This window comes from Mycolicibacterium holsaticum DSM 44478 = JCM 12374 (assembly GCF_019645835.1).
In the GTDB taxonomy this organism is placed as follows: Bacteria; Actinomycetota; Actinomycetes; order Mycobacteriales; family Mycobacteriaceae; genus Mycobacterium; species Mycobacterium holsaticum.
In genome coordinates this window covers 2,277,256-2,391,704 of record NZ_CP080998.1, presented here as the reverse complement: position 1 = coordinate 2,391,704, position 114,449 = coordinate 2,277,256, and the positions used below count along the sequence as shown (strand labels likewise).

The 114,449-nt window shown below is 68.7% G+C and carries 110 protein-coding genes, 1 tRNA gene and 1 pseudogene (2 of these 112 only partly in view); 42 read left to right on the top strand and 70 right to left on the bottom strand.

Annotation, left to right across the window (positions count from 1 at the left end; genetic code table 11):
* Positions 1-511, bottom strand: the start of a protein-coding gene (gene dop / locus K3U96_RS11505) for a pup deamidase/depupylase (protein ID WP_220693095.1). 998 nt of this gene lie to the left of the window's left edge; only the first 511 of its 1,509 coding nucleotides appear in the window; it begins with the start codon at positions 509-511; its stop codon lies beyond the left edge, outside the window.
* A gap of 40 nt (positions 512-551) precedes the next feature.
* Between dop and K3U96_RS11500 the strand changes: the two genes are divergently transcribed.
* The 3 genes from K3U96_RS11500 (at position 552) to K3U96_RS11490 (ending at position 3,604) form a co-directional block, all read left to right on the top strand.
* On the top strand, positions 552-1,721 hold the full coding sequence (locus K3U96_RS11500; RefSeq protein ID WP_230982431.1) for a hypothetical protein: 1,170 nt from the start codon (positions 552-554) through the stop codon (positions 1,719-1,721).
* A gap of 45 nt (positions 1,722-1,766) precedes the next feature.
* Positions 1,767-2,906, top strand: coding sequence for a hypothetical protein (locus K3U96_RS11495; RefSeq protein WP_220693492.1), 1,140 nt, complete (start codon positions 1,767-1,769; stop codon positions 2,904-2,906).
* Positions 2,907-2,971: 65 nt separating this feature from the next.
* Positions 2,972-3,604 (top strand): hypothetical protein, encoded by a 633-nt coding sequence (locus K3U96_RS11490; protein WP_220693094.1) that lies wholly within the window; start codon positions 2,972-2,974, stop codon positions 3,602-3,604.
* A gap of 17 nt (positions 3,605-3,621) precedes the next feature.
* On the opposite strand, the gene arc is transcribed toward K3U96_RS11490, so the two are convergent.
* Positions 3,622-5,457 carry a proteasome ATPase gene (gene arc, locus K3U96_RS11485; protein WP_220693093.1) on the bottom strand — a complete coding sequence of 612 codons (1,836 nt, stop codon included), beginning with the start codon at positions 5,455-5,457 and terminating at the stop codon, positions 3,622-3,624.
* Between the two features lie 146 nt (positions 5,458-5,603).
* Here arc and K3U96_RS11480 point away from each other — a divergent pair, with 146 nt between their 5' ends.
* From K3U96_RS11480 to K3U96_RS11470, 3 genes are read left to right on the top strand one after another with little or no spacing between them, the layout of a single operon-like run.
* Positions 5,604-6,095, top strand: coding sequence for an MTB12 family secreted protein (locus K3U96_RS11480; protein ID WP_220693092.1), 492 nt, complete (start codon positions 5,604-5,606; stop codon positions 6,093-6,095).
* A 7-nt stretch (positions 6,096-6,102) separates the two neighbouring features.
* Positions 6,103-6,651 (top strand): lipoprotein LppK, encoded by a 549-nt coding sequence (gene lppK / locus K3U96_RS11475; protein ID WP_220693091.1) that lies wholly within the window; start codon positions 6,103-6,105, stop codon positions 6,649-6,651.
* 5 nt (positions 6,652-6,656) lie between these two features.
* Positions 6,657-6,953, top strand: a complete 297-nt coding sequence (locus K3U96_RS11470; protein ID WP_220693090.1) for a DUF503 domain-containing protein — start codon at positions 6,657-6,659, stop codon at positions 6,951-6,953.
* Here K3U96_RS11470 and K3U96_RS11465 read toward each other — a convergent pair.
* Positions 6,950-7,798: a tRNA (adenine-N1)-methyltransferase gene (locus tag K3U96_RS11465; RefSeq protein ID WP_220693089.1), complete on the bottom strand. Its 849-nt coding sequence runs from the start codon at positions 7,796-7,798 to the stop codon at positions 6,950-6,952. The two genes, K3U96_RS11470 and K3U96_RS11465, sit on opposite strands and share 4 nt — an antisense overlap.
* A 74-nt stretch (positions 7,799-7,872) precedes the next feature.
* Here K3U96_RS11465 and K3U96_RS11460 point away from each other — a divergent pair, with 74 nt between their 5' ends.
* From K3U96_RS11460 to K3U96_RS11440, 5 genes are read left to right on the top strand one after another with little or no spacing between them, the layout of a single operon-like run.
* Complete coding sequence (locus K3U96_RS11460) at positions 7,873-8,772, top strand: RecB family exonuclease (protein ID WP_220693088.1); 900 nt, start codon at positions 7,873-7,875, stop codon at positions 8,770-8,772.
* Positions 8,769-9,566: a thioesterase family protein gene (locus K3U96_RS11455; protein ID WP_220693087.1), complete on the top strand. Its 798-nt coding sequence runs from the start codon at positions 8,769-8,771 to the stop codon at positions 9,564-9,566. The genes K3U96_RS11460 and K3U96_RS11455 overlap by 4 nt, the downstream gene beginning before the upstream one ends.
* Before the next feature lie 45 nt (positions 9,567-9,611).
* Positions 9,612-9,929 (top strand): ArsR/SmtB family transcription factor, encoded by a 318-nt coding sequence (locus tag K3U96_RS11450; RefSeq protein WP_069406705.1) that lies wholly within the window; start codon positions 9,612-9,614, stop codon positions 9,927-9,929.
* Positions 9,926-10,429: an SRPBCC family protein gene (locus K3U96_RS11445; RefSeq protein ID WP_220693086.1), complete on the top strand. Its 504-nt coding sequence runs from the start codon at positions 9,926-9,928 to the stop codon at positions 10,427-10,429. The genes K3U96_RS11450 and K3U96_RS11445 overlap by 4 nt, the downstream gene beginning before the upstream one ends.
* 1 nt (position 10,430) lies before the next feature.
* Positions 10,431-11,078 carry a flavodoxin family protein gene (locus tag K3U96_RS11440; RefSeq protein ID WP_220693085.1) on the top strand — a complete coding sequence of 216 codons (648 nt, stop codon included), beginning with the start codon at positions 10,431-10,433 and terminating at the stop codon, positions 11,076-11,078.
* Here K3U96_RS11440 and K3U96_RS11435 read toward each other — a convergent pair.
* From K3U96_RS11435 to metH, 7 genes are all read right to left on the bottom strand, one after another.
* On the bottom strand, positions 11,029-12,399 hold the full coding sequence (locus K3U96_RS11435; protein ID WP_220693084.1) for an FAD-containing oxidoreductase: 1,371 nt from the start codon (positions 12,397-12,399) through the stop codon (positions 11,029-11,031). The two genes, K3U96_RS11440 and K3U96_RS11435, sit on opposite strands and share 50 nt — an antisense overlap.
* Before the next feature lie 10 nt (positions 12,400-12,409).
* Positions 12,410-12,892: a DUF4126 family protein gene (locus K3U96_RS11430; RefSeq protein ID WP_220693083.1), complete on the bottom strand. Its 483-nt coding sequence runs from the start codon at positions 12,890-12,892 to the stop codon at positions 12,410-12,412.
* 67 nt (positions 12,893-12,959) lie between these two features.
* Entirely contained in the window at positions 12,960-13,811 is an 852-nt protein-coding gene (hisG, locus tag K3U96_RS11425) for an ATP phosphoribosyltransferase (RefSeq protein ID WP_069406716.1), read from the bottom strand.
* A 5-nt stretch (positions 13,812-13,816) separates the two neighbouring features.
* Entirely contained in the window at positions 13,817-14,098 is a 282-nt protein-coding gene (locus tag K3U96_RS11420) for a phosphoribosyl-ATP diphosphatase (protein WP_069406710.1), read from the bottom strand.
* A 25-nt stretch (positions 14,099-14,123) separates the two neighbouring features.
* Positions 14,124-15,629 carry a sugar porter family MFS transporter gene (locus tag K3U96_RS11415; RefSeq protein WP_220693082.1) on the bottom strand — a complete coding sequence of 502 codons (1,506 nt, stop codon included), beginning with the start codon at positions 15,627-15,629 and terminating at the stop codon, positions 14,124-14,126.
* 88 nt (positions 15,630-15,717) lie between these two features.
* A complete protein-coding gene (locus K3U96_RS11410; protein ID WP_220693081.1) occupies positions 15,718-16,401 on the bottom strand; it encodes an HAD family hydrolase in 684 nt (227 codons plus the stop codon).
* Between the two features lie 7 nt (positions 16,402-16,408).
* Positions 16,409-20,167 (bottom strand): methionine synthase, encoded by a 3,759-nt coding sequence (gene metH, locus K3U96_RS11405; RefSeq protein WP_220693080.1) that lies wholly within the window; start codon positions 20,165-20,167, stop codon positions 16,409-16,411.
* Positions 20,168-20,482: 315 nt separating this feature from the next.
* On the opposite strand from metH, the gene K3U96_RS11400 reads away from it, so the two are divergent.
* The gene (locus K3U96_RS11400) at positions 20,483-21,376 is read left to right on the top strand and encodes a PAC2 family protein (RefSeq protein ID WP_069406713.1); all 894 of its coding nucleotides are present in this window, start codon (positions 20,483-20,485) and stop codon (positions 21,374-21,376) included.
* Here K3U96_RS11400 and K3U96_RS11395 read toward each other — a convergent pair whose 3' ends face one another.
* The 9 genes from K3U96_RS11395 to K3U96_RS11355 form a co-directional block, all read right to left on the bottom strand.
* Complete coding sequence (locus K3U96_RS11395; RefSeq protein ID WP_220693491.1) at positions 21,377-22,771, bottom strand: DUF1254 domain-containing protein; 1,395 nt, start codon at positions 22,769-22,771, stop codon at positions 21,377-21,379. It lies immediately after the preceding gene.
* Positions 22,772-22,806: 35 nt separating this feature from the next.
* Entirely contained in the window at positions 22,807-23,685 is an 879-nt protein-coding gene (locus K3U96_RS11390; protein WP_220693079.1) for an SDR family oxidoreductase, read from the bottom strand.
* A gap of 52 nt (positions 23,686-23,737) precedes the next feature.
* Complete coding sequence (gene mshC, locus K3U96_RS11385; protein ID WP_220693078.1) at positions 23,738-24,976, bottom strand: cysteine--1-D-myo-inosityl 2-amino-2-deoxy-alpha-D-glucopyranoside ligase; 1,239 nt, start codon at positions 24,974-24,976, stop codon at positions 23,738-23,740.
* Between the two features lie 67 nt (positions 24,977-25,043).
* Positions 25,044-25,823 (bottom strand): 3'(2'),5'-bisphosphate nucleotidase CysQ, encoded by a 780-nt coding sequence (locus K3U96_RS11380; RefSeq protein ID WP_271035587.1) that lies wholly within the window; start codon positions 25,821-25,823, stop codon positions 25,044-25,046.
* A gap of 28 nt (positions 25,824-25,851) precedes the next feature.
* Positions 25,852-26,682, bottom strand: a complete 831-nt coding sequence (locus K3U96_RS11375) for an Rv2133c family protein (protein ID WP_069406408.1) — start codon at positions 26,680-26,682, stop codon at positions 25,852-25,854.
* Entirely contained in the window at positions 26,666-27,253 is a 588-nt protein-coding gene (locus K3U96_RS11370; RefSeq protein WP_069406409.1) for an Rv2134c family protein, read from the bottom strand. Before K3U96_RS11370 ends, K3U96_RS11375 begins: the two co-directional genes overlap by 17 nt.
* Before the next feature lie 46 nt (positions 27,254-27,299).
* Positions 27,300-28,004 (bottom strand): histidine phosphatase family protein, encoded by a 705-nt coding sequence (locus K3U96_RS11365; protein WP_220693077.1) that lies wholly within the window; start codon positions 28,002-28,004, stop codon positions 27,300-27,302.
* Positions 28,001-28,831, bottom strand: a complete 831-nt coding sequence (locus tag K3U96_RS11360; RefSeq protein ID WP_069406423.1) for an undecaprenyl-diphosphate phosphatase — start codon at positions 28,829-28,831, stop codon at positions 28,001-28,003. The genes K3U96_RS11365 and K3U96_RS11360 overlap by 4 nt, the downstream gene beginning before the upstream one ends.
* Positions 28,832-28,875: 44 nt before the next feature.
* Positions 28,876-29,187: a hypothetical protein gene (locus K3U96_RS11355; RefSeq protein WP_069406411.1), complete on the bottom strand. Its 312-nt coding sequence runs from the start codon at positions 29,185-29,187 to the stop codon at positions 28,876-28,878.
* A 169-nt stretch (positions 29,188-29,356) separates the two neighbouring features.
* Between K3U96_RS11355 and K3U96_RS11350 the strand changes: the two genes are divergently transcribed.
* From K3U96_RS11350 to K3U96_RS11340, 3 genes are read left to right on the top strand one after another with little or no spacing between them, the layout of a single operon-like run.
* Complete coding sequence (locus K3U96_RS11350; RefSeq protein WP_372514966.1) at positions 29,357-30,352, top strand: YncE family protein; 996 nt, start codon at positions 29,357-29,359, stop codon at positions 30,350-30,352.
* Entirely contained in the window at positions 30,349-30,606 is a 258-nt protein-coding gene (locus tag K3U96_RS11345; RefSeq protein WP_220693076.1) for a DUF5703 family protein, read from the top strand. Before K3U96_RS11350 ends, K3U96_RS11345 begins: the two co-directional genes overlap by 4 nt.
* Positions 30,607-30,613: 7 nt before the next feature.
* Positions 30,614-31,681 (top strand): quinone-dependent dihydroorotate dehydrogenase, encoded by a 1,068-nt coding sequence (locus tag K3U96_RS11340; protein WP_220693075.1) that lies wholly within the window; start codon positions 30,614-30,616, stop codon positions 31,679-31,681.
* Positions 31,682-31,687: 6 nt separating this feature from the next.
* Here K3U96_RS11340 and K3U96_RS11335 read toward each other — a convergent pair whose 3' ends face one another.
* The gene (locus K3U96_RS11335; protein WP_069406415.1) at positions 31,688-32,224 is read right to left on the bottom strand and encodes a YbhB/YbcL family Raf kinase inhibitor-like protein; all 537 of its coding nucleotides are present in this window, start codon (positions 32,222-32,224) and stop codon (positions 31,688-31,690) included.
* A gap of 25 nt (positions 32,225-32,249) precedes the next feature.
* The gene (locus tag K3U96_RS11330; RefSeq protein ID WP_069406416.1) at positions 32,250-33,584 is read right to left on the bottom strand and encodes a M20/M25/M40 family metallo-hydrolase; all 1,335 of its coding nucleotides are present in this window, start codon (positions 33,582-33,584) and stop codon (positions 32,250-32,252) included.
* A gap of 80 nt (positions 33,585-33,664) precedes the next feature.
* Between K3U96_RS11330 and K3U96_RS11325 the strand changes: the two genes are divergently transcribed.
* Positions 33,665-33,753, top strand: a tRNA-Leu gene (locus tag K3U96_RS11325).
* A gap of 2 nt (positions 33,754-33,755) precedes the next feature.
* Here the strand turns inward: K3U96_RS11325 and K3U96_RS11320 are convergent.
* From K3U96_RS11320 to K3U96_RS11305, 4 genes are all read right to left on the bottom strand, one after another.
* Positions 33,756-37,478, bottom strand: a complete 3,723-nt coding sequence (locus K3U96_RS11320) for a bifunctional nitrate reductase/sulfite reductase flavoprotein subunit alpha (protein WP_220693074.1) — start codon at positions 37,476-37,478, stop codon at positions 33,756-33,758.
* A gap of 8 nt (positions 37,479-37,486) precedes the next feature.
* On the bottom strand, positions 37,487-38,911 hold the full coding sequence (locus K3U96_RS11315) for a nitrate/nitrite transporter (protein ID WP_220693073.1): 1,425 nt from the start codon (positions 38,909-38,911) through the stop codon (positions 37,487-37,489).
* 120 nt (positions 38,912-39,031) lie between these two features.
* Positions 39,032-40,318, bottom strand: coding sequence for an HNH endonuclease (locus K3U96_RS11310; RefSeq protein WP_220693072.1), 1,287 nt, complete (start codon positions 40,316-40,318; stop codon positions 39,032-39,034).
* Between the two features lie 40 nt (positions 40,319-40,358).
* On the bottom strand, positions 40,359-41,903 hold the full coding sequence (locus K3U96_RS11305) for a phospholipase D family protein (protein WP_220693071.1): 1,545 nt from the start codon (positions 41,901-41,903) through the stop codon (positions 40,359-40,361).
* Between the two features lie 108 nt (positions 41,904-42,011).
* On the opposite strand from K3U96_RS11305, the gene K3U96_RS11300 reads away from it, so the two are divergent.
* Positions 42,012-43,199, top strand: coding sequence for a serine hydrolase domain-containing protein (locus K3U96_RS11300; RefSeq protein ID WP_230982504.1), 1,188 nt, complete (start codon positions 42,012-42,014; stop codon positions 43,197-43,199).
* 7 nt (positions 43,200-43,206) lie between these two features.
* On the opposite strand, the gene K3U96_RS11295 is transcribed toward K3U96_RS11300, so the two are convergent.
* A complete protein-coding gene (locus K3U96_RS11295) occupies positions 43,207-44,550 on the bottom strand; it encodes a TIGR01777 family oxidoreductase (RefSeq protein ID WP_220693069.1) in 1,344 nt (447 codons plus the stop codon).
* A gap of 65 nt (positions 44,551-44,615) precedes the next feature.
* Between K3U96_RS11295 and K3U96_RS11290 the strand changes: the two genes are divergently transcribed.
* Positions 44,616-45,293 (top strand): phosphoribosyltransferase, encoded by a 678-nt coding sequence (locus K3U96_RS11290; RefSeq protein WP_220693068.1) that lies wholly within the window; start codon positions 44,616-44,618, stop codon positions 45,291-45,293.
* On the opposite strand, the gene K3U96_RS11285 is transcribed toward K3U96_RS11290, so the two are convergent.
* The 20 genes from K3U96_RS11285 to K3U96_RS11190 form a co-directional block, all read right to left on the bottom strand.
* Positions 45,290-45,610, bottom strand: a complete 321-nt coding sequence (locus K3U96_RS11285; RefSeq protein ID WP_220693067.1) for a DUF308 domain-containing protein — start codon at positions 45,608-45,610, stop codon at positions 45,290-45,292. The two genes, K3U96_RS11290 and K3U96_RS11285, sit on opposite strands and share 4 nt — an antisense overlap.
* Before the next feature lie 34 nt (positions 45,611-45,644).
* The gene (gene wag31, locus K3U96_RS11280; RefSeq protein WP_220693066.1) at positions 45,645-46,439 is read right to left on the bottom strand and encodes a DivIVA-like cell division protein Wag31; all 795 of its coding nucleotides are present in this window, start codon (positions 46,437-46,439) and stop codon (positions 45,645-45,647) included.
* A 176-nt stretch (positions 46,440-46,615) separates the two neighbouring features.
* The gene (locus K3U96_RS11275; RefSeq protein ID WP_069404267.1) at positions 46,616-46,906 is read right to left on the bottom strand and encodes a YggT family protein; all 291 of its coding nucleotides are present in this window, start codon (positions 46,904-46,906) and stop codon (positions 46,616-46,618) included.
* Positions 46,907-47,011: 105 nt separating this feature from the next.
* Positions 47,012-47,653 (bottom strand): cell division protein SepF, encoded by a 642-nt coding sequence (locus K3U96_RS11270; protein ID WP_069404268.1) that lies wholly within the window; start codon positions 47,651-47,653, stop codon positions 47,012-47,014.
* A gap of 63 nt (positions 47,654-47,716) precedes the next feature.
* Complete coding sequence (locus K3U96_RS11265) at positions 47,717-48,469, bottom strand: YggS family pyridoxal phosphate-dependent enzyme (protein ID WP_069404269.1); 753 nt, start codon at positions 48,467-48,469, stop codon at positions 47,717-47,719.
* Positions 48,466-49,173 (bottom strand): peptidoglycan editing factor PgeF, encoded by a 708-nt coding sequence (gene pgeF / locus K3U96_RS11260; RefSeq protein WP_220693065.1) that lies wholly within the window; start codon positions 49,171-49,173, stop codon positions 48,466-48,468. The genes K3U96_RS11265 and pgeF overlap by 4 nt, the downstream gene beginning before the upstream one ends.
* A gap of 23 nt (positions 49,174-49,196) precedes the next feature.
* Complete coding sequence (ftsZ, locus tag K3U96_RS11255; RefSeq protein ID WP_069407941.1) at positions 49,197-50,345, bottom strand: cell division protein FtsZ; 1,149 nt, start codon at positions 50,343-50,345, stop codon at positions 49,197-49,199.
* A 207-nt stretch (positions 50,346-50,552) separates the two neighbouring features.
* Positions 50,553-51,389, bottom strand: coding sequence for a cell division protein FtsQ/DivIB (locus K3U96_RS11250; protein WP_372514967.1), 837 nt, complete (start codon positions 51,387-51,389; stop codon positions 50,553-50,555).
* A gap of 44 nt (positions 51,390-51,433) precedes the next feature.
* Complete coding sequence (murC, locus tag K3U96_RS11245; RefSeq protein WP_220693487.1) at positions 51,434-52,855, bottom strand: UDP-N-acetylmuramate--L-alanine ligase; 1,422 nt, start codon at positions 52,853-52,855, stop codon at positions 51,434-51,436.
* A 29-nt stretch (positions 52,856-52,884) separates the two neighbouring features.
* The gene (murG, locus tag K3U96_RS11240; RefSeq protein ID WP_220693488.1) at positions 52,885-54,000 is read right to left on the bottom strand and encodes an undecaprenyldiphospho-muramoylpentapeptide beta-N-acetylglucosaminyltransferase; all 1,116 of its coding nucleotides are present in this window, start codon (positions 53,998-54,000) and stop codon (positions 52,885-52,887) included.
* Between the two features lie 44 nt (positions 54,001-54,044).
* Positions 54,045-55,544: a putative lipid II flippase FtsW gene (gene ftsW / locus K3U96_RS11235; RefSeq protein WP_220693064.1), complete on the bottom strand. Its 1,500-nt coding sequence runs from the start codon at positions 55,542-55,544 to the stop codon at positions 54,045-54,047.
* 5 nt (positions 55,545-55,549) lie between these two features.
* Positions 55,550-56,968: a UDP-N-acetylmuramoyl-L-alanine--D-glutamate ligase gene (gene murD, locus K3U96_RS11230; RefSeq protein ID WP_220693063.1), complete on the bottom strand. Its 1,419-nt coding sequence runs from the start codon at positions 56,966-56,968 to the stop codon at positions 55,550-55,552.
* A gap of 1 nt (position 56,969) precedes the next feature.
* Positions 56,970-58,049, bottom strand: a complete 1,080-nt coding sequence (mraY, locus tag K3U96_RS11225; RefSeq protein WP_220693062.1) for a phospho-N-acetylmuramoyl-pentapeptide-transferase — start codon at positions 58,047-58,049, stop codon at positions 56,970-56,972.
* Positions 58,046-59,563: a UDP-N-acetylmuramoyl-tripeptide--D-alanyl-D-alanine ligase gene (locus K3U96_RS11220; protein ID WP_220693061.1), complete on the bottom strand. Its 1,518-nt coding sequence runs from the start codon at positions 59,561-59,563 to the stop codon at positions 58,046-58,048. The genes mraY and K3U96_RS11220 overlap by 4 nt, the downstream gene beginning before the upstream one ends.
* The gene (locus K3U96_RS11215) at positions 59,560-61,086 is read right to left on the bottom strand and encodes a UDP-N-acetylmuramoyl-L-alanyl-D-glutamate--2,6-diaminopimelate ligase (protein ID WP_220693060.1); all 1,527 of its coding nucleotides are present in this window, start codon (positions 61,084-61,086) and stop codon (positions 59,560-59,562) included. The genes K3U96_RS11220 and K3U96_RS11215 overlap by 4 nt, the downstream gene beginning before the upstream one ends.
* A 52-nt stretch (positions 61,087-61,138) precedes the next feature.
* Positions 61,139-63,076 carry a peptidoglycan D,D-transpeptidase FtsI family protein gene (locus K3U96_RS11210; protein WP_220693059.1) on the bottom strand — a complete coding sequence of 646 codons (1,938 nt, stop codon included), beginning with the start codon at positions 63,074-63,076 and terminating at the stop codon, positions 61,139-61,141.
* Entirely contained in the window at positions 63,073-64,011 is a 939-nt protein-coding gene (ftsL, locus tag K3U96_RS11205) for a cell division protein FtsL (protein WP_220693058.1), read from the bottom strand. The genes K3U96_RS11210 and ftsL overlap by 4 nt, the downstream gene beginning before the upstream one ends.
* Before the next feature lie 5 nt (positions 64,012-64,016).
* Complete coding sequence (gene rsmH / locus K3U96_RS11200; RefSeq protein ID WP_372514957.1) at positions 64,017-65,186, bottom strand: 16S rRNA (cytosine(1402)-N(4))-methyltransferase RsmH; 1,170 nt, start codon at positions 65,184-65,186, stop codon at positions 64,017-64,019.
* On the bottom strand, positions 65,161-65,592 hold the full coding sequence (mraZ, locus tag K3U96_RS11195; RefSeq protein WP_069406478.1) for a division/cell wall cluster transcriptional repressor MraZ: 432 nt from the start codon (positions 65,590-65,592) through the stop codon (positions 65,161-65,163). Before mraZ ends, rsmH begins: the two co-directional genes overlap by 26 nt.
* A 367-nt stretch (positions 65,593-65,959) precedes the next feature.
* Positions 65,960-66,358, bottom strand: coding sequence for an SCO2097 family morphological protein (locus K3U96_RS11190; RefSeq protein ID WP_069406479.1), 399 nt, complete (start codon positions 66,356-66,358; stop codon positions 65,960-65,962).
* A 226-nt stretch (positions 66,359-66,584) separates the two neighbouring features.
* Here K3U96_RS11190 and K3U96_RS11185 point away from each other — a divergent pair, with 226 nt between their 5' ends.
* The 4 genes from K3U96_RS11185 to K3U96_RS11170 all read left to right on the top strand — a co-directional run bounded on the left by K3U96_RS11185 (position 66,585) and on the right by K3U96_RS11170 (position 70,703).
* Positions 66,585-67,190 carry a GNAT family N-acetyltransferase gene (locus K3U96_RS11185; RefSeq protein WP_220693056.1) on the top strand — a complete coding sequence of 202 codons (606 nt, stop codon included), beginning with the start codon at positions 66,585-66,587 and terminating at the stop codon, positions 67,188-67,190.
* Positions 67,191-67,287: 97 nt separating this feature from the next.
* On the top strand, positions 67,288-67,923 hold the full coding sequence (locus K3U96_RS11180; protein ID WP_205871072.1) for an LppM family (lipo)protein: 636 nt from the start codon (positions 67,288-67,290) through the stop codon (positions 67,921-67,923).
* Between the two features lie 103 nt (positions 67,924-68,026).
* Positions 68,027-69,115, top strand: coding sequence for a bifunctional (2E,6E)-farnesyl/geranyl diphosphate synthase (gene idsA2 / locus K3U96_RS11175; protein ID WP_220693055.1), 1,089 nt, complete (start codon positions 68,027-68,029; stop codon positions 69,113-69,115).
* A gap of 4 nt (positions 69,116-69,119) precedes the next feature.
* Positions 69,120-70,703 (top strand): alpha-(1->6)-mannopyranosyltransferase A, encoded by a 1,584-nt coding sequence (locus tag K3U96_RS11170; RefSeq protein WP_220693054.1) that lies wholly within the window; start codon positions 69,120-69,122, stop codon positions 70,701-70,703.
* On the opposite strand, the gene K3U96_RS11165 is transcribed toward K3U96_RS11170, so the two are convergent.
* Entirely contained in the window at positions 70,624-71,028 is a 405-nt protein-coding gene (locus K3U96_RS11165; protein ID WP_069406484.1) for an Rv2175c family DNA-binding protein, read from the bottom strand. The two genes, K3U96_RS11170 and K3U96_RS11165, sit on opposite strands and share 80 nt — an antisense overlap.
* A gap of 37 nt (positions 71,029-71,065) precedes the next feature.
* Between K3U96_RS11165 and K3U96_RS11160 the strand changes: the two genes are divergently transcribed.
* Positions 71,066-72,229, top strand: a complete 1,164-nt coding sequence (locus tag K3U96_RS11160; protein ID WP_220693053.1) for a protein kinase domain-containing protein — start codon at positions 71,066-71,068, stop codon at positions 72,227-72,229.
* A 9-nt stretch (positions 72,230-72,238) separates the two neighbouring features.
* Here K3U96_RS11160 and K3U96_RS11155 read toward each other — a convergent pair whose 3' ends face one another.
* Genes K3U96_RS11155 through K3U96_RS11145 form a run of 3 tightly spaced genes read right to left on the bottom strand, consistent with a single transcriptional unit; the run spans position 72,239 to position 75,038 of the window.
* Positions 72,239-73,645, bottom strand: coding sequence for a class II 3-deoxy-7-phosphoheptulonate synthase (locus tag K3U96_RS11155; protein ID WP_069406486.1), 1,407 nt, complete (start codon positions 73,643-73,645; stop codon positions 72,239-72,241).
* 32 nt (positions 73,646-73,677) lie between these two features.
* On the bottom strand, positions 73,678-74,190 hold the full coding sequence (locus tag K3U96_RS11150; protein ID WP_220693052.1) for a polyadenylate-specific 3'-exoribonuclease AS: 513 nt from the start codon (positions 74,188-74,190) through the stop codon (positions 73,678-73,680).
* The gene (locus K3U96_RS11145; protein WP_275085619.1) at positions 74,190-75,038 is read right to left on the bottom strand and encodes a hypothetical protein; all 849 of its coding nucleotides are present in this window, start codon (positions 75,036-75,038) and stop codon (positions 74,190-74,192) included. The genes K3U96_RS11150 and K3U96_RS11145 overlap by 1 nt, the downstream gene beginning before the upstream one ends.
* 129 nt (positions 75,039-75,167) lie before the next feature.
* Between K3U96_RS11145 and K3U96_RS11140 the strand changes: the two genes are divergently transcribed.
* On the top strand, positions 75,168-76,412 hold the full coding sequence (locus K3U96_RS11140; protein WP_220693050.1) for a glycosyltransferase 87 family protein: 1,245 nt from the start codon (positions 75,168-75,170) through the stop codon (positions 76,410-76,412).
* On the opposite strand, the gene K3U96_RS11135 is transcribed toward K3U96_RS11140, so the two are convergent.
* The 5 genes from K3U96_RS11135 to K3U96_RS11115 form a co-directional block, all read right to left on the bottom strand.
* Positions 76,409-77,134 carry a lysophospholipid acyltransferase family protein gene (locus tag K3U96_RS11135; protein WP_220693049.1) on the bottom strand — a complete coding sequence of 242 codons (726 nt, stop codon included), beginning with the start codon at positions 77,132-77,134 and terminating at the stop codon, positions 76,409-76,411. The two genes, K3U96_RS11140 and K3U96_RS11135, sit on opposite strands and share 4 nt — an antisense overlap.
* Before the next feature lie 105 nt (positions 77,135-77,239).
* Positions 77,240-77,599: a hypothetical protein gene (locus tag K3U96_RS11130; RefSeq protein WP_220693048.1), complete on the bottom strand. Its 360-nt coding sequence runs from the start codon at positions 77,597-77,599 to the stop codon at positions 77,240-77,242.
* Complete coding sequence (locus K3U96_RS11125) at positions 77,596-78,867, bottom strand: ArsA family ATPase (RefSeq protein WP_220693486.1); 1,272 nt, start codon at positions 78,865-78,867, stop codon at positions 77,596-77,598. The genes K3U96_RS11130 and K3U96_RS11125 overlap by 4 nt, the downstream gene beginning before the upstream one ends.
* Before the next feature lies 1 nt (position 78,868).
* Positions 78,869-79,306 (bottom strand): SRPBCC family protein, encoded by a 438-nt coding sequence (locus K3U96_RS11120; RefSeq protein ID WP_220693047.1) that lies wholly within the window; start codon positions 79,304-79,306, stop codon positions 78,869-78,871.
* Positions 79,307-79,375: 69 nt separating this feature from the next.
* Complete coding sequence (locus tag K3U96_RS11115) at positions 79,376-79,765, bottom strand: polyketide cyclase / dehydrase and lipid transport (RefSeq protein ID WP_069407488.1); 390 nt, start codon at positions 79,763-79,765, stop codon at positions 79,376-79,378.
* A gap of 93 nt (positions 79,766-79,858) precedes the next feature.
* Between K3U96_RS11115 and K3U96_RS11110 the strand changes: the two genes are divergently transcribed.
* Positions 79,859-81,658 (top strand): AMP-dependent synthetase/ligase, encoded by a 1,800-nt coding sequence (locus tag K3U96_RS11110; RefSeq protein WP_220693046.1) that lies wholly within the window; start codon positions 79,859-79,861, stop codon positions 81,656-81,658.
* On the opposite strand, the gene K3U96_RS11105 is transcribed toward K3U96_RS11110, so the two are convergent.
* The 4 genes from K3U96_RS11105 to K3U96_RS11090 all read right to left on the bottom strand — a co-directional run bounded on the left by K3U96_RS11105 (position 81,659) and on the right by K3U96_RS11090 (position 85,087).
* A complete protein-coding gene (locus K3U96_RS11105) occupies positions 81,659-82,795 on the bottom strand; it encodes a glycosyltransferase family 4 protein (protein WP_220693045.1) in 1,137 nt (378 codons plus the stop codon).
* A gap of 4 nt (positions 82,796-82,799) precedes the next feature.
* A complete protein-coding gene (locus tag K3U96_RS11100) occupies positions 82,800-83,630 on the bottom strand; it encodes a peptidase (RefSeq protein ID WP_220693044.1) in 831 nt (276 codons plus the stop codon).
* Positions 83,599-84,729: a peptidoglycan hydrolase RipC gene (ripC, locus tag K3U96_RS11095; RefSeq protein WP_069407492.1), complete on the bottom strand. Its 1,131-nt coding sequence runs from the start codon at positions 84,727-84,729 to the stop codon at positions 83,599-83,601. Before ripC ends, K3U96_RS11100 begins: the two co-directional genes overlap by 32 nt.
* A 154-nt stretch (positions 84,730-84,883) precedes the next feature.
* The gene (locus tag K3U96_RS11090; RefSeq protein WP_220693043.1) at positions 84,884-85,087 is read right to left on the bottom strand and encodes a hypothetical protein; all 204 of its coding nucleotides are present in this window, start codon (positions 85,085-85,087) and stop codon (positions 84,884-84,886) included.
* Between the two features lie 102 nt (positions 85,088-85,189).
* On the opposite strand from K3U96_RS11090, the pseudogene K3U96_RS11085 reads away from it, so the two are divergent.
* Positions 85,190-86,971 (top strand): annotated as a pseudogene (locus tag K3U96_RS11085) (DEDD exonuclease domain-containing protein); the annotation flags it as partial.
* On the opposite strand, the gene trpD reads toward K3U96_RS11085, so the two are convergent.
* A complete protein-coding gene (gene trpD / locus K3U96_RS11080) occupies positions 86,909-87,991 on the bottom strand; it encodes an anthranilate phosphoribosyltransferase (RefSeq protein ID WP_230982427.1) in 1,083 nt (360 codons plus the stop codon). The pseudogene K3U96_RS11085 and the gene trpD overlap by 63 nt on opposite strands.
* A 68-nt stretch (positions 87,992-88,059) precedes the next feature.
* Between trpD and ctaE the strand changes: the two genes are divergently transcribed.
* The 4 genes from ctaE to qcrB are packed head-to-tail and all read left to right on the top strand — an operon-like array spanning position 88,060 to position 92,412.
* Complete coding sequence (gene ctaE / locus K3U96_RS11075; protein ID WP_069405161.1) at positions 88,060-88,671, top strand: aa3-type cytochrome oxidase subunit III; 612 nt, start codon at positions 88,060-88,062, stop codon at positions 88,669-88,671.
* A gap of 41 nt (positions 88,672-88,712) precedes the next feature.
* Positions 88,713-89,519, top strand: coding sequence for a cytochrome bc1 complex diheme cytochrome c subunit (gene qcrC, locus K3U96_RS11070; RefSeq protein ID WP_069405175.1), 807 nt, complete (start codon positions 88,713-88,715; stop codon positions 89,517-89,519).
* Complete coding sequence (qcrA, locus tag K3U96_RS11065) at positions 89,516-90,727, top strand: cytochrome bc1 complex Rieske iron-sulfur subunit (protein ID WP_220693041.1); 1,212 nt, start codon at positions 89,516-89,518, stop codon at positions 90,725-90,727. Before qcrC ends, qcrA begins: the two co-directional genes overlap by 4 nt.
* Positions 90,724-92,412: a cytochrome bc1 complex cytochrome b subunit gene (gene qcrB, locus K3U96_RS11060; RefSeq protein ID WP_220693040.1), complete on the top strand. Its 1,689-nt coding sequence runs from the start codon at positions 90,724-90,726 to the stop codon at positions 92,410-92,412. The genes qcrA and qcrB overlap by 4 nt, the downstream gene beginning before the upstream one ends.
* An 86-nt stretch (positions 92,413-92,498) precedes the next feature.
* On the opposite strand, the gene K3U96_RS11055 is transcribed toward qcrB, so the two are convergent.
* From K3U96_RS11055 to ctaC, 4 genes are all read right to left on the bottom strand, one after another.
* The gene (locus K3U96_RS11055; protein WP_220693039.1) at positions 92,499-93,194 is read right to left on the bottom strand and encodes a DUF2561 family protein; all 696 of its coding nucleotides are present in this window, start codon (positions 93,192-93,194) and stop codon (positions 92,499-92,501) included.
* Positions 93,195-94,055 (bottom strand): MmpS family transport accessory protein, encoded by an 861-nt coding sequence (locus tag K3U96_RS11050; protein WP_220693038.1) that lies wholly within the window; start codon positions 94,053-94,055, stop codon positions 93,195-93,197.
* A gap of 175 nt (positions 94,056-94,230) precedes the next feature.
* The gene (locus K3U96_RS11045) at positions 94,231-94,650 is read right to left on the bottom strand and encodes a cytochrome c oxidase subunit 4 (protein WP_069405156.1); all 420 of its coding nucleotides are present in this window, start codon (positions 94,648-94,650) and stop codon (positions 94,231-94,233) included.
* 9 nt (positions 94,651-94,659) lie between these two features.
* Positions 94,660-95,694, bottom strand: coding sequence for an aa3-type cytochrome oxidase subunit II (gene ctaC / locus K3U96_RS11040; protein ID WP_069405155.1), 1,035 nt, complete (start codon positions 95,692-95,694; stop codon positions 94,660-94,662).
* Positions 95,695-95,799: 105 nt separating this feature from the next.
* Here ctaC and asnB point away from each other — a divergent pair, with 105 nt between their 5' ends.
* The gene (asnB, locus tag K3U96_RS11035) at positions 95,800-97,743 is read left to right on the top strand and encodes an asparagine synthase (glutamine-hydrolyzing) (RefSeq protein ID WP_220693037.1); all 1,944 of its coding nucleotides are present in this window, start codon (positions 95,800-95,802) and stop codon (positions 97,741-97,743) included.
* 7 nt (positions 97,744-97,750) lie between these two features.
* Here the strand turns inward: asnB and K3U96_RS11030 are convergent, their stop codons facing one another.
* The gene (locus K3U96_RS11030) at positions 97,751-98,728 is read right to left on the bottom strand and encodes a carbohydrate kinase family protein (protein ID WP_220693036.1); all 978 of its coding nucleotides are present in this window, start codon (positions 98,726-98,728) and stop codon (positions 97,751-97,753) included.
* Positions 98,729-98,894: 166 nt separating this feature from the next.
* Here K3U96_RS11030 and K3U96_RS11025 point away from each other — a divergent pair, with 166 nt between their 5' ends.
* Entirely contained in the window at positions 98,895-99,545 is a 651-nt protein-coding gene (locus K3U96_RS11025) for an Rv0361 family membrane protein (RefSeq protein ID WP_220693035.1), read from the top strand.
* Between the two features lie 7 nt (positions 99,546-99,552).
* Here K3U96_RS11025 and K3U96_RS11020 read toward each other — a convergent pair whose 3' ends face one another.
* On the bottom strand, positions 99,553-99,915 hold the full coding sequence (locus tag K3U96_RS11020) for a HesB/IscA family protein (protein WP_069407066.1): 363 nt from the start codon (positions 99,913-99,915) through the stop codon (positions 99,553-99,555).
* Between the two features lie 127 nt (positions 99,916-100,042).
* Here K3U96_RS11020 and K3U96_RS11015 point away from each other — a divergent pair, with 127 nt between their 5' ends.
* Genes K3U96_RS11015 through K3U96_RS11000 form a run of 4 tightly spaced genes read left to right on the top strand, consistent with a single transcriptional unit; the run spans position 100,043 to position 103,051 of the window.
* The gene (locus K3U96_RS11015; protein ID WP_069407065.1) at positions 100,043-100,726 is read left to right on the top strand and encodes a DUF3043 domain-containing protein; all 684 of its coding nucleotides are present in this window, start codon (positions 100,043-100,045) and stop codon (positions 100,724-100,726) included.
* 5 nt (positions 100,727-100,731) lie between these two features.
* Positions 100,732-101,268, top strand: coding sequence for a bifunctional adenosylcobinamide kinase/adenosylcobinamide-phosphate guanylyltransferase (locus K3U96_RS11010; protein ID WP_220693034.1), 537 nt, complete (start codon positions 100,732-100,734; stop codon positions 101,266-101,268).
* A complete protein-coding gene (gene cobT / locus K3U96_RS11005; RefSeq protein WP_069407063.1) occupies positions 101,265-102,320 on the top strand; it encodes a nicotinate-nucleotide--dimethylbenzimidazole phosphoribosyltransferase in 1,056 nt (351 codons plus the stop codon). The genes K3U96_RS11010 and cobT overlap by 4 nt, the downstream gene beginning before the upstream one ends.
* Positions 102,321-102,325: 5 nt before the next feature.
* A complete protein-coding gene (locus K3U96_RS11000; protein ID WP_220693033.1) occupies positions 102,326-103,051 on the top strand; it encodes an adenosylcobinamide-GDP ribazoletransferase in 726 nt (241 codons plus the stop codon).
* Position 103,052: 1 nt separating this feature from the next.
* Here the strand turns inward: K3U96_RS11000 and K3U96_RS10995 are convergent, their stop codons facing one another.
* Together K3U96_RS10995 and gcvT are read right to left on the bottom strand one after the other, a co-directional pair.
* The gene (locus tag K3U96_RS10995) at positions 103,053-104,159 is read right to left on the bottom strand and encodes a branched-chain amino acid aminotransferase (RefSeq protein WP_220693032.1); all 1,107 of its coding nucleotides are present in this window, start codon (positions 104,157-104,159) and stop codon (positions 103,053-103,055) included.
* A 22-nt stretch (positions 104,160-104,181) separates the two neighbouring features.
* The gene (gene gcvT / locus K3U96_RS10990) at positions 104,182-105,276 is read right to left on the bottom strand and encodes a glycine cleavage system aminomethyltransferase GcvT (protein WP_220693031.1); all 1,095 of its coding nucleotides are present in this window, start codon (positions 105,274-105,276) and stop codon (positions 104,182-104,184) included.
* A 44-nt stretch (positions 105,277-105,320) separates the two neighbouring features.
* On the opposite strand from gcvT, the gene K3U96_RS10985 reads away from it, so the two are divergent.
* Together K3U96_RS10985 and K3U96_RS10980 are read left to right on the top strand one after the other, a co-directional pair.
* The gene (locus tag K3U96_RS10985; protein WP_069407059.1) at positions 105,321-106,415 is read left to right on the top strand and encodes an adenylate/guanylate cyclase domain-containing protein; all 1,095 of its coding nucleotides are present in this window, start codon (positions 105,321-105,323) and stop codon (positions 106,413-106,415) included.
* A 6-nt stretch (positions 106,416-106,421) separates the two neighbouring features.
* The gene (locus tag K3U96_RS10980; RefSeq protein WP_220693030.1) at positions 106,422-107,945 is read left to right on the top strand and encodes a leucyl aminopeptidase; all 1,524 of its coding nucleotides are present in this window, start codon (positions 106,422-106,424) and stop codon (positions 107,943-107,945) included.
* Positions 107,946-108,001: 56 nt separating this feature from the next.
* Here the strand turns inward: K3U96_RS10980 and K3U96_RS10975 are convergent, their stop codons facing one another.
* Positions 108,002-109,681, bottom strand: coding sequence for an SDR family oxidoreductase (locus K3U96_RS10975; RefSeq protein WP_372514959.1), 1,680 nt, complete (start codon positions 109,679-109,681; stop codon positions 108,002-108,004).
* Between the two features lie 146 nt (positions 109,682-109,827).
* A complete protein-coding gene (locus tag K3U96_RS10970; RefSeq protein ID WP_220693029.1) occupies positions 109,828-110,184 on the bottom strand; it encodes an oxidoreductase in 357 nt (118 codons plus the stop codon).
* 154 nt (positions 110,185-110,338) lie between these two features.
* Between K3U96_RS10970 and sucB the strand changes: the two genes are divergently transcribed.
* The 4 genes in view from sucB to lipA are tightly spaced (at most 27 nt apart) and all read left to right on the top strand, a layout consistent with a single transcriptional unit that may run on beyond the window.
* The gene (gene sucB, locus K3U96_RS10965) at positions 110,339-112,072 is read left to right on the top strand and encodes a 2-oxoglutarate dehydrogenase, E2 component, dihydrolipoamide succinyltransferase (RefSeq protein WP_220693028.1); all 1,734 of its coding nucleotides are present in this window, start codon (positions 110,339-110,341) and stop codon (positions 112,070-112,072) included.
* Positions 112,073-112,099: 27 nt separating this feature from the next.
* A complete protein-coding gene (locus K3U96_RS10960; RefSeq protein WP_220693027.1) occupies positions 112,100-113,008 on the top strand; it encodes a TIGR01777 family oxidoreductase in 909 nt (302 codons plus the stop codon).
* 10 nt (positions 113,009-113,018) lie between these two features.
* Positions 113,019-113,717 carry a lipoyl(octanoyl) transferase LipB gene (gene lipB / locus K3U96_RS10955; RefSeq protein WP_069407722.1) on the top strand — a complete coding sequence of 233 codons (699 nt, stop codon included), beginning with the start codon at positions 113,019-113,021 and terminating at the stop codon, positions 113,715-113,717.
* Positions 113,714-114,449 carry the 5' portion of a lipoyl synthase gene (gene lipA / locus K3U96_RS10950; protein WP_220693026.1) on the top strand. 227 nt of this gene lie beyond the right edge of the window, so 736 of the gene's 963 nt are visible here — the first part of the coding sequence; the start codon lies at positions 113,714-113,716; its stop codon lies off the right edge, out of view. The genes lipB and lipA overlap by 4 nt, the downstream gene beginning before the upstream one ends.

Sequence of the window (114,449 nt, the reverse complement as noted above, 5' to 3'; positions counted from 1 at the left end):
TCACCGCGGAGAACGGCGTCTGCCTGCTCATCAGGTAGTTCTCGTGCGAGCCGTAGGAGGCGCCCTTGCCGTCCACGTTGTTCTTGTAGAGCTGCAGCTTGACGGCCCCGGGGACGCTGGCGACGTGCCGGGCGGCGGCCTCCATCACCCGCTCACCGGCCTTGTCCCAGATCACCGCGTCCAGCGGGTCGGTGGTCTCCGGCGCCGAGTACTCCGGGTGGGCGTGGTCGACGTAGAGCCGCGCGCCGTTGGTCAGGATCATGTTGGCCGCACCGACCTCGTCGGCGTCCACGATCGGCGGCGGGCCCGCCGAGCGGCTCAGGTCGAATCCGCGGGCGTCGCGCAGCGGCGATTCCACCTCGTAGTCCCACCGGGTGCGCTTGGCGCGCTGGATCCCCGCGGCGGCCGCATACGCGAGCACCGCCTGCGTCGACGTCAGGATCGGATTCGCGGTCGGATCGGACGGCGACGAGATGCCGTACTCGACCTCTGTCCCGATAATCCGTTGCATGTCGCCCAGCGTAGGCGACGCCGCACAGTAGCCTGCGACCGTGCCGTCCAATCGCCAGGCCCGACAGGCCGACGAGGTAGCGCTGCGCCGTGCGGCCGACGCCTGGTTCCTCGACCACGGGCTGCCCGCCGTGCTGCGACCGGGCGCGCTGGTCCGGCGGGTGTGGCCACGTTCGGCGCCCGCGTTGGCGGCGTTCGCGGTGTTCATGCTCAATTCCGCGCTCGTTGTGCACGTCACCGGCAAGCACACCATCGACATCGACGGCCAGCCCACGCGCACCGAGTGGTTCGTCCTGGCGTTGGTGATCCTGGTGTTGCCGGTGGCGGCGTTGGTCGGCTGGCTGGTGTCCCGCATCGCCACGGTGCCGGGCCGCACGGTGGCGGCGACGGTGTCACTGGCCGTCGCCGTCGCAGGCGGCATCGCGGGCGGTCCGGGCCCGCGGGTGCTCGGGGACTTGATCTTCGAGGGCATCGTGGTCGCGATCATTCTGGCGGCCACCGCGTGCGGCGCCGGTTCGATCATGAGCTGGACCGTGCGAATGACGTTGTCGCATCTGGCCGCAGCGGGTTCGCTGGTGATTCGCGCCCTACCGGTGCTGCTGCTGACGATCCTGGTGTTCTTCAACTCGCCGGTGTGGTTGATGGCGGCCAAGATCTCGCGCGCGCGGTTGTGGCTGGCGCTGGTGTTCCTCGCGTTGATCGCGTCGACGTTCGTGGTGTCGGTGACGATCGATCGGTTCCGGCCGCTGATGGAATCACAAGGTCTGCTCGACGGTCGTGAAGCCCAGTTGGACGCAACGCCTTTCGAGGCGATGCCCGATCCGTCGGACAGCCTGCCCCTGCGCAGGCCCGAACGGCTCAACGTGATGTTCGTGTTGGCGGTCTCCCAACTCGCCCACATCTTCGTGGTGGCGGTGGTGACGGCGCTCATCTTCTTCGTGCTGGGGTTGATCGTGCTCTCCCCCGAACTGCTGGCCGCCTGGACGCAGAACGGGTCAAGCGACGGAACGATTCTCGGGATGACGATCCCGGTCCCGCAGGCGCTGATCCACGTCACGATGTTCCTGGGCGCGCTGACGTTCATGTACGTCAGCGCCAAATCGGTCAGCGACAGTGACTACCGGGTGCAGTTCCTCGATCCGCTGACCGACGATCTGCGGCTCACCCTGGTGGCCCGTGACCGCTACCGGGCCTACGTTTCGGCGCGCTGACCCACGGCGGGCGTCGTCATCGCGCACAATGTGGCCGTGTCCGACATGCGGCATGTCCATCAGTGGTTCCTGCACCGCGGCCTGCCGCTGGTCCTGACCCGACGGGTGCGGTCGCGCGCGCTCGTCGAGCGCTCCGCGCCGATGGTCAGCGGTACCGGCGCGGTGATCGCGCTGACGTTTCTGCTGGCCGAGTGGACTGACGGTGATCCCGACTACGGCATCGTGGTCCGACTGGCGGTGCTGGGCCTGCTGCTGATCGCGGCGCCGTTCGGGCTGTACGCGTTGCACCGCGCGGGCACGACGCTCTCCGAGGCGGGCCGGCGGTCTGCGGCCCTGCTCGTGATGGCGCTGTTCGTGCTCGGGCTTCCGTTCGCCGACAGCGGCTTTTCGGGTATCGCGGCGGCCGAGGCGCTGGGGTTCGCCGTCGTCGCGCTGGTGGCGATCTGGTTGACGTACATCGGGTTCGGCTCGATCGCGCTGTGGGCGTTCCGGTTCGCCTCGCTGCAGTTCGGGGCGCTCGGCACGCTGATGAGCCGGGCACTGCCGCTGCTGATGATCACCGTGGTGGTCTACTTCACCGGCGAACTGTGGCAGCTGGCGGCCCGAATGACCCGTCAACGGCTCTGGGAGACAATCGGTTTCTTGTCGATCGTGGCGCTGCTGTTCGTGGTGACCACCATCCGCGACGAGGTCCGCGCGCTGCGCGAGGACCGCGCCGAACAGAACGATCCCGCCAAGCTGCTCGCAGGTACCCCGTTGGCGATCCGGGACGGCCGCCAACCGGCGCGCACTCCGCTCTCGCTGGCCGAGCAGGTCAACGTCGTCGCCGTGATGGTGGTGTCACAGGCCATCCAGGTGGTGTTCTTCACCGCAGGGATCTTCGCGTTCTTTCTGGCGCTGGGCATCGTCGCGATACCCGACGACGTGGCCGTGCTCTGGTCGGCCGAACAGGGCTGTGCCATCGGTCAACCGCCCTGTCCGGGAACATGGTTCGGCGTCGACGTGCCGGTGCCCCAGACCGTCGTGCACGTGTCGTTGTTCGTCGCGGTGCTGTCCGGGCTGTACTTCACGGTCAGCACCAGCGTCGACCCGCTGTACCGAGAGCGGTTCTTCGACCCGCTGATCGCCGACGTGGCGGTCAGCCTGGCCGGCCGCGACGCCTACCTGGAACGCGAACCCGCCTAGCTCGACCCCCCTTTTTGCGCGAGTTTGCGCACGCTCACCGCGCCACCACGGCTACGTTCGCGGGTATGGCAGACGACATCGCGACGACGACCGACGTGTTCGCCAAGCGCTACGGGGAGGTCCTGCTGGTGCGCTCGGGAACCGACGGTCCGGAGGCCACCGTCTACAACACCTTTCCGCTCAACGACTGCCCGGCCGAACTGTGGGCAAAGCTCGACGCCCAGGCCATCGCAGCCGACAACGGCGCCGTCGCCGCCCTGCTCAACGGGCCGCGATACTGGCTGATGAGCAGCATCGGTAAACGCGGCCGGGAAACGTTGGAACACAAGACCTTCGGCGGTATCGAGATGATCCGGCAGGCCACGGTGCAGCTGTCGTCGATGAACCCGGCGCCCTACCACGTCAACCGGGTGGACCGCAAAGCGGTGTTCACCTTCGACGCCGGCCGCGAGGTCTACGAACTCGTCGACCCCGACGGCCGGTGCTGGGTGATGCAGACCTGTAGTCAGACAGTCGATCCGTCGTTGTCGCTGGCCGATCTGCCTGGGCTGGCCGAGCGGCTGTCGCTGCCCGCCGGCTGGAGCTACCGGTCGCGGGTGCCGACGGCGCCTCTGGTGGTCGACACCGCGACCGAGCACGCGTGCGTCACCCAGGACGATCTGGCCAACAGCTACTCACTGCAGACGGCGTCGGGCTGACCGGCCCTGCGAGCGTCCTACAGGTACTGGCCCAGGTTGCTCTCGGTGTCGATCGCGCGCGACGCGCTCGAGCTCTTGCCGGTGACCAACGTGCGGATGTAGACGATCCGCTCGCCCTTCTTACCCGAGATCCTGGCCCAGTCATCGGGATTGGTGGTGTTGGGCAGGTCCTCGTTCTCGGCGAACTCGTCGACGATCGAGTCCAGCAGGTGCTGGATGCGCAGGCCGGGTTGGCCGGTCTCCAGCACCGACTTGATCGCGTTCTTCTTCGCGCGGTCCACGACGTTCTGGATCATCGCCCCGGAGTTGAAGTCCTTGAAGTACATGACTTCCTTGTCACCGTTGGCATAGGTGACCTCCAGGAACCGGTTGTCGTCGATCTCGGCGTACATCCGGTCGACGACCTTCTCGATCATCGCCTTCAGGCACGCCGTGCGGTCGCCACCGAACTCGGCCAGATCATCGGCGTGCACCGGCAGGGCCTCGGTGAGGTACTTGCTGAAGATGTCTTGCGCCGCTTCGGCATCCGGCCGCTCGATCTTGATCTTGACGTCGAGGCGGCCGGGCCGCAGGATCGCCGGGTCGATCATGTCCTCGCGGTTTGAGGCGCCGATCACGATGACGTTCTCCAGACCCTCGACACCGTCGATCTCCGAGAGCAGCTGCGGCACCACGGTGGTCTCCACGTCCGAGCTCACACCGGTGCCGCGGGTGCGGAAGATCGAGTCCATCTCGTCGAAGAACACGATCACCGGGGTGCCTTCCGACGCCTTCTCGCGGGCGCGCTGGAAGATCAGCCGGATGTGGCGCTCGGTCTCGCCGACGAACTTGTTCAGCAGCTCGGGGCCCTTGATGTTGAGGAAGTAGCTCTTGGCCTCGCGGGCGTCGTCGCCGCGCACCTCGGCCATCTTCTTGGCCAGCGAGTTGGCCACCGCCTTGGCGATCAGCGTCTTACCGCAGCCGGGCGGACCGTAGAGCAGCACACCCTTCGGCGGGCGCAGCGAGTACTCCCGGTACAGCTCCTTGTGCAGGAACGGTAGCTCGACCGCGTCGCGGATCTGCTCGATCTGGCGGCCCAGCCCGCCGATGTCGTTGTAGCTGACGTCGGGCACTTCCTCGAGCACCAGATCCTCGACCTCGGCCTTGGGGATCCGCTCGAAGGCGTACCCGGCCTTGGTGTCGACGAGCAGCGAATCGCCCGGCCGCAGCCTGCGGGGGCGGTCGTCGTCGAGGCCGTCGTAGTCGTCGGGCAGATCCTCGACCGACACCAGCGGCTCGGCCAGCCAGACGATGCGTTCCTCGTCGGCGTGCCCCACGACGAGCGCACGATGACCGTCGGAGAGGATCTCGCGCAGCGTGCTGATCTCGCCGACCGCTTCGTAGTTGCCGGCCTCGACGACGGTCAGCGCCTCGTTCAGCCGGACCGTCTGGCCCTGTTTGAGCGTCTTGGTGTCGATGTTGGGCGAGCACGTCAGCCGCATCTTGCGCCCGGAGGTGAAGACGTCGACGGTGTCGTCGTCCTGCACGCCCAGCAGCACGCCGTAACCGCTCGGCGGCTGGCCGAGTCGATCGACCTCCTCGCGCAAGGCAAGCAGTTGCTGGCGAGCCTCTTTAAGAGTTTCCATCAGCTTGGCGTTTCGCGCCGCAAGGGAATCGATCCGCGCCTCGAGCTGATGCACATCGCGTGCGCTCCGCAGCCCGCTTGACGGGCCTACCGCGTTCTCCAGCTGCTCTCGCAGGGCCGCCGCCTCTCGGCGCAGCTCCTCGAGCTCAGCGGCATCGTCGCTGGACATGCCTGATTCGCGGCTGCCGAAACCCTCTGGGTAGGCTTCAGAACGCTCGGATTCGCTCATGTTGCGCCCCTTCCCGCACCGGAACTTGGTGCAGTAACAACTTCAACGCTACCGGCGATTCAGCCATTGTGTGCGGTGTCGGAATCCGACACACCAGCACCACTTGTTAACCTCTCTGCTCAGTTGGGCCGATCGAAAGGACAATCGTGACCCTGAAATCCCTCGTTACCGGCATGGCAGCGGCTGCTGTCGTGGCCGGTGCGGCGGCGGGTGTGACTTCCGTTGCACCCAATGGAAATTCTGCCGCCCCGGCCGTGCAGTCGGTGGTGTGGGACATCCCCATGCCCCAGACGCCGGCGCCGGAGCTCGAGGGCCCGCTGCTGACGACGCTCAACGCGCTGGGCGCGCCGGGCGGAGCGGCCGGCAAGGCGCCGTACATCCAGGGCGGCATCGGCCGGATCGAAAGGGTCGCCGCCGACTCCAAGCTGCGTGAGGCACAGGCCGAAGGCAAGTTCCCGCTGTCGTTCACCATCGCCAACATCGACCAGAACGGCCCGGTGGTGACCGCCAACGTCACCGCGACGGCGGCCACCGGCGGTGTCGCCAGTCAGGTCATCCAGTTCGTGCCTGGTCCGAGCCCGACCGGCTGGCAAATGTCCAAGCAGTCGCTGATGGCGCTGATGTCGGCGGTGAGCTAGGCAGTCCGTGTCCCGCACCGCCACGCGTGCCGCAGTCCTGGGCGCCGCCGCGATCGCGGCGGCGCTCGGGCTAGGTGCGTGCGGCGCCGACGAGCCGCCCCCTCCTGCGGCCAGCGAGACGCTGCCACCGATCACCGCACCGCCGACGGTGCCGCCGTCGGAGCCCGCACCGCAGGCGGTTCCGCTTCCGCCGGACACCGCGTTGACCGACGTGATCTACCGGTTGGCCGACGCTGCCGTGCCCGGCGCCGAGAAGCTCAACCTGGTGCAGCACGCCACCCCCGCCGACGCGGCCGCGCTGGACAAGTTCGCCCGCGCCCTGGCCGACGGCGGCTTCGTCCCGCTGACCGTGGAGGCGCAGGACATGAACTGGTCACAGGACGGCGCAGGCGACATCGTCGCGCGCATCGTCATCAAGCCCGCCGATCCGCAGGCCGGCGACTTCACCTTTCCGATGGAGTTCAGCCCCGCCCCGGACAACTGGCAGCTGACCCGTCAGACCGCCGACGTGCTGCTGTACGCGGACAAGGAACCCTCGCCGACACCGACGCGCTGACCGCGATGTGGATCGGCTGGCTGCAATTCGATCTCCTGCTCGGCGACGTGCGGTCCCTGAAGCAGAAGCGTTCGGTGATCCGGCCCGTCATCGCCGAACTGCAACGCCGGTTTTCCGTGTCGGCGGCTGAGACCGGCGCCCGGGACCTGCACCGCCGCGCCAACATCGGCGTCGCCGTGGTGTCCGCGGACCGCGCGCACGTGGTCGACGTGCTCGACGCCGCCGAGCGGTTGGTCGCGGCCCGCCCGGAGATGGAGTTGTTGTCGGCACGGCGGGGCCTGCTGCGCAGCACCGACGACTAGATACCGCTGCCGAGCTGACGTTTGCGCCGCAGCGGCATCGGCGTGACCGCGCCCGGCGCCAGCCTGCGCGCACTGATCAGGAATGCCGTGTGACCGCGCATCGTGTGCTGCGGGCGCACCGCGAGCCCGACGACGTGCCACCCGCGCTGGATGCTCTCCCAGGCCCGCGGCTCGGTCCAGCACTGCTGCTCGCGCAGCGCCTCCACCGCACGCGACAACTGGGTCACCGTCGCGACGTAGATCATCAGCACGCCACCGGGCACCAGCGCCTTGGCGACCGCGTCCAACACATCCCACGGCGCCAGCATGTCGAGGACCACACGGTCGACCTCGGGGCCGTCGTAGCCGGCGAGGTCGCCGACCACCAGCTCCCAGTTGTCCGGGCGCTCACCGAAGAACGTGGCGACGTTGCGGGCCGCGTGTTCGGCGTGGTCGTCGCGCACGTCGTACGAAATGACCCGGCCCTGCGGCCCGACGGCGCGCAGCAGCGAGCACGTCAGCGCACCGGAACCCGCGCCGGCCTCCAACACCCTGGCCCCCGGGAAGATGTCGCCCTCGTGCACGATCTGGGCGGCGTCCTTGGGGTAGACCACCTGCGCGCCGCGGGGCATCGACATCACGTAGTCGACGAGCAGCGGGCGCAGCACCAGGAACTGGTCGCCGTTGGTCGACTTCACCACGCTGCCCTCCGGCAGACCGATCACCGTGTCCAGCGAGATCACGCCGCGGTGCGTGTGGAACTCGCCGCTTTCGGTGAGCACCATCGTGTAGTGCCTGCCCTTCGCATCGGTCAGCTGAACCCGATCGCCCACGGCGAACGGACCGGTCCGCGAATTGGCTGTCACAGCCGTTCAGCGTGCCAGTCGACGCGCCGCCGGCGCTGCCCGGGGTTGTCAGAGCCGGGTCATAGGCTGCCCCTATGACCGACCCGCCGGCGCGCGATCTGCCGGCCGAGCCGAATCGCTCGGTCCGGCGCCCGGCGTTGTCACCGTCGCGCGCAGCCGACTTCAAGCAGTGCCCGCTGCTGTACCGGTTCCGCGCCATCGACCGGTTACCCGAACCACCCTCGGCCGCGCAGGTGCGCGGCTCGGTGGTGCATGCCGCGCTGGAGCGGCTCTACGCGCTGCCCGCCGCCGAACGAGGCCGTGAGACAGCGATGACGCTCGTGGCCCCGGCCGCCGAACAGCTGGTGGCGGCCGAGCCCGAGCTCGCCGACGAGATCGGCCCCGAGCTGCTGGACGAGGCGCGGGCGCTGTTGTCGGGCTACTACCGGCTGGAGGATCCGACGCGGTTCGACCCGGACAGCTGTGAACAACGTGTCGAGGTCGAACTGGAGGACGGCACGCTGCTGCGGGGTTTCGTCGACCGCATCGACGTCGCCCCCACCGGTGAACTTCGCGTGGTCGACTACAAGACCGGCAAGGCTCCGCCGGAGGCGCGCGCGCTGGCCGAGTTCAAGGCCATGTTCCAGATGAAGTTCTACGCGGTGGCGCTGCTGCGCTCACGCGGCGTGGTGCCCACCCGGCTGCGGCTGCTGTATCTGGCCGACGGCCAGATCCTGGACTACACCCCCGACCTCGACGAGCTGTTGCGGTTCGAGAAGACGCTGATGGCCATCTGGCGGGCGATCCAGGCCGCGGGGGCCACCGGCGATTTCCGGCCCAGCCCGTCGCGGATGTGCGACTGGTGCGCCCACCATGCGCACTGCCCGGTGTTCGGCGGTACCCCGCCGCCGTATCCGGGCTGGCCGCAGGTTCCCGACGAGGGCGAGGACCACACAGCCGACGTCGTGCTGCACACCGCGGAGCCGGCCGCATGATCGACTGTCACTACCGCCGGGTCGGCGTCGACGGCGAGGTCGCGATCTTCGACTCCACGGACGGCACCCGCAGCAACTGGGATGCCGAAATCCAGCACGGCTCACCGCCGCTGGCGTTGATGACCAAGCACATCGAGGCGCTCGCCGCCGATTCGGGCCTACGCATCGGCCGGTTGACCCTGGACATCCTCGGTGCGATCCCGGTGACCCGGGTGCGGGTGCGGGCGTGGGTGGACCGCCCGGGTAAACGGATCTCGTTGATGGTCGCCGAGATGTCCGCGCTGCGGCCCGACGACACCTATCGGACGGTTGCGCGGGTCACGGCGTGGCTGCTGGCGCCGGGTGACACCGCCGACGCGGCCACCGACCGCTATCCCCCGCTGGTCGAGGGCGAGTCGGTGTCCGTGCCGCACGGCTGGCAGGGCGCAGCGGGCTATCTCGAGACCGTGAGCTGGCGCAGGCAGCCCGACACCGGCGACACCGGAAACGTGATCTGGCTCAGCCCGCTTGTCCCGCTGGTGGATTCCGAGCCGATGACCGATCTGCAGGCGCTGGCGCTGGTCGTCGATTCGGCCAACGGCGCGGGTGCGGCGCTGGACCCCGAACAGTTCGTGTTCATGAACACCGACACCGCCGTGCACCTGCACCGGCTACCGACCGGCACCGATTTCGCGTTGCGGGCCCGCGGCTCGATCGGCCCCGACGGTATCGGGGTGACCACTGCGGAGATCTTCGACCGCCGGGGTTTCATCGGCACCTCGGCGCAGACGCTGCTGGTGCAACGCCGCCCCTAACTATATGTGTTTGCATCTATATAGATGCAGTGCAATACTAGGGGCATGGACGTCTTCGAAGCCGTCGCCGAACCGAGCAGGCGCGCCCTTCTGGACGCGCTCATCGACGGTGAGCGCACCGCGGGCGAGCTGGTGGCGACGCTGCCCGAGCTGACCCAGCCGACGGTGTCACGGCACCTGCGGGTGCTGCGCGAGGTCGGGCTGGTCGAGGTCCGGCCCGATGCCCAGCGGCGGATCTACGCGTTGCGCGCCGACGGCCTGGTCGCCATCGACGATTGGATCGACCGCTACCGGCGCTACTGGGCCGATCATCTCGACGCCCTGGAGCGCCATCTGCACGACACGCACCGGGACCGGTCATGACCGGGCGCGAAGGGCGGCTCACCGTCGAGGGCGACCGCGCGGTGCTCACCTTCGAGCGTCGCCTGCCGTACCCGGTGGAGGCGGTGTGGTCGGCGATCACCGACCCCGCAGAGCGTAGGGAGTGGTTCGGCGAGACGACGATCGACGCCCGCGCCGGCGGTTCGATCGAAATGGTCGCCACCGGTCCCCCGCTGCCCCCCGAGCGCAAGCGGATGACCGGCCGCATCCTGGTGTGGGACCCGCCCAATGTCCTTGAGCACGAATGGAAGCAGCCGATCGTCGAAGACGGCGTCGTGCGCTACGAGCTGACCCCCGACGGCGACGGCACCCTGCTGCGGTTCAGCCACCGCGGCCTGGGCGTGCGCAACGCTTCGGGGTTCCGAAGCGGCACCCACGCCTTTTTGGACCGACTGGAAGCCCACCTTGCCGGTGAGAAGTTGCCGGACTGGGCGACCCGTCGTCAAGAAATCACTGGTTCAGCACGGCTGGAGTTCAATTGATATGAGACACAACGGTTCTGACATCGCTGCGCCCGCACTGACGGTCGCATACCATTCCGGGTTCGGGCACACCGCGGTGCTCGCCGACGCCGTGGCGGCCGGCGCGCGCGAGGTCGGCGCGGACGTCAGGGTGATCGCGCTCGACCGGATGACCGAGACCGACTGGGACGCGCTGGACCGCGCCGACGGCATCGTCTTCGGCAGCGCCACCTACATGGGCAACGTCTCGGCAGGATTTCAGGCGTTCGCCGAGAAGACCGGCAGGCGCTGCATCGAGGGCGCCTGGCGGGACAAGGTCGCCGCGGGCTTCACCAATTCCGGGGCCAAAAGCGGTGACAAGCTCGGCACGCTGACGTCGCTGGCCCTGTTCGCCGCACAGCACCACATGCACTGGGTCAATTTGGGCCTGCCGCCGGGCTGGAACAGTTCGCGCGGCAGCGAGGACGATTTGAACCGGCTGGGCTTCTGGCTGGGTGCGGGTGCGCAGACCGACGTGGACGCCGGGGTCGATCAGATGCACGCCTCCGATGTGCAGACGTGCCGTCATCTTGGTGCGCGGGTGGCGCTGGTGGCGCGGCAACTCAACGTCGGGCGCTCGGCTACGTCAGCGGTGTCATCTCCTGCAGCATCGTCGGCACCAACTCGCTGACCGTGGGGTGGATGTGCATGGTGCGTGAGATCGCGGTGTAGGGCTCGTCGGCGGTCATGATGTCGAGGATCGCGTGGATGACCTCGTCGCCGCCGACGCCGAGAATCGCCGCACCGAGGATCCTCTCGGTTTCGGCGTCCACCACGACTTTCATGAAGCCCTTGGTCTCGCCTTTCTCCACCGCACGCCCGACCCGTGTCATCGGGCGCTTACCCACCAACGCCTTTCGGCCCGACCGGCGGACCTCCTCGACCGTCATACCGGCGCGGCCCAGCGGCGGATCGATGTAGAGCGCGTACGTCAGCACGCGGTCGCTGACCCGGCGCGGGTCGTCGTCGAGCAAGTTGGCCGCGACGATCTCGAAGTCGTTGTACGACGTGTGGGTGAACGCGCCGCGACCGTTGCAGTCGCCCATCGCCCAGATGTGCCCGACGTTGGTGCGCAGCTGATCGTCGACGACGATGTAGCCGCGCGCATCGGTTTCGACACCGGCCTTGTCCAGGCCCAGATCGTCGGTGTTGGGCTGGCGACCGACCGCGACGAGCAGGTGGGTGCCTGCGATGGGACGCGCGCCGTTGCGGGGTGTCACCTCAAAACCACCGTCGCGCTTGGTGAACCGGCTCGCGGTCGCGTCGAGGACGACGTCGATGCCCTCGGCTTCGAGGATGTCCCTGATGGCGGCCGAGACGTCCCGGTCCTCTTTTGACGTCAGCCGCGGCCCCCGCTCGATGACCGTGACCCGGGCGCCGAACCGCCGGTACATCTGCGCGAACTCCAACGCGATGTAGCTGCCACCGATGATGACCAGATGCTCTGGCACCGTGTCCAGTTGCAGGATCCCGACGTTGGTCATGTAGTCGACCTCGGACAACCCGGGCATGTCGGGTGCCACCGCGCGGCCACCGACGTTGAGGAAGATTTGGTCGGCGCGCAGCACCCGGTCGTCGACGCGGATCGTGTGCGGGGTCTCGAACCGGGCATGGCCGCGCACGACCGTACACCCGGGCATGCCGGCCAGCCAGCTCTCCACACCCTCGCGGTCGTCGTCGACGATGGTGTCCTTGCGAGCCTTCACCTTGCCCATATCGATCGTGACATCGCCTGTGCCGACGCCGTATTCGGCTCCGCGCCGGGCCAGGTGTGCGGTGTGCGCGCTGGCCACCATCGTCTTGGTCGGGATGCAACCGTAGTTCACGCAGGTGCCGCCGATCAGTTTGCGCTCGATCACCGCCACCTTCTGTCCAGCCTTCGTCAGCCGGCCCGCCAGCGGTGGACCGGCTTGACCGGCGCCGACGATGATCGCGTCGAACTTCTCTGCCACGGTCTGCTCCTCAGAGCAGGCTGACGAGGAACGCGATCAGGAATCCGCCGCCGACCGCGACGATGTCCTCGAGGATGGCTCCGGGCCGGTCCTGGCCGCTGCGCAGCGATGCCAGCCGCTCGCGCGCCGCCGCGCCGGCCAGGGTGCCGAGCACCGCACCCAGGATCCCGGCGCCCAGCGCGCTGAAGGTGTGGAACGAGGCGCTGCCGATGACGGCACCGGCGAACCCGCCCATGATCAGCCGGAACACGAACTGGGGTGTGGTCTTGCGGCTCGGCGTCCGCGGCAGTTGGTCGGTGACCAACTCCACCAGAAGGAAGATCGTCAACAGCGTGACGGTGATCGGGTGGCCCATCCACTCAGACCACTTGTCGTCCAGGTCGATCCAGCCCAGCACCGCGCCCCACGACACCACCGCAGGTGCCGTGAACGCCCGCAGCCCGGCGATCACACCGATCAGGAGCGCGAGCAAGAGTACGAGGGCATGCGTCATGTCGACCTCCGACCGGTGGATACGCCAATCGGACGCTAACACGGCCCACGCGCACCGTCAGGCTGAATCAGATGCGGCAGAACCGGATGTCGGAGGCCAGGATCGCCTTCGCGCCGATGGCGGCCAACTCGTCCATGATCGGGTTGACGTCACGACGCGGGACCAGTGCACGCACGGCCACCCACGCCGTATCGGCCAGCGAGGCGATGGTGGGCGATTCCAGCCCGGGGGTGACGGCGATCGCCTCGTCGAGCACGCTGCGTGGACAGTCGTAGTCCAACATCAGGTACTGCTGGCCGAACACCACACCCTGCACGCGCCCGGCCAATTGGTCACGCGCCGAGCGGTTGTCGTCGGAGGCGTCGATGCGTTCGACGAGCACCGCCTCCGAGTCGCACAGCGACTCCCCGAACGCCACCAGGTTGTGCAGGCCCAAAGTCCGGCCCGAACCCACCACGTCGGCGATCGCGTCGGCGACGCCGAGCTGCACCGAGATCTCCACTGCGCCGTCGAGGCGGATCACCGTGGCGTCGATCGCCCTGGCTGCCAGGTCCTTTCGGACCAGGTTCGGAAACGCCGTGGCGATCCGCTTACCCGCGAGATCCTCGACGCGCCAGCTGCGCCCGGCCGGAGCCGCGTACCGGAAGGTGGAGTAACCGAACCCCAGCGCCAACCGTTCGCGGACCGGGGCATCGGATTCGGCGGCCAGGTCGCGTCCGGTGATACCGAAGTCGAGCTCCCCGGACCCGACATAGATGGCAATGTCTTTGGGCCGCAGGAAGAAGAACTCGACGTGGTTGGTCGGGTCGACGACGGTCAGGTCCTTGGCGTCGGTGCGGCGACGGTATCCCGCCTCCGACAGGATCTCGGAGGCCGGTTCGGACAGCGTGCCTTTGTTCGGGACGGCGACCCGCAGCATCGCGCTCACAGCTTCGCGTAGACGTCGTCGAGGGTGAGCCCGCGCGCGATCATCAATACCTGCGTCCAGTACAGCAGTTGGCTGATCTCCTCGGCCAGGGCCTCATCGGGCTCGTGTTCGGCGGCCAGCCACACCTCGCCGGCCTCCTCCAGGATCTTCTTACCCAACCCGTGCACGCCGCCGTCCAGGGCCGCGACAGTGCCGCTGCCGACGGGCCGGGTCCGCGCGCGCTCGGACAGTTCGGCGAACAGGGTTTCGAAGGTCTTCACGGCACGCGATTGTTCCACGCCGGCCCGCTGCGGGTCACGCGGGTTACGCCGGCGCCGGGCGGGGGTCCTGCTGCATGTCCTCCAGGTGCAGGCCTTTGGTTTCCTTCACCCAGCGCCACACGAACATCAACGACAGCACCGCGCACACCGCGTAGAAGCCGTAGGCCGCGCCGAGATGCTCGCGCAGGCCCGGGAACGTCACGGTGATCAACCAGTTGGCCACCCACTGGCCGGCCGCGGCCAGGCCCAGCGCCGCGGCGCGGATGCGGTTGGGGAACATCTCGCCCAGCAACACCCACACCACCGGGCCCCACGACATCCCGAAGGACACCACGAACAGGTTCGCCGCGATCAGCGCGATGGGCCCGGACGCGCCGACGAGCACCGGCTGCAGGTTGCCGTCGACGACCTCGGTGCCCGCGGTGGCAAAGATCACCGCCATCGTGCCCAACGTGACCGCCATCCCCGTCGAGCCGACCAGCAGCAGCGGCTTTCGCCCGACCCGGTCGATCAGCGCGATCGCGATCAACGTGGTGACGATGTTGGTCACCGAGGTGATGACGGTGATGATGAACGCCTGGCTCTCGTCGAAGCCGACGGCCTCCCACAGGATGTTGGAGTAGTAGAAGATGACGTTGATGCCGACGAACTGTTGGAACATCGACAACCCCAGGCCGACCCACACGATCCCGTAGATGCCGCCGGTGGGCTTGCGCAGATCACGCCAGGACGGCGGCTTCTCGGACTTGAGCGACTCCTGGATACGGGTGATCGTCAGCTCGAGGTTCTTCTCCCCGAGCAGCATGCTCAGAACCCTGCGTGCTTCCGGAATGCGGTATTTGGCAACGAGATAACGCGGCGACTCCGGGATCGTGAAGGCCAGCGAGCCGTAGACGACGGCCGGCACAGCCATCATCAGGAACATCCAGCGCCACGCCTCCATGCCGAGCCACAGCACTTCACCGGAACCACCGGCCAAGTGAGCCAGCGCGTAGTCGATCGCCAGGGACAAGAAGATGCCCGTGACGATCGCCAACTGCTGCAGTGAGCCGAGCCGACCCCGGATCCGCGGCGGCGACGTCTCCGCGATGTACATGGGCGCGATCACCGAGGCGACGCCCACCCCGACGCCGCCGATGATGCGGAACACCACCAGCATCCACACGCCGGTCGGCAGCCCGAGGTAGTGATCGTCGTTGCCGCCGACGAAGTTGAACGACAGACCGGTGCCCAACGCACTGATCAAGAACAGCAGCGCCGCCAGCTTCATCACCGCCAGGCGGCCGATCTTGTCGGCGAGCCCGCCGGCGGTCATCGCGCCGACCGCCGCCCCGAGCAACGCCGACGCCACCGCGAAGCCCAACCCGACGCCGCTGATGGCGAACTCGCCTTCGATCGCGGCGACCGCGCCGTTGATCACCGCGCTGTCGTATCCGAACAGCAACCCGCCCAGCGCCGCAACGGCCGCGATGCGGACGACCCGTCCGGGATGGTCGGTTTGCTCGTAGTCGATTCCGGTTTCGGCTCCGCCGGCGGCGGCATGAGTCATGGGAAGCCTTTCCGCAGCGTGCGTGACCAGAAACCCATTGAATCACTTGCGACCACGTTGAATGGTCCGATCAGCCAACGTGAGGCGGTCAGGCGGTTCGTTCGGCGGCCCCGTCGGCCAGCTGCGCGTAGATGGTTCGCAACGCCGCGGCACCCAGCCCGACAAGCGAGCCGGCGTGTCGGCGCCGGGCACCGCCGGGCACCGCGACGTCGTTGGGTACCACCAGCACCGGGCATCCGGCGCTTTCGGCCGCGGCGGTGCCGGTGACGGAGTCCTCGATCGCCAGGCATTCGGACGGCGCCACCCCGAGCAGCGCGGCCGCGCGTTGATAGGCGTCGGGTGCGGGTTTGCCGCGACGCACTTCGTCACCGCAGACGGTTGCCGAAAAATAGTGCCTGCCAATGCTGTTCAGTGCCCGCTCGGTGAGCGCACGCTGGGTGTTGGTGACCAGGGCCATCGGAGTTTCTTCGGCAGCAAGCGCTTCCAGCAACTCGCGCGCGCCCTCACACCACTGCAGCCCGTCCTCGAACAAGTCGGCGGTGTAGGCGTGCAGCCAACGGTCGGACTCGGCCATCGCGGCTGGATCCGGGTCGAGGCCGAGGTCGGTGTACACCGCGCGGATGGTGTCCTCGGCCGATCCGCCCACCATCGACGCCCGCACCTCGGCCCGCAACCGGCCGCCCAGCTCGGTGTAGAGCGCGGCCAGCGAGATGTCCCAGAGCTTTTCGGAGTCGACGAGCGTGCCATCCATGTCGAAAAGCACCGCACGCACGATCCGATCAGTCCTCCGGGTTGTAGCTGAGGTTGGAGCTCAGCCAGCGCTCGGCCTGCTTGAGGGTCCAGCCCTTGCGGGCGGCGTAGTCGGCGACCTGGTCCTGGGCCACCCGGCCGACCACGAAGTACTGGGACTGCGGGTGCGCGAAGTACCAGCCGCTGACCGCGGCACCGGGCCACATCGCCATCGACTCGGTCAGCTCGATACCGGTGCGCTTGCGCACGTCCATCAACTGCCAGAGCGTCGCCTTCTCGGTGTGCTCCGGGCAGGCCGGGTAGCCGGGGGCCGGGCGGATGCCCCGGTACTTCTCCCCGATGAGCGCCTCGTTGTCGAGGTCCTCGTCGGGCTGGTATGCCCAGAACTCCTTGCGGACCCGTTGGTGCATCCGTTCGGCGAACGCCTCGGCCAGCCGGTCGGCGAGCGATTCCAGCAGGATCGCGCTGTAGTCGTCGAGGGCCGCCTTGAACTCCATGATCTTTTCCTGGCTGCCAAGGCCCGCGGTGACGGCGAAGGCCCCGACGTAATCCGCCAGACCCGTTTCTTTGGGTGCGACGTAGTCGCTCAGCGAGCGGTTCGGGATGCCCTCGCGGTGCTCACCCTGCTGGCGCAGGTGGTGCAGGGTGGTCAACACCTCGGTGCGGGTCTCGTCGGTGTAGACCTCGATGTCTTCGACACCGGAGCCGACCGCGTTGGCCGGGAAGAACCCGATCACCCCGTTGGCCGTCAGCCACTTCTCCTTGATCAGGGTGTCGAGCATCTCCTGGGCGTCGCCGTACAGCTTGCGGGCGGTCTCCCCCGACGCCGGGTTGTTGAGGATGTCGGGGAAGCGGCCCTTCATTTCCCACGCATTGAAGAACGGCTGCCAGTCGATGTACTCGCGCAGTTCGGCGAGGTCGTAATCTTCAAATTCCCGTACCCGCGTCCCGATAGCGGGCACCGGCGGCGAGTAGCCGTCCCACTCGATCGGCGTCCGGTTCGCGCGGGCCTTCTCCAGGGTCAGCATCGGCCGCTCGTTCTTCTGGGCGTGCCGTTCGCGCAGCGACGCATAGTCCTTCGCGGTGGCCTCGAGCAACGCAGGGCGCTGCTTGTCGTCCAGGAGCGCGGCCGCTACCGGTACCGAGCGCGACGCGTCTTTGACCCAGACCACCGGGCCGCTGCGCCGCGGCGCCACCTTCACCGCCGTGTGGGCGCGCGACGTCGTCGCGCCGCCGATCAACAGCGGGATCTCCAGCCCCACGCGCTCCATCTCCACGGCGAAGTTGACCATCTCGTCCAGCGACGGGGTGATCAGACCGGACAGCCCGACGATGTCGGCGCTGTGTTCCTTCACCGCGTCCAGGATCTTGCTCGCGGGCACCATCACACCGAGGTCGATCACCTCGAAGTTGTTGCACTGCAACACAACCCCGACGATGTTCTTGCCGATGTCGTGGACGTCACCCTTCACGGTGGCCATCACGATCGTGCCGTTGGTGTCCTTCTCGCCCGTGGTGCCGGCCTCTTCCTTCTCCGCCTCGATGAACGGCAGCAGGTACGCGACGGCCTTCTTCATCACCCGGGCCGATTTCACCACCTGGGGCAGGAACATCTTCCCCGATCCGAACAGGTCCCCGACGACGTTCATGCCATCCATCAGCGGGCCCTCGATCACCTCGATCGGGCGACCTCCCGCGGCGGCGATCTCGGCCCGCAATTCCTCGGTGTCCGGTTCGACGTGCGCGTCGATGCCCTTGACCAGGGCGTGGGTGATCCGCTCCCGGACCGGCAGGCTGCGCCACTCGGCGGCCGAAGCGTCGTCCGCCTTGTCCTTGCTGTTGTAGCGCTCCGCGATCTCCAGCAGCCGTTCGGCGGCGTCCTCGCGCCGGTTCAGCACGACGTCCTCGATGCGCTCGCGCAGTTCGGGGTCGATCGAGTCGTAGGGCACCAGCGCACCCGCGTTGACGATGCCCATGCTCAGGCCGGCGCTGATGGCGTGGTACAGGAACACCGCGTGGATCGCCTCGCGGACCGGGTTGTTGCCGCGGAACGAGAACGACACGTTCGAGATGCCGCCGGAGATGCGCACCCCGGGCAGGTTCTGCTTGATCCAGGCGCACGCCTCGATGAAGTCGATGCCGTACGTGGCGTGCTCCTCGATACCGGTCGCCAGCGCAAAGCAGTTCGGGTCGAAGATGATGTCCTCGGCCGGGAAGCCGACCTGCTCGGTCAGGATCCGGTAGGCGCGCCCGCAGATCTCCTTGCGACGCTCCAGGTTATCGGCCTGCCCCTGCTCGTCGAAGGCCATCACGACGACGGCGGCGCCGTACTTGCGGCACAGCTGTGCCTCGCGGATGAACTTCTCCTCGCCCTCCTTCATGGAGATCGAGTTGACGATCGGCTTGCCCTGCACGTTCTTCAGGCCCGCCTCGATGACCTCGAACTTGGAGGAGTCGATCATCAGCGGGACGCGGCTGATGTCGGGCTCGGAGGCGATCAGCTTGGTGAAGCGGTCCATCGCGGCGACGCCGTCGATCATGCCCTCGTCCATGTTGACGTCGATGACCTGGGCACCGACCTCGACCTGCTGAAGGGCCACCGACAGCGCGGTGTCGTAGTCCTCGGCCTTGATCAGGTTGCGGAACCGGGCCGAGCCGGTGATGTTCGTGCGTTCACCGATGTTGACGAACAGCGAGTTGTCGTCGATGTCGAGCGGCTCCAGACCCGAAAGCCGGGTGGCCACCGGGATCTGCGGCACCGCACGCGGGGTCTTGCCCTCGACCACCTTGGCGATCTCGGCGATGTGCGCCGGTGTCGTGCCGCAGCAGCCACCGGCCAGGTTGATGAAGCCGGCCTCGGCGAACTCGGCGATGTAACCGGCCTGACGCTGTGGCGTCTCGTCGTACTCGGCGAACGCGTTGGGCAGGCCCGCATTGGGGTAGCAGGACACGAAGGTGTCAGCGATCCGCGACATCTCGGCGATGTAGGGCCTCATCTCGGGCGCGCCCAGCGCGCAGTTGAGGCCGACCGCGAGCGGCTTGGCGTGCCTGATCGAGTTCCAGAACGCCTCGGTGACCTGGCCGGACAACGTGCGACCTGACGCGTCGGTGATGGTGCCCGAGATGATCACCGGCCAGCGCCGCCCCCGCTGTTCGAACAGCGTCTCCATCGCGAAGATCGCGGCCTTGGCGTTCAGCGTGTCGAAGATCGTCTCGACGATCAGGAGGTCGGCGCCACCGTCGACCAGGCCGCTGGCGGCCTCGAGATAGGCGGCGACCAGCTGGTCGTAGGTGACGTTGCGGGCGCCGGGATCGTTGACGTCCGGCGAGATCGACGCGGTCCGCGTCGTCGGCCCCAGCGCGCCTGCGACGTAGCGGGGCTTGTCCGGGGTGCTGAACTCATCGCAGGCCGCCCGCGCCAGGGCAGCGCCTGCGAAGTTGAGCTCGTAGGCGAATTCCGCCATGTCGTAGTCGGACAGCGAGACCGCGTTCGCGTTGAACGTGTTGGTCTCCAGCAGGTCGGCGCCCGCCTCGAGATATTCGCGGTGGATCGCCTCGATGATCTGCGGCTGGGTCAGGTTGAGCAGGTCGTTGTTGCCCTGGAGGTCGCTTGGCCAGTCCTTGAACCTCTCACCGCGGTAGCCGGCCTCGTCCGGGCGGTCGCGCTGGATCGCCGTGCCCATCGCGCCGTCGATCACCATGATGCGGTTGCGCAGGGTGGCCGTCAGTTCGTCGGTGCAGTCGGGGCGGATGTTCGCCTCTGGCGCAGTCACGAGCACTCCTTCCATAGCGGAAGGCGTCCTTGACTTCGCCGAGCGTGGCGGACACCGGTGGCAACCGGTACCCGTTGCAACGCCTCTCGACCAGGAAAGTCTACTTCGTCACCTGATTGACGTCTCGTCGTCGTCGCGATCGTGTTGGGCAAGTCTTTCGCCACCTCGGTTAACCGGATTGCAGCCGAACGTATTTCGTTTCGTCGAGGACCTCGGATGCGTTCATCGTCGATCGCCCACTTCAACCACGGATCCAGGGTAATCACCGGATCAAGTCGGCTCCTGTGGCGATGGTGCTCCTAGCCCCCGCGCAGGGCTTACGCTGGCGGAGTGACCTCGTCGGATGCGCGCGGCCATCGGCCCCCTGGCCTGCCCGAACTCAACGACACCATCGTCGTTGCGGCCTTCGAAGGCTGGAACGACGCCGGCGATGCCGCCAGCGATGCCCTTGAGCACCTGGAAGCCAGTTGGGATGCCGAACTGATCGTGGAGATCGACGACGAGGCGTACTACGACTACCAGGTCAACCGGCCGGTGATCCGGCAGGTCGACGGCGTCACCCGCGAGTTGGTCTGGCCGTCGATGCGCATCTCGCACTGCCGGCCACCGGGTTCGGACCGCGACATCGTGCTGATGAACGGCGTCGAGCCCAATATGCGCTGGCGGACGTTCTGCGCTGAACTGTTGGCGATCGCCGAAAAGCTGAACGTGCAGACCGTGGTGATCCTGGGCGCGCTGCTGGCCGACACGCCCCACACCCGCCCGGTGCCGGTGTCCGGGGCGGCCTACTCCCCCGACTCGGCGCAGACGTTCGGGCTGGAGGAAACCCGCTATGAGGGTCCGACCGGTATCGCCGGGGTGTTCCAGGACGCCTGTGTGCAGGCCGGCATCCCGGCGGTGACGTTCTGGGCGGCGGTGCCGCACTACGTGTCGCAGCCGCCGTGCCCCAAGGCGACGGTCGCGCTGCTGCGTCGCGTCGAAGACGTCCTCGACGTCGAGGTGCCGCTCGGTGATCTGCCCGCGCAGGCCGAGGAATGGGAGCAGGCGGTCTCCGAGATGACCGCCGACGACGACGAGATCGCCGAGTACGTGCAGTCACTGGAGCAGCGCGGCGACGCCGAGGTCGACATGCACGAGGTGCTCGGCAAGATCGACGGCGATGCGCTGGCCGCCGAGTTCGAGCGCTATCTGCGCCGCCGCGGCCCGGGTTACCGCGGCGGCTGACTACGTCCGCACCACCTGGGGCGGCTTCCACGTGCCGTTCAGCGCGTCGGGCTTGGGCCAGTACAGCCGCAGGATCAACTGGAACGGGCCCTTGGGGGCCGGAAGCCAGTTCGATTCCTTGTCCGGTCCGGGTGACTCGTTCTGCACGTAGATGGTGTATCCGCCGTCGGGATCGGGCACCACGCTGGGCAGCATCGGTGAGTTGATCAGATAGCGCTGGATCGGGTTCTCCACCAGCAGGCTCTGCGGCATCTCGTACATCGTCAACGACCAGAAGGCATTGACTGGCGGCAGCTGGCCGCCCGGCAACTTCACGACGTAGTTGTCGGCGCCGGTCAACGCCGCCCCCGTGGAGTCGACCGACAGCACCGGATACAGCGCCTCGGCGGCGGTGTTGCCGAAGATGCCGTATACCGCGCCCGCCATCCGGTAGAGGTAGTTGCCGTTGAGGTCCTCGGCGCTGCCGAACAACTGCGACGTCGGAACCTCACCGGTTTGGATCTTGTCCTTGGTCAGCTTGTCCAGTTCGGCCCAGGCGTCGGCCATGCCTGCCTCCACGGCCGACCGCATCTCCGGTGCCAGCTTGTCGGCCCGGAAGTCGCCGTCGGGGCCGATCCCGATGGACGCGAACCGCTTACGCAGTTCGGTTTCCTGGGGCAGCGCCGGCATGGAGCGCAGCGTGAAGCCGAGTATCTCGAAGAACTGTGGTGAGGTCCGCTCCTGATCCGGTGTGAGCGGAGGTACGAAGTCGATCGGCGGGGCCGGCGCGGGAGCCGGTTGGTTGAGGTACGCCGACAACGGCGTCGCGGCATATCCGGCCTGGATCTTCTCCACGTTGCCCAGATCCGACGGGCCGAACAGTTGGGTGCGGTAGATCACCAGCCCGGTGTCGGTGTCGAACCGGATGATCTCGTCGACGCCCTCGGGTTTCTCACCGTCCCAGCCGGGCCCGGCCACCAGGTATTTCCCGCCGCCGTTGCCGGTGGTGCGGCTGCCGACATAGGCGACGTTGTAGGTGTAGCCGTCGATGAACTGCAGCGAGTAGTAGCGGTCCTGTTCGACCGCGGGGACCGTCAACACCAACGGTTCGGTGCGCAGGTCGAGGCCGACCATCGAATACGGCGTGTCGGCGTTCGGCGTCTGCACCGTCTTGTCCGCGGGCGTCAAAAGCCTTGCGGTGCTGTGAACTTCGTTGAACCCGCCCATGTACTCCGGATCTTGTCTGTCGACGAAGTACGAGTACCGGATGCGGTAGCTGTCGACCAGCGGAAAGCCGTAGATGTAGGCCTCTTTGGCGATCGCCCGCGCGTCCTGCGGGCTCACCGGCGCCGCGCTCGGCGGCGCCGCCGGCGTCGTCTCCTTCTCGGATTCCGTCGTGCTGCACGCCGCCACCATCGCCGCAGCGAAAACCAGTACCGCGACCCGGCGGATCAACGGTTTTCCAGCGCTTCGGTGCGTGCGCTCATCGACCGGCCCAGCGCGGCCACCTCGGCGTCCATCCGCGGCAGCAGGTCGGGAACCGATTTGGTCAGGATTCGCTCCACCACCGGCGACGACAGCAGCGGCTTGAGCCACCTCAGCATCCCGACCCACCCCGGGCAGTTGATCTGTCGTCTGCGTTCCTCGATGCCCTTGACGAAGATCTCGCCGCACGCCTGCACCGACGTGGTCTTGCTCAACGGTCCCGGCAGTTTGCGCAACGTCTCCCGGAACGCCGCCGATTCGGCCTTGCTCTCACGCACCAGCGGGGTGTCGACCCACAGCATGTGCGCCGAGCCGACGTGCACGCCGCGATGTGCGACCTCCTGGCGCAGCGCGTTGGCGAAGTGCTCGACGGCGGCCTTGGAGGCATCGTAGGGGGCCATGCCTGCCGCGGCCGCGTAGGCGGCCGCCGACGACACGACCAGCACGTAGCCGCGCCTGTCGATGACCGACGGCAGCGCGGCGCGCACCGTGTTGAACACGCCGACCACGTTGACGTCGATCAGCGTCCTGAACGCGTCGGGGTCCACGGCCAGCACGGAACCGGCCGTGGCGATGCCCGCGTTGGCGATGACGATGTCGATGCCGCCGAACCGTCGGGCACCGTCGTCGACGGCGGCCTGCATCGCGCCGAGGTCGCGGACGTCGGCGACCGCGGTCAGCACCCGGTCACCGCCCAGGCGCGCGGCCACCTGCTCGAGTTGCTCGGCGTCCAGATCGGTCAGCACCACGCTGGCGCCCTTGGCGTGCAGGCGCTGCGCCACTTCTGCCCCGATACCGTTGGCGGCGCCGGTGATCAACGCGACTTTGCCGTTCACAGAACCCATGGCGTCAAGTTACCCGGGTCCGACCAGCTTTTCGCGGCGCAGCGCCGCCCGGTTACAGCTCAACACCCAGCAGCGCGTCCACCACGGCTGCCACGGTGCGCGGCGCCTGGGCGTCGTGGCCGCCGTACTCGAGCGCGTCGGTTGTCCAACCATCCAGTGCGGCAAGGGCTTTCGGCGTGTCGAGATCGTCTGCCAGGTAACGGCGCACCCGCGCGATCACGTCGGTGGCGTCGGGGCCGGCAGGTAGCGCGGCCGCGGTGCGCCAGCGGTGCAGCCGCTGGTTGGCCTCGGCGAGCACGGCGTCGCTCCAGTACCGGTCGGAGCGGTAGTGCCCGGCGAACAGGCCCAACCGGATCGCGGACGGGTCGACGCCGTCGGCGCGCAGCGCGGACACCAGCACCAGGTTGCCGCGGCTCTTGCTCATCTTGTGGCCGTCCCAGCCGATCATGCCCGCGTGCACGTAATGCCGGGCGAACCGCCGCTCGCCAGTGACGGATTCGGCGTGGGCCGCGGAGAACTCGTGGTGCGGAAAGATCAGGTCGCTGCCACCGCCCTGAATGTCCAGGCCGGTGCCGATGCGGCTCAACGCGATCGCCGAGCATTCGACATGCCAGCCCGGCCGTCCCGTTCCGAACGGCGAGGGCCAACTCGGTTCGCCCGGCCGGGCCGCACGCCACATCAGGGCGTCGAGCTCGTCGCTCTTACCGGGCCGGTCGGGGTCGCCGCCACGCTCGGCGAACAGCGCCAGCATGGTGTCACGGTCATAGCCCGACTCGTAGCCGAACTGCCGGGTGGCGTCGGCGCGGAAGTAGACGTCGGGGTACTGCGGATCGTCGACCACATACGCCGCACCGGAGGCCAGCATCTTCTCGACGAGCTCGATGACCTCGGCGATGGCGTCGGTGGCCGCCACGTAGTCGTGCGGGGGCAGCACCCGCAGCGCGGCCATGTCCTCGCGGAACAGTTGGGTCTCGCGTTCGGCGAGCTCGCGCCAGTCGATGCCGTCGCGCTGGGCGCGCTCGAACAGCGGATCGTCGACGTCGGTGACGTTCTGCACGTAGTGCACGCGGTGTCCGCCGTCCAGCCAGATCCGGTAGACGAGGTCGAACGCCAGGTAGGTGGCCGCGTGACCCAGGTGGGTGGCGTCGTACGGGGTGATCCCGCACACGTACATGGTGGCCGTTTCACCGGCGCCGACCGGGCGGATCTGCCGGTCGGCGCTGTCGTAGAGCCGCAGTTGCGGTGCCCGCCCCTCGATCTCCGGGACGACGGGTGCCGGCCACGATTTCATGATCTCGACTCTAGGCATCGGTGTGACCGACAACGCGGGGGGCTGTTTCATTCCCGGTCGGTCCCGCTCAGTTCCCGAATCGGCTGCGGTAGGCCGACAGGATGCCGTCGAGCAGCACGTCGCGCAGTTCGGGTCGACACATCAACAGGTCGGGCAGGTAGGGATCGCGCCGGTTGTAGATCAGCTCGGACCCGTCGAGCCGCGACGCGTGCAGCCCGGCCGCCTGCACCACCCCGGCCGGGGCCGCCGAATCCCACTCCCACTGGCCGCCGGCGTGCAGATAGGCGTCGACGTCACCGCGCACCACGGCCATCGCCTTGGCGCCCGCGGAGCCGATCGCCACCAGTTGGATGTCCATCTGTTCGCGCAACCACCACAGCACCGCGGGCGGCCGCGTGGCGCTGGCGGTGATGAGGACGGGGCCGTCGGCGCGCGGCGGCGGTGGGCTGACCGTGTCGGTGCGGTACACCTCGCCGCGGGCGGGCAGCGCGACGGCGGCGTCGGTGATGGCCCCGTTCGGGCCGCCGTCGCGGCGCCACAGCGCGATGTGCACCGCCCAGTCGGTTCGGCGCGGCATGGAGAACTCGCGGGTGCCGTCCACGGGATCGACGATCCAGACCCGGTCGGCGTGTACCCGGGCCAGGTCGTCGACGGCTTCCTCGGACAGCACCGCGTCCTCGGGCCGGGCCCGGCGCAGCCGGTCGAGGATCAGCACGTTGGCGCGTCTGTCACCGATGTCGCCGAGGTCGTAGGGGTCGTAGAAGCCGATCTCCTCACGGATGCCCACCAGCATCTCGCCGGCCTCGGCGGCCACCTCGGCCGCCAACGCCGCATCCGTCAGGCTCACCGGCCCAGTAGATCATGGGCCGCAGCGCTCAGAACGCGGGCCACGGGATGGGCCGGTGCCGGTCGGGGGTCGGCATCACCGGATTGGCCAGCAGCTCAACGGCTCTGGATTCCAACGCGACGATCTCCCGGCGGGTGATGTGTTCAGACAGCTGCTCCCCCAACCCGTTTCGCAGCTCATGGCGTAGCCGGGTGACGGCCTCGAGCATCTGGTCGTCGACGGGCTTACCGGCCCAACCCCAGAGCACGGTGCGCAGCTTGTCCTCGACGTGCAGGCTCACGCCGTGGTCCACGCCGTACACCTGCCCGTCGACCCCGCACAGGATGTGGCCGCCCTTGCGGTCGGCGTTGTTGATCAACACGTCGAACACGGCCATCCGCCACAACCGCACGTCGTCGGCGTGTACCAGGGTCACCTCGTCGCCGGCGTAGTCGTAGGCCCGCAACACCGGCAGGTACCCGGGCGGAATGCGACCGGCCGGCAGCAGATCGACGAGGTCGGGTCCGCTCACGGTTTCGTCGTCGGGGTCGTCACCGGGCTGGTCCACCCACAGCTGCAGCATCCCGCGACCCGCGGGACCGTCGCGAATGATGGTGTAGGGCACGATATTCCAGCCCAGCACCGCCGAAATCAGGTACGCGCCGCGCTCCCGGCCTGCCAGCGTGCCGTCCGGGAAATCCCACAGCGGCGCCTCCCCCTTGATCGGCTTGTACACACAATGCGCCTGGCGCTCACCGAGATGGGCCTCACACAGGAAGGTGGCGTTGCTGGCCGAACGGATGCGCCCGATGACGGTCAACTCGCCGCGCGCCAGCACCTCACCGGCGTCCTCTGCGTCGGGGTCAGGTTTCGACGTCATCGTCGGACTCTGCGAAGGCGCCGCGCCGGTAGCCGTTGGTGCGCACGCAGATGTGGCCTTCCGGATCCAGCGGCTCGTCGCACAGCGGACACGGCGGCCGGCCCGCCGAGATGACCCGGTTGGAGCGTGTCGCGAACTGGCGTGCAGACTCGGGGGTCAGGAACACCCGCACGGCGTCGGGGCCGTCCTCGGCGTCGTCGAGGACGACCGACGCGTCGAACTCGGTTTCGGAGACCGCGAGGAGTTCGACGACCACGGTCTGGGCCTCTGAATCCCAGCCCAGCCCCATGGTTCCGACCCGGAACTCGGCGTCCACCGGCGTGATCAGCGGGCTGAGGTCCTCGACCTCACCGGTGTCCGGCGGGATCGGCGTCCCGAAGCGGCGGTTGATTTCAAGTAGCAGCGCGGCGATCCGCTCGGCGAGCACCGCCACCTGCTGCTTCTCCAAGACCACCGACACCACCCGCTTGTCGTGGACGGCCTGTAGATAGAAGGTCCGGTTGCCCGGCTGTCCAACCGTCCCGGCCACGAACCGGTCGGGTGTGCGGAATACGTGAATTGCGCGGGCCATGGCATCTCCCAAAATACCGGCAACGATTCGCCAGCCGTAATCGCTACTACCCGGTGGATCCCCCGACGACGGCGTCGTCGGGCGGCACCTCGTCCTCGGACCCTTCCTCCTTGGAAGGTTTGGCAAGCAGCGCGGAGGTCAACTGAGCGCCAGTGTGGTTGACGTGGATCACGAAGGGCCGCACCGCGGTGTAACGGATCACGCTCATCGACGCCGGGTCGACGGTGATGCGCTGAAAACTGTCCAGATGGGTGCCGAGCGCGTCGGCCACGACGGCCTTGATCACGTCGCCGTGTGTGCAGGCCACCCACAGCGCGTCGCCGTCGTGTAGTTCGGCCAGCCTGCGGTCATGCTCGCGCACCGCGGCCACCGCGCGCGCCTGCACCGCGGCCAGCCCTTCGCCGCCGGGGAACACCGCGGCGCTGGGCTGCTGCTGCACGACGGCCCACAGCGGGTCCTTGACCAGTTCGCCGATCTTGCGGCCGGTCCAGGCGCCATAGTCGACCTCGCTGATCCGTTCGTCGACCACGGCCGGCAGACCGAGCGCGGCGGCCAGCGGTTCCACGGTCCGTTCGCAGCGCAACAACGGGGAGCGCACGATCGCGCGGATCGGCAGGTCGCCGACCCGGGCGACCAGCGCTTGGGCCTGTTCGCGGCCCCGGTCGTCGAGGTCGACGCCGTCGGATCGGCCCGCCAGGGTGTGGGCGGTGTTGGACGTGGAGCGCCCGTGTCGCAGCAGGATGACGGTCATGTGGCGGCCACCACGCCCGTGCCGAGCAGGATCAGCACCACGGTGCCGAGCGCGATCCGGTACCCGACGAACCAGTACATGCTGTGGCGGACCAGGAACCGCAGGAACCACGCCACCGCGGCGAAGCCGACGACGAACGCGATCAGCGTCGCGACCAGCAACTGGGCTCCGCTGGCGCTCATCCCCTCCCCGACGGGATGAAACGCGTCGGGCAACGAGAACAGGCCCGAGGCGAACACCGCCGGGATCGCCAGCAGGAAGCCGAAGCGGGCCGCGAGCTCACGGTTCTGCCCGAGGAACAACCCGGCGCTGATCGTCGCGCCCGAGCGGGACACGCCGGGCAGCAGCGCCAGGCACTGCGCCAGCCCCACGATGATGGCGTCCTTCCAGGTGAGCTGTTCGATCGTGCGTGTCTGTCGTCCGAAGTACTCGGCGGCGGCGATGACGACCGAGAACACGATCAACGCGATCGCGATCGCCCACAGATTCCTTGCGCCCGTTCGGATTTCATCCTTGAACAGCAGGCCGAACACGCCGATCGGGATGGTGCCGATGATGACGTACCACCCCAGCCAGTAGTCAGGGGTGCGCTGCCCGCCCGCGAACAGCCCGGCGAACCACGCCTTGATGATGCGGCCGATGTCCCTGGCGAAGTAGAGCAGCACGGCGAACTCGGTGCCCAGCTGGGTGACCGCGGTGAACGATGCCCCGGCGTCGTCGGTGAAGAACACCCGGGACGCGATCGCCAGGTGACCCGACGACGACACCGGCAGGAATTCGGTGAGGCCCTGCAATATCGCGAGTACGACCACCTGCAGCCACGACATCGCCGCCACGTCTGTCACGACGATGACCGTACCGTGGGGGCGGGTTAGCGGCCGTTGCGCGCCACCGGCTGCGCGGCGGCCACCACATCACGGACCGCCGCCGACAGGCTGCGCTTGTCGGTGAGGTCGATGTCGGTGAGCTTGTGGCTGCCCACGGCGACCACATCTTCTTCCTGGGGCACCAGCGCGGTCAGCCGCGGTCGGTACACCTCCACGACGAGCATCTGCCGTTCGATGCGGAAGGAAAAACTTCGACCGTCACCCACTCGGCCAAATCCGCTGGCGTGTACACCAGTCGAGATGTCCTCTATAGCAAACTCTTGATGGCCCAAATCCTGTTCTGCCGCGAGGGTCATGCCCGCACCATACCGTTGATGAATCCAAAGTGTGCGCACCCCCGCCGAACGGTCGGCACTTTATGGTCGGCGCTCTGCATAGACTGAACTTTCGATCGGGATCCAATTCGCACGAATCGAGAGCTACCCCTTGCCGCCACGCGTAAAACTGTCCGTGCAGGTCTTTCGCATTTGCGCCTTGGTGTTGGCTATTTTTTCGTTTTCGGGATGCTCGGCCAACCCGGTCGACGCGCCGCCGCCGACGATTCCTCCGGCACAGCCAGCGGACTCGCCGCCGGTCACCGCCGCGCCCGCCGGGGTGGTGCACCCGCTGCGCGGCCGTGCAGGTGCCGCAAATTTCGACCGGGCCACCGATTCGTTGGCGGTGCTCAGCCCGGGACCGGCCGACACATCGGTGGTGACGGTGGTTTCGCCGACGGGCGCCGCGCGCGAGGTGCCGCTGCCGGGTTCGGCGACGGCGATGGTCGGCGACGACGACGGCCGGGTGTATCTGGCCACCCGGGGTGGCTATTTCACGGTCGAGCTCGCGACGGGTGCGACCACCGAGGTCGGGGTGGACGGACAGCAGGACACCGACTTCACCGCGATCGCCCGCCGCAGCGACGGCAGGTTCGTGCTCGGCAGCGCCAAGGGCGCGGTGTACACCCTGGGCTCCGAGACCGCCGTCAGCGCCGAGCTCAAGATCTTCGCCCGGGTGGATGCGCTTGTCACCCAAGGCAACACGGCCGTCGTCCTGGACCGCGGACAGACCTCGGTGACCACCGTGTCCGACGACGGAACCCGGGCCGGGCAGGCGTTGCGCGCTGGTGACGGCGCGACGACGATCGTCGCCGACCCGGTCGGCCGTGTCCTGGTCGCCGACACCCGCGGCGGGGAGTTGCTGGTGTTCGGCGTCGACCCGCTGATCCTTCGCCAGCGCTATCCGGTGCACGACGCGCCCTACGGGTTGGCCGGCTCGTCGACGCTGGCCTGGGTGTCGCAGACCGCCAGCAACACGGTGGTTGGCTACGATCTGGCCACCGGCATTCCCGTCGAGAAGGTGCGATATCGAACCGTGCATCAACCGAACTCCCTGGCCTACGACGAACGGTCTGGCACCCTGTATGTGGTGTCGGGCTCGGGAGCGGGTGTGCAGGTGATCGCCAACGCGGGGATGGCCGGATGAGCGCCATGCACCGCGGCCGGATGCCCCCTGGTTGGGACCAGGATCTGTCCGACGATTACGAGTGGGTCCCGCTTCGGCTGCCCCCGGATCTGACCCGGATCAGCGCGTCGACCCGGCTGTCGATCGAGGCCGAGTACCGCGGTTGGGAGCTGACCAGGGTCCGGCTCTACAACGACGGCTCCCGGCGGGTGCTGCTGCGCAGGAAGAAGACGCCCGCCGACCGGTTGGGTGTCGCCGAGCAGCCCGCGCTGTGAGCCGCTGATGTACCGGGCGCTGCGAAGGGCGCTGTTTCTGGTCCCGCCCGAACGCATCCACACCTGGGTGTTCGCGCTGCTGCGGGCGGTCACCTCTGCACGCCCGACGCGACGCGCGCTGACGGCCTGGCTGGCGCCCCGGGATCCGGTGCTGGCCAGCACGGTGTTCGGGGTGCGTTTCCCCGGCCCGCTCGGCCTGGCCGCGGGGTTCGACAAGGACGGCAGCGGGCTGAACACCTGGGGTGCGCTCGGGTTCGGCTACGCCGAGGTCGGCACGGTGACGGCGCAGGCCCAGCCCGGCAACCCGGCGCCGCGGATGTTCCGGCTGCCCGAGGACCGCGCGCTGCTCAACCGGATGGGGTTCAACAACCACGGCGCCGGTGAGCTGGCGCTCAGGTTGGCCCGCCATGTTCCCGACGTGCCGGTCGCGGTGAACATCGGCAAGACCAAGGCCACACCGCCCGAACGCGCGGTCGAGGACTACGCCGAAAGCGCCAGGCTGCTCGGGCCGTTGGCGTCGTTTCTGGTGGTCAACGTCAGCTCACCGAACACCCCGGGGCTGCGGGACCTGCAGGCGGTGCAGTCGTTGCGGCCCATCCTCGCGGCGGTGCAGGCGCAGACGTCGACACCGGTGCTGGTCAAGATCGCACCGGATCTGTCCGATCAGGACGTCGACGAAATCGCGGACCTGGCAGTCGAATTGGGGTTGGCAGGCATCGTGGCCACCAACACCACGGTGTCACGCGACGGGTTGCGCACCCCCGGCGTCGACGAGCTGGGGCCCGGGGGCATCTCGGGCCCGCCGGTGGCTCGTCGTTCCGCCGAGATCCTGCGCAGGCTGTACCGCCGCGTGGGCGATCGGCTGGTGCTGATCAGCGTCGGCGGCATCGAGACCGCCGACGACGCGTGGGAGCGCATCACCTCGGGCGCCTCGCTGCTGCAGGGGTACACCGGGTTCGTCTACGGCGGCGGGCTGTGGGCCAAGCACATTCACGACGGGATCGCCGCCCGCCTGCACGACGGCGGGTTCGCGTCGCTGGCTGACGCCGTCGGCTCGGCCGCACGCAGCGCGTAGGTGGGGCTACTTCTGTTCGTAGGTGCCGTGGATGACCGCGCGCGCGATCGCGTTCATGAACAGGTTGAAGCCCAGGTATGCCGGGCTGGCGTCGCCGTCGATCTCGAGCTTTTCGACCTTCACCGCGTGCACGGCGATGAAGTAGCGGTGCACCCCGTGCCCGGCGGGCGGGGCCGCGCCGATGTAGCGCTTCAGGCCAGCGTCGTTGGCCAGGGTCAGCGCGTCACCGGGGAAACCGCTGGCGCTGCCGTCGCCGACGCCTGCGGGCAGGTCGGTGACGGTGGCGGGCAGGTTGGCCACCGCCCAGTGCCAGAACCCCGAGGCCGTCGGCGCGTCGGGATCGTAGACGGTGACGGCGAAGCTGCGGGTCTCCTCGGGGAAGCCCGACCAGCTCAGCTGCGGTGAGATGTCCGATCCGCCTGCCCCCATGATTCCGCTGACCTGATCGTTGGCCAGCGGCTGACCGTCGGTGACCGACTCGGAGGTCAGCGTGAACGACGGCAGCTTGGGCAGGAAATCGTAGGGGTTGTAGTCAAACGCCACGGTGTAACCCTTTCGTTGGTTGGAATCAGCAGTGCAGCAGGAAATGTTCGAGCACCTGGGTGCCGAACTTCAACGCATCGACGGGTACCCGCTCGTCGACGCCGTGGAACAGTGATGCGAAGTCCAGGTCCGGCGGCAATTTCAGCGGCGCGAAGCCGAAACACCGAATCCCCAACTGCGCGAAGTGTTTTGCATCGGTGCCGCCCGACAGCATGTAGGGCACGGGGCGCGCGTCGGGGTCGACGGACAGCAGCGCGGCGTTCATCGCCTCGAGCAGTTCGCCGTCGAACGTGGTCTCATACGACGGCAGGTTGGTGATCCATTCCCTGGTGACGTCGGGGCCGATGAGCTCGTCGACCTCGCGTTCGAAGGCGGCCTGCCGTCCGGGCAGCACCCGGCAGTCGACCACGGCTTCGGCGGTGCCCGGGATGACGTTGGCCTTGTAGCCGGCCTTGAGCATGGTGGGGTTGGCCGTGTCGCGCAACGTCGCGCCGACGATCTTGGCGATCGGGCCGAGCTTGGCGATCGCGCCCTCGATGTCGGGTGAGTTCGTGTCGAAGGTGTAGCCGGTTTCTTCGGCGACGGCGGCCAGGAACTGCTCGACCGAGTCGCTCAGCACGATCGGGAACCGGTGGCGGCCCAGTTTGGCGACCGCCTCGGCGACGGCGGTGACGGCGTTGTCGTCGTTGGTCATCGAGCCGTGGCCCGCGCGCCCGCGCGCGGTCAGCCGCATCCACATCATCGCCTTCTCGGCGGTCTCGATGAGGTACAGCGTGCGCTCGCCGCCGTCGCGGCGCGGAATGGTCAGCGAGAAGCCGCCGACCTCGCCGATGGCCTCGGTCACCCCGGCGAAGAGGTCGGGGCGGTGATCGACCAGCCATTTGCAGCCGTAGGTGCCGCCGGCCTCCTCGTCGGAGACGAACGCGAAGACGATGTCGCGCGGCGGCACGATGCCCGCGCGCTTGAAGTGGCGGGCGACGGCGATCATCATCCCGCACATGTCCTTCATGTCGACCGCGCCGCGGCCCCACACGTAGCCGTTCTCGACCGCGCCGGAGAACGGGTGCACGCGCCAGTCCGACGGTTCGGCGGGCACGACGTCGAGGTGGCCGTGCAGCATCAGGGCGCCGCGCGTACGGTCGGCGCCCTCGAGCCGGGCGAACACGTTGCCCCGCCCCGGAGCCCCCGCCTCGAGGTATTCGGTCTGGTAGCCGACCTCTTCGAGCTGGGCGGCCACCCAGCGGGCGCATTCGGCCTCACCCTTGGTGGTTTCCGGCTCGCCGGTGTTGGTGGTGTCGAACCGGATGAGGGTGCTGACGATGTCAACCACTTCGGCTTCGGCTTGCGACGGAGGGGACACGCCACCATTCGTACCATTGAGGGGGCGGTTGGGTTTGGGTCCGGCCTCGGTGATCCGATAGCCTTAGCTGCCCAGCACGGGTCCGAGTGGCGGAATGGCAGACGCGCTAGCTTGAGGTGCTAGTGCCCTATTAACGGGCGTGGGGGTTCAAGTCCCCCCTCGGACACCACATCAGTACACGTCACGCACGTAGCGTTTGGCGGCCACCAGCTCGCGTTTGTAGTCGTGGGCCTGCTCGTGGGACATGCCGCCGTGGCGCTCGATGATGGTCGTCAACGCGGCGTCGACGTCTTTGGCCATCCGGGCGGCATCCCCGCAGACATAGAGGTGCGCGCCGTCGGCCATCCACCGCCACACGTCGGCGCCGGAGGCCAGCATCTTGTGCTGGACGTACACCGGTTTGGCCTGGTCGCGGGAGAACGCCAGGTCGAGGCGGTTGAGCAGCCCGTCGCGGGCCATGTCCTCGAAATCGTCGCGGTAGTAGAAGTTCTCGCGGCGGTGTTGCTCGCCGAAGAACAGCCAGTTGGCGCCGGTGTGCCCGCGGGCGCGGCGCTCCTGCAGAAACCCGCGAAACGGCGCCACCCCGGTGCCCGGCCCGATCATGATCATCGGCGTCGCGCCGTCCGGCGGCGGCCGGAAGTGCGGCGAACGCTGCAGGAACACCGGCGCCGACGCGGCCCGGTCGGCCAGATACGTCGAGCACACCCCGCCGCGCGGGCCGCCGTCGGCGCCGCGGTAGCGCACCACCGACACCGTCAACTGCACCTCGTGCGGGCTGACCAGCGGGCTCGACGAGATCGAGTAGCTGCGCGGCGTGAGCCGCACCAGCACTTGCTGCCAGTCCACCGCATCGGCGTGCACGACGAACTGCTGCACCAGATCCAGGCCGTTGCGGCCCACCAACCACTTGTCGAGCTTGTTCCCCGAGGCGCGCAGCGGTTTGGCGTCGCGGCTGTGGTCGGCGATGAACCCGAGCAGGTCCGGGGTGATCCGGCAGATGTCGTAGTGGGTGGTCAGCGCGTCGCGCAGGACCATCTCGGTGCCGTCCACCTCGACGGTCTGCCCGCCCCGCAACCCGGTGGCGGTCAGCCAGGCCTCGACCACGGCGGGGTCGTTCTCGGCGAACACCCCCAGCGAGTCACCGGTGGCGTAGCTGACGTCATGCGCCGAGATGTCGAAGCCGAACTGGCGCACCTCTTTTCGTGACGTCGGCGCGGTCAGCAGGGTGTTGCGCACCAGCGGGACGACGATCGGGTCGACGCGGGTGAACGGCTCGGTGACCGTCGCCGCTGACGCGGGTGACCGTCCGAGCAGCGCGCTGATCTGGTCGGTCCACCGGCGCATCGGCTCGGCGTCGTGGGCTTCGCATTCGGCGCGGTCGAGCACCCGCGTCGCCCCGAGCGCGGCGAACCGGGCGTCGATGGACTTGGCGTGGCCGCAGAAGTTGGCATACGAGCGGTCACCGATCCCGAGCACCGCGTAGCGGATGCCGTCGAGCGCCGGGGCATCCGGTGAAGCCAGGCGTCCCCAGAAGCCGACGCCATTGTCGGGTGGCTCGCCGTCGCCGAACGTGCTGGTGACGACGAACACGTCGCGGGCGTCGGCCAGGTCCGTCAGCTTCGCATCGTCCATGTTGAGCAGGTGCGCGTCACCGAGCCGGTCTGCCAGGCCGGCGGCGACGGCCTCGGCGGTACCGGTCTGCGACGCCCACAGCACCAGCGGCCCGTCGCCGGGATGCGGGGCCGCGACGGACGGGCGGGCCGCAGGCGCCGGGCCCGCCGGGCGCAGGGTGACCGCGCACGCCTTGAACTCCGGTTGCAGCGAGTCGGGGTCGACGGCGTCGCTCGTCACGGCGTTGATGGTGAGCAGTTCTCCGTGTGCGTCGTTCCAGTGAAACGGTGCGAAGCAGTCACCCGGCCGCACCCGCTCGGTGAGCACCGCGGGAAGCACGGCGCGACCGCGTCGTGAGATCAGCTCCACGGGTTGGCCTTCGGCGATGTTCAACCCGGCCGCGTCGGCCGGATGGATCTCGACGAACGGGCCGTTGTCGAGCTTGTTGAGCGCGGCGACCCGGCCGGTCTTGGTCATGGTGTGCCACTGGTGCTGCAGTCGACCGGTGTTGAGAACGAACGGGTAGTTGTCGTCGGCACGTTCGGCCGGGTCCAGGTGCGGTCGGGTGTGAAATCGCGCGCGCCCGGACGGGGTGGGGAACCGTAGCGTGCCGCGGTCGACGTAGCGGATCGGGTTTCGGGCGTCACCGTCGGGCGGGCACGGCCACTGCACCGGGGTCTGCCGCAGCCGCGCATAGTTGACGCCACGCAGGTCGTATCCGGTGGCCGGGTTGGCGAACCGGCGTATCTCGTCGAAGATCTGCTCGCTGGAGTCGTACCGGAAGTGTTCGCGAAAACCGAGATGCGCTGCGACCTGACAGATCAGCTGCCAGTCGGGGCGGGCCTGTCCGGGCGGGGAGATCGACCGTTGGAGCAGGGTCAGGGTGCGTTCGGAGTTGACCATCACACCGTCGGATTCAGCCCACAGCGCGGCGGGCAGCACGATGTCGGCGTAGCGGTTGGTCGCGGTGCTGCGGTAGATGTCCTGGGTGATGACGAGCTCGGCGCGCTGCAACGCGTCGATCACGGTGTGCCGGTTTGCCACGGAGGCAACGGGGTTGGTGCAGATGATCCAGCAGGCCTTGATGTCGCCGTCGGCGGCGCGGCCGAACATGTCGACGGTGCCGGGCCCGACGTCGGACCTGATGGTGCCGGGCGCCAGCCCCCACTGCTGTTCGACGAACGCGCGGTCGGCCGCCGACGTCACCGCCCGCTGTCCGGGCAAACCCGGCCCCATATAACCCATTTCGCGTCCGCCCATGGCGTTGGGCTGACCGGTCAGCGACATCGGGCCGCTTCCCGGCCGGCAGATCGCGCCGGTCGCCAGGTGCAGGTTGCAGATGGCGTTGGTGTTCGCGGTGCCGTGTGTGCTCTGGTTGAGGCCCATGGTCCAACAGCTCATCCACTCCCCGGCATCGGCGATCATGCGGGCGGCGGTGCGGATGTCGGATTCGGCGAGCCCGGTGATCTCGGCGACGGTGGCGGGCGGATAGCCGGCCACGAAGGACGGCATGGTTTCCCAGCCCTCGGTGTGCTCGGCGATGAACTGTTGGTCGATGTCGCCGTTTTCGACAAGGAGGTGCAGCAGGCCGTTGAGCAGCGCCAGGTCGGTTCCCGGTGTGATCTGCAGGTACAGGTCGGCGCGTTCGGCGGTGGTGGTGCGGCGCGGGTCGACGACGATCAGCTTGGCGCCGGTCTTCAGCCGGTCGGCCATGCGCAGGTACAGGATCGGGTGGCAGTCGGCCATATTCGACCCGATGACGAAAAACAGGTCGGTGCAGTCGAAGTCGGTGTAGGACCCCGGTGGTCCGTCGGCGCCCAGCGACTGTTTGAACCCGGTGCCTGCGCTGGCCATGCAGAGCCGGGAGTTCGACTCGATGTGCACGGTGCGCAAAAAGCCTTTCGCCAGCTTGGTCGCCAGATACTGTGCCTCAATCGACATCTGGCCCGATACGTAGAGCGCGACGGCGTCGGGTCCGTGCTCGTCGACGATGGCGCGCAACCGGCGCCCGGCCTCGGCGACCGCGTCGTCGACGCTGGCTGCGACGAGCGCCTCACCGCGTCGCATCAGTGCGCAGGTCAACCGGTCGTCGTCGGCGCGCATCATCTCCGCGTGCGTGGCGCCTTTGGTACACAGCCGGCCGGTGTTGGTGGGATGCAGTCTGTCGCCGGCGATGCGCGCGATGACGGGTCGGCCGCTCTCACCGTCGGTTCGCGTGTGCACCTCGATGCCGCAGCCCACACCGCAGTACGAGCACGCGGTCCGCGTCACCTTCTCTGTCATGGGCGCTGTCAAGTCGCGGCCACCGGTGCCGGCGCCTGGCCGATGTGCTCGCCGGCGTCGGCCCGCGCGGTGGAGATCCGCAGGAACACGAACCAGGTGACGACCGCGCAGACGACGTAGAAGGCGAGGAACACCCAGAAGGCGTTGGTCGCCGACTTCGCGTCGCTGACGTAGGAGGCGCGCAGTACGACGTTGATGAACACGCCGCCGAGCGCGCCGACCGCGCCTGCGAACCCGATCAGCGCGCCGGACATGCTGCGCGACCACGCCGCTTTCTCACTGCGGGTCCACCCGCTGCGGCCCTGCGCCTTGGCCTCGAAGATCGACGGGATCATCTTGTAGGTCGAGCCGTTGCCGATGCCCGACAGGATGAACAGCAGAATGAAACCGGCGACGTAGGCGGTCATCTGGGCACCCGTGGCGGCGCCGGCGGTGCCGTCGTCGAGCACGCCTGCAGCGACCAGGATTCCGGCGGCGAAGATCATCGCCACGAACGTGTACAGCGTCACCCTGCCGCCGCCGATCCGGTCGGAGAGCTTGCCGCCGAACGGCCGGGCGACCGACCCCAACAGCGGCCCGATGAACGCGATCTGGGCCGCGTGCAGCGAGGCTTGAGCCGGGCTGTCGCCGCCGGCGAGGAAGTTGATCTGCAACACCTGGCCGAAGGCGAACGAGAACCCGATGAAGGACCCGAAGGTGCCGATGTAGAGGAAGCTCATCACCCAGGAGTGCTTGAACCGCAACGCCTCTGCCATCGCGCTCAGGTTCGACCGCTGGTTACCGAGGTTGTCCATGAACAGCGCGGCGCCAACCGCGGCCAGCGCGATGAGGACAAGGTAGATGGCACAGACGATTTCGGGTGCGGTGTTGCTGACCGTCGCGATCACCAGCAGACCGACGAGTTGGATCACTGGGACGCCGATATTGCCGCCGCCGGCGTTGAGGCCCAGCGCCCAGCCCTTGAGCCGCTGCGGGTAGAAGGCGTTGATGTTGGTCATCGATGATGCGAAGTTGCCACCGCCCAGACCGGCGAACGCCGCGATGACCATGAAGGTGGTGTAGGACGCCTCGGGGCGCCCCATCACCCACAGCGTCAGCAGGGTCGGGATGAGTAGTAGCAGGGCGCTGACCATCGTCCAGTTGCGGCCGCCGAACTTGGCGGGTGCAACCGTGTACGGGATCCGCATCACGGCGCCGATCAGGGTGGGTATCGCGACGAGATAGAACTTGCCTGCCGCGTCGATCCGGTAGACGTCCTGCGGCATGAACAGCACCATCACCGACCAGATCGACCACACCGAGAACCCGACGTGTTCGGCGAAGATCGACCAGATCAGGTTGCGTTTGGCGATGTGTTTTCCGGTGGCCTCCCAGGCCTCGACATCCTCAGCGTCCCAGTGCTCGATGGTGCGCGCGCGGCTCAACGTCTTCACGGAAACAAGGCTGACGCGGCCCGATTCCGCGACCGTTGCACCACCGTGTCACCAACGTCAACACCGCCTCATTCCGCGCGGGCAGCCGATGCGCGGTCGATGAAACCCGCCCGAAACATTTCAGGCGGCGTGCAGGTTGGCGAGTTCGATGCTGATGTGCATTTCGACCTCGCTGACCTCAATTGGTGGCGGGCCTGGTGGCGGTGGCGCCGTGGAGTGATACGTCGCCCCGGTCGGGGTGATGAATTCAGCCTGATGCACGCCGTCGACCTCACCGGTGCTGACCTGCCAGCCCGGGGCTTCCTTGACGTAGTTGCACCGCTCACACGATCCCGACCCGTTGACCCTGCTTGTGGGTCCACCACGGTGATGAGGCACCGCGTGATCGGTGTGGCGAATCGGGGCATCACAGTAGGGGGTGCGGCAACGCTGATCACGCAACCCGATGAACAGCGCCAACGCCTTGGGAAACCGCCGCGCGCGTGACTCCATCGCCACCAACGCCCCCGACCTGGGGTGCCGATACAACCGCCGCAACGACGCCACCGATTTCTTGTCGGCGATCGCAGCCAACACCAGCTTGCGTGCGACGGCCGCCGGGATCGGCCCATAACCGTCCACCACCGCCGGATGCTCATCATCGCCCAGCAGGCTCTGATCACTGATGATCAAGTTGACCGCGACCGGCTCAGGCTGCTCGGCAGGCCGGCCAGTGACCCGCTCGACCAGGGTGTCGGCCATCACCTGACCCCGCGAACGCTCATCAAAGGTCGTATCGGCGCTGCGTTTGAGCGCCGCATACACCCCCACCCCCTGACTCACCGGCAACAACGCCGTCACATAGGTCATCGCATCCGGGGCCGGGCGCACGGTGACGGTGCGGTCTTTTTCGGCCCTGGCCATCCGATCGACCACCGCCTGCGGATCCAGCCGATACGCAATCCTTTTCGCCTCGGCCTCGATGCGCTTATCCCCCACGCCCTCCAGGCCGGCCAGATCCGCACACAGCTCTTCGTCCAACTGCCGGCGATGCTCAACGCTCAAACACGCCGATTCACGCACGATCACCGTTGCGCGCCACTCCGAAAGCGCCCCGCACTCCAACGCCGCCAACGTATACGGCATCTCGAACACCAGCGCCTTGGCAAAACCCACATGCCGGCCCCCACACGAAGGTGCCTCCCGCCGGGCCAAGGCCACCTCACTGGCCAACCCCTGACCCCGCCGCGACCTGGGCACCCCAGCCGCAGCCTCAGCCGCCTGACGTTTGGCCTCCAACAACGCCGCAGCACGCGCCTGCCCCGCCGCCGCAGCCGACTTCAGCCGCTCCAACAACCCAATCCGCTCGACCAACCCAGCCTCATCAGCATGCAGATCCACCGCCGCCAACTCGGTCACATCGAACATGACCCGACGATACAACCGACCACCGACAACTCTCGGACCGTCAGATCCTGCCCCGAATCCGGTCGCGCCACGCCCGCCCGTCGGGGTCGTAGGCCAACCGGTACATCGGCGACGCCCACAGCCGCGTGGCGCAGCCCAGCCGCTCGGGCCGATGCGGGCGCAGGCGGCCCGGTGGACGCCGACCCTGCCGTCCTGATGCGTACCACCGTTCCAAAGCCTCTGCCGCCTCGACGATTTCACCGACCGCGGCCGTCGGGTCCGCCAACGCGCGGTCCTCGCTGCCGTCCTCGGCGCGGTCGAGATGTTCGCGCAACAGCCGCAACCTCAGGTCACGGGCGAACCCCCCGCCGGCGTCGAGCACCGCGCAGGTCAACTCGCTGTCGTGGGTCCAGGACCGCCGATTGAGATTGTCGCTGCCGACACACGACCAAATATCGTCGACGACACAGACTTTCGCGTGCACATAGACCGGGGTGCCGTCGTGGTTCTCCAGGTCGAAAACGTGCACCCGGTCCGGGCTCGCGCGCTGACAGGTCTGCAGTGCCTGCCAGCGCCCGACCAGGTTCGGCGGGAGGTCCAGCGCTCCGTCGACGTCGGGATAGCGCGGGATCACCGCGACCAGATGCAGCTGCGGGTTTGCGCGCAGCGCACGGGCGAACAGCCGGGCGACGGGCTTGGACCACAGATACTGGTCTTCCACATAGATCAGTTTGCGCGCCCGCGGAATGACCTTGTTGTACGCGCGCGCGATGCTGCGCTCGCCGTGCGGGGCGAACTCATACGCGAAATGGGCGTCCGGATAGGTGCGCAACACCTGCACGGCGTGCGGACCGCACGGCGGCGGATCGGGCGGCTGGGCGGGCAGTCGGTCGGCGTTCATGTCGGCGCCACGCAACCTGTCGCGCAGCCATGCCAGCGGGTTGAGCATGTCCAGCGACGCGGGGTCGTTCCAGCGCTCGCGAAACGTCGTGTCGAGCGCACCGACGACCGGCCCCTGCACCCGCAGCTGCACGTCGTGCCACGGCGGATGGTCGCCGTACCGCTCGGCCATCTGCATCGCCTGCGGGTCGCCGCGATGTGTGGCGTCGTCGCGGCGCGAGTGGCACAGGTCGATGCCGCCGGCGAACGCCACATCACGTTCGGGCGCACCGGGGTGCCGAACGACGACCATCTTCTGGTGGTGCGACCCGCCGATGCGCACGCGCTGGTCCAGCAGCACCTCACCACCTGCCCGCTCGATCGCCTCGCCCAGGTGCTGGTTCTCCTCCTCGCTGTACTGGAACCTGTCCAGGTGCGAGCGCCACACCAGGCCCTTGACGACGACGCCGCGCTGCGCTGCACGACAGAACAATTCGCGCACGGTCGGCCCGCCGTCGCGCATCTTCTGGTCCGGATCCCCGCGCCAGTCGGTGAAGAACAGATGATCGCCGGCGCGCAGCGCCTCCACCTCGGTGACCAGGTGGTCGAAGTACGTCGCACCGTGGATCAGCGGTTCGGCGCGGTTGCCCTCACACCACGCCGGTAGGCGCGTATCGGGGTTGCCGCGTTCCGCGCCGGTCAAAAACCACTCGGATAGGTCTGACACGTCGGAGAGTGCCCGGTTGACCCCCACGTTAAGCAGGGATCGTGGACCTGCCAAGATCCGGGCATGTCCGTCGGCACGCGCGTGTTCGCGCTGATCTGTGCGTTCGCGATGATTCCGGCGTGCGCGCCCGGCGCGGCGCCGACCCAGACCACCACGACAACTCCCGGCGCCAACAAGGCCGACGCGGTGATGCGCATCGTCGCCGACACGATGGCCGCCAAACACCTCAAGGCCGTCATCGTGCGGGTGACCGTCGACGGTAAGGAAGTCGTCACCAAAGCGGTCGGCGAATCGATGACCGGTGTGCCCGCCACCACCAACATGCATTTCCGCAACGGCGCCGTCGCGATCTCCTATGTCGCCACGCTGTTGCTGAAACTCGTCGACGAGCAGAAGGTCAGCCTCGACGACAAGCTGGCGAAGTTTCTGCCGGAGATTCCGCACGCCGACCGGGTCACGCTCGGCCAGCTCGCGCAGATGACCTCCGGCTACGTCGACTATGTCATCGGCAACACCAAGATGAACGACGCCATGTACGCAAACCCGTTCCGCCGGTGGACAACCCACGATCTGCTCACCTACTCGACCACCAAACCGCTGCTCTACGAGCCCGGCACCAACTGGAACTACTCGCACACCAACTACGTCCTTCTCGGCCTTGCGCTGGAGAAGGCCACCGGTGAACAGATGTCCAAACTCCTTGCCGACAAAGTCCTTCGGCCGCTGGGATTGACCAACACCGTGGGTTCGTCGACACCGGAGATCCCGCCGCCGGCCCTGCACGCGTTCAGCTCCGAGCGCCGCCAGTTTCTCGGCATACCTTCTGGCATACCGTTTTACGAAGAGACCACCTACTGGGATCCGTCCTGGACGATCACCCACGGCGCCATCCAGACCACCAACATCTACGACCTGGAGGCGACCGCCGTCGGCATCGGCTCCGGCCGGCTGTTGTCCGAGGAGTCCTACCAGAAGATGGTGTCCACCGACCTGCGCGGCAAGACCCGCACGCAGCCCGGGTGCACCACATGCGCGGCGATGAACGACGGCTACACCTACGGCATGGGCGTGGTGATCTCGGGCAACTGGCTGCTGCAGAACCCGCTGATGTCCGGGTACGCGGCCGTCGAGGCATACCTGCCCGCGCAGAAGATCGCCATCGCCGTGGCGGTCACCTACGCTCCCGACGCGTTTGATAACCAGGGTGATTACGCTAACGAAGCCGAAACCCTGTTCCGTCGGATCGGCGCGGAGATGGCGCCCGACGATGCGCCGCCCGTGCCGCCGGCGAAGTGAGATCGCTTCAGCCGCGGCCGAGTTCGTGAGCGAGCGCGTCCTCGATGCGCGGACGCCGGAACCGGTGCCCCAGCGACTCGAGCTTGGCGGGCACCACCTGCTGGCTGGCTTCGGCCAATTCGCGGGCGCCCTGCTCGCCCAGCAGTAACCGCGGACCCGCCGACGGCACCGGCAGCACCGCCGGGCGGTGCATCACCTTGGCAAGTGCCTTCGTGTAGTCGGCGTTGCGCACCGGGGCAGGCGCGACGGCGTTGACCGGGCCGCTCAGGCGGTCGTCATACAGCGCGCGGTAATACACGTCGAGCAGATCGTCCAACCCGATCCACGCCAGCCACTGGCGCCCGCCGTCGACCCGGCCGCCCAGCCCCGCGGCGAACAACGGCCGCAGCAGCCGCAGCGTCCCGCCGCGCGTCGACTGCACCACCCCGGTTCGCACCTGGATCACCCGCAGCCCGGCCTGCTCGGCCGGTGCGGTCGCGGCTTCCCAATCCGCCACCACGTCGGCCAGGAACCCGTCGCCGCGCGCACTGTCCTCGTCGAGCACGGCGTCGCCGCGTTCGAAACCGTAGATGCCGATCGCCGAGGCGCCGACGAAGACGCGCGGGCCGCCTGACGCCGCGAGCGCGGCGAGGCGTCGGGTCGGTTCGATGCGGCTGTCACGGATCGCGCGCTTGTGCGCGTCGGTGAACCGGCCGGCGATCGACGCGCCCGCCAGGTGCACGACGGCGTCGACGCCGGCCAGCAGCCCCGGATCCGGGCGGGCAGGATCCCACCGCCGCTCGTCGGGCGTGCTCGCCGGCCGCCGCACCAGCCGGATCACCCGGTGTCCGCCGGTGCTCAGGAACGCCGTGAGCGCCGAGCCGACGAGGCCCGATGCGCCGGTCACCGCCACCACCAGCGGATGCAGCCCGGCGGAAGCGGCATCGCGATGCGCGGCGAGGTCGTCGGCGAGTTGACGGTGCCGATAGACGAACATCGCGCTCAGCGCCGCCGCAGGCACCACGGTGTCGACCCGGTCGTACACCCGGGTGCCGCCGGGCACCTGGCTGAACTCGTGGGTGTGTGTCCAGGCTCCGATCGCTCTGACCGGCCACGACGCCGGCCCGGCCGAGGCGAGCACGTCGACGAAGCGGTGCGGTGGTGCGTACCGGGCGGGATCGTGGCGCGCCACCCAGCGCAGCCCGCCGGGCAGTGCGAGCACCGCCTGCCCGTCGGCCAGCGACGGCGTCTCCGTCAGCACCTTCATCGGTTGCCAAGGCGGCACCAGCCGACGCATCGCGCCGGGCCGGGTGTGCCAGGCGAATACCTCATCGAGCGGATGATCGACGATGCTTTCGTGCTCGATGCCCATGTTGATCCTCTGGATACCCAAATAGTCGTAGGCTGAAAGTGTTCCCTGATAGCGAAGTGGCTGCGATGAGCGGATGGAGCGGGCTCGCCCGGCGGAATACCGCGCGGATCTTCCGAAATCGGCAAGACGCCGGCGAAGCCGTTGCCGAGGAGTTGGCGGCCTACCGCGGAAAAGACAATGTCGTGGTGCTCGGTCTCGCCCGCGGCGGGGTCCCGGTCGGCTGGCACGTCGCGTCGGCGTTACGTGCCCCGCTGGATGTGTTTCTGGTCCGCAAGCTCGGTGTTCCGCAGTGGCAGGAGCTGGCGATGGGCGCGCTGGCCTCCGGCGGCGGTGTAGTGATCAACGACGGCGTGGTGCGCAGCCTGGACATCAGCGACGAACAGCTGCAGACGGTCATCGAGCGCGAAACCGAGGAGCTGCACCGACGTGAGCGCGCCTACCGGGGCGACCGTCCGCCGGTCGACATCGCCGGGCGCGTCGTGATCCTGGTCGACGACGGCATCGCCACCGGCGCCAGCATGCTGGCGGCCGTGCGCGCGGTGCGCTCCGGCGGGCCGGCCCGCGTGGTGGTCGCGGTACCCGTGGGACCGGAGTCGGCCTGCCACGAGCTGGCGGCCGAAGCCGACGAGGTGGTGTGCGTGACGACGCCGCCCGGCTTCGAAGCGGTCGGGCAGGTGTTCGAAGACTTCCGTCAGGTCTCCGACGACGAGGTCCGCGAATTACTCGCTACGCCAACGGTTTAGCGGTTGTTTTCCTCGGCCTGTTCGACGACCGTGGTCTCGGCGTCATCCTCGGGCAGGTCCGTGCCGTCGGCATAGTCGGCGTCGGAATAGTCGGCGTCGGGGTAGTCCGCGTCGAACTGCTCAGCCTCGGCGGGCGTCTCCTCGACATCGGCGGCGCCGCCGCGCGAGCGTTCCCGCACCGCGTCGACAATCAACAGCAGTACGCCGATGGCACTGGCGGCGATGCACACCCAGGCGATCAGCTCATTGCTTGTGACGACGGCGGTTACCAACGCGGCCAAGCCGATGACGGCAAGCACGAGCGCAACGATCAGCATTGACCAACCCTAGGTGGAAGGAAGCTTCGAGGCTTCAGTTATTGCCCCGATTGAATTGGTTGAACCCGGCGCTCTCGCTGTTGGCACCGGAGTCCACCGGCGCGGCCGAACCGCGCTGGCCCAGCTCTTCGAGCTGCGACTCCAGGTAGGTCTTCAACCGGGTGCGGTACTCACGCTCGAAGGTCCGCAGCTGTTCGAGCCGGCCTTCCAACACGGTGCGCTGCTGGTTGATGGTGCCCATGATCTCGGAGTGCTTGCGCTCGGCGTCGGCCTGCAAGGCGTCGGCCTTCTCCTGGGCCTGCCGCAGCTGGGTCTCCGACCGGTTCTGCGCGTCGGCGAGCATCGCATCGGCGCGCTGGCGCGCCTCGGCGACGGTGGTCTCCGCGGTCTGGCGGGCCTCGGTGACCATGGCATCGGCCTGCGCGCGGGCGTCGGCGAGCATCTTCTCGGACTCGGACTTGGCGCTGCCGGTCAACCGGTCGGCGGTCTCCTGCGCCAGGCTGAGCACCTTGGCCGCCCGAAGATGCTGGTCCTCGCTCGATGCTGCGGGGGCTTCGTACGCGGGCTGCTGCTGCACCGGCTCGGGAGCGGGTTGCTCGTAGTGCGGGATGCTCGGCGCGGCCTGCCCGCCGCCGGCGTGGGCGGACCCCAGCTCCTGCTCCAGCTCGGCGACGCGCTGACGCAGATCGGCGTTCTCTTCGATGAGCCGGGTCAGCTCGTTCTCGACCAGATCGAGAAACGCATCGACCTCGTCCTCGTTGTAGCCGCGTTTACCGATGGGTGGCTTACTGAACGCGACGTTGTGGACGTCGGCTGGTGTGAGCGGCATCGTATGCCCCCTTGGAGTCTGGACCGTCAACCGATCTCAAAGTGTAGAGCCTTGGTTTACCACTGGGCGTAACTGGCGTCCATCCTGTCACACCAGACCCGTCGGTTGCGGGTGAGGTTGATAATTAAGAATAGATTTCAAACATTTTACCTGGGCAAACCCGGGCGAAGTCGGGGTCAGGCCGCGGCGCCGAACGCGAGTTGCATTCCGATGAACGCCAGGAGCAACAGCACCATGATCGACAGGTCGAACCGTACGGCACCTATCGTGAGCTGCGGAATGAGCCGGCGCAGCAACCGCACCGGCGGATCGGTCAGGGTCATGATGAGCTCGAGGATCACCACCGTCGCGCCCTTGGGATGCCAGTCGCGGGAGAACGACCGGATGAACTCGACCACGACCCTGGCGATGAGCAGCAGCCAGAATACGAACAGCGCGAAGCCCAGGATCTGGAAGAACTGCGACAACGGAGCGACCTCGCTACGGAAGGGTGACGTTTGGCAAGAACTAGGTGCTCTCGGCCCCTCACAGCTTTGAGCGCGACGCCAGCCTACCTGCAGGGCGCGGGGCGCCTACTGATAGGCGTAGAAGCCCGCCTCGGCGATCCGTCGCCTCTCCTCGGCGCTGACGTCGATGTCTGCCGGGGACAACAGGAACACCTTGGTCGCGACCTTGTCGAATGAGCCGCGCAGCGCGAAGGCCAGGCCCGCGGCGAAGTCCACCAGCCGCTTGGCATCGGCGTTGTCCATCGTCACCAGGTCCATGATCACCGGGGTGCCGTCGCGGAACCGCTCACCGATGGTGCGCGCCTCGCTGTAGTCCTTGGGCCGCAGCGTGGTGATCTTCGACAGCGGGCTGCCGGCTTCGAACAACTCCGCCATCCGGCGCGGGTCCATCGCCAGCGCACCGCGGGTGGGGGTGCGCAGCACACCGCCGAACCGCGGCGCGGGCCGGTCGAATTCGCGCGGAGCGCGCAGCCGGTCGAACCTGCCCTCGTCATATCCGCCGCGGTATCCGGCGGGCGGGTCGTCGTAATCGCGGTCGTCGTAACCCCGCAGTCCCGGACCGTATCCGTCGTCGTCGAACCGGTCCTCGCGGGTACGACGCGAGTACCCGCGGGCGGGACCGCGGTCCTCGTCGTCGTAGTACTCGTCGTCGTAGTCATCCATCGGCGCCATGCCGAAGTAAGCCTTGACCTTGTGCAGTGTGCTCATCGCTCGCCCTTCTGGTGACTCAGGCTCTGGTGTCTGTGATGAAGATGTGACTAGAGTGACTACTCAGGGAGACGTTAGAGGACGCTGCCCCAATAGCGCGGTACCGACACGCACACAAGTGGAGCCGTGTTTGATCGCCGCCTCGAGGTCGCCGGACATCCCCGCTGACAACTCAAGCCGCTGGTGATGACGGGTTTGTACCCGCTGATACTCGGTTTCTAACCGGGCGAACGCCCGATCCGGGTCGGCGCCGAGCGGCGCGATAGCCATCAACCCGGCGAACTCGAGAGCCTCGGCGGCCTCGGCGGCCGCACACATTTCGTCCACTTGATCCGGCCTTTCCACATAGACGCCGCCGCGTTGTTCGTCGCCGTCGATGCTGAGTTGGATGTAGACGCGCAACGGTGCGCTGCGTCGCCGGTCGGCCAGCGCCTCACCGGCAGCGCGGTCGAGCGCGTCCAGCACCTTGCGGCTGTCGACAGAATGCGCGGCGTACGCCCAGCCGGCAATCGAGCGCGCCTTGTTACGTTGGATCCGCCCGACCATGTGCCAGCGAACCGGTGTGGTGCCCGCCATTTCACGCAATTGCGCGACCTTATTGGTCGCCTCCTGTTCGCGGGATTCACCAAAAGACCGGCACCCCAATTGCGACAGAATCAATACGTCGGACGCGGGAAAGAATTTTGTGATCGGGAGCAATTCAATTTCGTCGGCCGTGCGTCCGGCCGCCTGTGCGGCACGCGCGACGCGGGCCCGCACGGCGCTCAGCGCCTCGGCCAACTCGAGTTCACGCGTCGTCGCCACGGCCGCCGTCATTCCATCCACACCAACGACGCCAGCCGCCCGGTCGAGGCATCGCGGCGGTGGCTGAACAGGTTGGTGTCCTCCACTGTGCACCGCGGGTCGATGTCGACGGCGGTGACCCCCAAACCCGTTAGCTGCCGGGCGATTCCGGCCCGCAGGTCAAGGCCCGCAGTGTTTTTGGCGGTGACGGTTCGACTGCCCGGCAGCGCGGCCTCCACCTCGTCGGCCATGGCGGCGGGCACTTCGTAGTTGCGGCCGCTGACCGCGGGGCCGAGCAGCGCCGAGATGTCCTCGGCATGGGCGCCCAGGTCGAGCATCGCCTCCACCGCGCGCACCACCACCCCTTTCTGCGCGCCGACGCGACCGGCGTGCACGGCGCCCACCACGCCTGCGCGCGCGTCGGCCAGCAACACCGGAACGCAATCGGCCGTCACCACCGCCAACGCCAAACCCGGTGTCGCGGTCACCAATGCGTCGGTTTCGTCGACCGGAGCCGTCGCCGGGCCGTCGATCACCGCGACGTGATCGCCGTGCACCTGGTTCATCCAGACCACCCTGTCCTCGCCGAGGCCGATCGCGGAGCCCAGCCGCTTGCGGTTGGCCGCGACCGCGGCGGGGTCGTCGCCGACGTGGTCGCCGAGGTTGAAGGTGTCGAACGGCGGCGCGGAGACGCCGCCGGCGCGGGTGGTGCTCACGCGCCGAATGCGAACCGTCACGGTCGCCAGTATCGCCCCGAGGCTCAGCGGCGCATGAAGGGCGGCACGTCGACGTCGTCGTCGGCGATGCCACCGTCGTCGCCGCCGATGCTGACCGTCGCACCGTTGGTGTGCACCGGCACGCTTGCCGCGTCGGCGGGTTCGAACAGCGACGTGCTCACCTTGCCCGCCTTGCCCGGTTCGACGGGCTGCGCCGACGAACTCACCACCGGCTTGCGGCCGGGTCCGCTGGTATCGAAACCCGCGGCGATCACCGTGACACGGACCTCATCGCCCAGCGAGTCGTCGATGACCGTGCCGAAAATGATGTTGGCTTCCAGATGCGCGGCGTCCTGAACCAGCGAGGCGGCCTCGTTGATCTCGAACAGGCCGAGGTCGCTGCCGCCCGCCACCGAAAGCAGCACGCCCTGGGCACCTTCCATCGAGGCTTCCAGCAGCGGCGAGTTGATCGCGATCTCGGCGGCCTTCAGCGCGCGCCCGTCTCCGCGTGCCGAGCCGATACCCATCAACGCGGTCCCCGCACCGCTCATGACGCCCTTGACGTCGGCGAAGTCGACGTTGATCAGGCCCGGTGTGGTGATCAGGTCGGTGATGCCCTGCACGCCGTTGAGCAGGACTTCGTCGGCGCTGCGGAACGCGTCCATCAGCGACACCGCGGCGTCACCCATCTGCAGCAGCCGGTCGTTGGGAATGACGATCAGGGTGTCGCAGCTCTCCCGCAGCTGGGTGATGCCCTGTTCGGCCTGGTTGCTTCGCCGCTTGCCCTCGAAGGAGAACGGCCGGGTCACCACGCCGACGGTCAGCGCACCCAGCTTGCGGGCGATGGTCGCGACGACCGGTGCGCCGCCGGTGCCGGTGCCGCCGCCCTCACCCGCCGTGACGAACACCATGTCGGCGCCGCGCAGCAGCTCCTCGATGTCGTCCTTGGCGTCTTCTGCGGCCTTGCGCCCCACTTCGGGGTCGGCCCCGGCGCCCAGGCCGCGGGTGGAATCGCGACCGACGTCGAGCTTCACGTCGGCATCGCTCATCAACAGCGCCTGCGCGTCGGTGTTGATCGCGATGAACTCGACGCCTTTGAGGCCCTGTTCGATCATTCGGTTGACGGCATTGACGCCGCCACCGCCGATGCCGACGACCTTGATCACGGCGAGGTAGTTATGCGGGGGGGTCATCGATCGCCTTCCTCCCAGATTGCCAGTACAAATGCCGAACGGCTTGAAACACTCCCGTTAACTCTCAACCTCAACCAGAGGGTTATAGTTATGTCAAGTTGTTCCGCGTAGCCAGAACGGTAGGACGAGGGCGCGGGGTATCCATGCAGGCGCGCCGACGCGCGTGTCGAGATTTTTGTGGATCTTGCGGTACCGCCGACCGGGCCGCTATTTGACCGTAGGCAAATCCGGGGTGGACACGTCGTAGATGTGGCCGGGCTGGGTGAGCAGCGCGGCCAGCGTGAGCGCCTTCTCTTCGGTGCGGTCGGTGGTGCCCCACACCACTTCCCGGCCGTCGGCCAACTTCAGCGTGATCGCCGCGACCGACGGCGCGGAGATCCGGGCGATCTGAGCGGCGACGTCGGGCGGCAGCGAGGTCATCACCTGCAGCGCGGCCCTGGTGGGCGGATCGTTCGGGCCCGGCGTCGCCGTCTCGAGGTACGGCACCCCGGCCGGCGGGGTCGCGGTCGCGAAATCCACTCCGTCGCGGTCGAAGAGGTGCGGCCCGTCCGGATAGTCCTTGACCACGACGGGCACCCGTTCCACGACGGTGATCCGCAACGTCGACGGATACTGCCGCTGCACGCGCGCGCTGGCCACCCGGCGGATCAGCGCGACGCGTTCGGCCACCGAGTCGGTGTTCACCTGCAGCAGCGGCGTGCCGGGTGCGACGGCGGCCGCGCCGATGACCTCCTCCTGGGGTATGGCGTCGACGCCCACCACCGCGATGTTGCGCGCCGACATCACCGGCGTGAAGTACAGCAGCAGGCCGAGGCCGACCACGATCACGCTGAGCAGCGCCGACCACATCAACACCTTCAGGCCCCGAACCGTGCCCCTGCCAAGCTTTTTCGTCTCGTCGACGGGCTGGCCCATGGCCCGGCGCTTGGCTTCGCGCCGAGCCTGCTCGATCGCCGTGGCGCGGGCCTGGGCCGCGCGGCGTTCTTCGCGCTCCCGGCGCGCCCGGCGGCGCGGGCCCTCGTAGTCCGGTGCGGCGGCGGGCATCACCGGTTCGGCGGCGTCCTCGGTGTTGGTGTCGCCGGGCTCGGTCATCGCAGCGCCGTCCCGGATCTGCCCGGCGCGCTGCGGTTGGCCTTGGCCTGCAGTGCGGCCAGGATCTCGGTGCCCAGCATGGTCACGTCGCCGGCGCCCATGGTGACCACGACGTCGGCGGGTTCGGCGATCTCGGCGACCCGTTCGGCGACGGCGGAGAAGTCCGGGACATATCTGACCGGCACGCTGACGTGTTCGGCAATGCTCGCACCGCTGACCCCGGCGATCGGTTGTTCCCGCGCGGCGTACACGTCGAGCACCACCACCCGATCCGCACCGCTCAGGGCCTCCCCGAACTCACGGGCGAAAGTCTTTGTGCGCGAATACAAGTGGGGCTGGAACACCACGATCGAGCGGCCTCCCCCGGCCTGCTCGGTCACGGTGCGCACCGCGCTGAGCGTCGCGCGGACCTCGGTCGGGTGGTGCGCATAGTCGTCGAAGACGCGGACCCCGTCTGCTGATCCGACCAACTCGAAACGCCTGCGGACGCCTTCGAAGCCGGCCAGACCGTCGAGCACCGCGTCCACCGACGCACCGGCCTGCATCGCGGCCAGCAACGCGCCCAGCGCGTTGAGCGCCATGTGGCGCCCGGGCACCGAGAGCCGCATCACCCGCGGATGCGGTTCGTCGGCCAGTTGGATGTGCGCCACCGCGCCGGTGTCGTGCTGCTCCCAGCTGAGCAGCGTGGCCGCCAGGGGTTGGCCGGGGTCGCTGCCGTAGCGCAACACCTGGATGCCCAACGCCGCGGTGCGCGCCCCGAGCGCGGCCGCGCCGGCATCGTCGGCGCAGACGACCAGCGTGCCACCGGGTTTGAGCCGTTCGACGAAATCGTCGAACACCGATTCGTAGGCCTCGACGCTGCCGAAGAAGTCCAGGTGATCAGCCTCGATGTTGGTCACCACCGCGACGTCGGGGGTGTACTCCAGCAGCGAGCCGTCGCTTTCGTCGGCCTCGGCGACGAACACCCGACCGCTGCCGTTGTGCGCGTTGGTGCCCGCTTCCCCCAGATCGCCTCCGACGGCGAACGACGGGTCGAAACCGCTGTGCTGCAACGCCACGATGAGCATCGACGTGGTGGTGGTCTTGCCGTGGGTGCCGGTGACCATCAACGTGGTGTGACCCGCCATCAGCTTGGCCAGCACCACCGGCCGCAGCACCACGGGGATCCCGCGCCTGCGGGCCTCGACGAGTTCGGGGTTGGTCTTGGGTATCGCGGCGTGCGTGGTGACCACCGCGGTCGGCCCACCGGGCAGCAGGTCCAGCGAGGACTCGTCGTGGCCGATACGGATCGCCGCCCCGCGGGCACGCAGCGCCAGCACACCGCGGGATTCCTTGGCGTCAGAACCCGACACCATGCCGCCGCGGTCGAGCAGGATGCGCGCGATGCCCGACATGCCCGCTCCCCCGATGCCGACCATGTGCACGCGCTGCAGGTCGTCGGGCAGGCTCACCTGACGTCCCTCCGGCCGGCGCGGGCGACGTCGATGGCGATCTGGGCGACCCGCTGTGCGGCGTCGCGGTGCCCGGCCAGCGCGGCGCCCGCAGTCATCGACTGCAACCGACCGGTGTCGGTGAGCAGTCCGGCCACGGTGTTGGCGACGAAAGACGGTGACAGCTCGGCGTCGTCGACGATCAGCCCGCCGCCGGCGGTGACGACGGGCAGCGCGTTGAGCCGTTGTTCGCCGTTACCGATGGGCAACGGCACATACACCGCGGGCAGGCCGACCGCGGTGACCTCGGCGACCGTCATCGCCCCTGAGCGGCAGATCGCCAGGTCGGCGGCGGCATAGGCCAGGTCCATCCGGCTCAGGTAGGGCACGGCGACGTACGGCGGATCACCGTCGGCGGGTTCGCGAAGATCGAGCGTGTTCTTCCGGCCGTGCGCGTGCAGCACCGAAATCCCGGCGGCGGCGAGGTCTTTGGCGGCGCCGGCCACCGCACGGTTGAGCGACTGGGCGCCTTGGGACCCGCCGAACACCAGCAGCACCTTCGCGTCGTCGGCGAAGCCGAAGTATGCCCGCGCCTCGGCCCGCGTCGCCGCGCGGTCCAGTGCGGTGATCGCCGCGCGCACCGGCACCCCCACCACCTCGACGCTCCCGCGCAGCCCCGGGTCGGCCACTGCGGAGAGCACCCGGCGCGCCGAGCGCGCGCCGACCCGGTTGGCCCAGCCCGCGCTGGCGTTGGCCTCGTGCACCACCACCGGAACGCCGCCGCGGGCGAGGCGGCCGCGCGCGGCCAGGTACGCCGGCAGCGCCACGTATCCGCCGAACCCCACGACGACGTCGGCGCGGACGTCGGCGAGCACCGCGCGGGTCTGGCGCACCGCACGACGCACCCGCATCGGCAGCCGGACGAGGTCACCTGACGGTTTGCGCGGCAACGGGACCGGCGTGATCAGCTCCAGGTCGTAGCCGCGTTCGGGGACCAGCCGGGTTTCCAGGCCGCGTTCGGTGCCCAGCGCGGTGATCCGCACCGTGGGATCGAGCGCGGTCAGGGCGTCGGCGACCGCCATAGCCGGTTCGACGTGCCCCGCGGTACCACCGCCCGCGAGCACCACTGACAACCGCCGGTCGTCCCCCTGCCATCGAGGGACCGACACCGAGTCCTTCACCCGTAACGCTGACCTTCCAATGCGCGAGACCGCCGGCCCTTCTCAGGTCGGCCGCCTCCATGATGCCTTGAGGCCCGCACCGGCCGAGCAGCCGCGTGGGCTTTGCGGCGGTTGTCGGCGGCCGGCTTGCGCGCAGTCTTGGCGGACGCGGCCCGCTTTTTCTGGTTGACCTCGCGCGTGCGCAGCCGGTCGCGCAGCGCCTCGGTGCGGGTCGGCACGTACGGCGCGGGCGGGGGCAGCCGCAACAGCCGGTTCACCCGGTCATCGCGCCCAGCGCGCAGCGCCGCCACCGCCTCGGGTTCGTGTCGTGCCGCGTTGGCCATCATGCCGATGATGAACAGCGTTGTGGCCGTTGAGGTTCCACCGGCGGAGATGAGCGGCAGCTGCAGCCCGGTGACCGGAAGCAGACCGACCACGTACCCGACGTTGATGAAGACCTGGCCCATGATCCACAGCGTCGCGGTCGCGGTCACCAGCCGCAGGAAGGGATCGGCCGAGCGCCGGGCGATCCGCATGCCGGTGTAGGCGAACAACCCGAACAGGCACAGCAGCCCGGCGGCGCCGATGAAGCCGAGTTCCTCGCCGATGATCGCGAAGATGAAGTCGTTGTGCGCGTTGGGCAGGTAGTTCCACTTGGCGGAGCCCTGGCCCAGCCCGTCGCCGAAGAATCCGCCGTTGGCCAGCGCGAACCGTGCCTGTTTCGCCTGATAGCCGGCGCCCTGCGAGTCGGCGGTGGGGTTCAGCCAGGACATCACCCGGTCAGAGCGGTAGCCCTCGACCATGGCGAGCACGGCCGCCGACGCCATCACGGCCAGCAGCGAGGACAGGAACACCCGCAGCGGCAGGCCTGCGTACCACAGCAGCGCCAGCAGGATGATGCCCAGCGACACCGTCTGCCCGAGGTCGGGCTGGGCGACGATGAGCGCCAGCGCGATGACGGCGGCGGGCACCAGCGGCACCAGCATCTCGCGCAGCGACGCCTGCTCCATGCGGCGCGCGGCCAGCAGGTGCGCACCCCAGATCGCGAACGCGATCTTCGCCAGCTCCGATGGCTGCATGGAGAAGCCCGCCACCACGAACCAGCCCCGGGAGCCGTTGGCCACCTTGCCGACTCCGGGGATCAGCACCAGGATCAGCAGCACGATCGTGATGGCGAAGCCGCTGAACGCCAGGCTGCGCATCAGCTGCACCGGCAGCCGCAACGCGACGTAGAACCCGGCCAGCCCGACGATGGTCCACAGCAACTGCTTGGCGAACACCACCCACGGCGAGCCGTCCTGATCGTAGGAGTAGACGCCCGAGGCCGAGAGCACCATCGTCAAGCCGAGCGTGGTGAGCAGCGCGGCCACGGCGATGATGAGGTGAAACGACGTCATGGGCCGGCCCAGCCAGCTGCCGAACCGGGTGCGCGGCACCCGCAGGTCCGATTGCTGCGCGGCAGCGTCTGGTGAAGCGCCCGTCCTGCGATGACGCAACCGGGTCAGGATGTTGCTCATCGGCGCTACCGGGACAGGGCGCGCACGGCCGCGGCGAACGCGTCGCCGCGGTGCCCGTAGCTGCTGAACTGGTCGAAGGATGCCCCGGCGGGCGCCAATAACACGGTGTCGCCGGGTTCGGCCAGGTCACGCGCGGCGGCTACGACGGCGGTCATCACCGCCTGCCCCGTCTCATCTGTCCCATTTGCCCCAAGCACCCCAAAATCCTCCCCCGTCACAGGCGTAACGACGGGGACATTCGGTGCGTGTCGCGATAACGCATTGGCAATCAGGTCACGGTCGCGTCCGATCAGCACGGCGGCGACCAGCCGATCGGCCACCGAAGCCACGAGGCCGTCGACCGAGGCGCCCTTGAGCAGCCCGCCGGCGATCCACACCACCCGCGGATGCGCGGCGATCGAGGCCTGCGCCGCGTGCGGGTTGGTGGCTTTGGAGTCGTCGACGTAGGTGACGCCGTCGACCGTGGCCACGACCTCGGCGCGATGCCTGCCGACGTGAAATCCGCGCAGCGCGGTGGCGACGGCGTCGGCGGGCACGTCGACCGCGCGTGCCAGCGCGGCGGCGCCGAGCGCGTCGAGCACGCCGATCGGGCCGGCGAGTGGGAGCGTGGCTACCTCGGCCAGCCGCACCTGGTCGCCGAACGCGTTGTCGATCAGCATCCCGTCGCGCACGCCGAGCTCATTCGGGCCCGGCTCCCCGAGCCGGAAACCGGTGCGCACCGACGCCGCGGCCGTCTCGAGCAGGCCCGAGGCCACCGGGTCGTCGAGCCCGACCACGGCGACCCGGCCGTCGAGCACCCGGGCCTTGTCGCGCGCGTAGGCCTGCAGCGACCCGTGCCAGTCCAGGTGGTCTTCGGCGACGTTGAGCACCACCCCGGCGTCCGGTCGCACCGATGGGGCCCAGTGCAGCTGGAAGCTGGACAGCTCGACGGCCAAGATGTCCGACGGTTCGGCGAGCACGTCGAGCACCGGGTTGCCGATGTTGCCGCACAGCACCGCTCGCCGGCCCGCGGCGACCAGCATCGCGTACAGCATCGAGGTGGTGGTGGTCTTGCCGTTGGTGCCGGTCACCACCAGCCAGCGACGCGGCGGCCCGAACCGGCCCGCGCGGTCCAGCCGCCACGCCAGCTCGACGTCGCCCCAGATCGGCACGCCCGCGCGGGCCGCGGCGGCCAGCACCGGGGTGGCCGGGGAGAAGCCCGGGCTGGTGACCACCAGCGCGTAGTCGCCGATGTTGGCCTCGGCCTGCGCGGTCGTCACGACGGCGGCGGGGGTGATCAGCCGCTGCAGCGCCAACGGGTCGTCGTCGCAGATCGTCAACCGCACGCCGGTGGGTTCGAGCACGGCGCTGACCGAGCGCCCGGTGAGGCCGGCGCCGGTCACCAACACCCGGGCGCCGCGCACCAGCGGAGCGAGGTCGGTCACGTCAGGCCCCGACGGTGGTGAGCCATTCGCTGTAGAACAGCGCCACCCCCAGCCCGCAGGCGATCGCCGTCAACAGCCAGAACCGGATGATGACGGTCGTCTCCGCCCAGCCCACCAGCTCGAAGTGGTGGTGGAACGGCGCCATGCGGAACACCCGGCGCCCGGTGGTGCGGAACGCCATGACCTGCACGACCACCGATACCACCTCGGCGACGAACAGCGCGCCGAGCACCACCGCGAGCATCTCGGTGCGGCTGGCGACCGAAAGCCCGGCGATGATGCCGCCGAGTGCGAGCGAACCGGTGTCGCCCATGAAGATCTTGGCCGGCGCGGCGTTCCACCACAGGAAGCCGATGCACGCGCCCGCGGTGGCCGCGGCGATGATCGCCAGGTCCAGCGGATCGCGCACGTTGTAGCAGCCGAGCCCGGGGGTGATCGCGCAGGCGTTGCGGAACTGCCAGAACGTGATCAGCACGTAGGCCGCACACACCATCGCCATCGCGCCGGCCGCCAGCCCGTCCAGCCCGTCGGTCAGGTTCACCGCGTTCGACCAGGCGCTGACGATGAGCACGCAGAACAGCACGAAGATGGCGGGCGGCAGCGTGACGGTGGCGATCTCGCGGACGTAGGACAGTTCGGCGCTACCGGGTGTCAGCCCGTCGGCGTTGCGGAACTGCAGGGCCAGCACCCCGAAGATGACCGCGGCGGTCAGGATGCCGACGGATTTGGCAGTCTTGTTCAAGCCGAGGTTGCGCGACCGCCTGATCTTGATCAGGTCGTCGATGAAGCCGACCAGGCCGAGCGCGGTGGCCAGGCTGAGCACCAGCAGGCCCGAGGCCGACGGGCCTTTACCGTCGATGACGACGCCGACCAGGTGGGTGCCCAGATAACTGGCCCAGATACCCGCGACGATCGCCACGCCGCCCATCGACGGGGTGCCCCGCTTCTTGTGGTGGCTCGGCGGCCCGTCCTCGCGGATCTCGTGGCCGAACCCCTGCCGGGTGAACAGCCGGATCAGCACCGGGGTCAGCAGGATCGACACCGTCAGCGCGATGCCGACGGCGATGAGGATCTGCCTCATCCGTCGTCCCCGTCGGTGGACTCGGCGGCCCCAAGATCGAGCAAAGCGTCGGCCAATGAGCCCAGCCCCGCCGCGTTGGACGCCTTGACCAGCACCACGTCGCCGGGCCGCAGTTCGGCCCGCAGCAACGCCAGCGCGGCGTCGGCGTCGGCGACCATGGTGGCCTCAGAGCCCCACGATCCCTCCATCACCGCACCGTGGTGCATGGCGCTCATAGCCCTCCCGGTTCCTACGACGACGAGTCGTGACACATCTAATCGCACGGCAAGCCGACCGATGTCGTCATGCTCGGATATCGCGTCGTCGCCGAGTTCGGCCATCTCGCCGAGCACCGCCCAGCTGCGGCGTCCCCCACCGTCGCGCGCCATCCAGGCCAGCGCCTTCAACCCGGCCCGCATCGAGTCGGGGTTGGCGTTGTAGGCGTCGTTGACGATCGTCACGCCGTCGTCTCGGGTCGCGACCGCCATGCGGTGCTGCGATACCGGGCCCGCCGCGGCCAGCGCACCTGCCACCTGTTCGATGGTGGCGCCGCATTCCAGCGCGACGGCCGCCGCGCACAGCGCGTTGGATACCTGGTGATCGCCGTGCACCGCCAGCGCGACGTCGACCTGACGACCGGCGGCGTGCAGCCGAAAGCGTGGCCGCGCCAACGCATCCAGCGTGACGGCATCGGCCCACACGTCGACGTCCGCCGCGCCCGGCTCCCTGCTGACCCGGACCACCCGGGCGCGGGTCAGCTCGGCCATCGCGGCCACCGTGGCGTCGTCGACGTTGAGGATCACCGCACCACCGGGCGGAACGGCTTGGGGTAGTTCGGCTTTCGTCGCCGCGATGGCCTCCCGTGAGCCGAACTCCCCGAGGTGCGCGGTGCCCACGTTGAGCACGACCGCGATCGACGGGACCGCGATGGCGGCCAGCGCCGCGATGTTGCCCCGGTGTCGCGCCGACATTTCCAGCACCAGGAAGTCGGTGGACTCCGTGGCGCGCAGCACCGTCCAGGGATGGCCGAGTTCGTTGTTGAACGAGCCCGGCGGCGCGACGACCTCACCCAGCGGTGCCAGCACCGCGGCCACCAGGTCCTTGGTCGAGGTCTTGCCCGAAGATCCGGTGATGCCAATGACTTTCAGCCCACCGCCGACGAGTTCGCCGGCCACTGCGGCGGCCAGTTTCGCCAGCGCCGCCAGCACCGCGGCCCCCGAGCCGTCGGCGTCGTGCTCGAAGACCAGCCCGCCCCGGTCGGCCGCGGCCGGGGTGGGCGTCACGACGATGGCGGGCACCCCGACCGGCCGCGCGGCCAGCACCGCGACCGCACCCGCGGCGACGGCGGCCGCGGCGTGGTCGTGTCCGTCGGCGCGCGCGCCGGGAAGCGCGAGGAACAGCCCGCCGGGGGTGATGGCGCGCGAGTCGAACTCGACGGTCCCGGTGACCTTGGTGGCCGCGGCTTCCTGCGCGCTGATGTCGGCGAGCCGGCCCCCGACGATGTCGGCGATCCGGGCCAGCGACAGGGCGATCATGTGCGGTGCTCCAATGCTTGCAACGCCGCGGCCAGCACGTCGCGGTCGTCGAACGGGCGGGTCTGGCCGTGGCTGGTCTGCCCGGCTTCGTGGCCCTTGCCCGCCACCAGCACGACGTCGCCGGGCCGCGCCCATGCCACCGCGTGCTCGATTGCCTTGCGGCGGTCGCCGATCTCGACGACGTCGGCGCGGCCACCCGCGGCGCCGGTGAGGATCGCCGCGCGGATGTCCTCGGGGTCTTCGTCGCGCGGGTTGTCGTCGGTGACCACGACGAGTTCGGCGAGCTCGGCGGCCACTTGGCCCATCGGCGCGCGTTTGCCCGCGTCCCGGTTGCCGCCCGCACCGAACACCACCGCGAGCCGGCCGGTGCATTGTTCGCGCAGCGTTTCCAGCACGGCCTGCAGCGCACCGGGTTTGTGTGCGTAGTCGACCAGCGCGAGGAAGCCCTGACCGCGGTCGACGGACTCGAGCCTGCCGGGCACCGTCGCCGTGCGCAGCCCGGGTGCCGCCTGCTCGGGTGATGCCCCGACCGCGTCGAGCAGCGCCACCGCCAGCAGGCTGTTGGCCACGTTGTAGCGACCGGGCAGCCCGATGCGCAGCCGGTGGTGCACACCTTCGGGGTCGACGGCGATGAACTCCTGGGCGGCCGCCGCCGAGCCCGCGTCGACCGTGCGGATGTCCTCGACGCGCCAGTCAGCGTCGGGGGCCGTCGTGCTCACCGACACCGGGTGGCGCGCCAGGGCCGCCATCGCGCGACCCGCATCGTCGTCCACGCACACCACCGAAACGTCTGCGCAGGTGGGTGATTCGGGGTCGAACAGGCGCGCCTTGGCGTCGAAGTAGTCCTGCATCGTCGGGTGGAAGTCCAGGTGGTCGCGCGACAGGTTCGTGAACCCGCCGACCGCGAAGTGCACCCCGTCGACGCGACCCAACGACAACGCGTGGCTGGACACCTCCATCACCACCGTGTCGACGCCGGCTTCGAGCATCACCGCCAACAGCGCCTGCAGGTCGGGGGCCTCGGGGGTGGTCAGCACGCTGGGCTGATCGCGTCCGCCGATACGCACGCCCACGGTGCCGATCAAACCCGCGACCCGGTCGGCCGCGCGCAGCCCGGCCTCCACCAGATAGGTGGTGGTGGTCTTGCCCGACGTCCCCGTCACGCCGATGACCCGCAGCTTCTCCGAAGGGCGCCCGTACACGGTGGCAGCCACCTCGCCGAGCACCGCGCGCGGCGCCGGATGCACCAGGACGGGCACCGCGACGTCGCCGCCGATGTGGTCCAGCCCCTCGGGGTCGGTGAGCACCGCGGCCGCACCACGACCCAGCGCCTCGGCGACGTGGCGGGCGCCGTGTGATGCGGCCCCGGGCAGCGCGGCGAACAGGTCACCGGCCTCGACGTCCTTGCTGCGCAGCGTCACGCCGGTGACCTGGATGTCGGGCGACCCGGCCGGCACCGCCGCCAGCTGCTTGGCGAGCTGCCCGAGCGCGGCGCCGGCGGGATGGCTGGGACGCAGGTTCATGGCGGATGACACAGTACCGGCCTGGCCGGGGCCTCCGGCCGTAAGCAGGGGCTCAGTCGGCTACCAGCACCAGCGGGGCGCCCAGGTCCGCGGAGAGCGGGACGTTCTGGCTCTGCAGCAGCCAGGACATGATGTTGTGGAACAGCGGGGCCATCGAGCTGCCGGGTTCGCCGTCGGCCGCGCGGTGCGGGGCGTCGGCCATGATCCCCACGACGTAGCGCGGATCCTCCGTGGGCGCCATGCCCGCAAAGGTGATCCAGTAGACGTCGCTGTAGTAGCAGCCGCAGGCCGGGTTGATCTGCTGTGCGGTGCCGGTCTTGCCCGACACCTGGTAGCCCTCGACGGCAGCCTGCGGTCCGGTGCCCTGCTGCACGCCGCGCGGATCGCGTTGCACCGGCGCGCGCAGCATGTGGCGCACGGTCTTCGCGGTCTGCGGCGACACCACCCGCACCCCCTCGGGACGCGGCTCCTCGGTGCGGGTGCCGTCGGGTGCGATCGTGGTCTTGACGATGCGCGGCGGAATCCGCATTCCGTCGTTGGCGATGGCCTGATACATCGCGGTCATCTGCAGCAATGTCATCGAAAGGCCTTGTCCGATCGGCAGGTTGGAGAACGTGCTGCCCGACCACTGGTCGATCGGCGGGACGATGCCGCCGCTTTCACCCGGTAGGCCCACCCCGGTGCGCTGCCCGAGGCCGAACCGGCGCACCATGTCCGCGAACCGCTCGGGCCCGAGCCGCTGCGCCAGCATCAGCGTGCCGACGTTTGACGACTTCCCGAACACACCGGTGGTGGTGTAGGGCATGACGCCGTGCTCCCAGGCGTCACCGACGGTGACCCCGCCCATATGGATCGACCCCGGCACCTGCAGCACCTCGTCGGGCTGGGATAGGCCGTACTCGATGACGCCCGCGGCGGTGACGATCTTGTTGACCGAACCCGGCTCGAACGGTGCGGACACCGACGGGTTGCCCAGTTCCCGGTTGTCCTGCCTGCCGATGTCCTGGGACGGGTCGAACGTGTTGTCGTTGGCCATCGCGAGCACCTCACCGGTTTTCGCGTCCAGCACCACGGTCGACACATGCTTGGCGCCCGACAGGTTCTTGGCCTGCTGCACCTGCTGCTGCACGTAGAACTGGATGTCGTCGTCGAGGGTCAACATCACGGTGGAGCCGTCCACCGCGTCGTGGCGGTTGCGGTAGCTGCCGGGGATCACCACCCCGTCCGAGCCGCGGTCATAGGTCACCGACCCGTCGGTGCCTGCCAGCGCCGCGTCCAGCGAATCCTCGAGGCCCAGCAGGCCGTGCCCGTCCCAGTCGATGCCGCCGACGATGTTGGCCGCCAGCGAGCCGCCGGGGTACTGGCGCAGATCCTGGCGCTCCGCCCCGACTTCGGGGAACTTGTCCCTGATGGCCGCGGCGATGGCCGGGTCGACCGCGCGCGCCAGGTAGACGAACGTCTCGTCGCTCCTGAGCTTCTTGAGCAGCGTCTTCGCGTCGGGTTTGTTGTCCAGCCGCGAGGCGACCTCTGCGGCGATCTCGCGCAACCGCTTGTCCGGGTCAGGCGCATCGGGTGCCTTGGCCCTGGCCTCTTCCAACTGCTTGCGGACCTTGACCGGCTGAAACGTCAGCGCCCGTGCCTCGATCGTGAACGCCAGCTTGTCGTTGTCGCGGTCGATGATCGCCCCGCGCACGGCCTTGTCGACGTCGGTGACCTTGAGCTGGCTTGCGGCCTCGGCACGTAGGCCCGCCGCGCGGGGCACCTGCAGGTTGAACAACTGGGCGGCGGCCACCACCAGCACCAGGAAGATCACGGCGTTGCCGGTGCGGTGCCGGAACACGAACGACGCGCTGCGCAGCCCGGTGTCGACGCTGGAGGTGCGGGTGCGTCGCGCCTTGGCCGAGCGCTCCTGGGTGGCGGCGGCTGCACGCTTGGCCGGGCGGGGCTTGGGCTTTGCCGTCCGCCGGGTCTGGCGGTCGCCGCGGCTCATGCCGCAGGGCCGACCGCAGGAGCGACCGCAGGCAGCGGCGGTTGAGCAGGGGGCATCGGTCCGGGCGGCCCCTGCGCGGGCACGTGCAGCGTCTGCCCGTCCACCGGCGCCGGGGGCACCAGCGGCGAAACCGCCTGCGGCACCTCGACGCCCGGCGGGACCGCCATCGGTGCTGCGGGAGCGCCGGGCACCTGCGCCGTCGGGGAGGGCAGCCGTACCGCGCGCTCACGCGGTTCGACCACGCGCGGGGCGGGCGGTGGCGGCGGCGCGGCCTCCGGCAGCGGGGTGTTCAGCGGTGGCGGCGGAACGCCCTCTGCGGGTTTGGGTGTGCCGACCACGATCCAGTTGCCTGCCGGATCCTGGACCAGGTGCGCGGTGTCGCGCGAGGGGATCATGCCCAGATTGCGGGCCGCCTCGGCCAACGCGGGCGCGGCCTGTGCCTCGAGCACGTCGCGCTCGAGGGCTTCCTTCTGCTGCAGCAGCGCCTGGTTGGTCTGGCGGGCGCTGCCCAGTTGGTAGGACCGTTCGGCGGAGTCGGTGGACAGCCACAGCGTGACGCCGAGACCGAAGCCCAGCGACCCGATGACCAGCACCACGAACGGCACCCTGGCGACCAGCGTGCGGGGGTTGAGGTCGATCGACGCGAGCTTGACGATGAGCCGCTCGCGAAGCGGTGGGCGGACGACCTTGGGCGCCTTGGCTTTACGCGCCTTGGCCCGAGCCTTGGCCTGGCTGGTGTTCTTCGGCCGCGCGGGCCGTTCGGCGGGACGCCGGATGGGGCCGGTCTGCGGGGCCGACCGCATCGGACGCTGTTCGCGGGTGGGTTTACGCCGCGGCGGTGCGTCGGCCGCCCGGCGCGCCCCGGTGCGTGCGGTGCGTCGACGCTCGTCGCTGCCGCGCACCGGCGCTTTGCGCTTCGTCTGCTTGGGTTTCACGCGAATCACCCCACCTTCTCCAGTGCCCGTAGCCGCACGGGCGCGCTACGCGGGTTGTGCTCGACCTCCGCCGGTGTTGCGCGTTCGGCGCCGCGGGTCACGGCGACGAACTGCGGTTCGTGTCCGGGCAACTCGACGGGCAGACCTGGAGGTGTGCGGGAGGCGGTCGCGGCGGCGAACGTGTTCTTGACGATGCGGTCCTCGAGGGACTGGTAGGCCATCACCACGATCCGCCCGCCCGGCGCCAACGCGGTCAGCGCTGCGGGCAGCGCCGCACGTAGCGAGTCCAGTTCGCCGTTCACGACGATGCGCAGCGCCTGGAAGGTGCGCTTGGCGGGATGGCCGCCGGTGCGCCGGGCCGGCGCGGGGATCGCCTGGTACAGCAGTTCGACCAGATCACCGGTGGTGGCGAACGGTTGGCGGGCGCGACGGCGGACGATCTGCGCGGCGATGCGGCTGGCGAAGCGCTCCTCGCCGAATTCGCGCAGCGCGCGCGTCAGCGCCTTCTCGTCGTAGGTGTTGACGACCTCAGCGGCGGTCAGCGCCGCGTCCGGGTCCATCCGCATGTCCAGCGGTGCGTCGGTGGAATAGGAGAATCCGCGCTCGGTGCGGTCGAGTTGCATCGAAGACACCCCGAGGTCGAACAGGATGCCGTCGACTTTGTTAGCCCAGTAACCGGTTTGGGTGAGCACGCCTTCGAGGCCGTCGTAGCGGGTGCGGACCAGCACCACCCGGTCACCAAACGGTGCCAGTCGTTCCCCGGCGATCCACAGCGCGTCGGGGTCGCGATCCAGCCCGATCAGTCGCAGGCCGGGAAATTCGGTCAGGAACCGCTCCGCATGCCCGCCTGCGCCCAGCGTCGCGTCGACCAGTACGGCGCCGCTGCCGTCGGGGCTCTGCCGAGTCAGCGCCGGCTTGAGCAGTTCCACGCAGCGGTCGAGCAGGACCGGCACGTGTCCGTGAGGTTCCCGGGCCATCGCCATACCTCTCGCATATGCCCCCGAGCCGATGGTTTCTTCGAGCAGAGTGCCCGCTGCACCGGGGTCCCTGTCCGAGAGCACGGACCTGGCGTTGGGGAAGTACGCCAGGGCCGGTTCGGGCAGAGGCCGCGATGCACGGGCTGGATGCCTGTGCCGGTTGGCCATCGAGTCAGATGATGTCGTGCAGAGCTTCATCGGTGGCCGCGGAGAAGTTCTCTTCGTGGGTCTGCTGGTACTCCTGCCATGCCGCTGAATCCCAGATCTCCAGGTAGTCGACCGATCCGATCACCACGCAGTCCTTCGACAGGTTCGCGTAACGACGGTGATCGGCGGACAACGTGATGCGGCCTTGACCGTCGGGGTGTTGTTCGTCGGTGGCAGCGGCGAGGTTTCGCAGGAACGCCCGTGCCTCCGGGTTGCTCCGTGACGCCTGCGATGCGCGTCGTGCCAGCTTCTCGAACTCGGCGCGCGGGTACACGGCCAGGCTGTGATCTTGGCTTTTGGTGACCATCAACCCTCCTGCCAGCGCGTCGCGGAACTTGGCGGGCAGCGTGAGCCGCCCCTTGTCGTCGAGCTTCGGCGTGTAGGTGCCGAGAAACATCTCGCCAACCTCCCTGCCACCCGGAGCCCCGGTCGCTCCGTTGTCCGCCACTTTACCCCACAATCCCCCACTTTGCTCCCAATGCAACGCGCCAATGTCGCGGCGTCCCCACCGTGCGCCACCCACCGCCCCCGGCGCACACCCGGCGGGGGTCAAAAGACCAGCTCACAGCGGTGGGGTGAAGTGGGGAGCTGGTCGTGAATCAGCCTGCTGAGCGCAAGATTGCGTCCAGCGCTGTCACCCCGGCCGATCCACGACGCTGAACGCCAAATTCGGCAGCGCCGCAGTGGTGGGGCGCGGTGGGGGAAGCGTCACAGGCACGAAAAAAGGGGCAGCCCCGTGCGGGCCGCCCCTTGTTCGGTGTCGGCTACTCGTCGAAACGGCGGCGGAAGCGGTCTTCCATCCGGCTGGTGAACGAGCCGGAGCCCTTGACCCGCTTTTGGCGCGACGCCCCCGCCTCGGGGGCACGGTCTCGGCCACCGGCGACTCGCGGGCCGGTGATGGCGAACACCACGCCGCCGAACATCACGATGAAGCCCAGCACGGAGAGAATCGGAAAACCGCTGATCTGGGTGGCTGGAAACGCCACGCCGGAGACCAGCAGCGCCAACCCGACCACGAAAAGCGCGGCCCCCTGCAATCGGCGGCGCGCCGAGGGAGCCCGCAGAGTTCCACCACGAACGCTGGACGCGAACTTGGGGTCCTCGGCATAGAGCGCGCTCTCGATCTGGTCGAGCATGCGCTGCTCATGATCGGAGAGTGGCATTCGTCCCTCCCTCGAAACCCGGGGCCGACCCGGCCAACTCAAAATTCAAAAACGAGCGCACCCGCATGAACGGGCACCTAACAGTCATGATACGAGGTCAATCTGAGCCGTACCACCTACTTGGATCCCCGATTGTATGACGGACACCACCGCTGGTAGGCAGCAGCATGTTCACCGAATAATGGAATGGACGACACCACCCCATCCCGCGGAGAGGCGATAACAGTTGGCGACATTTCTCATCGATCTGTCGCCGAGCGATATGCAACGCCGGCTCGGCGACGCGCTCGCCGTATACGTCGACGCCATGCGGTATCCGCGCGGCACCGAGGATCAACGCGCTTCGATGTGGCTGGAGCACACCCGCAGGCAGGGCTGGAAAGCCGTCGCCGCGGTGGAAGGCCCTGCCCACGACGGGCCCGGCGCCGACGCAGGTGCCGACGCGCTGGTCTCGGCGCCGATGCTGGGCGTCGCCTACGGCTACTGCGGCGCCCCCGACCAGTGGTGGCAGCAACAGGTCGTGGCAGGTCTGCACCGGGTGGGCGCGGATCGCTCGCGGATCTCCGAGCTGATGGGCAGCTACTTCGAGCTCACCGAACTGCACATCCACCCGCGCGCTCAGGGCCGCGGGCTCGGTGAGGCGTTGGCGCGCAGGCTGCTCGCCGGCCGCGACGAGTCCCATGTGCTGTTGTCCACCCCGGAGATCAACGGCGAGGCCAACCGCGCCTGGCGGCTGTATCGCCGGCTGGGCTTCAGCGACGTCATCCGCGGCTACCACTTCGCGGGCGATCCGCGGGCGTTCGCGATCCTCGGGCGCTCGCTGCCGCTTTGATGCGGTTGCGACGTGGCGAGGCGCTCCGGTCTGGCACGATGACCACGTGCCGGCCCTCCTGACACGCCGCAGCAGAACCCGGCTGCTCGCCATCGTCATGTTGTCGCTCGTGGTGCTGCCGACGGCCGTGGGCTGTGTCCGGGTCCGCGCGTCGCTCACCGTCTCCCCCGACGACCGGGTGTCCGGGCAGATCGTCGCGGCGGCCAAGGCCCGCAACGCCGACGACAAGGGCCCCCAACTGCTCAACAACCTGCCGTTCGCCAACAAGGTGGCGGTCTCCGAGTACGACCGCGACGACTACGTCGGATCGCGGGCGGTGTTCTCCGACCTGACCTTCGCCGAACTCCCGCAGCTGGCCAACATGAACCGCGACGCGGCAGGCGTCGACATCTCGCTGCGCCGGGCAGGCGACCTGGTGATCCTCGAGGGCCGCGCCGACCTCACCTCGCTCAGCGACCCCGATGCCGACGTGTCGTTGTCCGTGTCGTTTCCCGGCGAGGTGACCTCCACCAACGGTGAGCAGGTCTCCACCGACATCGTCGAGTGGAAACTGCGCCCGGGCGTGGTCAGCACGATGAACGCCCAGGCGCGCTACACCGATCCCAGCGCGCGGTCGTTCACGGGCGCGGCGATCTGGCTGGCGTTGGGCTCGCTGGTGGTGGCCGGCATCATCGGCGCGCTGGCGTATGCGAACCGCGACCAGTCCCCCCGCGTCGGCGAACCCCCGCAGTAGCCACCGCGCGACGCGCCTGAGTTGCTTATTGCTCAGCTGCAGGCTCTACTCTGAATGCATCTCGGGCCGGTCGAACGCACAGCGAAAGGGGCACCCTCTGAGCGTGCACACAGCGGCACCGTCCGCGGTCGAGTTGGCCGGCGCGGTCACCGAACAGCTACGCGAGGTGCTGGCCGAACGCGCCGCCGACGGTGCGTACATGGGCGCTGCCTACGCTGAACTGACCGCCGCGCTGGAGGAATTCGTGCTGCGCGGCGGCAAGCGGCTGCGGCCGGCGTTCGCCTACTGGGGGTGGCGCGCGGTCGCCGATCACCGCGACGACCCCCTTGACCCCGCGGTGCTGCGGCTGTTCTCCGCGCTCGAACTGCTGCATGCCTGCGCGCTGGTGCACGACGACGTCATCGACGCCTCGGCGACCCGACGCGGACTGCCCACGGTGCACCGGATGTTCACCGACCGGCACCGCGAGAAGGGCTGGCACGGCCCGGCAGAACAGTTCGGGATGTCGGCGGCCATCCTGCTCGGCGACTTGGCGCTGGTGTGGGCCGACGACATCGTCGCGACCGCGGATCTGCCCGCTGAGGCGCAAGGCCGGGTGCGCGAGGTGTGGGCCGCGATCCGCTCCGAGGTGCTCGTCGGCCAGTACCTCGACATCGTCGCCGAGGCCAGCGGCGCCGACACCGTGGAGTCGGCGATGACGGTCAACATCTACAAGACCGCCTCCTACACGATCTCGCGTCCGCTGCAGCTGGGCGTCGCCGCGGCCGCCGACCGGCCCGACGTGCTTGCCGCCTTCCACGAGATGGGCAGCAATCTCGGCGTCGCGTTCCAGCTGCGCGACGACGTCCTCGGCGTTTTCGGCGATCCCGCCGTCACCGGGAAACCGTCAGGTGACGATCTGCGGTCGGGCAAGCGCACGGTGCTGTTGGCCGAGGCGATCGAGCTGGCCGAGAAGAACGATCTCCCGGCGGCCGAACGGTTGCGGGCCGCCATCGGCACCGAACTGTCCGACGCGGCGGTCAAGGAGCTGTGCCAGATGATCGAGTCGGTCGGCGCGCTGGCCGCCGTCGAGCAGCGCATCGACGAGCTCACCCAACGGGCGCTGGAAATCCTCGACGCAGCACCGATCGACGAGCAGGCCAAGGCCGGGCTGTCCGAGCTCACCAGATTGGCCGCGAACCGGTCAGCCTAGAAGTATGACGACCCCGACGCCGACACACCCGCCCAGAGCCGGGCTCTCCCACCACATTTCACGGCTGACGACGTTCGCGATGTCATCACAGGCCCAGCCGGCCCTGCTGGGTTTCCTGGGTGCGGTGCTGATCACGGCGGGCGGGCTGGGCGCGGGCAGCACCCGACTGCACGATCCGCTGCTGGAGTCGCTGCATCTGTCTTGGCTGCGCTTTGGCCACGGGCTGGTGCTGTCGTCGGTGCTGATGTGGGGTGGGGTGGCCGTGATGCTGGCGGCGTGGCTGTGGCTGGGCCGCCGGGTGATCGCGCGCACCACAACCGAATACACGATGGTCGCCACGACCGGGTTCTGGCTGGCGCCGCTGTTGTTGAGCGTTCCGCTGTTCAGCAGGGACACCTACTCGTACCTGGCGCAGGGCGCGCTGCTGCGCGACGGCTTCGACCCCTACGCCGTCGGCCCCGTCGACAACCCGAATTCGTTGCTGGACAACGTGAGCCCGATCTGGACGACGACGACGGCGCCGTACGGGCCGGGGTTCATCCTGATCGCCAAGTTCGTCACCCGGGTCGTCGGCGAAGACATCGTCGCGGGCACGATGCTGTTGCGGCTGTGCATGTTGCCCGGCCTGGCGCTGTTGATCTGGGCCGCCCCGCGGGTCGCCCGCCATGTCGGTGCCGACGGGGCCACCGCGCTGTGGATCTGCGTGCTCAACCCGCTGGTGATCATCCATCTCATGGGCGGTGTGCACAACGAGATGCTGATGGTCGGGCTGATGATGGCCGGTATCGCGCTGGGGTTGAACGGCCGCCACGGCTGGGGTGTTGGCCTGATCGCCGCCGCGGTCGCGGTGAAAGCCACGGCGGGACTGGCTCTTCCGTTCATGGTGTGGGTTTGGGCCCGCGACCTTCGGAACCGACGCGGCTACGGCGCGGTCAAGGCCTTCGTGGTGGCCACCACGGCGTCTGCGGTGATCTTCGCCGCGGTGTTCGCGGTGTTGTCGCTGATCGCCGGCGTCGGTCTGGGCTGGCTGACCGCGCTGGCCGGTTCGGTGAAGATCATCAACTGGCTGACCATCCCGACCGCTGCGGCCAACCTGATCAACGTGATCGGCAGCCTGTTCATCCCGGTGAACTTCTATGCCGTGCTCGACATCACCAGGATCATCGGCATTGCGGTCATCGCGATCTCACTTCCGTTGTTGTGGTGGCGTTTTCGCCACACCGACCGCGAAGCGCTGATGGGCATCGCCTGGGTGATGGTCGTGGTGGTGTTGTTCGTGCCCGCGGCGTTGCCCTGGTATTATACCTGGCCGCTGGCGGTGGTCGCGGCGCTGGCGCAGTCCCGTCAGGCGATCGCGCTGATCGCCGGGCTGTCGACGTGGATCACCGTGGTGTGGAAACCCGACGGGGCGCACGGGATGTACTCGTGGTTTCACGTCCTGCTGGCCACGGCGTGCGCGGCGACGGCGTGGTACGCGCTGTACCGCACGCCCGATTCGCCGCGACCGGTCAGTAGGCCATCGCCTGGGCCCGACGAACCACCTCACGGGCCTGGTGAGAATGAAGTGCGTCAACCGGCCGGGCGTTGACCTGGTTGTCGGTGCTGTGGTCGCGGCGGATCGTCAGGGACGGGTCGGGGGTGAACAACCACCGCATGATCTCGGTCTCGTGGTATCCCCCGTCGTGCAGGACCACGAGCAGACCGGTCAGGCTCTTGACGACGTGCCCGGTGTCGTCGAAGAAGATCTTGGGCACGACCACCTGGCCGTCACGCCGCACGGCGATCAGGTGGCCCTCCTTGAGGTGCTGATGCACTTTGGACACCGGTACGCCGAGCAAGTCGGCGACGGCGGGCAGGTCGTATACGGCCTCTTCGGGATCGAGAACATCGTCGGCGGCCGGAATGGTGCTCACCGCATCGAGTCTAGGTCCGCCGCGCCGTCTCGTTAACATGTCTTCGGTGGAAGCCAACCAGCAAGTGGATCCCCTGGCAGGGATCGTGCTGGACGGTCGGTACCGGGTGGACACGGTCATCGCCACCGGTGGCATGTCCGCGGTGTACCGCGGCCTGGACCTGCGGCTGGACCGGCCCGTGGCGGTGAAGATCATGGATTCGCGCTACGCCGGCGACACCCAGTTCCTCACCCGCTTCCAGCGCGAGGCGCGCGCGGTGGCCCGGCTGAACGATCCGGGTCTGGTGGCCGTATACGACCAGGGTCTCGACGGTCAGCGGCCGTTCTTGGTCATGGAGCTCGTCGAGGGTGGCACATTGCGCGAACTGCTGCGTGAACGCGGCCCGATGCCGCCGCACGCCGCCGCGGCGGTGCTGGCACCGGTGCTCGGCGGCTTGGCCGTCGCGCACCGCGCCGGGCTGGTCCACCGCGACATCAAACCGGAGAACGTGCTGATCTCCGACGACGGCGATGTCAAGATCGCCGATTTCGGGCTGGTGCGTGCGGTTGCCGAGGCCAAGATCACCTCCACCAGCGTGATATTGGGTACGGCGGCCTACCTGTCACCCGAGCAGGTCAGCACCGGTGACGCCGGGCCGCGCAGCGACGTGTACGCGGTCGGCGTGCTGCTCTACGAACTGCTCACCGGCGCGACCCCGTTCACCGGTGACAGCCCCCTGGCGGTGGCGTATCAGCGGATGGACCACGACGTTCCCGCCCCGAGCACGGTGATCGCCGGTGTCCCAGCACAATTCGATGAGCTGGTGTTGCACGCCACCGCCCGCGATCCCGCCGGACGTTACGCGGATGCCCAGGACATGGCCGACGAGCTGGAGGCCGTCGTCGACGAACTCGGGCTGCCTCCGTTCCTGGTTCCCGCACCGCGCAATTCGGCGCAGCATGCGTCGGCGGCGCTGCACCACAGCAGGCTCGCCCCGCCGCAGCACACCCGCGAGTTCACCCGCGACGACCTGATGCCGGCAGAGAACGAATATCAGCCCGTCACAGGGCAATTCGCCGGTATCGGCCTCGACGAGTTCTACTGGGCCCAGCAACGCGCCAAGCGGGCGGGCTGGTTCTGGTTTCTCACGGTGCTGACGTTGACCGGCCTGATCGCCGTTGGCGCATGGACGCTGGGCAGCAATATCGCGGTACTTCTGTGAACCAGAGTTCTAGTCGCGCAGCATCTCGGCGACCAGGAACGCCAACTCCAGGCTCTGCTGGGTGTTGAGCCGCGGGTCGCACGCGGTCTCGTAGCGGCCCGCCAGGTCGGTGTCGGAGATGTCCTGTGCGCCGCCGAGGCACTCCGTCACGTTCTCGCCGGTGATCTCGACGTGGATGCCGCCGGGGTGGGTGCCCAGCGCGCGGTGCACCTCGAAGAATCCCTGCACCTCGTCGACGATCCGGTCGAAGTGGCGGGTCTTGTACCCGGTGGAGGACTCATGGGTGTTGCCGTGCATCGGATCGCACTGCCAGATCACCTGGTGGCCGGTGGCCTGCACCTTCTCGATGATCGGCGGCAACGTATCGCGAACCTTGTTGTTGCCCATCCGGGTCACCAATGTCAGCCGGCCCGGCACGTTGGCCGGATCGAGGCGCTCGACGTACTCCACGGCCAGTTCCGGCGTCATCGTCGGACCGATCTTGACGCCGATCGGGTTGGCGATCACCTCGGCGAACGCGATATGGGCGCCGTCGAGTTGACGGGTCCGCTCCCCGATCCACACGTAGTGCGCCGAGAGGTCGTAGAGCTTGGGCTGGTGTTCCCCGGTCATCCCCTCGGCGTCTTCGGTGGACAACCGCAGCATCGCGCGCTCGTAGTCCAGTACCAGCGCCTCATGGCTGGCGTAGATCTCGGCGGTCTGCAGGTTCTGGTCGTCGACGCCGCAGGCGCTCATGAACGTCAGCCCGCGGTCGATCTCGCCTGCCAGCGCCTCGTAGCGGGCACCGGCAGGCGAGGTGCGGACGAACTCGCGGTTCCAGTCGTGCACCTGGTGCAGCGACGCCAGGCCCGACGCGGTCAACGCCCGCACCAGGTTCATCGCGGCGCTGGCGTTGGCGTACGCGCGGACCAGCCGCGACGGGTCGTGCTCGCGGGCCGCGGCATCCGGTGCAAAGCCGTTGACCATGTCGCCGCGGTAGGACTTCAAGCCAAGCGCGTCGATGTCCGAGGACCGCGGCTTGGCGTACTGGCCGGCGATCCGGGCCATCTTGACCACCGGGACGCTCGCGCCGTAGGTCAACACCACCGCCATCTGCAGCAGGGTCCGGATGTTGGCGCGGATATGCGGTTCGGTGTTGTTGACGAACGTCTCGGCGCAGTCGCCGCCCTGCAGCAAAAACGCCTCGCCGCGGGCGACGTCGGCGAGCAGGCCCTTGAGCCGCTCCACCTCGGCGGGCACCGTCACCGGCGGGACGCTCTCCAACACCGTGCGCATGGTCTTGGCCTGCTCGGCATCCCAGCTGGGCTGTTGCACCGCCGGCTTGGCCAACGCGGCGTCCAACCGTTGGCGTAGCTCCTCGGGTAACGGGGGCAACGCGGGCAGCTGGTCGATGGGTACGTCCACGGTCCAGTTCACCCATTCATGGTAACGGCCCGCAAAGCGGTTCTTTATTGCCGCTGGGCTGGGCCTTCTGCGGCACCCGGGCCCTGGGTGATCAGCCGGAACCGCAGCAGGTTGTCGCGCGCGTCGACCAGCGCGTCGTGGGCGTCGTCGGGCCGCGGCGGTATCCGCGGCGCACCGCGGTCCTCCCACAGCTGGCGCAGTTCGCGGGTGAAGCGCGGCATCGCGGGCGGCAGCTCGGTCATCGGGCCCCACAACTGGCACAGCACCACGTGGTCGTAGGCGCCGACCCACGCCCACAGCTCGATCGGCTCGGCGCCGTCGACGCCGAAGAACGTCTCCAGCTCCGCGCGGATCTGCCTACGCGACCGCCACACCGCAGACGACGGCGACGGCAGCTTGGGCAGCACGTGCTTGCGGACCCATTTTCCCGCCCGGTCCGGATCGAATTCCGTTGAGACAGCGTAGTATTCACGCCCATCCTCGGCGACGACCCCGATGGAGATCAAATCGATGGTCCGGCCGTCGTCGATGAACTCGGTGTCATAGAAGTAGCGCACTAGGCGGGTTCCTTGTCGAGTTGCCTGACGTCGGCCCGGACGCGCGGCGCCGGGGCGGCGTGGATTTCCCGGTCGAGTTGCTCGTCGACCTTTGCGTCGTCGGGAAACTTCGGCATCCCGGCGATGGCGTCCTGCAGCCACAGCTTGGCCTGCACCACAGGTCGGCGCAACCACCGTTCCCGCTCCAGCGCGCGATGCATCTTGTGCGGCCGGGCAGTGTAGCGCCAGCGGGCCCACGGCGCGTGCGGTCGGGACAACCGGAGCGCGCCCACCACCAACAGCGGGGTGATGAACATGCCGACCAGACCGGTCCACACCTTGCCCTTGAGCAATACGACGACCGCCAGCAGCAACGTGACGACCGCGATCGCGATCACGCTCGCGCGCGCGACCAGCGTATGGTCGTCGCGCCAGATCCCGATGTCGAAGAACGACAACGGATTGAAACCCAGGATCAGCAGGCCGGCCACCGCTACCGCGGCGAACACCGCATCGACCGATGTCCGGCCGTCCTCGGCCCAGTACACGTCCTCCAAATGCAGGATCAACGCGAACTCGTCGAGCACCAGCGCGGCCCCGATTCCGAAAATGATTGCCGCGACCGTGAATTCGGGTACTCCCCCGTCGACCGCCAAAGTCACCATCGTCACCCCGGAGACCATGACCAGAATCACACCGATGACCACGTGGTGGATGTGCAGTCCGCCAGTGTCGATATTGCGCGGTTGCCACCACTTGCGCGGCGCATCGCCGGCTTCACCTTCTGGGTGGTTGCGGATGTACCGCACGATCGTGCGGGTGACGAAGAACGTCAGGATGAACGCGATCAGGCAGAAGGTCAGCGGCATCCGCTCCGGCGGGATGGAGAAGTCGAAGTTCAGGCTGGCGGGCACCCAGAAAACTTACGCCGACCCGCCCGTGACACGGCCGGGATACCGGTCGACGCGCCGGTACGCCCCGATAGTCTGGGGCCCAACATGAGGATCTGGGGCTGGCGGCTGTTTCAGCTGCTCACCGTGGCGGCGTTGGCGTGGGCGGGCTGGCGGCTGCTGAGCGGGCTGCCGTACCGCATCGACGTCGACGTGTACCGGATGGGCGGGCGGGCCTGGCTGGACGGCCGGTCGTTGTACGCCGACGGTGCAATGTTCCACACCCAGGGCGGGCTGGATCTGCCGTTCACCTATCCGCCGCTTGCCGCAATCGTGTTTTCCCCGTTCGCCGTTCTGTCGTTGGATGTCGCCAGCATCGCGATCACCCTGACCACGCTGGTGCTGCTGATCGTCGCGACGACGATCGTGTTGACCGGGCTCGGCGTCTGGGCGCACAGCGCGGTCAGCGGCGAGCCGGCGTGGCTGCGGCGGGCCTGGCTGGCGGCGGCGATCGTGGCGCCGGCGGTGATCTACCTCGAGCCGATCCGGTCGAACTTCGACTTCGGCCAGATCAACGTGGTGCTGATGACGTTGGTCATCGCCGACTGCGTGCCCCGCAAGACCCCGTGGCCGCGCGGCATGCTGCTCGGCCTGGCCATCGCACTCAAGCTCACCCCGGCGGTCTTTCTGCTGTACTTCCTGCTGCGCCGTGACACCAGGGCGCTGATCGTCAGCGCCGCGTCGGCGATCGTGGCCACGCTCGTCGGCTTCGCGTTCGCCTGGCGCGATTCCTTCGAGTACTGGACCGAAACCGTGCGCAACACCGACCGCATCGGCACCGCGACGCTCAACACGAACCAGAACATCGCGGGCGCGCTGGCCCGGCTGGGCCTTGGCGAGGGCGTCCGGTTCGTGGTGTGGACGCTGGCGTGTTTTGCCGTGCTTGCGTTGACGGTGTGGGCGGCGCGGCGCGTACTCAAGGCCGAACCTGTGCTGGCGTTGATCTGCGTGGCGATGTTCGGGCTGGTGGTCTCGCCGGTGTCGTGGTCGCATCACTGGGTGTGGGCGCTGCCCACACTGTTGGTGGCCGCGGTGGTGGCCTATCGCCGTCGTCATGTCGCGCTGGCGGTGATCGCCGTGGCGGGTCTGGCGCTGATGGTGTGGACCCCGATTCCGCTCATGCCCGAGCACCACGAAACGGCGGCGCCGCTGTGGCGCCAGCTGGTCGGCGGTTCCTACGTCTGGTGGGCGATCGCGGTGATCGTGGCGGCCGGCACCGTCCCCACGCACCGGCCACCCAGCGGTCCAGTACGCACGGACCGGTCACACCCTCCGGTGCCCGCGGTGAACTAGCCGGCGGCAACTTCCGGCATGCGGGCCGAGGGTTTTGCAGCGCTGCCGGCCTTACCTTCTTTGACGTCGGCGGCGTACAGGTCCACGTACTCCTGCCCGGAAAGGCGCATGAGTTCGTACATCACCTCGTCGATCACCGCGCGTTCGATGAAGCGGTTACCGGCCAACCCCTCGAACCGGCGGAAATCCATCGGCTCGCCGATCTTGACCTGAACCCGGCCGAACCGCCACATCTTGGTTCCCGGAGGGTTGACGACGTCGGTTCCGACCATCGCGACCGGTATCACCGGCACGCCGGTCTCCAGCGCCAGCCGCGCCAGGCCGGTCTTGCCCTTGTACAGCCGGCCGTCAGGTGAGCGGGTGCCCTCGGGGTACATGCCGAGCAACTTGCCCTCACCCAGGATGCGGGCGGCGGTCGTCAGCGCGCTCTGGGCACTGTCCGCATCGGTGCGGTCGATGGGCACCTGACCGGCCACCGTGTAGAACCACCGGGTGAACCACCCTTTGATCCCGGTTCCGGTGAAGTACTCGGCCTTGGCCAGAAACGTGATGCGGCGGCTGACCACCAGCGGCAGGTAGAAACTGTCGGCGACGGCCAGGTGGTTACTGGCCAGGATCACCGGGCCCGACTGCGGAATATGCTCCAGCCCTTCGACTTTGGGCCGACCCAGCAACGACAGCAAGGGACCCATGAAGATGTACTTGAACAGCCAATACCACATGGGCCCTCCCGGTGATCGAACACCGGCCGGTGTTCTGGGACAACTTTACCTACGTGTTGTGGATGCGACCACAGCGCAGGTACGGCAGCGCGAACGTCACTTTGGTCACTCTTCGACGGTGACCGGGATGTGCTGATAGCGGCTTGGCCCCGCACCGTTGGGTGGTGGTGGAGGCGGCGGCTCGTCGGGTCCGTGACCTGGCGAATCCGCGCTGTTCTCCAGGATGGCGCGGACCACTGCCAGCAGCGCCACGCTGTGCTCGGAGATCACCGTCAGCAGCGGGTGCTGCTCACCGGCGACCAGCGCCGCCAGCGCGCATACCGGGCACCACACCTGCTGGCACCTGCCCGCACCGCTGCCTGCGGCCCGCGCGGCGGCAAGTTTCACGGCGGGGTCGAGCCGGTCCAGGATGGTTTGGGCCAACTGCCGCAGTTCCGGGCCAAGGTCGGGATGTGCGCCACTCACTTCGGCCACACCTCCGGATTCGGTCGAAACCGCACTGTCAATTCACACCCGCGCAGCTGCGCGTCCACCACGATGCACCGGCGCAGGACGGATGCCAGCCGAACCCGGCGGCGCAGCCCGCCGGCGCCGATGATCAAGTCGTCGTCGACCCGACCCAACGTCAGGGCCGCAGACTCGACCTGCGGCAACTCTAACCGCAACCGGTAGATCGCATCGAGCCCCGCGCCGGACTCCCGGTCCACGATCGGGCGCAGCGGCCCCGGCGGCGGCGCGCCGTCCCTGCGCCTGGCGGAGTCGAGAAGCTCGCCCAGCGCCTTGGCTCCGATCGGCTCACCGGCGACGTGGGGTACCAGAACCAGTTGCACGTCACCGATCGTGGTGTCGAGTTCGGCGAGGACGGCCTGCTGCTCGCAGATGCGCTCGGCGTACCAGTCGAACGCGGGATGATCGGGCAGGTTGCGGTACTCGTAGGAATCATCCTGTACGAGAAGCTGGTTGACGATCAGCTCATCGACGCGCACCCCCATCAGCGCCAGCGCGCCCAGCGTGCGCACCGCCTCGGCGGCGACCACCCGTTCGGCCGTCATCACCAGGTGTGCGCTGACCTTCGAGCCGTCGGTGAGCGTCGCGCTGAGCCGGTCGGTGCCCGCGCCGATGCGCTCGAGCAGACCGACCACCGCCGCCGACCGCGCATCGTCGGCACTGGACAGCCGGCGGTGCCGCGGCCACGCCCGCTCCAGGTACAGGCCGAACGTCGCGGGCAGCGTGAGCATGCGCAGCGCGTCGGCCGTCGACGCGCAGTCCACCACCACCCGGTCCCACTGCCCCGAGGCGGCCAGCTCACCGACCTCGTGCAGGCCGAGCACCTCCTGGACGCCGGGTAGTGCCGAGAGTTCTTCGGGCGCAATGCTTCCCAGATCAGATTCGGCAAACCTGTCCGAGATCAGCTTGGCCACCTCGCACCAGCGGGCTTCCAGCAGCGCCAACGTGTCCAGCGCCAGCGCGTCGAGGAACCCGCCGTCGGCGCGCTGCCTACCGGTGTCGAGGTCGGCCAGCACCCGGGTGGGCGCGCGGCGTCCGGTCGGGGTGAGCGTCGTACCGAGCACGTCGCCGATGGAGTGCGCCTGGTCGGTCGAGATCAGAAGCACCCGAAGACCCGCACGCGCGTCGCGCACGGCGGTGGCGGTCGCCAACGTCGACTTGCCTACCCCGCCTTTTCCGACGAAAAGACTGATGCTGGCGGCAGCCGCTTCGGTGGTCTCCCTCAGCTCACTCAGCCTCGACTCGTTTCTTCAGGTCTTTCAACGCGGTATCGGTCAGCCGCCGTTCGGCTTTGCGCTTCAGCAGCCCGATCATGGGAATCATCAGATCGACCGAGAGCTCATAGGTGACGTCCGTCCCGGATCCCTTGGGCGTCAATCGATACGCACCATCCAGCGCCTTGAGCAGCGAGCTGGACACCAGGCTCCATGTCACCGAACGACGGTCCGGCGGCCAGTCGTAGGCCAACACCATGGTGTCTTTGAGCACGGCGGCGTCGAGCACCAGCCGTGCCGTCTTGGGGTAGCCCTGCTCGTCGGCCTCGAGGACCTCGGTCTCTTTGTACTCGGCAACCCACTGCGGGTAGGAACCGATATCGGCGATGACGTCCATCACCGTCGATGGGTCGGCATCGATGTAGATCGTCTGCGCCGTCTTGTCCGCCACTGCTTCTTTCCTGCTGAATCTCGTCGCTGGCCAAAAATTTACCCTCCCGCTGCGGGGATGGCCGAACTGTCAGGCCAGCCGCGATACCCCGACCGGACGGGTGGCCTCGAGGCGCTGCTTGATCTCGAACGCCATGTTCTTGCCCGCCACCCTGCGGGCATGGTTCAACTTGGCCAGGTTCATCTTCGCCAGCTGCCACGCCGCGGCCCCCGACGGTTCGGCGTGAAGGAAATAATGCAGGATGACGCCGTCGAGGACGGGCTCCAGCCAGATCTCCATCGTCCCGGTGAGCGCTCCGGTGACCGTCCACCGGTGTCCCAGCTCGCCGCGGTCCTCGACCACGGTGAGCCGCAGATCGGGCCACCAGCGCCGCCAACTGGCCGGATCCCCGACGGAGCGGCCCACCTCGACGGGGTCGGCGGCGACGAACGTCTCGTCTGCGACCTGGATGCTGTTCATGACCTACAAGCTTCACATATGCACCCCTTGCAGCAGACCGTGGCCGACTAGGGTGGGTACGGCAGAGTTGCCGAATGTCGAAAGGCCAGGACCGTGCGTGAGTTCAGCAGCCCCGCTTCGTTCACCGTCGGCGAGTACGACGCCGTCGTACGCAGCGTTTTCGAGCACGAACGCGACGACCCCGACCACGTGATCTTCGAACGCCTGGTCGACGGCGTGTGGACCGACGTGACGTGCCAGCAGGCCGCCGAACAGATTCGTTCCACGGCACTGGGTTTGATCGCTCGCGGGGTCAACCCCGGCGACCGGGTCGCGTTGCTGGCGGCGACCCGCTACGAATGGCCCATCATCGACTTCGCGATCCAGGCCGTCGGCGCGGTGACCGTGCCGATCTATGAGACCAGTTCCGCCGAGCAGGTCAAGTTCGTCCTGGCCAACTCCGAGGCGGTGCTCGTGTTCGCCGAGACCGACGCGCACGCCGACAAGATCGACAGCCTCACCGGCGAACTGCCTGCGCTGCGTGAGGTGCTGCGCATCGAGGGGTCGGGCACACCGGCGCTGGAGGCGCTGGCCGAGGCGGGAAAGTCGCTGGACGCCCGGCAACTCGAGGACCGGCTGGCCGGGATCAGGGCCGCCGACCCGGCGACGCTGATCTACACCTCCGGAACCACGGGCACGCCGAAGGGTTGTCAGCTCACCCACTCCAATCTGGTTTACGAGACGCGCGGGGCAAAGGAATGCTTCCCGGCACTGTTGGACAAGCCCGAGAAGATGCTGGTCTTCCTGCCGCTCGCGCATGTGCTGGCCCGTGCGATCACGCTGTCGGCGTTCGCCAACAAGGTCACGCTGGGATTCACCAGCGACATCAAGAACCTGGTGCCCACCTTCGCGGTGTTCAAGCCGTCGCTGGTGGTATCGGTGCCGCGGGTGTTCGAGAAGGTGTACAACACCGCTGAGCAGAATGCCCGCAACGACGGCAAGGGCCGGATCTTCGAGATGGCCGCCAACACCGCCATCGAGTACAGCAGGGCCCAGGACACCGGCGGCCCCGGCCTGCTGCTGCGCGCCAAGCACGCGGTGTTCGACCGGCTGGTCTACGGCAAGCTGCGGGCCGCGCTCGGCGGTGCGTGCCGCGGCGCGATCTCCGGTGGCGCCCCGCTGGGCGCGCGCCTCGGCCACTTCTACCGCGGGGTCGGGGTGACGATCTACGAGGGTTACGGCCTGACCGAGACGAGCGCCGCGATCACGGTGAACCGCATCGACGACGTCAAGGTCGGCACGGTTGGAAAGTTGTTGCCCGGCAACAGCATGCGCCTCAACGACGACGACGAGCTGCTGGTCAAAGGCGGCGTGGTGTTCAACGGATACTGGCGCAACGACGAGGAGACCAAGGCGGTGTTCTCCGACGGCTGGTTCCACACCGGTGATTTGGGGGCCATCGACGACGACGGGTTCCTGACGATCATCGGCCGCAAGAAGGAGATCATCGTCACCGCCGGCGGCAAGAACGTCGCCCCGGCCATCCTCGAGGACCGGTTGCGCGCGCATCCGCTGATCAGCCAGGCGATGGCCGTCGGCGACGCCAAACCGTTCGTCGGTGCGCTGATCACCATCGACCCCGAGGCCATCGAGGGCTGGAAGGAACGAAACAGCAAGAGCGCCAGCGCATCGGTCGGTGATCTGGCCACCGACTCCGACCTGGTCGCCGAGATCGATCTCGCCGTCAAGGAGGCCAACCAGGCGGTGTCGAAGGCCGAGGCGATCCGCAAGTTCCGCATCCTGCCCGTCGACTTCACCGAGGACACCGGCGAGCTGACCCCGACGATGAAGGTCAAGCGGAAGGTGGTGGCCGAGAAATTCGCCGCCGACATCGACGCGATCTACTCCACGTAGCTAGAGCAGCGCCGAAAGCCGTTGCGCCTGGGCGCTCCACTGCCAGTTGTCCACCACCCAGCGCCGGCCGGCCGCACCCATGCGCGCCCCCCGGGCCGGGTCGGCCAGCAGGTCGCTGACCGCAGCCGCGATAGCGCCGACGTCCCAGCCGTCGACCACCAGGCCGGTTTCGCCGTCGCGCACGGTTTCGGGCGCACCGCCCGAGCGGCCCGCCACGACCGGAACGCCCGTCGCCGACGCCTCCAGGTAGACGATGCCCAGGCCCTCCACGTCCAGTCCCGCGCCGCGGGTGCGGCACGGCATCGCGAACACGTCGGCCACCGCGTGGTGGGCGGGCAGTTCGTCGTCGGGCACACCGTCGGTGAACACGACGTGGGCGGCCACGCCGAAACTGTGCGCCAGGCGCCGCAACGTCGACCGGTACGGGCCGCCGCCGACGATGAGCAGCGCGGCACCGGGGACGCGCTGCCGGATCGCCGGCAGCGCCCGGATGAGCATGTCCTGGCCCTTGCGCGGCACCAACCGCGACACACAGGCCACCACCGGACGATCGCCGAGCCGGTAACGCGCGCGCAGTTCGGCACGGGCCACCTCGTCGGGTGCGAACCGCTCGGTGTCCACCCCCGGCGGCAAGTGCTCGAGCGCGGCGTCGGGCCCGAACGCCGCGGCGAACCGGCCCCTGGTGTAGGCGCTGACGTAGGTCACCACGTCGGCGCCCGAGCCGATGCGGCGCAACGCGATTCGCGCCACGGGCAGCATCGACCAACCGACTTCGTGGCCGTGCGTGCTGGCGATCACCCGGTGGGCGCCGCTCTGGCGGGCCAGCGGGGCCATCAGCGCCAGCGGCGCCGCCGCGCCGAACCAGACCGTCTCGGCCCGGTGACGTTCGATGAGCTTGCGCATGCGCAGCATCACCGAGGGTTCGGGAAGCATCAGGGTGCCGGGATGGCGCACCACGGTGTAGCCGGTCTGTGCGGCGTGTTCGTCGAAGGCGTCGCTGTCCCTCCACTTCGGCGCGTAGACGGTCAGCGTGTGCTCACCGGTGGCGACCAGGTGGTTCACCAGCTCGTGCAGATAGGACTGGATGCCACCGCGGCGCGGCGGAAAGTCGTTGGTGACCAACAGGACCCGGCTCACGCCGTCACATCCACTGTCGCCACCGCTGCAGAATGGCATGCGGTTCTGCGTCCAGTGTCTCGCGCAGCGCGGTCGACGTGTCGGCGTGGCCGTGGCCGCAGGCGCGCTGGTAGAGGTCGCGAAGTGCGGCGACGCCGTACGTCTCGGCGACGAACCGGCTGAACAGCCAGGCCCGGTCGTAGGCTGCATCGCGCTGCGGGCCTGCCAGTTCGGCGTCGGTGGGCAGCGTCGCAACCGCCACGTGGGGCCGCGGTGTGGCCGGGCGCGCGACGAAGTCGGCGACACCTTCGGTGAGCCACCGCGGGGCGTCCGCAGCCGTCTGCGCCCGCGCCGCGTAGTGAAACAACTCGTGGCGCAACACGATTCGCAGTGCGGAGTCGCTCATTGCGTCGGCGTCCGGGGCGAACATGATCTGCTCGGCGGTGGTGGCGGCGGTGTGGACGTCCCCGCCACCGATTGCCGCGAACTGGTCGGGGGTGGCGGCGGCCACCACGACGATCTCGCTCGGCCAGTCCGGCCCCCAGAACGCGGTGACCGCCGCCGCGGCATCGTCGATCTCGGCGGCGATCCGTGCCAGCAGCGCGGAGGTGCGCTGCCCGCCGAGGCCGAGCAACCGCACCGTGCGGCCGTCGCGCAGCGTCTGGCTGGCCGATGCCGCGCTGGGGGTGGTCATCGAGGCGGGCGCGGCCATCACCGGGGCCGACGGGGTGTCAAACCGGCCGAGCAGCAGCAGCGCGCAGATGAGTTCGGCGATGAGAAAGGCGCACAGGGTTTTTCTTTTCCTGGCGTGCGCCGCCTGACGATCAGTACCGGCGGACGTTGTAGATCGGCGCATTGTTCACCGGGGCGACCCGCACCGGCGTGCCGTAGGTCGAGGCGTGCACCATCATTCCGTCACCGATGTAGATCGCCGAGTGTGACGCGTCGGAGTAGTAGTTGACCACGTCACCGGGTTGCATCTGGTCCGGCGAAACCGCCTGACCGCCCCTGGCCAGCGCCTGGCTGGAGTGCGGCAGCGAGATGCCTGCCTGCTGGAACGCCCACATCACCAGCCCGGAGCAGTCGAACGCGTTCGGACCGGACCCGCCCCATGAATACGGCGACCCGATGCGGCTCAGCGCGGCCTGGATGACGGTCCCGGAGTGCCCGCCCACCGGCGGGGCCATGTCACCGGGCGGAATGGCGCCCGGCGCCGGCGGTGCGGCGATGATCGCGGGGTCGCCACCCGGAGGCAGCGGCGCGGGCGCAGGTACCGGAGGCACCGGCGGTAGCGCGGCGAGTTCCTCGCGCTGGTGCGGTGTGAGGGCCTCGTACTGGGACTTGACGACGGCGATCTGGACCTGCAGCTGGCTCTGCTTGGACTGCAGCTCGGCGCGCACCGCGGCGGCCTGCTCGGCGGCGGTCTTGGCGTCCGCGGCCGATTTCGCCGACGCCTGCTCGGCCAGCGCGGCCTTCTGCCCGGTCTCCCGGAAGTTCTTCATCTGCGCCGACATCTCGGCGGCCATCACCCGCTGCACCGACAACTGGTCGATGAGGCCCTGCGGCGATGAGGCCGTCAGCATGGCGCCCATACCGTCGGTGCGGCCGCCCATGTATTCGGCCGCAGCAACCTTGTTCACCGCGGTTTGGAAGGTCGCCAGCTGACCTCTGGCCGACTCGAGCGCGGCGGTGTCGGCGTCGTGCTTTGCCTCGGCCGCATGCTGCACTGCCAGCTTGTTGTTCAGATCCAGTTGCGCCGAATGCATTGCCTCGGTGGTCTGTTCGGCCTGCCGGGAAAGTTCTTGAAGCTTTGCCAGCGCATCTTCTGCGGGGTCGGCCTGCACACTGCCGGCCAGCATGCCGACAAGGAGTGCCAGGCTCGCTATCGCGCCTACGACCGGTCTACGCAATCGCGAAAAGACACGCGCGGGCCACTGCATGCGATCGAGCCTCAAGATTTGCGTCCTTCAAACTTCCGTGTCGAAGCCGCTTCGAACTGCTCTTAGGTCTCAGATAGGTTACGAAACGGCAACGGGCTTGTCCAACGAAGACGCCAATTTAACAGCTACGCCGGGAATATTTTTCGCCCCCTGGGGCCAGCGCGTGTCATCAGGCCACACCCGCATCACCGGTACGGCGGATCGGCACCAACCGCAGCCGCGGCGCCAGCCCCGCATCGGCAAGTACCTCCAGCGCCCGGCGCTCGTCGTCGAGCAACGTCTCGGGGGTGCCGAGCAAGACACTGACCACGCAGTCCTGACAACCAGGCCCGCGCACCGCGCAATCGTCGCAATCGATCCTCACCGTGCCCATGAACACTCCTCTCGGTCGGTGTTGCGCCGACGGTAACGGCAGGCACCGACAACTGCCGCGTGGCATCCGGCTGCTGTCGGTGCCCTTGCCTACCGTCAGCGCATGGGCCAGCTGAGCTTCGCCGATGTCGATCCGCTGGCCGACCTGTCCTTACGCGAGACGACCTTCGTCGTCGTCGATCTGGAGACCACCGGCGGACGCGCCAGCGGCGACGGGTACGACGCGATCACCGAGATCGGGGCGGTCAAGGTGCGCGGCGGCGCGGTGCTCGGCGAGCTGGCCACCCTGGTGGATCCCGGCCGCAGCATTCCGCCGCAGATCGTGGCGTTGACCGGCATCACCACCGCAATGGTGTGCGACGCCCCCCGGATCGAGAAGGTGCTGCCCGCGTTTCTGGAGTTTTCTCGCGGCGCGGTGCTGGTCGCCCACAACGCGGGCTTCGACATCGGTTTTCTGCGCGCGGCCGCCGAACGCTGCGCGATCACCTGGCCCAGACCGCCGGTGCTGTGCACGGTCAAGCTGGCGCGCCGGGTGCTGACCCGCGAGGAGGCCCCCAGCGTGCGGTTGTCGGCGCTGGCGCGGCTGTTCGGTGCGTCCACCACCCCGACGCACCGTGCCCTCGACGACGCCCGCGCCACCGTCGACGTGCTGCACGGGCTCATCGAACGCGTCGGCAACCAGGGCGTGCACACCTACACCGAGTTGCGTTCCTATCTGCCCGACGTGACCCCCGCGCAGCGGCGCAACCGCCACCTCGCCGCGGCGCTGCCGCACCGCCCCGGCGTCTACCTGTTTCGCGGACCGGGGGCCGAGGTGCTCTACATCGGCACCGCGGGAAACCTGCGTCGCCGCGTCGGCCAGTACTTCAACGGGGCCGACCCGCGCACCCGCATCAAGGAGATGGCGTCGCTGGCCACCGCCGTCGACCACGTCGAATGCGCGCACGACCTCGAAGCGGGGGTGCGTGAACTTCGCCTGCTCGCCGCGCACGCCCCGCCGTACAACCGGCGGTCCAAGTTCCCCCACCGGTGGTGGTGGGTGGTGCTCACCGACGAACCGTTCCCGCGCTTCTCCGCGGTGCGCGCACCCCGGCACGACCGCGCGGTCGGGCCGTTTCGGTCCCGCGCCGATGCCGTCGACACCGCTGCGCTGCTGGCCCGGTTCACCGGTGTGCGCACCTGTACCAAGCGGCTGGGCCGCACCGCGCTGCACGGCCCGGCGTGCCCGGATCGCGAGGTGTCGCCGTGCCCGGCCGCGCGCGACGTCGGCGCCGACGCGTACGCCGACGCCGTGCGCCGGGCGACCGATCTGATCGAGGGCCGCGACGGTGGCACGCTGGCGGCCGTGCTGGCCCACATCGACGATCTGGCCGCCAGGAGCCGGTACGAAACGGCGGCGCGGTTGCGCGACCACGCGGCCACCGCGATCGACGTGCTGTGGCGGGGCCAACGGCTGCGCGCGCTTGCCGCGGTCGGCGAGATGGTGGCCGCGCGGCCCGACGGCTCCGGCGGCTGGCAGCTGGCCGTGCTGCGCAACGGCCAGTTGGCCGCGGCCGGCAACGCCCCGCGGGGGGTACCGCCGATGCCGGTGATCGACGCGATATGCGCGGGCGCGCAGACCTTCTTGCCGGCGCCTGCGCCGTTGGGCGGTGCGCTGGTCGAAGAGGTGGGGCTGATCGCGCGCTGGCTGGGTTCGCCGGGGGTGCGCATCGTGCGCGCCGAGCCCGGGTACTGCTCACCGGTCGGGGCGGCCGGACAGTGGGCCGGTTGGGCCGCGACGGCCCGTTCGGCAAGGCTGGCCGCCGAGCAGACCGACTCCGCCTCAGAGCTTCTGCGAGAACCGCACCCAACGCGCGAGCAGCTGTTCGGCCGCCCCCGAGTCGATCGCCTCGGCGGCCCGAGCGAGCCCCGACTCCCACGCAGGCACCCATTTGGCGTCGCTGGCTAGTCCGGCGTGGGCCACCATCGCGCCCGCGGCGTTGAGCACCACCGCATCTCGCACCGCACCCTTGGCGCCGCCGAGCACCGCGCGCACCTCGGCGGCGTTGCTCTCCGCGTCGCCGCCGACCAACTCCGACAGTTCGGCGCGCGCGAACCCGAACGCGGCGGGGTCGAACGTCAGTCGCTCCACGGTGCCCGCCTGCACCCGCCAGATGGTGCTCGTCGTCGTGGTGGTCAGCTCGTCGAGGCCGTCGTCACCGTGTACGACGAGCACGCTGGCGCCCCTGGTGGCGAACACCCCGGCCATCACCTCGGCCAGATCACCCCAGGCGCAGCCGATCAGACCCGCCCGCGGTGAGGCCGGATTGGTCAACGGACCCAGCAGGTTGAACACGGTCGGCACGCCGATCTCGCGGCGCACCACACCCGCGTGCCGGTACGACGGATGGAACTGCGGCGCGAACGCGAACCCGATGCCCACCTCGGCGACGCTGCGGGCCACGTCGTCGGGCCCGAGGTCGATGCGCACGCCGAGCGCCTCGAGCGTGTCGGCCCCGCCGGACAGCGACGACGCCGCCCGGTTGCCGTGCTTGATCACCGGCACGCCCGCGGCGGCCACCACGATCGAGGCCATGGTCGAGAGGTTGACGGTGTTGGCGCCGTCGCCGCCGGTGCCGACCACGTCGACGGTGTCGGTGCCGATCACGTCGGTGGGCACCCGGCGCGCGTGCTTGAGCATGGTGTCGGCCAGCTCGGTCACCTCAGCCGACGTCGGGCGCTTCATCCGCATCGACACGCCGAAGCCGGCGATCTGTGCGGGGGTGGCGGCGCCGGTCATGATCTGGTCCATCGCCCAGCCGGCCTGACCGGGTGCGAGCGCCTGACCAGTGGTCAACCTGCCGAGGATCAGCGGCCATGTCGGGGCGTCGGGAGATCCGGACGGTTGCGCTCGTGAAGATGCCACCGCCAGATTATGCCCAATACGTCGACCCGGGTGGAGTTCGACAACTACAAAGCGTCATACTTGCTCTTGTGACGAGTGCTGTAGGTACCTCCGGAACCGCAATCACGTCGCGAGTACATTCGCTGAACCGGCCGAATATGGTGAGTGTCGGCACCATAGTGTGGCTTTCGAGCGAGCTCATGTTCTTTGCTGGGCTGTTCGCAATGTACTTCACGGCACGCTCGCAGGCGGGCGGTGAATGGCCGCCGCCGCCGACCGAGCTGAACCTGGTGCAGGCGGTGCCGGTCACCTTGGTGCTGATTGCGTCGTCGTTCACCTGTCAGATGGGCGTGTTCGCCGCCGAACGCGGCGACGTGTTCGGGCTGCGCAGGTGGTACTTCGTCACGTTCCTGATGGGCCTGTTCTTCGTCCTGGGCCAGGGCTACGAGTACATCCACCTGGTCCAGCACGGCACCACCATCTCCAGCAGCGCCTACGGCTCGGTCTTCTACCTGGCCACCGGTTTCCACGGGCTGCACGTGATCGGCGGTCTCGTCGCCTTCATCTTCCTGCTCCTCCGAACCCGGATGAGCAAGTTCACCCCGGCGCAGGCCACCGCGTCGATCGTCGTGTCCTATTACTGGCACTTCGTCGACATCGTGTGGATCGCCCTGTTTGCGACCATCTACTTCGTTCGATGATCGGCGGCTCGGCCGATGTGTCCGATGAGAAAAGGGGTTCGATGACCGACAAGTCGCGCCGTCGGCTGCGCCGGCGCCTGTCTGGGGGCGTGTTGTTGCTCCTTGGACTGGCCGTCGCCGGTGGCCTCGCCGCAACTCTCACGCCACAGCCGCAGGTGGCGGTTGCCGACGAGTCGCAGTCGGCGCTGCTGCGCACGGGCAAGCAGCTGTTCGACACCTCGTGTGTCACCTGCCACGGCGTGAACCTGCAGGGTGTGCCCGACCGCGGACCCAGCCTGATCGGCGTCGGCGAAGCGGCGGTCTACTTCCAGGTGTCCACCGGCCGGATGCCCGCGATGCGCGGCGAGGCCCAGGCCCCGAAGAAGCCCGCCCAGTTCGATGAGGCGCAGACCGACGCCATCGGCGCATACGTGCAGGCCAACGGCGGCGGCCCGCTGGTCCCCCGCGACGAGAACGGCCAGATCGCCGAGGCGTCGCTGATCGGCGACGACGTCGCGACCGGCGGCACCCTGTTCCGGCTGAACTGCGCGTCCTGCCACAACTTCACCGGCAAGGGCGGTGCGCTGTCGTCGGGTAAGTACGCCCCGGACCTGGGTAGCGCCACCCCGGCGCAGATCTACACCGCGATGCTGACCGGTCCGCAGAACATGCCCAAGTTCTCCGACCGTCAGCTCACCCCGGAGGAGAAGCGCGACATCGTCGCCTACGTCCGGGAATCGGCGGAAGCCCCCAGCTACGGCGGCTACGGACTCGGCGGATTCGGTCCGGCCCCCGAAGGCATGGCGGCCTGGATCATCGGCATGGTCGCCGTCATCGGTGCGGCCCTCTGGATCGGAGCACGAGCATGACCGACTCAGAACATATGCCCAAGGGCACCGACGTTCCTGGCCACGCCGGTGAGCCCGGCCAGCCCAGCGACGCCCAGCTCGCGCAGATGTCGCGTGAGGAGCTGGTCGGACTCGGCGGCCGGATCGACGGCGTCGACACCGTGTTCAAAGAGGACCGCTGGCCGGTCAAGGGCACCAAGGCCGAGAAGCGCTCCGAACGTCTCGTCGCGTATTGGCTTCTGCTCGGCGGCCTTTCGGGCCTGGCCCTGCTGCTGGTGTTCCTGTTCTGGCCGTGGCAGTACAAGCCGACGGGCTCTGAGGGCGTGTTCGTGTTCAGCCTCGCCACCCCGCTGTACGGGCTGACGTTCGGGCTGTCCATCCTGTCCATCGGCGTCGGCGCGGTGCTGTACCAGAAGAAGTTCATCCCCGAGGAGATCTCCATCCAGGAGCGCCACGACGGCGCCTCCCCCGAGTTGCACCGCAAGACGGTGGTAGCCAACCTCTCCGATGCGCTCGAGGGCTCGACGATCAAGCGGCGCAAGCTGATCGGCATGTCGTTGGGTGTCGGGCTCGGCGCCTTCGGTCTCGGCACGCTGGTGGCCTTCGCAGGCGGGTTGATCAAGAATCCGTGGAAACCGGTGGTGCAGACCGCCAACGGGAAGAAAGCCGTGCTGTGGACGTCCGGTTGGACGCCGCGCTACACGGGCGAGACCATCTATCTGGCCCGCGCCGTCGGAAATGACGGTCTGGGACCGTTCATCAAGATGCGGCCCGAGGACATCGACGCCGGCGGCATGGAGACGGTGTTTCCGTGGCGTGAATCCGACGGGGACGGCACCACCGTCGAGTCGGCGCACCACCTGGCCGAGATCTCGATGGGCGTGCGAAACCCGGTGATGCTGATCAGGATCAAGCCGCAGGACCTGCCCAGGGTCGTCAAGCGCAAGAACCAGGAGAGCTTCAACTTCGGCGATCTGTTCGCCTACACCAAGGTCTGCTCTCACTTGGGTTGCCCCTCTTCGCTTTACGAACAGCAGACCTACCGCATCCTGTGCCCGTGCCACCAGTCGCAGTTCGACGCGTTGCAATACGCAAAGCCCATATTCGGCCCGGCTGCGCGGGCGTTGGCGCAGCTGCCGATCACCATCGACCAGGACGGGTATCTGGTGGCTAACGGCGACTTCATCGAGCCCGTTGGTCCGGCCTTTTGGGAACGGAGGACAGAATGAGTCCAAGCCTGCCGAAACCTCCGAGCATGGCCGAGCTGGCCGCCAAGCAGGGCAACGACATCGATTCGCGCTACCACCCCTCGGCAGCGGTGCGGCGCCAGTTGAACAAGGTGTTTCCCACCCACTGGTCGTTCCTGCTGGGCGAGATCGCGCTGTACAGCTTCATCGTCCTGCTCATCACCGGCGTCTACCTGACCCTGTTCTTCGACCCGTCGATGGCCGAGGTCACCTACAACGGCGTCTATCAACCGCTGCGCGGCGTCCAGATGTCGAAGGCCTACGAATCGACGCTCGACATCAGCTTCGAGGTACGCGGCGGCCTGTTCGTCCGGCAAATCCACCACTGGGCCGCACTGCTTTTCGCCGCGGCGATCATGGTGCACCTGGCCCGCATCTTCTTCACCGGCGCGTTCCGGCGCCCGCGTGAGGCGAACTGGGTGATCGGCGCACTGCTGCTGATCCTGGCGATGTTCGAGGGTTACTTCGGTTACTCGCTGCCCGACGACCTGCTTTCGGGCATCGGACTGCGGGCGGCGATGTCGTCCATCACGCTGGGCATGCCGGTGATCGGCACCTGGCTGCACTGGGCGCTGTTCGGCGGCGACTTCCCCTGCGGCGGTGTCGGTTACATGTGCTCGCAGGACGGGTTCTGGATACCGCGGATGTATGCCCTACACATCCTGTTGATCCCGGGCATCATGCTGGCGCTGATCGGTCTGCACCTTGCGCTGGTGTGGTTCCAGAAGCACACCCAGTTCCCCGGCCCCGGTCGCACCGAGACCAACGTCGTCGGCGTGCGGGTGATGCCGGTGTTCGCGGTGAAGTCCGGCGCGTTCTTCGCGATGACCACCGGCATCCTGGGCCTGATGGGTGGGTTACTGACGATCAACCCGGTCTGGAACCTCGGCCCGTACAAGCCATCCCAGATCTCGGCGGGCAGCCAGCCGGACTTCTACATGATGTGGACGGAAGGGCTGGCGCGTATCTGGCCGGCGTGGGAGTTCTACATCGGCAACTACACGATCCCGGCGTCGGTGTGGGTCGCGGTGATCATGGGCTTGATCTTCGTCCTGCTGATCATCTACCCCTTCATCGAGAAGAGGCTCACCGGCGACAACCTGCACCACAACCTGTTGCAGCGTCCCCGAGATGTCCCGGTGCGCACCGCGGTCGGCGCGGCGGCGATCGCGTTCTACATGCTGCTGACGCTGTGCGCGATGAACGACATCATCGCGTTCAAGTTCCACATCTCGCTCAACGCGACGACGTGGATCGGGCGGATCGGCATGGTGGTGCTGCCGGCGATCGTGTACTACGTCGCCTACCGGTGGGCGGTCGGCCTGCAGCGCAGCGACCGCGCGGTGCTCGAGCACGGCATCGAGACGGGCATCATCAAGCGGCTGCCCCACGGTGCCTACATCGAGCTGCACCAGCCGCTCGGCCCGGTCGACGAGCACGGTCATCCGATTCCGTTGGAGTACCAGGGTGCTGCGGTGCCCAAGCGGATGAACAAGCTCGGCTCGGCCGGCGAGCCCGGTAGCGGCAGCTTCCTGTTCCCCGATCCGGTCTCCGAGCACGAGGCGCTGGCCGCAGCGGCGCACGCCTCCGAACGCAAGGCGCTCACCGCGCTGCGCGAACACCAGGAGGATCTCGACGGGCAGAACGGACAGAACGGGCACCACTGACGCCCGGCGGACAACTGCCCGGAACGCGAAAGTCCCCAACACATTCGGAGGGTGTTGGGGACTTTCGCGTTCCGTGGGTCAGCGCGCTATGACGCCTCGGTGATGGTGTGCAGCTCGCGCAGGAAGTACCACGGGGCCACCGGCATCGCCGCCGTGACGAGGCCGGCCAGCACGTAGAACACCCATGCGGCCACGTTGCTGTCGACGGCCATCAGGTAGGTGCCCACCCCGATGGTCACCATCGCGACGCCGATCGCGCAGGCCATCACCAGCGCGTAGCGTAGCCACACCTGCTCGACGGCGGCCTCCAGCGGGGTCGGGGTCGAGGTGCGCTGCATGCGCGGCGCGGCGTAGTCGGTGGTGGCGGCCGCCCCCAGCGACTGAAGCTTCTCGGTCGGGGCCTCGGTCCCGCGGGCGGGCGCCGCGGGACGGCTCAGGGCGGACGGATCGGCGTCCGGCGCGGCGGGCGGCGCGGCGGGCGGAGCCTCGGCCGACGCCTCCCGGCGGGCCCGCAACAGCAGCGGAACAGCGCCCGCGATCACCAGCGCCGAGACCGCGATGATGACGTACAGCACCCAGGGGGTGCCGGAGTCACCGCCGGGGTCGGTGTGCTCGCGGCCCAGGTTGACCAGGGCCACCGTGGCGGCAACCCCGGCGCCCAGCGCGATCAGCCAGATGGCCGCGCACGCGCCGAGCAGGATGCGGTCGATGGGGTCCAGCTCGGCGGGGTCCAGCCCGGCGGTCAGCCGGGTACGGCCTGCGGATTCGGTGTCATATGTCATCTAGCAACTCGTTTGTGCAGCGTTGTTGGTGTTGGACGACAGCACGGTGCCGTCGCTTGTGGTGATCGAGCAGTTGAGCCTGCTGACCAAGAAGAGGCTGGACGCCTGCACCGAGCCGACCTCGGACTGCGAGATCGGCGTCACGGTCAGCGACCAGGGAATGTAGACGTTGCGCTGGGTCCGGCTGCGCCCTGCGGCGTCGATATAGGTGACGGTGATGATGTCGCCGGGCGCCTTGGTGCCCGTCACCGAGTACGTCACCTGTCGCGGGCCGGCCTGCGTCGTGGGGGCTGGTGCGGGCGGCGCTGCGGTCTCCTCCGGCGGCGGCGGTGGGGCTTCGGCGGGTGCCGGCGCGGGCGGCGGTGGCGGCGGCTCCTCGGTGATCGTCACGGTCTCCGGCGGCGGCGGCGGTGGTGGCTCCGTCGTCGGCGGTGGCGGCGGCGGCGGGGGTGGCGGGGTGGTCGTGGTGATCTCGTCCTGCACGGGCGGTGACGTCGTGGTGGACGGGCCCGGGGTGGCCAGGTTGCTGGTGTCGGTGCGGGTCACCAGGATCGATACCGAGGCGACCAGCGCGACGGCGGCGATGATGGCCGCCACGCCGACCACCCACGGCCAGCGCGGCGGCGGAGGCGCATCGACCGGTTCGGCCTGCTCGTAGCTGTCGTAGTCGTACAGCGACGCGTCAGCGGGCACATACGGGCCTGCGGTGAACTGCTCGGACTCGGGCGCCGAATACGCCTGCGAATACACATCCGTCTGGCCGGTGTCCGGAGTGCCGGGCTGCTCGGATGCGGGTTGACTGCCCGGCTCTTGGCCTCCGAGATCCGAACCTTCGTTATCCGGGGGATTCGGCCCGCTCATGTACGCCTATCCTTCTCGACTACTTAACCGGCGCGGGTTTTTTGTGGCCGTAAGCGGCTCGACCGTGCCTCGGCAACACTACCCAAACGCAGTACTTCGAGAAGTCTGACCGCGCGGTTTGCCGACAAAGTGGTGCCCCGATTGTGACCTTTAGGGTCCGCCGATGCGGCGTCGGTCAGTGTTTTTCCGGGCCGGTGTAGTACTCGAACACCAGGCCGGCCGCGGCGGCGATCACGAAGCAGATGCCCGCCACGATCAGCCACGGCAGCCACAGGGCCAGGCCGACGGCAGCTACCGATGCCGACAGCGCGATGGATACCGGCCACCAGCTGTGCGGGGCGAAGAAGCCCAACTCCCCCGCGCCGTCGCTGATCTCGGCGTCCTCGTAGTCCTCGGGCCGGGTGTCCAGGCGGCGGGCCACGAACCGGAAGAAGGTGCCGGTGATCAGGGTCAGCCCGGCGGTCATCACCAGCGCCGTGGTGCCTGCCCACTCCACGCCGCCGTAGGCGAACATCTGGGTCAGCACCCCGTACACCACCGCGGCAAGGACGAAGAACGCGGTCAGGAACTCGAACAACCTGGCTTCGATATGCATCTGTGGCCCCTACTTGCTGGCGTCGGTGATCGGTGGTGCCTGCTCGCCGCGGCGAACGTCGAACGGTGCCGTGGTAATCGCCGTCGGCGGCTGGTTGATCGCCCGCAGCGCCTCCGCGTTGGTGGCGCCGTCGATGCGCTGCTGCAGATAGGCCTTGAAGTCGTTGGGCTCCACGACGCGCAGTTCGAAGTTCATCATCGCGTGATAGGTGCCGCACATCTCGGCGCAGCGGCCCACGAACGCGCCGGTCTTGTTGATCTCGCTGACCTGGAACGTGTGGTCGGAGTTGTTGGCCTCCGGGTTGGGCATCACGTCGCGCTTGAACAGGAACTCCGGGATCCAGAACGCGTGGATGACGTCGGCCGAGGCGATCTGGAACTCGATGCGCTTGCCGACCGGCAACACCAGCACCGGGATTTCGTTGGAGGTGCCCAGCGTCTCGACCTTGTCGAAGTTCAGGTAGGTGCGGTCCTCGGGGTTCTTGCCCGCGATGGTGCCGTACTCGCCGCCGTGCTCGCCCTGCAGGCCCTCGGGACCCGACGCCACCGCTGCCTTGCGCTCCGGGTCCGCGCCGTCGTAGGTGAAGGTGCCGTCGGCGAAATCGACCTTCTGGTAGCCGAACTTCCAGTTCCACTGGAACGCCGTGACGTCGACGACGACATCGGGGTTGGGCTCCTCGTGCAGCATCTTCTCCTGCACCACGACGGTGAAGTAGAACAACACCGAGATGATCAGGAACGGCACGACCGTGAGCACCAGCTCCAGCGGCATGTTGTAGCCGAACTGGCGCGGCAGCTCGGTGTCGGTCTTCTTCTTCCGGTGGAACGCCGCGGTCCAGAACACCAGGCCCCACACGATCGCGCCGACAACCAGCGATGCGATGACCGAACCGATCCACAGTTCCCGGTTCAGGTGCGCCTCAGGGGTGATGCCCTTCGGCCAGCCCAGGCCTAATACGTCTGACCAGCTGCAGCCGCTGAGCAGCACCGCCGTGCCACCCAGGACGACTGACAACGCCGCCACCCGGAACACGCGAGGTGTCACGCTGGAGCCTCCCTTAGAGATCGTGAGCCAGGCCGAATACTACGCAGCGTAGACCACAAGCGGGTACCGGTCTCGACGCACCTCGCTATTCGGCATACTGGCGCCGTGTGCGGACTGTTGGCCCTGGTGCGAGATCCGTCCGCCGATGTGCCATCTGGCCTGGTCGAGAGCGTTTCGGCGGCCACGCACCTGATGCGCCACCGCGGGCCCGACGAGCCGGGAACGTGGTCGGACGACACGCAGCGACCGGTCAGTGTGCTCGGGTTCAACCGGCTGTCGATCATCGACATCGCGCACAGCCATCAGCCGCTGCGCTGGGGCCCGCCCGAGTCCCCCGACCGCTACGTGCTGGTGTTCAACGGGGAGATCTACAACTACCTGGAACTGCGTGAGGCACTGCGCAATGAGTTCGGCGTGGTGTTCGCCACAGAAGGCGACAGCGAGGCGATCATCGCCGCCTACCACCACTGGGGCACCGACGCGCTGAACCGGCTGCGGGGCATGTTCGCGTTCGCGCTGTGGGACACCGTGGAAAACGAGCTGTTCTGTGCCCGTGACCCGTTCGGCATCAAACCGCTGTTTCTGGCGACCGGGCCGGGCGGCACCGCGGTCGGCAGCGAGAAGAAGTGCCTGCTGGAGTTGGCCGACACGCTCGGCATCGACCTGACGCTGGATCAGCGTGCGCTGCAGCACTACACGGTGCTGCAGTACGTGCCCGAACCCGAGACGCTGCACCGCGGTGTGCGCAGGCTGGAGTCGGGCAGCTACGCGCGGGTGCGACCCGGGCAGCCGCCGCAGGTGACGCGTTACTTCACGCCGCGGTTCGCCCCCGTGCCGTTCGCCGCCGGCGAAGAGCAGGCCCGCTACGACGAGATCACCGCGGTGCTCGAGGATTCGGTCGCCAAGCACATGCGCGCCGACGTCACGGTGGGTGCATTCTTGTCCGGCGGTATCGATTCCACCGCGATCGCCGCGCTGGCCATGCGGCACAACCCGCGGCTGATCACGTTCACCACCGGGTTCGAACGCGAGGGCTTCTCCGAGGTCGACGTGGCGGTCGCCTCGGCCGAGGCGATCGGCGCCCGGCACGTGACCAAGGTGGTGAGCCAGGCCGAGTTCGTCGCCGCGCTGCCCGAGATCGTCTGGTATCTCGACGAACCCGTCGCCGACCCCGCGCTGGTGCCGTTGTTCTTCATCGCCCGCGAGGCCCGCAAACACGTCAAGGTGGTGCTGTCCGGTGAGGGCGCCGACGAACTGTTCGGCGGATACACGATCTACCGGGAACCGTTGTCGCTACGGGCTTTTGACTACCTGCCGCGGCCGGTGCGCCGATCGCTGGGTAAGGCGTCGCGGCCACTGCCCGAGGGGATGCGCGGCAAGAGCCTGCTGCACCGCGGGTCGCTCACGCTCGAGGAGCGCTACTACGGCAACGCGCGCAGCTTCTCCGACGAGCAGTTGCGCGCCGTGCTGCCCGGTTTCCGCCCGGAGTGGACCCACACCGACATCACCGCCCCGCTGTACGCCGAATCGGCCGGCGCCGACCCGGTCGCCCGCATGCAGCACATCGACCTGTTCACCTGGTTGCGCGGCGACATCCTGGTCAAGGCCGACAAGATGACCATGGCCAACTCGCTGGAGTTGCGGGTGCCGTTCCTGGACCCCGAGGTGTTCGCGGTGGCCTCCCGGCTGCCGCTCGAGCAGAAGATCACCAGGGCCACCACCAAGTACGCGCTGCGGCGCGCCCTGGAACCGGTCGTGCCCGTACATGTGCTCAACCGGCCGAAGCTGGGCTTCCCCGTGCCGATCCGGCACTGGCTACGCGCAGGCGAGCTGCTGGACTGGGCGCACGCGATGACCGGCGCCTCGCAGGCCGGTGAGCTCATCGACCTTGGCGCCGTGCGCACGATGCTCGACGAACACCGCAGCGGCACAAGCGATCACAGCCGCCGCCTGTGGACGGTGCTGATCTTCCTGCTGTGGCACGCGATCTTCGTCGAGCACAGCATCACCCCGCAGATCAGCGAACCCACCTACCCGGTACAGCTCTGAGCCGCGCTTACCGGGTGAGCGCCTTGTTGATCTCCTGGGCCGCCTCGGCGCCGTAGGCGTCGGTGAGGCGCTGCACGGCCTCCTCGCGGTTCCACGCCCACTCCTGCGGACCCGGCGCCTCGAACACCAGCACCGCGACCAGCGACGCCAGCTGCGCCGACCGTTCGAGGTTCAGTCCCGCGCTGCGGCCGGTCAAGAAGCCCGCGCGGAACGCGTCGCCGATCCCGGTCGGGTCGGCCTGACACTTCTCCGGAACGACGTCGACGTGGATGAACTGGCCGTCGGAGCTGACCAGATCGACGCCCTTGGGGCCCAGCGTGGTGACGCGCATACCGATCTGGCTCATCACCTGCGCCTCGCTCCAGCCGCTCTTCTGCAGCAGCAGGTCCCATTCGTAGTCGTTGGTGAACAGGTAGGTGGCGCCGTTGATCAGCCGGCGGATCTCCTCGCCGCCCAGCCGGGCCAGCTGCTGTGACGGGTCGGCGGCGAACGCCAGCCCCAGTGTGCGGCACTCCTCGGTGTGCAGGAACATCGCGTCGGGATCGTTGGCGCCGATGATCACCAGTTCCGGTGTGCCGACCCGCTTCACCACGTCGGCCAGCGCGATGTTGCGGGCCTCCGACATGGCCCCGGGATAGAACGACGCGATCTGGGCCATATCGTCGTCGGTGGTGCACACGAACCGGGCGGTGTAGGCCGAATTGGAGATGAGCACGCTGTCGCAGTCCACGCCGGCCTGCTGAAGCCAGACACGGTAATCGTCGAAGTCCTGACCCGCGGCGCCGACCAGCGCCACGTCGCCGCCGAGCACACCGACCGCGTAGGCCATGTTGCCCGCAACGCCGCCGCGGTGGATCACCAGATCGTCGACCAGGAAGCTCAGCGACACCTTCTGCAGGTGGTCGGCCAGCAGTTGCTCAGAGAACCGGCCCGGAAACCGCATCAGATGGTCGGTCGCAATGGAACCGGTCACCGCAATGGTCACGTAACGTCGCCCTTCATCAGTTAAGCCGCCTAGATAACTTTACTCAGCTCGGGGTTCACTGTCGTTGCCAAGGGACCCCGTGACAAGTGCGCTAACCTGCCTACAAGTGTCCGCCCGGTCACTGTAGACAGCCACGTTGCGACGCATACCCCCGGGGAGCAAATCTATGGCCGGTCCGTATCCGCCCGAATACGGTGCTGGTCCGGTAAGCCCGCAAATGTACCCACAAACATTTCCCCACCAGCCTTTTGCGCCACCGGACAACATGCCCTCGGCGTACCCGGGCATGTTGCCGCCGCCGGTGCAGTACGAGAAGAAGCGCCGGTGGCCGGTGATCCTCGGCGCGCTGCTGGCGCTGGCGGTGATCGCCGGGTTGGTGGTCGCGCTCGTGTCGACCGACCGCGGCGACGACAGCGCGCCGGCCGCCGCGGTGCTCACCGATGCGTCGGCGAAGGCAGCCATCCAGGAGTACCTGGACGCCCTGCTCAACGGGGACGACGAGACCATTGCCCGGCACACGTTGTGCGGGCTGTTCGACGCGGTCAAGGAGCGGCGCTCCGATCTGGCCCTGGCCGGGCTGTCCAGCGACGCGTTTCGCAAGCAGTACAGCCAGGCGCAGGTCACGTCGATCGACAAGATGGTGCGATCCTCACCGCATCAGGCTCAGGTGTTGTTCACGATGTCGACCACTCCGGCCACCAGCGGCCGACGCGGCGGCGAGCCGCGCCCGCAGGAGCAGCAGGCCGTCGCGCAGCTGTTGGCCTACGACAACGACGTCCTGGTGTGCTCGTATCTACCGCGGACCGGCCAGTACTGAGGGCGGCTCAGTTGAACGAGTCGCCGCAGGCGCAGGAGCCGGTGGCGTTCGGGTTGTCGATGGTGAAGCCCTGCTTCTCGATGCTGTCGACGAAGTCGATGACGGCGCCCTGCACGTAGGGGGCGCTCATCCGGTCCACGGTCAGGTTCACGCCGCCGAACTCGACGGTCAGGTCGCCGTCGAGGGACCGATCGTCGAAGAAGAGGTTGTAGCGCAGCCCGGCGCATCCGCCCGGCTGGACGGCGATGCGCAGCGCGAGGTCGTCACGGCCTTCCTGGTCGAGCAACGCTTTGGCTTTGGCTGCGGCAGCGTCGCTGAGGGTCACGCCGTGGGTGGCGGTTCCGGTGGCCGACTCTTCCTGAACTGTCATTACGTCTCCTGTATGGCCTCAGCGTTGTGCGGCGTACGGAACCAACGGTACCCCGTCCCGGCTCTATTCCCGAGTTAGTCCACAGCTCGCCGCAGCGCCGCGGTGCCACGGAAGTAACCTGGCAGGCGTGAACCTGCTGGGCCGCAAGAAACGCGACGACGAAACCCCGGAACCAGATGTGTCCGAAGACACCACCGACACATCCGACGCCGACGGCGCCGCAGACACCCAGCGCACCACTCCGCCCAAGGGTCGCCCGACCCCCAAGCGCAGCCAGTCCAGCCGCCGGCGCGGCCCGGTCGCGCCCGCCCCGATGACCACCGCCGAGGCCCGTCGACGCCGCAAGGAGATGCGCAGCAAGCTGTCCCGCGAGGAGCGCAAGGCCGAGAAACTCGCCCGCCGCTCCGACATGGCCGAACGCCGCGAAAAGATGATGGCCGGCGAGGACGCCTACCTGCTGCCGCGCGACAAGGGCCCGGTGCGCAAGTTCGTGCGCGACGTCGTCGATGCGCGCCGCAACGTGCTCGGCCTGTTCATGCCGGCCGCGCTCGGGCTGATCTTCGTCATGCTCTCGGTGCCCTCGGTGGAGGTGCAACGCCTGCTGTCCCCCGCAATGCTGCTGCTCGTGCTGATCATGGTGATCGACGGGTTCGTGCTGGGCCGCAAGGTCAACCGGCTGGTCGATGCGAAGTTCCCGGACAACAACGAAACCGGCTGGCGGTTGGGCTTTTACGCCGCCAGCCGCGCATCACAACTGCGCCGGATGCGCGCACCCCGCCCGCAGGTCGAGCGCGGCGACAAGGTCACCTGAGCGCGGTGCGCATCCTGGTGCTCGGTGGTATCCGGTCGGGCAAGTCCCAATGGGCCGAGTCGGCGATCGCAGACCTCGTCACCGGCTCGCGGCCGCTCTGCTATCTGGCCACCGGGCCGGCCCCGGCCGGGGATGCCGAATGGCAGGCGCGGGTGGCCGCGCACCGTAACCGCAGGCCGGCTAACTGGTCGACGGTCGAAACGACCGAGGTGGCAGTGCAATTGCGCTCGGCTGCCACCACCGCGACGCTCGTCGACGACATCGGGTGCTGGCTGACGGCGGCGATGGACCGCGCCGACGCGTGGAGCGGCGGTTCGGTGTCCGCCGACGCCGACGACCTGCTCGACGCGGTGTGCGGGTTCGCCGCACCGCTCGTGCTGGTCAGCCCCGAGGTCGGGCTGAGCGTGGTCCCGCCGACCGAGGCCGGACGGCGCTTCGCCGACGAACTGGGCCTGCTCAACCAGCGGCTGGCCGCGGCCTGCGACCGCGTGGTGCTCGTCGTCGCCGGCCAGCCCGTCACGGTCAAGGACACCGGCCGGTGACCGACTTTCCCACCGTTCCCGCGCCCGACGCCGCGGTCGCCGCGGCGGCGCGCGCACGGCAGGACCGGCTGATCAAACCGCAGGGCTCGCTGGGCCGACTGGAGGACCTGTCGGTATGGGTGGCCGCCTGCCAGGGAGCGTGTCCGCCGCGCCCGTTCACCCGCGCCCGGGTGGTGGTGTTCGCCGGTGACCACGGGGTGGCCGCGGCCGGGGTGTCGGCATACCCGACCGAGGTGACCGCGCAGATGCTGGCCAACTTCGAGGCCGGCGGCGCGGCGATCAACCTGCTGGCGGAGGTCGCCGGGGCCACCGTGCGGGTGGCCGACATCGCGGTGGACGTGGCCGAGCCGCTGTCGCCGTCGATCGGCAAGCACAAGGTGCGCCGCGGCAGCGGCAACATCGCCGTGGAGGACGCGCTGAGCGCCGAGGAAGTGCACGCCGCGCTGCAGGCCGGCCGTCAGATCGCCGACGACGAGGTGGATGCCGGCGCCGACCTGCTGATCGCCGGTGACATGGGGATCGGAAACACCACACCGGCAACCACGTTGATCGCGGCGCTGACCGATTCCGAACCGGTCGCGGTGGTCGGCCGGGGCACCGGCGTCGACGACGCCGGCTGGGCGCGCAAAACCGCTGCGATCCGCGACGCGTTGTACCGCTCGCGCACGGCGGCCGGGGATCCCGTTGGGCTGCTGCGGATTTGCGGCGGGGCCGATGTGGCCGCGATGGCCGGGTTCTGCGCGCAGGCCGCGGTGCGTCGCACCCCGGTGCTGCTGGACGGCCTCGTGGTCAGTGCGGCAGCGCTGGTGGCCGAACGGTTGGCGCCGGGCGCGCGGCAGTGGTGGCAGGCGGGTCACCGCTCCACTGAGCCCGCGCACGCGGTGGCGCTGCAGCGGTTGGACCTCGAACCGATCGTCGACATGCGGATGCGGCTGGGCGAGGGCACCGGCGCCGTGGTCGCGCTGCCGATCCTGCGGGCCGCGGTGGCCGCGCTGGCGTCGATGGCGACGTTCGACGAAGCGGGTATACGCAGCGCGCCCGGGGAGCAGTAGGCCAGGTGATCGGCTCGGTCGCCGCGGCATTCGGGTTCGGCAGCGTTCTTCCGGTGCGCAGCGTCGACTCGGTCGGCCGCGGTGCACTGACCGCGCTGCCCCTCGTCGGCCTGGCCCTCGGCGCGCTGGCCGCCGGTGTGCTGTGGGTGGCGCACGCGGCGTTCGGCCCCGGCAGCGCGCTGGGCGGCGTGGCGGCGGTGGCGCTGTTGCTGATCGCCACGCGCGGGCTGCACATCGACGGGCTGGCCGACACCGTCGACGGGCTGGGCTGCTACGGCCCCGCGCCGCGGGCCCTCGAGGTGATGCGCGACGGCTCGGCGGGCCCGTTCGGTGTCGCGGCCGTCGTCGTGGTGATCCTGGCCCAGGCGCTGGCGCTGGCCGAACTCGGCGTCATCGCGGTGATCGTCGCGGTGACGGTGGGGCGGGTGGCCGCGGTCGCGGCGTGCCGCAGGTCGGTGCCCGCCGCGGCGGGCAGTTCCCTTGGCGCCCGGGTGGCAGGCACCCAGCCGCCGGCTGTGGTGGCGCTGTGGGGGCTCGCGGTGGCCGGCCTGGCGGTGCTGGCCGGCCCGCGCCCGTGGCAGGGCCCGGTGGTGGTCGCGGTCGCCCTGTTGTGCGGTGCGCTGCTGGTCGCACACTGTGTCCGCCGGTTCGGCGGCATCACCGGTGACGTGCTGGGCGCGACGGTCGAGATCACCACGACCTTGACCGCCGTCGGCCTGGCGATCGGCTGACTCAGCTCAGCCGGGCCATCCAGCCGTGCGTGTCGGCGAAGGTGCCGCGCTGGATCCCGGTCAGCGTGTCGCGAAGCGCCATCGTGATCTCCCCCGGTCCGCCGTCGGCGATGGTGAACTCGCCGTCGGCGTGCTTGACGTGCGCGACCGGGGTGATGACGGCGGCGGTGCCGCACGCGAACACCTCGGTGATCTCGCCCGCGGCCGCCTTCTTCTGCCACTCGTCGATGTCGATCTTGCGTTCCTCGATGGCGAATCCGGCGTCGGTTGCCAACTGCAGCAAGGAATCTCGGGTCACTCCGGGCAAAATGGACCCGCTCAGCTCCGGGGTGACCAGCCGCGCCGACCCGCCGCTGCCGAAGACGAAGAACAGGTTCATCCCGCCCATCTCCTCGATGAAGCGGCGTTCGGCGGCGTCCAGCCACACGACCTGATCGCAGTCGTTTTCGATGGCCTGCGCCTGGGCCAGCAGCGACGCAGCGTAGTTACCGCCGAACTTTGCCGCCCCGGTGCCGCCGGGGCAGGCCCGCACGTACTCGGTCGACAACCACACGCTGACCGGCTTGACGCCGCCCTTGAAGTAGGCCCCCGCCGGTGAGGCGATCACCATGTAGCGGTATTCGTTGGCCGGACGCACCCCGAGACCGGCTTCGGTGGCAAAGATGTAGGGCCGCAGGTACAGCGACTCCTCACCGCCCGCGGGGGGAACCCACGGCTCGTCGACGGCGATCAGCTGGCGCAGGGACTCGATGAACACGTCTTCGGGCAGTTCGGGGATCGCCAGCCGACGTGCCGAGGTGCCCAGCCTTCGCGCGTTGGATTCCGGCCGGAACGACACGATCGACCCGTCGGCCCACCGGTAGGCCTTCAGGCCCTCGAACACTTCCTGGGCGTAGTGCAGCACGATCGCCGACGGGTCCAGTTCGATGGGCCCGTAGGGAATCACCCGCGCGTTGTGCCAGCCCTCGCCCGCCAGGTAGTCGATCGACACCATGTGGTCGGTGTGGTACTTGCCGAAACCGGGGTTGGCCAGAATCGATGCCCGTACCTCGTCGCTCGCCGGAGTTGCGTTGCGCTCAACCGTGAACTCGAGGGGGCCGTCAGTCATGAAGCGATTGTATATCCGCTGACTACCGAGTTTTCGCCGCCACGAACGGGGTCTTGACCACTTCGCATTCGATGGGGCGGCCGCGCACGTCGACGGTGACGCGCTGACCGTCTGCGACATCGGCGGCGGTGTCGATCAGCGCCAGCGCGATCCCGACTTTCAAAGTAGGAGAAAAGGTTCCCGACGTCGTCACCCCGACCGGGCGGTCACCGTCGAGCACGGTCAGGTCGGCCCGCAACACCCCGCGGCCGACCGCCTTGAGCCCACGCAACAATCGGGCGGGCCCGGCTTCCTTTTCGGCAAGCAGCGCGTCGCGGCCCCAGAACGCGTCCTTCTTCCAGCCGATGGCCCAGCCGCAGCGGGCCTGCAACGGCGAGAGCTCCACCGAGAGCTCGTGGCCGTGCAGCGGATATCCCATCTCGGTGCGCAGCGTGTCACGGGCCCCGAGCCCGGCCAGTTCGCCGTCGACGGCGCGGACCTGCGTCACCAACGCGTCGAACACGGTCCGCGCCCGGTCCCACGGCGGCAGCAGCTCGTAGCCGTGCTCACCGGTGTAGCCGGTGCGGCACACCCGCACGGGCACGCCGTCGAACTCGGCGTCGACGTAACCCATGTAATCCATGTCGGTGGGCAGCCCGAGCGCGCCGAGCACATCGGTGGACCGCGGCCCCTGCACCGCGAGCACCGCATAGGACCGGTGTTCGTCGGTGACCGCGATGTCCGCGGGGGCGTGTTTCTGCAGCGCGGCCACCACGGCGGCGGTGTTGGCGGCGTTGGGTACCAGGAAGATCTCGTCGTCGGAGACGTAGTAGGCGATCAGATCGTCGATCACGCCGCCAGATTCGGTGCAGCACAACGTGTATTGCGCCTTGCCTGGCGCGATCCGGCTCAGGTCGTTGGTCAGCGTGGAGTTGACGTAGGCGGCTGCGCCGGGCCCGCGCACCAGCGCCTTGCCCAGGTGGCTGACGTCGAACAGGCCGACGGCGTTGCGCGTCGCAGTGTGCTCGCTGACCGTTCCCGCATACGCGACCGGCATCGACCAGCCGCCGAACTCGGCGAAGTTCGCCCCGAGTTCGCGGTGACGGTCGTCCAGCGGGCCCTTCAACAATTCGCTCACGCCGATCCACCCTAATGTGACGCCGACCTTGCCACACTGATGCGGTGGTCGATCTCGATGCGCTGCAAGCCGCGGGCATCGCCGACGCGCATCGTCGCAGGGCCCTGATCGAATACCTCGACGGGCTCGGGTTCACCGCGGACGAGATGGTCGAGGCCGAACGTCGCGGCCGGCTTTTCGGCCTGTCGGGCGATGCGCTGTGGGCGGGTCGCCCGACGTTCAGCCTGCGCAGCGCCGCCGAGACGCTCGGCGTGCCGCTGGAGCAGCTCTCCGGCGTGTGGGCGGCGCTCGGGCTGTCCGTCGCCGACCCCGACGACCTCACGCTGAGCCAAGTCGACCTCGACGGGCTGGCGGTCTGGGTACAGGTCAAAGCGGTGGTCGGCGACGATGCCGCGCTGGCGTTCCTGCGGGTACTCGGCGCGTCCATGTCGCGGCTCGCCGAGGCCGGATCGTCGATGATCCGCATCGCGGCGCCCGACATCGTGGTAGCCCACACCCGAGACGAGCTCACCACCGCGCGGGCATACCGCGCGGTTTCCGAGCTGACCCAGCGCCTCGGCACGCTGCTCGAAGCCGTGTTCCGCCAGCACGTGGCCAGCGCCCGCAGCCACTTCGAGGGCGTCATCCGCGACGAGTCGGCCGTGGTGATGTGCGGTGTGGGCTTCGCCGACCTGACCGGCTTCACCACGCTGACCCAGCGGCTCTCCCCGGCCGAGTTGGCCGAACTGCTTCTGGATTTCGGCGGGGTGGTCAGCGATCTGGTGCACGTCGACGGCGGCCGGGTGGTCAAGTTCATCGGCGACGAGGTGATGTGGGTGACCTCGACGCCCGAACTGCTCGTGAAGGTGGCCGTCGACCTCGTCGAACATCCGCGGGCGCGCGAGGCCGGACTGCAGGTCCGCGCGGGTCTCGGCTACGGCCCGGTGCTCGCCGTGGGCGGCGATTACTTCGGCAACCCGGTGAACCTGGCCGCGCGGCTGGTCGCCGCCGCGGCACCAGGGCAGGTCCTCGCCGCCGCCGACGTGCGCGACGAGCTGGGCGACTGGCCCGCCGTGCCACAGGACCCGTTGGTGCTCAAGGGCTTTGACGAACCGGTTCAGGCCTACGACCTGCTCGCCGGGCGCCGACGACTAAGCTAACCGCTTGTGAGCCCTGCAAACGTCGGTTACCAAGCCCCCAGCGTCTCCGTCAGCTCGACCCTGCCCAAGCGCACGGTCGACTCGTCGGTGCTGATCGTGCCCGTGGTCAGCGGGTCGGACGACAGTGCGGGGCCGACGGTGGTCGCCAACCCGTTCCTCGACGCCGAGGCCGTCGGTGAGATCGAGGTCGCCCTTGAGGCGCTCGGCGCGAAGGGCGGCGCCGAGTCGCTGACCCGCGTCGTGGTGCCGGCGCTGCCGGTGGGCAGCGTGCTGGCGGTCGGGCTCGGCAAGGATTCCGGCGACTGGTCGGCCGACGTGATCCGCCGCGCCGCCGGGGTGGCCGCACGCTCGCTCAACGGCACCGAAGCGGTGATCACCACGCTGTCGGACATCGATCTGAACGCGGCCATCGAGGGGCTGATCCTGGGCGCCTACCGGTTCACCGACTTCCGCAGCGCCAAGACCGCGCCCAAAGACACCGGGCTGCGGTCGATCACCGCGCTGAGCACCGGTGCGAAAAAGGACGCCGCGCAGCGGGCCGCCGACATCGCCACCGCGGTGGCAACCGCACGCGATCTGGTCAACACCCCGCCGAGTCATCTGTTTCCCGACGAATTCGCTAAGCGGGCAAAGGCTTTGGGGGAAGCCGCCGGACTCCAGGTCGAGATCCTCGACGAGAAGGCGCTGGAGAAGGCCGGCTACGGCGGAATCATCGGCGTCGGCAAGGGCTCGTCGCGCCCGCCGCGGCTGGTGCGGCTGACGCACAAGGGCGCCAAGCAGCGCGGCAAGGCCGCGAAAAAAGTGGCGCTGGTGGGCAAGGGCATCACGTTCGACACCGGCGGCATCTCGATCAAGCCGGCGGCCAACATGCACCACATGACCTCCGACATGGGCGGGGCCGCGGCCGTCATCGCGACGGTGGTGCTGGCGGCCAAGCAGAGGCTGCCGATCGACGTCATCGCCACGGTGCCGATGGCCGAGAACATGCCGTCGGCGACGGCGCAGCGCCCCGGGGACGTGCTCACCCAGTACGGCGGCATCACGGTCGAGGTGCTCAACACCGACGCCGAGGGCAGGCTGGTGCTCGCCGATGCGATCGTGCGCGCCGGCGAGGACGAGCCCGACTACCTGATCGAGACGTCCACGCTGACCGGCGCGCAGACGGTGGCGCTGGGCGCCCGCACGCCGGGGGTGATGGGCAGCGACGAGTTCCGCGACCGGGTCGCCGGCTTGTCGCAGCGCGTGGGTGAGAATGGCTGGCCGATGCCGCTGCCCGAGGAGCTCAAGGACGATCTCAAGTCGACGGTCGCCGACCTGGCCAACGTCAGCGGTTCGCGCTATGCGGGCATGCTGGTCGCCGGCACCTACCTTCGCGAGTTCGTGCCCGAGGGGGTGCAGTGGGCGCACATCGACATCGCGGGTCCGGCGTACAACACCGGCGGGCCGTGGGGCTATACCGGCAAGGGCGGCACGGGGGTGCCGACGCGCACGATGTTCGCGGTCCTCGAAGACATCGCCGCCAACGGGTAACGCCAACGGGTCAGCCGCCCCCCGCCATTTCGTCGATCTCGGCGGGGACTGACGCGCTACAGGACGCGGGCGCGGGCCGTGCTTCGCATCGCCTGGGGCAGCAGATGGGCCGCGCCGTATACGAGGTAGGCCTCCGGCGCGACGGGCCGGATCGGCTTGTTCTTCTTGACCGCCGACACGATCGCCTTGGCCACCTTCTCCGGACCGTACCGGCGCATGGCGAAAAGCTTCTCGAGCTGCGCGCGCCGCGACTCCACGCTGCCCTGCTTGCCTGCAGGCGCGTCGAAGCGGGTGGTGTGCACGATGTTGGTGTTGATCACCCCGGGGCACACGGTGGTGAGCCCGACCCCGGCCTGATCCAGCTCTGCGCGCAGGCAGTCACCGAACATGAACACGGCGGCCTTGCTGGTGGCGTAGGCGTTCATCGCCTGCTGCGGTGAGTAGGCCGCCATCGACGAGATGTTGACGATGTGGCCACCGGTTCCGCGCTCGACGAGGCGGCGACCAAAAGACCTGCAGCAGTTGACGACACCGCCGAAGTTGATGCTCAACACCCGGTCGTATTCGTTTCGCGGGGTGTCCAGGAACAGCCCGGAGTGCCCGACGCCGGCGTTGTTGACAACGATGTCGGGCACGCCGTGCTCGGTGCAGATCTGCTCGGCGAAGCGTTCCACCGCGTCGGCGTCGGCCACGTCGAGGCGGTACGCGTGCGCCACCCCGCCGCGCGCGGTGATCTTGGCGGCGGTGTCTTTCGCACCGGCTTCGTCGATGTCGCTGACGATCAGCTCGGCGCCCTCGCGGGCGAACGCCAGCGCGGTCTCGCGCCCGATGCCGCTGCCCGCCCCCGTCACCGAAACCAGTGTGTCGCCGAAGTATTCGCGTGGCCTGCCCACCTGCGCGCGCAACAGGGCGCGGCTCGCCGGACTGCCCTCGAGATGGTCGACCAGTTCGTGCACCGACTGCGCGAGCAGCTGCGGGTGCGACATCGGTGACCAGTGCCCGGCGTGCAAGTCCCGACGCCACAGCCGCGGCACCCACTTGGCGGTGTCGTCGTAGACGTAGGGCCGCACGTGAGGATCGTTGACGTTGACGATGATCTGCACCGGAACGTCGACGTAGTGGTCGGCCCTCGCCGTGGTCAGCGCGCGGAAGTAGTTGGCGGGATAGACCTTCAGGCTGTTGACGGCGTCGGCAGCGACGTCCGCGGAATGCCGGATCCGCTCACCGGTGATGCCCTCGCGCTGCAACCGTCGCGTCATGACCCCGCCGCGGAAGCCTCGTCGGACCAACGCCGGCGAGATGACCGGGACGGAGAACAGTCCCATGTACCAGAAGGCCAGCAGTTGGCGCAGCGCCCGCGTGAACAGGCGCGGCCGGTACGGCCGTTTGAGGTTGCCCATCACGTAGCGGTTGAGGTGGTCGACGCTCGGGCCGGACACCGAGGTGAACGACGCAATGCGGTCGCGGGCCCCGGAGCGGGACAGGTATTCCCAGATCGATGTCGAACCCCAGTCGTGGGCGAGCACGTGCACCGGCTCACCGGGGCTCACTTCGGCGATGACGGCAGTGAAATCGTCTGCATAGCAAGACATCCGGTAGTCGGAGATCTTGTCGGGAACCGAGGTCTTACCGACGCCGCGATTGTCATAGCGCACGATGCGGAACCGGTCGGCCAGCAGCGGCACCACGCTGTCCCATACGACGTGGGAATCCGGCCAGCCGTGGACCAGAACCACCGCGGCCCATCGGGGTTGCCTTGTTCGTATACCGCGATACGGACACCGTCAGCGCTGTCGACGAACCGTTCGGTGATCATCACACCTCCACCCGAAGTTAGTGGGACCGCCGGTAACGTATCAGGCCCGTCGCTTTACCCAGGCGCTTAGGACTCTTCGAGTTCCCTGCGCGCGGCGCGGCGGCGTTCGACCCGGCGACGTTCGTCGAAGTCGCGCATCCGCTGGGGATAGCCGACCTTCTGCACGTCGTACACCGGGATGTTGAGGCGTTGCGAGAGCCGCCGGGCCCCGGCCTCTCCCCCGGTCGGCCGCCGCGTCCACTCGCCATCGGCGGCGACCAGCACGACGGTGACGTCGGTGACGGTGGTCTTGGGTTCGACGAAGGCCTCGACACCGGTATGGTCGGCGACCCACTGACGCAGATATCGCAGATCGGCGCCCGGGTCGCTGCCGGCGGCTGCGCCGGTGCGCGTACCGCGCCGAAATTTGCCGAACAGTCGCACTCCGGTGGTACTCCCTTCGTCTACCTCCCAAGATAGTGCCAGAGCACATGGTCGACAGGTCTGCAGCGAACGAGACGCGCAGACGTGAAAGGATGGGTTACGACGATCGACCCAGCAAGAGACTGACCGTTCAAGGGAGCGAGGGAGTCGATATATGGCCATCTCCGTTCAGATGCCCGCACTCGGTGAAAGCGTCACCGAAGGGACTGTCACCCGTTGGCTCAAGCAAGAGGGCGACACGGTCGAACAGGATGAGCCGCTGCTGGAAGTGTCCACCGACAAGGTGGACACCGAGATCCCCTCTCCCGCTTCCGGTGTGCTGAAGAAGATCGTCGCGCAGGAAGACGACACGGTGGAGGTGGGCGGCGAGTTGGCCGTCATCGGGGATGCCGACGAGGACGGCGACGACGGCGGCGGCGGCGACGAGCAGCCCGCCGAGGAACCCGCAGCGCAGCCCGAACCGGCCGCCGAAGAGCAGGAGGAGCCCGCCGAGACGCCATCGCCTCCGGCCAAGGGCGGGGACGCGACACCGGTGTTGATGCCCGAGCTCGGCGAGTCGGTGACCGAGGGCACCGTGACCCGGTGGCTGAAGAAGGTCGGCGACACCGTCGAGGTCGACGAGCCACTGCTCGAGGTCTCCACCGACAAGGTCGACACGGAGATCCCCTCGCCGGTGGCCGGCACGCTGGTGGCGATCACCGCTGAAGAGGACGACACCGTGGAGGTCGGCGGCGAGCTGGGCAAGATCGGCGACGCCGATGCGGCCCCGGCCGCCGAACCCAAACCCGAACCGGAACCCGAGCCCGAACCCGAACCCGAACCCGAACCCGAGCCGGAGCCCGAACCGGAACAGAAGCAGGAGCCCAAGCCGGAACCCAAGCCCGAGCCCAAGCCCGAGCCGAAGGCCGAGCCCAAGCCGGCACCCAAACCCCAGCCCGCGGGTGACTCCGCCCCGTATGTCACACCGCTGGTGCGGAAACTGGCCGCCGAGAACGACATCGACCTCACCGCGGTGAAGGGCACCGGCGTCGGTGGACGCATCCGCAAGCAGGATGTGCTGGCGGCGGCGGAGGCCAAGCAGGCACCGGCGGCCGAACCGACCGCCCCGCGGCCCGCGGCACCGGCGGCCAGGCAGGAGCCGACGGCCGCGCCAGCCCTGGCGCATCTGCGCGGCACCACACAGAAGGCCGGCCGGATCCGTCAGCTCACCGCCAAGAAGACACGCGAATCCCTGCAGGCGACAGCGCAATTGACCCAGACCCACGAGGTCGACATGACCAAGATCGTGTCGCTGCGGGCCCGGGCGAAGGCCAGCTTCGCCGAACGCGAGGGCGTGAACCTGACGTATCTGCCGTTCATCGCGGTCGCGGTGGTCGACGCGCTCAAGGCGCACCCGAACGTCAACGCCAGCTACAACGAGGACACCAAGGAGATCACCTACTACGACGCCGAGCACCTCGGCATCGCGGTCGACACCGAGCAGGGGCTGCTGTCACCGGTGATCAAAAACGCCGGGGACCTGTCGCTGGCGGGGTTGGCGCGCGCGATCGCCGACATCGCCGCGCGCGCCCGCTCGGCTGACCTCAAACCCGACGAGTTGTCCGGTGGCACGTTCACCATCACCAACATCGGCAGCCAGGGTGCGCTGTTCGACACCCCGATCCTGGTGCCGCCGCAGGCGGCGATGCTGGGCACCGGCGCGATCGTCAAACGGCCGCGGGTGATCGCCGACGAGTTCGGCAATGAGTCGATCGGTATCCGGTCGGTGTGCTACCTGCCGCTGACCTATGACCATCGGCTGATCGACGGTGCCGACGCCGGACGTTTCCTGACCACCATCAAACGCCGCCTCGAAGAGGGTGCCTTCGAGGCCGACCTGGGTCTGTAGGCCGAGCAGAGAAGGGCTTTCGCCTCCGTGTCCGACGCCGCCATCGCCATCGCGGGATCGTCCGGCCTGATCGGCACGGCGCTGGTGTACGCACTGCGCGCCACCGACCATCGGGTGCTGCGCATTGTGCGCCGGGCCCCATCCAACGCCGACGAGGTGTTCTGGAACCCCGACACCGGTGAGTTCGACGCGGGCGCGCTGGCCGGCGTCGACGCCGTGGTGAACCTGTGCGGGGTCAACGTCGGCGCCAAGCGCTGGTCGGGGGCGTTCAAACAGAGCCTGCGCGACAGCCGCATCGGGCCCACCGAAGTGTTGTCCGCCGCCGTCGCCGCCGCGGGGGTACCGACGCTGGTCAACGCCAGCGCGGTCGGCTACTACGGCGACACCGGCAGCCGCATCACCGACGAGTCCGCCCCGTCGGGCGCCGGGTTTCTGGCCCAGCTGTGCCGCGACTGGGAGGGTGCCACCCTGCCCGCCCAGCACGCCGGGGCGCGGGTGGTGCTGGCCCGCTCAGGGCTGGTGCTCGGCCGGTCCGGCGGGATCCTGAGCAGGTTGAAGCCGTTGTTCTCCCTCGGTCTGGGCGCCCGGCTGGGCGACGGCCGCCAGTACATGCCGTGGATCAGCCTCGAAGACGAGGTACGCGCGCTGCTGTTCGCGATCAACCACCGCGAACTGTCCGGACCGGTCAACGTTACGGGCCCGGCGCCGGTCACCAACGCCGAGTTCACCGCGGCGCTGGGCCGCACGCTCAACCGTCCGACCCCGCTTGCGGTGCCCGGCTTCGCGGTGCGCACCCTGCTCGGCGAGTTCGCCGACGAGGGCGTGCTCGGTGGCCAGCGGGTCATCCCGGCGGCGCTGGAGGCGGCGGGTTTTCAGTTCCACCACAACACCATCGGCGAGGCGCTGGCATTCGCCACCGCACCCAAGGACACGTAGATTCATATGCATGGCGGCAAAGTCGATCCGGTCGGTGTCATCGCCGGTTGACGTGCGCCGACTGGGCAGCCTCGACTATCAGGCGGCCTGGGAGCTGCAGCGGGAGCTGGCCGATGCCCGCGTCGCGGGCGGGCCGGACACGCTGCTGCTGCTCGAGCATCCGCCGGTGTACACCGCGGGCCGGCGCACCCTGCCCGAGGAGCGTCCCCTGCCCGACGTGTCGAACACCCCGGTCATCGACACCGACCGGGGCGGCAAGATCACCTGGCACGGGCCCGGACAGCTGGTGGGTTATCCGATCATCGGCCTCGCCGAACCGGTCGATGTGGTGAATTTCGTTCGGCGCCTTGAAGAATCGTTGATCAAAGTGTGTGCCGACCTCGGGCTGGCGACCGGCCGGGTGGCGGGCCGTTCCGGGGTGTGGGTCCCCGCCCAGGACACCGAGGACGGGCCGCGGCCCGCACGCAAGGTCGCCGCCATCGGCATCCGGGTGTCGCGGGCCACGACGCTGCACGGGTTCGCGCTGAACTGCGACTGCGACCTGACCGCCTACTCGGCGATCGTGCCGTGCGGCATCTCCGATGCCGGGGTAACCTCGCTGAGCGCCGAACTGGGCCGCCACGTCGGCGTCGACGAGATGCTGGGCCCGGTCACCGAGGCCGTTTGCGACGCGCTCGACGGGCGCCTGTCAGTAGCATTGACCTCGTGACCGTGTCCCCGGAAGGCCGCAGGCTCCTCCGTCTGGAGGTGCGCAACGCCGAGACGCCCATCGAGCGCAAGCCGCCGTGGATCAAGACGCGCGCCAAGATGGGCCCGGAGTATCAGGAGCTCAAGGCGCTGGTCCGGCGCGAGGGCCTGCACACCGTCTGCGAGGAAGCCGGCTGCCCGAACATCTACGAGTGCTGGGAGGACCGCGAGGCCACCTTCCTCATCGGCGGCGAGCAGTGCACCCGGCGGTGCGACTTCTGCCAGATCGACACCGGCAAGCCCGACGAACTGGACCGCGACGAGCCGCGCCGGGTCGCCGAGAGCGTGCACACGATGGGGCTGCGCTATTCGACGGTCACCGGGGTGGCCCGCGACGATCTGCCCGACGGCGGCGCATGGCTGTACGCCGAGACGGTGCGCGCCATCAAGGCGCTCAACCCCGACACCGGCGTCGAGCTGCTGATCCCCGATTTCAACGGCGCCCCCGAACTGCTCGAGCAGGTCTTCGAGTCACGTCCAGAAGTGTTGGCGCACAACGTCGAAACGGTGCCCCGGATCTTCAAGCGGATCCGGCCCGGCTTCCGCTACGACCGCAGCCTGCAGGTGCTGACCGCGGCGCGCGCGTACGGGCTGGTGACCAAGTCCAACCTCATCCTCGGGATGGGCGAGACGCCCGAGGAGGTGCGCAGCGCGCTGACCGACCTGTACGACGCCGGCTGCGACATCGTCACGA

Bases quoted from the DNA above. Each gene is read 5' to 3' on its own strand.
- K3U96_RS11495 (WP_220693492.1), top strand. From the start codon at position 1,767: ATGCGGCATGTCCATCAGTGGTTCCTGCACCGCGGCCTGCCGCTGGTC.
- K3U96_RS11490 (WP_220693094.1), top strand. From the start codon at position 2,972: ATGGCAGACGACATCGCGACGACGACCGACGTGTTCGCCAAGCGCTAC.
- arc (WP_220693093.1), bottom strand. From the start codon at position 5,457: ATGAGCGAATCCGAGCGTTCTGAAGCCTACCCAGAGGGTTTCGGCAGC.
- K3U96_RS11470 (WP_220693090.1), top strand. From the start codon at position 6,657: ATGTGGATCGGCTGGCTGCAATTCGATCTCCTGCTCGGCGACGTGCGG.
- K3U96_RS11460 (WP_220693088.1), top strand. From the start codon at position 7,873: ATGACCGACCCGCCGGCGCGCGATCTGCCGGCCGAGCCGAATCGCTCG.
- K3U96_RS11455 (WP_220693087.1), top strand. From the start codon at position 8,769: ATGATCGACTGTCACTACCGCCGGGTCGGCGTCGACGGCGAGGTCGCG.
- K3U96_RS11450 (WP_069406705.1), top strand. From the start codon at position 9,612: ATGGACGTCTTCGAAGCCGTCGCCGAACCGAGCAGGCGCGCCCTTCTG.
- K3U96_RS11445 (WP_220693086.1), top strand. From the start codon at position 9,926: ATGACCGGGCGCGAAGGGCGGCTCACCGTCGAGGGCGACCGCGCGGTG.
- K3U96_RS11440 (WP_220693085.1), top strand. From the start codon at position 10,431: ATGAGACACAACGGTTCTGACATCGCTGCGCCCGCACTGACGGTCGCA.
- K3U96_RS11430 (WP_220693083.1), bottom strand. From the start codon at position 12,892: ATGACGCATGCCCTCGTACTCTTGCTCGCGCTCCTGATCGGTGTGATC.
- hisG (WP_069406716.1), bottom strand. From the start codon at position 13,811: ATGCTGCGGGTCGCCGTCCCGAACAAAGGCACGCTGTCCGAACCGGCC.
- K3U96_RS11415 (WP_220693082.1), bottom strand. From the start codon at position 15,629: ATGACTCATGCCGCCGCCGGCGGAGCCGAAACCGGAATCGACTACGAG.
- metH (WP_220693080.1), bottom strand. From the start codon at position 20,167: ATGGAAGGAGTGCTCGTGACTGCGCCAGAGGCGAACATCCGCCCCGAC.
- K3U96_RS11395 (WP_220693491.1), bottom strand. From the start codon at position 22,771: ATGGTGGCGGCGTGCAGCACGACGGAATCCGAGAAGGAGACGACGCCG.
- K3U96_RS11390 (WP_220693079.1), bottom strand. From the start codon at position 23,685: ATGGGTTCTGTGAACGGCAAAGTCGCGTTGATCACCGGCGCCGCCAAC.
- mshC (WP_220693078.1), bottom strand. From the start codon at position 24,976: ATGAAATCGTGGCCGGCACCCGTCGTCCCGGAGATCGAGGGGCGGGCA.
- K3U96_RS11375 (WP_069406408.1), bottom strand. From the start codon at position 26,682: ATGACGTCGAAACCTGACCCCGACGCAGAGGACGCCGGTGAGGTGCTG.
- K3U96_RS11370 (WP_069406409.1), bottom strand. From the start codon at position 27,253: ATGGCCCGCGCAATTCACGTATTCCGCACACCCGACCGGTTCGTGGCC.
- K3U96_RS11365 (WP_220693077.1), bottom strand. From the start codon at position 28,004: ATGACCGTCATCCTGCTGCGACACGGGCGCTCCACGTCCAACACCGCC.
- K3U96_RS11360 (WP_069406423.1), bottom strand. From the start codon at position 28,831: ATGTCGTGGCTGCAGGTGGTCGTACTCGCGATATTGCAGGGCCTCACC.
- K3U96_RS11355 (WP_069406411.1), bottom strand. From the start codon at position 29,187: ATGACCCTCGCGGCAGAACAGGATTTGGGCCATCAAGAGTTTGCTATA.
- K3U96_RS11345 (WP_220693076.1), top strand. From the start codon at position 30,349: ATGAGCGCCATGCACCGCGGCCGGATGCCCCCTGGTTGGGACCAGGAT.
- K3U96_RS11340 (WP_220693075.1), top strand. From the start codon at position 30,614: ATGTACCGGGCGCTGCGAAGGGCGCTGTTTCTGGTCCCGCCCGAACGC.
- K3U96_RS11320 (WP_220693074.1), bottom strand. From the start codon at position 37,478: ATGACAGAGAAGGTGACGCGGACCGCGTGCTCGTACTGCGGTGTGGGC.
- K3U96_RS11310 (WP_220693072.1), bottom strand. From the start codon at position 40,318: ATGTTCGATGTGACCGAGTTGGCGGCGGTGGATCTGCATGCTGATGAG.
- K3U96_RS11300 (WP_230982504.1), top strand. From the start codon at position 42,012: ATGATTCCGGCGTGCGCGCCCGGCGCGGCGCCGACCCAGACCACCACG.
- K3U96_RS11295 (WP_220693069.1), bottom strand. From the start codon at position 44,550: ATGGGCATCGAGCACGAAAGCATCGTCGATCATCCGCTCGATGAGGTA.
- K3U96_RS11290 (WP_220693068.1), top strand. From the start codon at position 44,616: ATGAGCGGATGGAGCGGGCTCGCCCGGCGGAATACCGCGCGGATCTTC.
- K3U96_RS11285 (WP_220693067.1), bottom strand. From the start codon at position 45,610: ATGCTGATCGTTGCGCTCGTGCTTGCCGTCATCGGCTTGGCCGCGTTG.
- wag31 (WP_220693066.1), bottom strand. From the start codon at position 46,439: ATGCCGCTCACACCAGCCGACGTCCACAACGTCGCGTTCAGTAAGCCA.
- K3U96_RS11270 (WP_069404268.1), bottom strand. From the start codon at position 47,653: ATGAGCACACTGCACAAGGTCAAGGCTTACTTCGGCATGGCGCCGATG.
- K3U96_RS11265 (WP_069404269.1), bottom strand. From the start codon at position 48,469: ATGACGGCGGCCGTGGCGACGACGCGTGAACTCGAGTTGGCCGAGGCG.
- ftsZ (WP_069407941.1), bottom strand. From the start codon at position 50,345: ATGACCCCCCCGCATAACTACCTCGCCGTGATCAAGGTCGTCGGCATC.
- K3U96_RS11250 (WP_372514967.1), bottom strand. From the start codon at position 51,389: ATGCCCGCCGCCGCACCGGACTACGAGGGCCCGCGCCGCCGGGCGCGC.
- murC (WP_220693487.1), bottom strand. From the start codon at position 52,855: ATGGTCGGCATCGGGGGAGCGGGCATGTCGGGCATCGCGCGCATCCTG.
- ftsW (WP_220693064.1), bottom strand. From the start codon at position 55,544: ATGAGCAACATCCTGACCCGGTTGCGTCATCGCAGGACGGGCGCTTCA.
- mraY (WP_220693062.1), bottom strand. From the start codon at position 58,049: ATGAGGCAGATCCTCATCGCCGTCGGCATCGCGCTGACGGTGTCGATC.
- K3U96_RS11220 (WP_220693061.1), bottom strand. From the start codon at position 59,563: ATGATCGCCCTGTCGCTGGCCCGGATCGCCGACATCGTCGGGGGCCGG.
- K3U96_RS11215 (WP_220693060.1), bottom strand. From the start codon at position 61,086: ATGAACCTGCGTCCCAGCCATCCCGCCGGCGCCGCGCTCGGGCAGCTC.
- K3U96_RS11210 (WP_220693059.1), bottom strand. From the start codon at position 63,076: ATGAGCCGCGGCGACCGCCAGACCCGGCGGACGGCAAAGCCCAAGCCC.
- rsmH (WP_372514957.1), bottom strand. From the start codon at position 65,186: ATGAAGCTCTGCACGACATCATCTGACTCGATGGCCAACCGGCACAGG.
- mraZ (WP_069406478.1), bottom strand. From the start codon at position 65,592: ATGTTTCTCGGCACCTACACGCCGAAGCTCGACGACAAGGGGCGGCTC.
- K3U96_RS11190 (WP_069406479.1), bottom strand. From the start codon at position 66,358: ATGCCACTCTCCGATCATGAGCAGCGCATGCTCGACCAGATCGAGAGC.
- K3U96_RS11180 (WP_205871072.1), top strand. From the start codon at position 67,288: ATGTTGTCGCTCGTGGTGCTGCCGACGGCCGTGGGCTGTGTCCGGGTC.
- K3U96_RS11170 (WP_220693054.1), top strand. From the start codon at position 69,120: ATGACGACCCCGACGCCGACACACCCGCCCAGAGCCGGGCTCTCCCAC.
- K3U96_RS11160 (WP_220693053.1), top strand. From the start codon at position 71,066: ATGTCTTCGGTGGAAGCCAACCAGCAAGTGGATCCCCTGGCAGGGATC.
- K3U96_RS11145 (WP_275085619.1), bottom strand. From the start codon at position 75,038: ATGCCGCTGACCTTCTGCCTGATCGCGTTCATCCTGACGTTCTTCGTC.
- K3U96_RS11140 (WP_220693050.1), top strand. From the start codon at position 75,168: ATGAGGATCTGGGGCTGGCGGCTGTTTCAGCTGCTCACCGTGGCGGCG.
- K3U96_RS11135 (WP_220693049.1), bottom strand. From the start codon at position 77,134: ATGTGGTATTGGCTGTTCAAGTACATCTTCATGGGTCCCTTGCTGTCG.
- K3U96_RS11115 (WP_069407488.1), bottom strand. From the start codon at position 79,765: ATGAACAGCATCCAGGTCGCAGACGAGACGTTCGTCGCCGCCGACCCC.
- K3U96_RS11100 (WP_220693044.1), bottom strand. From the start codon at position 83,630: ATGCGCCGATCTACAACGTCCGCCGGTACTGATCGTCAGGCGGCGCAC.
- K3U96_RS11090 (WP_220693043.1), bottom strand. From the start codon at position 85,087: ATGGGCACGGTGAGGATCGATTGCGACGATTGCGCGGTGCGCGGGCCT.
- qcrC (WP_069405175.1), top strand. From the start codon at position 88,713: ATGACCGACAAGTCGCGCCGTCGGCTGCGCCGGCGCCTGTCTGGGGGC.
- qcrA (WP_220693041.1), top strand. From the start codon at position 89,516: ATGACCGACTCAGAACATATGCCCAAGGGCACCGACGTTCCTGGCCAC.
- qcrB (WP_220693040.1), top strand. From the start codon at position 90,724: ATGAGTCCAAGCCTGCCGAAACCTCCGAGCATGGCCGAGCTGGCCGCC.
- K3U96_RS11055 (WP_220693039.1), bottom strand. From the start codon at position 93,194: ATGACATATGACACCGAATCCGCAGGCCGTACCCGGCTGACCGCCGGG.
- K3U96_RS11050 (WP_220693038.1), bottom strand. From the start codon at position 94,055: ATGAGCGGGCCGAATCCCCCGGATAACGAAGGTTCGGATCTCGGAGGC.
- K3U96_RS11045 (WP_069405156.1), bottom strand. From the start codon at position 94,650: ATGCATATCGAAGCCAGGTTGTTCGAGTTCCTGACCGCGTTCTTCGTC.
- K3U96_RS11025 (WP_220693035.1), top strand. From the start codon at position 98,895: ATGGCCGGTCCGTATCCGCCCGAATACGGTGCTGGTCCGGTAAGCCCG.
- K3U96_RS11020 (WP_069407066.1), bottom strand. From the start codon at position 99,915: ATGACAGTTCAGGAAGAGTCGGCCACCGGAACCGCCACCCACGGCGTG.
- K3U96_RS10995 (WP_220693032.1), bottom strand. From the start codon at position 104,159: ATGACTGACGGCCCCCTCGAGTTCACGGTTGAGCGCAACGCAACTCCG.
- sucB (WP_220693028.1), top strand. From the start codon at position 110,339: ATGGCCATCTCCGTTCAGATGCCCGCACTCGGTGAAAGCGTCACCGAA.
- lipB (WP_069407722.1), top strand. From the start codon at position 113,019: ATGGCGGCAAAGTCGATCCGGTCGGTGTCATCGCCGGTTGACGTGCGC.